Source organism: Rhizobium sp. 10N427 (assembly GCF_056394605.1).
In genome coordinates, this window is the sequence record NZ_JBFTID010000004.1 from 57,419 (window position 1) to 168,169 (window position 110,751).

112 protein-coding genes and 1 tRNA gene (2 of these 113 only partly in view) are annotated in these 110,751 nt (G+C 60.7%); 59 read left to right on the plus strand and 54 right to left on the minus strand.

Features of this window, described 5'->3' with window-relative positions:
• Nucleotides 1–679, plus strand: the 3' end of a protein-coding gene (locus AC1DIJ_RS10010; RefSeq protein ID WP_112385324.1) for a glycoside hydrolase family 2 protein. Its footprint begins 1,763 nt before the window's first position; only the last 679 of its 2,442 coding nucleotides appear in the window; the start codon falls outside the window, past its left edge; it ends in the stop codon at nt 677–679.
• A gap of 58 nt (nt 680–737) precedes the next feature.
• Here AC1DIJ_RS10010 and AC1DIJ_RS10015 read toward each other — a convergent pair whose 3' ends face one another.
• On the minus strand, nt 738–1,130 hold the full coding sequence (locus AC1DIJ_RS10015) for a PRC-barrel domain-containing protein (protein WP_112385323.1): 393 nt from the start codon (nt 1,128–1,130) through the stop codon (nt 738–740).
• A gap of 2 nt (nt 1,131–1,132) precedes the next feature.
• The gene (locus AC1DIJ_RS10020) at nt 1,133–1,375 is read right to left on the minus strand and encodes a hypothetical protein (RefSeq protein WP_148194258.1); all 243 of its coding nucleotides are present in this window, start codon (nt 1,373–1,375) and stop codon (nt 1,133–1,135) included.
• Between AC1DIJ_RS10020 and AC1DIJ_RS10025 the strand changes: the two genes are divergently transcribed.
• The 3 genes from AC1DIJ_RS10025 (at nt 1,365) to AC1DIJ_RS10035 (ending at nt 6,038) form a co-directional block, all read left to right on the plus strand.
• Nucleotides 1,365–3,065: a long-chain fatty acid--CoA ligase gene (locus tag AC1DIJ_RS10025; RefSeq protein ID WP_112385322.1), complete on the plus strand. Its 1,701-nt coding sequence runs from the start codon at nt 1,365–1,367 to the stop codon at nt 3,063–3,065. The genes AC1DIJ_RS10020 and AC1DIJ_RS10025 overlap by 11 nt on opposite strands.
• Nucleotides 3,066–3,490: 425 nt before the next feature.
• A complete protein-coding gene (gene pgi, locus AC1DIJ_RS10030) occupies nt 3,491–5,116 on the plus strand; it encodes a glucose-6-phosphate isomerase (RefSeq protein WP_112444483.1) in 1,626 nt (541 codons plus the stop codon).
• Nucleotides 5,117–5,234: 118 nt separating this feature from the next.
• A complete protein-coding gene (locus AC1DIJ_RS10035; RefSeq protein ID WP_112385320.1) occupies nt 5,235–6,038 on the plus strand; it encodes an alpha/beta fold hydrolase in 804 nt (267 codons plus the stop codon).
• A 2-nt stretch (nt 6,039–6,040) separates the two neighbouring features.
• Here the strand turns inward: AC1DIJ_RS10035 and AC1DIJ_RS10040 are convergent, their stop codons facing one another.
• Nucleotides 6,041–6,967 carry a carbohydrate kinase family protein gene (locus AC1DIJ_RS10040; protein ID WP_112385319.1) on the minus strand — a complete coding sequence of 309 codons (927 nt, stop codon included), beginning with the start codon at nt 6,965–6,967 and terminating at the stop codon, nt 6,041–6,043.
• A 61-nt stretch (nt 6,968–7,028) separates the two neighbouring features.
• Nucleotides 7,029–7,724 carry an orotate phosphoribosyltransferase gene (locus AC1DIJ_RS10045; RefSeq protein WP_112385318.1) on the minus strand — a complete coding sequence of 232 codons (696 nt, stop codon included), beginning with the start codon at nt 7,722–7,724 and terminating at the stop codon, nt 7,029–7,031.
• Between the two features lie 330 nt (nt 7,725–8,054).
• Between AC1DIJ_RS10045 and AC1DIJ_RS10050 the strand changes: the two genes are divergently transcribed.
• Nucleotides 8,055–8,957 carry a GGDEF domain-containing protein gene (locus AC1DIJ_RS10050; RefSeq protein ID WP_112385317.1) on the plus strand — a complete coding sequence of 301 codons (903 nt, stop codon included), beginning with the start codon at nt 8,055–8,057 and terminating at the stop codon, nt 8,955–8,957.
• Between the two features lie 11 nt (nt 8,958–8,968).
• On the opposite strand, the gene AC1DIJ_RS10055 is transcribed toward AC1DIJ_RS10050, so the two are convergent.
• Complete coding sequence (locus AC1DIJ_RS10055) at nt 8,969–9,631, minus strand: TetR family transcriptional regulator (RefSeq protein ID WP_112385316.1); 663 nt, start codon at nt 9,629–9,631, stop codon at nt 8,969–8,971.
• A 93-nt stretch (nt 9,632–9,724) separates the two neighbouring features.
• Here AC1DIJ_RS10055 and AC1DIJ_RS10060 point away from each other — a divergent pair, with 93 nt between their 5' ends.
• Nucleotides 9,725–10,207, plus strand: a complete 483-nt coding sequence (locus AC1DIJ_RS10060; RefSeq protein WP_112385315.1) for an anthrone oxygenase family protein — start codon at nt 9,725–9,727, stop codon at nt 10,205–10,207.
• Nucleotides 10,208–10,247: 40 nt separating this feature from the next.
• Here AC1DIJ_RS10060 and AC1DIJ_RS10065 read toward each other — a convergent pair whose 3' ends face one another.
• The 7 genes from AC1DIJ_RS10065 to AC1DIJ_RS10095 form a co-directional block, all read right to left on the minus strand.
• On the minus strand, nt 10,248–10,784 hold the full coding sequence (locus tag AC1DIJ_RS10065; RefSeq protein ID WP_112385314.1) for a bleomycin resistance protein: 537 nt from the start codon (nt 10,782–10,784) through the stop codon (nt 10,248–10,250).
• Between the two features lie 186 nt (nt 10,785–10,970).
• Entirely contained in the window at nt 10,971–12,152 is a 1,182-nt protein-coding gene (locus tag AC1DIJ_RS10070; protein ID WP_112385313.1) for a GGDEF domain-containing protein, read from the minus strand.
• Between the two features lie 189 nt (nt 12,153–12,341).
• Entirely contained in the window at nt 12,342–13,382 is a 1,041-nt protein-coding gene (gene pyrC / locus AC1DIJ_RS10075) for a dihydroorotase (protein ID WP_477831391.1), read from the minus strand.
• 85 nt (nt 13,383–13,467) lie between these two features.
• Entirely contained in the window at nt 13,468–14,097 is a 630-nt protein-coding gene (locus tag AC1DIJ_RS10080; protein WP_112385311.1) for a nucleoside triphosphate hydrolase, read from the minus strand.
• A complete protein-coding gene (locus tag AC1DIJ_RS10085; RefSeq protein WP_112385310.1) occupies nt 14,094–14,876 on the minus strand; it encodes an ATP-binding cassette domain-containing protein in 783 nt (260 codons plus the stop codon). Before AC1DIJ_RS10085 ends, AC1DIJ_RS10080 begins: the two co-directional genes overlap by 4 nt.
• Complete coding sequence (locus AC1DIJ_RS10090; RefSeq protein WP_112385309.1) at nt 14,876–15,955, minus strand: ABC transporter permease; 1,080 nt, start codon at nt 15,953–15,955, stop codon at nt 14,876–14,878. The genes AC1DIJ_RS10085 and AC1DIJ_RS10090 overlap by 1 nt, the downstream gene beginning before the upstream one ends.
• Before the next feature lie 155 nt (nt 15,956–16,110).
• Nucleotides 16,111–17,130, minus strand: a complete 1,020-nt coding sequence (locus AC1DIJ_RS10095) for a sugar ABC transporter substrate-binding protein (protein ID WP_112385308.1) — start codon at nt 17,128–17,130, stop codon at nt 16,111–16,113.
• A 239-nt stretch (nt 17,131–17,369) separates the two neighbouring features.
• Here AC1DIJ_RS10095 and AC1DIJ_RS10100 point away from each other — a divergent pair, with 239 nt between their 5' ends.
• On the plus strand, nt 17,370–18,617 hold the full coding sequence (locus tag AC1DIJ_RS10100; RefSeq protein WP_112385307.1) for an ROK family transcriptional regulator: 1,248 nt from the start codon (nt 17,370–17,372) through the stop codon (nt 18,615–18,617).
• Complete coding sequence (locus AC1DIJ_RS10105) at nt 18,601–19,077, plus strand: RbsD/FucU domain-containing protein (RefSeq protein WP_112385306.1); 477 nt, start codon at nt 18,601–18,603, stop codon at nt 19,075–19,077. The genes AC1DIJ_RS10100 and AC1DIJ_RS10105 overlap by 17 nt, the downstream gene beginning before the upstream one ends.
• A gap of 2 nt (nt 19,078–19,079) precedes the next feature.
• On the opposite strand, the gene AC1DIJ_RS10110 is transcribed toward AC1DIJ_RS10105, so the two are convergent.
• The 3 genes from AC1DIJ_RS10110 to AC1DIJ_RS10120 all read right to left on the minus strand — a co-directional run bounded on the left by AC1DIJ_RS10110 (nt 19,080) and on the right by AC1DIJ_RS10120 (nt 22,752).
• On the minus strand, nt 19,080–20,117 hold the full coding sequence (locus AC1DIJ_RS10110; RefSeq protein WP_112444479.1) for a proline racemase family protein: 1,038 nt from the start codon (nt 20,115–20,117) through the stop codon (nt 19,080–19,082).
• Nucleotides 20,118–20,162: 45 nt separating this feature from the next.
• Nucleotides 20,163–21,413, minus strand: a complete 1,251-nt coding sequence (locus AC1DIJ_RS10115) for an FAD-dependent oxidoreductase (RefSeq protein ID WP_112385396.1) — start codon at nt 21,411–21,413, stop codon at nt 20,163–20,165.
• A gap of 85 nt (nt 21,414–21,498) precedes the next feature.
• On the minus strand, nt 21,499–22,752 hold the full coding sequence (locus AC1DIJ_RS10120) for an alpha/beta hydrolase (protein WP_477831402.1): 1,254 nt from the start codon (nt 22,750–22,752) through the stop codon (nt 21,499–21,501).
• Nucleotides 22,753–22,929: 177 nt separating this feature from the next.
• Here AC1DIJ_RS10120 and AC1DIJ_RS10125 point away from each other — a divergent pair, with 177 nt between their 5' ends.
• Nucleotides 22,930–23,313, plus strand: coding sequence for a hypothetical protein (locus tag AC1DIJ_RS10125; protein WP_112385395.1), 384 nt, complete (start codon nt 22,930–22,932; stop codon nt 23,311–23,313).
• Between the two features lie 339 nt (nt 23,314–23,652).
• Here the strand turns inward: AC1DIJ_RS10125 and AC1DIJ_RS10130 are convergent, their stop codons facing one another.
• From AC1DIJ_RS10130 to AC1DIJ_RS10150, 5 genes are all read right to left on the minus strand, one after another.
• The gene (locus AC1DIJ_RS10130; RefSeq protein ID WP_112385303.1) at nt 23,653–24,534 is read right to left on the minus strand and encodes an aldo/keto reductase; all 882 of its coding nucleotides are present in this window, start codon (nt 24,532–24,534) and stop codon (nt 23,653–23,655) included.
• 255 nt (nt 24,535–24,789) lie between these two features.
• Nucleotides 24,790–25,104 carry a hypothetical protein gene (locus tag AC1DIJ_RS10135; RefSeq protein WP_112385302.1) on the minus strand — a complete coding sequence of 105 codons (315 nt, stop codon included), beginning with the start codon at nt 25,102–25,104 and terminating at the stop codon, nt 24,790–24,792.
• Nucleotides 25,105–25,211: 107 nt separating this feature from the next.
• Nucleotides 25,212–25,288: transfer RNA gene (locus AC1DIJ_RS10140), tRNA-Arg, on the minus strand.
• Nucleotides 25,289–25,408: 120 nt separating this feature from the next.
• Nucleotides 25,409–26,911, minus strand: coding sequence for a sensor histidine kinase (locus AC1DIJ_RS10145; RefSeq protein ID WP_112385301.1), 1,503 nt, complete (start codon nt 26,909–26,911; stop codon nt 25,409–25,411).
• Nucleotides 26,912–27,067: 156 nt separating this feature from the next.
• Nucleotides 27,068–29,065, minus strand: coding sequence for a methyl-accepting chemotaxis protein (locus AC1DIJ_RS10150; RefSeq protein ID WP_477831392.1), 1,998 nt, complete (start codon nt 29,063–29,065; stop codon nt 27,068–27,070).
• Nucleotides 29,066–29,534: 469 nt separating this feature from the next.
• Between AC1DIJ_RS10150 and rpmH the strand changes: the two genes are divergently transcribed.
• From rpmH to yihA, 4 genes are all read left to right on the plus strand, one after another.
• A complete protein-coding gene (gene rpmH / locus AC1DIJ_RS10155; protein WP_112385299.1) occupies nt 29,535–29,669 on the plus strand; it encodes a 50S ribosomal protein L34 in 135 nt (44 codons plus the stop codon).
• Between the two features lie 22 nt (nt 29,670–29,691).
• Nucleotides 29,692–30,099 carry a ribonuclease P protein component gene (rnpA, locus tag AC1DIJ_RS10160; protein WP_112385298.1) on the plus strand — a complete coding sequence of 136 codons (408 nt, stop codon included), beginning with the start codon at nt 29,692–29,694 and terminating at the stop codon, nt 30,097–30,099.
• A complete protein-coding gene (gene yidC / locus AC1DIJ_RS10165; protein ID WP_112385394.1) occupies nt 30,099–31,892 on the plus strand; it encodes a membrane protein insertase YidC in 1,794 nt (597 codons plus the stop codon). The genes rnpA and yidC overlap by 1 nt, the downstream gene beginning before the upstream one ends.
• 65 nt (nt 31,893–31,957) lie before the next feature.
• Nucleotides 31,958–32,614, plus strand: a complete 657-nt coding sequence (gene yihA, locus AC1DIJ_RS10170; protein WP_112385297.1) for a ribosome biogenesis GTP-binding protein YihA/YsxC — start codon at nt 31,958–31,960, stop codon at nt 32,612–32,614.
• 49 nt (nt 32,615–32,663) lie between these two features.
• On the opposite strand, the gene AC1DIJ_RS10175 is transcribed toward yihA, so the two are convergent.
• The 3 genes from AC1DIJ_RS10175 to AC1DIJ_RS10185 form a co-directional block, all read right to left on the minus strand.
• On the minus strand, nt 32,664–33,221 hold the full coding sequence (locus AC1DIJ_RS10175; RefSeq protein WP_112444477.1) for a fasciclin domain-containing protein: 558 nt from the start codon (nt 33,219–33,221) through the stop codon (nt 32,664–32,666).
• 110 nt (nt 33,222–33,331) lie between these two features.
• Nucleotides 33,332–34,051: an anti-sigma factor domain-containing protein gene (locus tag AC1DIJ_RS10180; protein ID WP_112385295.1), complete on the minus strand. Its 720-nt coding sequence runs from the start codon at nt 34,049–34,051 to the stop codon at nt 33,332–33,334.
• Nucleotides 34,048–34,587, minus strand: a complete 540-nt coding sequence (locus AC1DIJ_RS10185; RefSeq protein WP_112385294.1) for a sigma-70 family RNA polymerase sigma factor — start codon at nt 34,585–34,587, stop codon at nt 34,048–34,050. Before AC1DIJ_RS10185 ends, AC1DIJ_RS10180 begins: the two co-directional genes overlap by 4 nt.
• 145 nt (nt 34,588–34,732) lie before the next feature.
• Between AC1DIJ_RS10185 and argB the strand changes: the two genes are divergently transcribed.
• Complete coding sequence (gene argB / locus AC1DIJ_RS10190; protein WP_025555365.1) at nt 34,733–35,620, plus strand: acetylglutamate kinase; 888 nt, start codon at nt 34,733–34,735, stop codon at nt 35,618–35,620.
• A 7-nt stretch (nt 35,621–35,627) separates the two neighbouring features.
• On the opposite strand, the gene AC1DIJ_RS10195 is transcribed toward argB, so the two are convergent.
• From AC1DIJ_RS10195 to bchE, 3 genes are read right to left on the minus strand one after another with little or no spacing between them, the layout of a single operon-like run.
• Entirely contained in the window at nt 35,628–36,401 is a 774-nt protein-coding gene (locus AC1DIJ_RS10195; RefSeq protein ID WP_112385293.1) for an isocitrate lyase/PEP mutase family protein, read from the minus strand.
• A complete protein-coding gene (locus tag AC1DIJ_RS10200) occupies nt 36,398–37,477 on the minus strand; it encodes a trifunctional transcriptional activator/DNA repair protein Ada/methylated-DNA--[protein]-cysteine S-methyltransferase (protein ID WP_112385292.1) in 1,080 nt (359 codons plus the stop codon). Before AC1DIJ_RS10200 ends, AC1DIJ_RS10195 begins: the two co-directional genes overlap by 4 nt.
• Before the next feature lie 55 nt (nt 37,478–37,532).
• Nucleotides 37,533–39,056, minus strand: coding sequence for a magnesium-protoporphyrin IX monomethyl ester anaerobic oxidative cyclase (gene bchE / locus AC1DIJ_RS10205; protein WP_112385291.1), 1,524 nt, complete (start codon nt 39,054–39,056; stop codon nt 37,533–37,535).
• Between the two features lie 176 nt (nt 39,057–39,232).
• On the opposite strand from bchE, the gene AC1DIJ_RS10210 reads away from it, so the two are divergent.
• Together AC1DIJ_RS10210 and AC1DIJ_RS10215 are read left to right on the plus strand one after the other, a co-directional pair.
• Nucleotides 39,233–39,940, plus strand: coding sequence for a pyrimidine 5'-nucleotidase (locus AC1DIJ_RS10210; RefSeq protein ID WP_112385290.1), 708 nt, complete (start codon nt 39,233–39,235; stop codon nt 39,938–39,940).
• A 101-nt stretch (nt 39,941–40,041) separates the two neighbouring features.
• Nucleotides 40,042–40,653, plus strand: coding sequence for a CREC-EF hand family protein (locus AC1DIJ_RS10215; protein WP_112385289.1), 612 nt, complete (start codon nt 40,042–40,044; stop codon nt 40,651–40,653).
• A gap of 42 nt (nt 40,654–40,695) precedes the next feature.
• Here AC1DIJ_RS10215 and AC1DIJ_RS10220 read toward each other — a convergent pair whose 3' ends face one another.
• Nucleotides 40,696–41,562, minus strand: a complete 867-nt coding sequence (locus AC1DIJ_RS10220; protein WP_112385288.1) for an LOG family protein — start codon at nt 41,560–41,562, stop codon at nt 40,696–40,698.
• A gap of 180 nt (nt 41,563–41,742) precedes the next feature.
• Between AC1DIJ_RS10220 and dapD the strand changes: the two genes are divergently transcribed.
• The 3 genes from dapD to AC1DIJ_RS10235 all read left to right on the plus strand — a co-directional run bounded on the left by dapD (nt 41,743) and on the right by AC1DIJ_RS10235 (nt 44,491).
• Nucleotides 41,743–42,603, plus strand: coding sequence for a 2,3,4,5-tetrahydropyridine-2,6-dicarboxylate N-succinyltransferase (dapD, locus tag AC1DIJ_RS10225; RefSeq protein WP_112385287.1), 861 nt, complete (start codon nt 41,743–41,745; stop codon nt 42,601–42,603).
• 111 nt (nt 42,604–42,714) lie between these two features.
• A complete protein-coding gene (gene dapE / locus AC1DIJ_RS10230; RefSeq protein WP_112385286.1) occupies nt 42,715–43,908 on the plus strand; it encodes a succinyl-diaminopimelate desuccinylase in 1,194 nt (397 codons plus the stop codon).
• Nucleotides 43,895–44,491 (plus strand): hypothetical protein, encoded by a 597-nt coding sequence (locus AC1DIJ_RS10235; protein WP_112385285.1) that lies wholly within the window; start codon nt 43,895–43,897, stop codon nt 44,489–44,491. Before dapE ends, AC1DIJ_RS10235 begins: the two co-directional genes overlap by 14 nt.
• Here the strand turns inward: AC1DIJ_RS10235 and arsC are convergent.
• The 7 genes from arsC to AC1DIJ_RS10270 form a co-directional block, all read right to left on the minus strand.
• Complete coding sequence (gene arsC / locus AC1DIJ_RS10240) at nt 44,479–44,895, minus strand: arsenate reductase (glutaredoxin) (protein ID WP_112385284.1); 417 nt, start codon at nt 44,893–44,895, stop codon at nt 44,479–44,481. The genes AC1DIJ_RS10235 and arsC overlap by 13 nt on opposite strands.
• The gene (gene truA / locus AC1DIJ_RS10245; RefSeq protein ID WP_112385283.1) at nt 44,873–45,676 is read right to left on the minus strand and encodes a tRNA pseudouridine(38-40) synthase TruA; all 804 of its coding nucleotides are present in this window, start codon (nt 45,674–45,676) and stop codon (nt 44,873–44,875) included. Before truA ends, arsC begins: the two co-directional genes overlap by 23 nt.
• Entirely contained in the window at nt 45,676–46,611 is a 936-nt protein-coding gene (fmt, locus tag AC1DIJ_RS10250) for a methionyl-tRNA formyltransferase (protein WP_112385282.1), read from the minus strand. The genes truA and fmt overlap by 1 nt, the downstream gene beginning before the upstream one ends.
• A 19-nt stretch (nt 46,612–46,630) precedes the next feature.
• Nucleotides 46,631–47,053 carry a type II toxin-antitoxin system VapC family toxin gene (locus AC1DIJ_RS10255; RefSeq protein WP_112385281.1) on the minus strand — a complete coding sequence of 141 codons (423 nt, stop codon included), beginning with the start codon at nt 47,051–47,053 and terminating at the stop codon, nt 46,631–46,633.
• Nucleotides 47,050–47,313 carry a FitA-like ribbon-helix-helix domain-containing protein gene (locus AC1DIJ_RS10260; protein WP_112385280.1) on the minus strand — a complete coding sequence of 88 codons (264 nt, stop codon included), beginning with the start codon at nt 47,311–47,313 and terminating at the stop codon, nt 47,050–47,052. Before AC1DIJ_RS10260 ends, AC1DIJ_RS10255 begins: the two co-directional genes overlap by 4 nt.
• A 60-nt stretch (nt 47,314–47,373) precedes the next feature.
• A complete protein-coding gene (gene def, locus AC1DIJ_RS10265) occupies nt 47,374–47,889 on the minus strand; it encodes a peptide deformylase (RefSeq protein ID WP_112385279.1) in 516 nt (171 codons plus the stop codon).
• Nucleotides 47,890–47,986: 97 nt separating this feature from the next.
• Nucleotides 47,987–49,483, minus strand: a complete 1,497-nt coding sequence (locus tag AC1DIJ_RS10270) for a globin-coupled sensor protein (RefSeq protein ID WP_112385278.1) — start codon at nt 49,481–49,483, stop codon at nt 47,987–47,989.
• Between the two features lie 205 nt (nt 49,484–49,688).
• Between AC1DIJ_RS10270 and AC1DIJ_RS10275 the strand changes: the two genes are divergently transcribed.
• From AC1DIJ_RS10275 to AC1DIJ_RS10285, 3 genes are all read left to right on the plus strand, one after another.
• Entirely contained in the window at nt 49,689–50,915 is a 1,227-nt protein-coding gene (locus AC1DIJ_RS10275; RefSeq protein WP_112385277.1) for a DNA recombination protein RmuC, read from the plus strand.
• A 45-nt stretch (nt 50,916–50,960) separates the two neighbouring features.
• On the plus strand, nt 50,961–51,860 hold the full coding sequence (locus tag AC1DIJ_RS10280) for a ribokinase (RefSeq protein ID WP_112385276.1): 900 nt from the start codon (nt 50,961–50,963) through the stop codon (nt 51,858–51,860).
• A 231-nt stretch (nt 51,861–52,091) separates the two neighbouring features.
• Nucleotides 52,092–54,425, plus strand: coding sequence for a methyl-accepting chemotaxis protein (locus AC1DIJ_RS10285; RefSeq protein ID WP_112385275.1), 2,334 nt, complete (start codon nt 52,092–52,094; stop codon nt 54,423–54,425).
• Nucleotides 54,426–54,499: 74 nt separating this feature from the next.
• Here AC1DIJ_RS10285 and ptsN read toward each other — a convergent pair whose 3' ends face one another.
• From ptsN to lptC, 6 genes are all read right to left on the minus strand, one after another.
• Nucleotides 54,500–54,964, minus strand: a complete 465-nt coding sequence (ptsN, locus tag AC1DIJ_RS10290) for a PTS IIA-like nitrogen regulatory protein PtsN (RefSeq protein WP_112385274.1) — start codon at nt 54,962–54,964, stop codon at nt 54,500–54,502.
• 70 nt (nt 54,965–55,034) lie between these two features.
• Entirely contained in the window at nt 55,035–55,610 is a 576-nt protein-coding gene (gene hpf / locus AC1DIJ_RS10295) for a ribosome hibernation-promoting factor, HPF/YfiA family (RefSeq protein WP_112385273.1), read from the minus strand.
• Nucleotides 55,611–55,829: 219 nt separating this feature from the next.
• Nucleotides 55,830–57,368 (minus strand): RNA polymerase factor sigma-54, encoded by a 1,539-nt coding sequence (gene rpoN / locus AC1DIJ_RS10300; RefSeq protein ID WP_112385272.1) that lies wholly within the window; start codon nt 57,366–57,368, stop codon nt 55,830–55,832.
• 156 nt (nt 57,369–57,524) lie between these two features.
• A complete protein-coding gene (lptB, locus tag AC1DIJ_RS10305) occupies nt 57,525–58,307 on the minus strand; it encodes an LPS export ABC transporter ATP-binding protein (RefSeq protein ID WP_112385271.1) in 783 nt (260 codons plus the stop codon).
• A gap of 36 nt (nt 58,308–58,343) precedes the next feature.
• Complete coding sequence (locus tag AC1DIJ_RS10310) at nt 58,344–58,958, minus strand: LptA/OstA family protein (RefSeq protein ID WP_112385270.1); 615 nt, start codon at nt 58,956–58,958, stop codon at nt 58,344–58,346.
• A gap of 15 nt (nt 58,959–58,973) precedes the next feature.
• Nucleotides 58,974–59,639 (minus strand): LPS export ABC transporter periplasmic protein LptC, encoded by a 666-nt coding sequence (gene lptC, locus AC1DIJ_RS10315; RefSeq protein ID WP_112385269.1) that lies wholly within the window; start codon nt 59,637–59,639, stop codon nt 58,974–58,976.
• A gap of 214 nt (nt 59,640–59,853) precedes the next feature.
• On the opposite strand from lptC, the gene sppA reads away from it, so the two are divergent.
• The 3 genes from sppA to AC1DIJ_RS10330 all read left to right on the plus strand — a co-directional run bounded on the left by sppA (nt 59,854) and on the right by AC1DIJ_RS10330 (nt 61,576).
• A complete protein-coding gene (gene sppA, locus AC1DIJ_RS10320) occupies nt 59,854–60,804 on the plus strand; it encodes a signal peptide peptidase SppA (protein ID WP_112385268.1) in 951 nt (316 codons plus the stop codon).
• Nucleotides 60,805–60,833: 29 nt separating this feature from the next.
• The gene (locus AC1DIJ_RS10325; protein WP_018898213.1) at nt 60,834–61,133 is read left to right on the plus strand and encodes an integration host factor subunit beta; all 300 of its coding nucleotides are present in this window, start codon (nt 60,834–60,836) and stop codon (nt 61,131–61,133) included.
• 110 nt (nt 61,134–61,243) lie between these two features.
• Complete coding sequence (locus tag AC1DIJ_RS10330; RefSeq protein ID WP_112385267.1) at nt 61,244–61,576, plus strand: LapA family protein; 333 nt, start codon at nt 61,244–61,246, stop codon at nt 61,574–61,576.
• Here the strand turns inward: AC1DIJ_RS10330 and AC1DIJ_RS10335 are convergent, their stop codons facing one another.
• Together AC1DIJ_RS10335 and AC1DIJ_RS10340 are read right to left on the minus strand one after the other, a co-directional pair.
• Complete coding sequence (locus tag AC1DIJ_RS10335) at nt 61,577–62,014, minus strand: GNAT family N-acetyltransferase (protein ID WP_112385266.1); 438 nt, start codon at nt 62,012–62,014, stop codon at nt 61,577–61,579.
• A 46-nt stretch (nt 62,015–62,060) separates the two neighbouring features.
• Nucleotides 62,061–62,513, minus strand: coding sequence for an SRPBCC family protein (locus AC1DIJ_RS10340; protein WP_112385265.1), 453 nt, complete (start codon nt 62,511–62,513; stop codon nt 62,061–62,063).
• A gap of 116 nt (nt 62,514–62,629) precedes the next feature.
• Between AC1DIJ_RS10340 and AC1DIJ_RS10345 the strand changes: the two genes are divergently transcribed.
• From AC1DIJ_RS10345 to AC1DIJ_RS10370, 6 genes are all read left to right on the plus strand, one after another.
• Nucleotides 62,630–63,727, plus strand: coding sequence for a class I SAM-dependent rRNA methyltransferase (locus tag AC1DIJ_RS10345; protein ID WP_112385264.1), 1,098 nt, complete (start codon nt 62,630–62,632; stop codon nt 63,725–63,727).
• On the plus strand, nt 63,724–64,581 hold the full coding sequence (locus tag AC1DIJ_RS10350; RefSeq protein ID WP_112385263.1) for a TrmH family RNA methyltransferase: 858 nt from the start codon (nt 63,724–63,726) through the stop codon (nt 64,579–64,581). Before AC1DIJ_RS10345 ends, AC1DIJ_RS10350 begins: the two co-directional genes overlap by 4 nt.
• Complete coding sequence (lspA, locus tag AC1DIJ_RS10355) at nt 64,578–65,081, plus strand: signal peptidase II (protein ID WP_112385262.1); 504 nt, start codon at nt 64,578–64,580, stop codon at nt 65,079–65,081. Before AC1DIJ_RS10350 ends, lspA begins: the two co-directional genes overlap by 4 nt.
• Nucleotides 65,082–65,136: 55 nt before the next feature.
• Nucleotides 65,137–67,398: an ATP-binding protein gene (locus AC1DIJ_RS10360; RefSeq protein ID WP_112385261.1), complete on the plus strand. Its 2,262-nt coding sequence runs from the start codon at nt 65,137–65,139 to the stop codon at nt 67,396–67,398.
• A gap of 104 nt (nt 67,399–67,502) precedes the next feature.
• Nucleotides 67,503–68,378: a l-ornithine N(alpha)-acyltransferase gene (gene olsB, locus AC1DIJ_RS10365; protein ID WP_112385260.1), complete on the plus strand. Its 876-nt coding sequence runs from the start codon at nt 67,503–67,505 to the stop codon at nt 68,376–68,378.
• Between the two features lie 131 nt (nt 68,379–68,509).
• Nucleotides 68,510–69,145 carry a bleomycin resistance protein gene (locus tag AC1DIJ_RS10370; protein WP_112385393.1) on the plus strand — a complete coding sequence of 212 codons (636 nt, stop codon included), beginning with the start codon at nt 68,510–68,512 and terminating at the stop codon, nt 69,143–69,145.
• A 57-nt stretch (nt 69,146–69,202) separates the two neighbouring features.
• Here AC1DIJ_RS10370 and AC1DIJ_RS10375 read toward each other — a convergent pair whose 3' ends face one another.
• A complete protein-coding gene (locus AC1DIJ_RS10375) occupies nt 69,203–71,488 on the minus strand; it encodes an NADP-dependent malic enzyme (RefSeq protein ID WP_112385259.1) in 2,286 nt (761 codons plus the stop codon).
• Between the two features lie 302 nt (nt 71,489–71,790).
• Between AC1DIJ_RS10375 and mutS the strand changes: the two genes are divergently transcribed.
• The 4 genes from mutS (at nt 71,791) to murJ (ending at nt 79,385) form a co-directional block, all read left to right on the plus strand.
• Nucleotides 71,791–74,505, plus strand: a complete 2,715-nt coding sequence (gene mutS, locus AC1DIJ_RS10380) for a DNA mismatch repair protein MutS (RefSeq protein WP_477831403.1) — start codon at nt 71,791–71,793, stop codon at nt 74,503–74,505.
• Between the two features lie 11 nt (nt 74,506–74,516).
• Nucleotides 74,517–74,789 (plus strand): hypothetical protein, encoded by a 273-nt coding sequence (locus tag AC1DIJ_RS10385; protein WP_112385257.1) that lies wholly within the window; start codon nt 74,517–74,519, stop codon nt 74,787–74,789.
• Between the two features lie 127 nt (nt 74,790–74,916).
• Complete coding sequence (locus AC1DIJ_RS10390) at nt 74,917–77,808, plus strand: [protein-PII] uridylyltransferase (protein WP_112385256.1); 2,892 nt, start codon at nt 74,917–74,919, stop codon at nt 77,806–77,808.
• Nucleotides 77,805–79,385 carry a murein biosynthesis integral membrane protein MurJ gene (murJ, locus tag AC1DIJ_RS10395; protein WP_112385255.1) on the plus strand — a complete coding sequence of 527 codons (1,581 nt, stop codon included), beginning with the start codon at nt 77,805–77,807 and terminating at the stop codon, nt 79,383–79,385. The genes AC1DIJ_RS10390 and murJ overlap by 4 nt, the downstream gene beginning before the upstream one ends.
• Before the next feature lie 3 nt (nt 79,386–79,388).
• On the opposite strand, the gene AC1DIJ_RS10400 is transcribed toward murJ, so the two are convergent.
• A complete protein-coding gene (locus AC1DIJ_RS10400; protein WP_112385254.1) occupies nt 79,389–79,817 on the minus strand; it encodes a YcbK family protein in 429 nt (142 codons plus the stop codon).
• A 332-nt stretch (nt 79,818–80,149) separates the two neighbouring features.
• Here AC1DIJ_RS10400 and AC1DIJ_RS10405 point away from each other — a divergent pair, with 332 nt between their 5' ends.
• The 17 genes from AC1DIJ_RS10405 (at nt 80,150) to trmB (ending at nt 95,163) form a co-directional block, all read left to right on the plus strand.
• On the plus strand, nt 80,150–80,551 hold the full coding sequence (locus AC1DIJ_RS10405; RefSeq protein ID WP_112385253.1) for a VOC family protein: 402 nt from the start codon (nt 80,150–80,152) through the stop codon (nt 80,549–80,551).
• Between the two features lie 91 nt (nt 80,552–80,642).
• On the plus strand, nt 80,643–81,707 hold the full coding sequence (trpS, locus tag AC1DIJ_RS10410) for a tryptophan--tRNA ligase (protein WP_112385252.1): 1,065 nt from the start codon (nt 80,643–80,645) through the stop codon (nt 81,705–81,707).
• A 120-nt stretch (nt 81,708–81,827) separates the two neighbouring features.
• Nucleotides 81,828–82,787 (plus strand): hypothetical protein, encoded by a 960-nt coding sequence (locus tag AC1DIJ_RS10415; protein ID WP_112385251.1) that lies wholly within the window; start codon nt 81,828–81,830, stop codon nt 82,785–82,787.
• An 83-nt stretch (nt 82,788–82,870) separates the two neighbouring features.
• Complete coding sequence (locus AC1DIJ_RS10420) at nt 82,871–83,362, plus strand: universal stress protein (RefSeq protein ID WP_112385250.1); 492 nt, start codon at nt 82,871–82,873, stop codon at nt 83,360–83,362.
• A gap of 112 nt (nt 83,363–83,474) precedes the next feature.
• Nucleotides 83,475–84,041, plus strand: a complete 567-nt coding sequence (locus tag AC1DIJ_RS10425) for a NifU family protein (protein WP_112385392.1) — start codon at nt 83,475–83,477, stop codon at nt 84,039–84,041.
• 99 nt (nt 84,042–84,140) lie between these two features.
• On the plus strand, nt 84,141–84,800 hold the full coding sequence (gene tsaB / locus AC1DIJ_RS10430; protein ID WP_112385249.1) for a tRNA (adenosine(37)-N6)-threonylcarbamoyltransferase complex dimerization subunit type 1 TsaB: 660 nt from the start codon (nt 84,141–84,143) through the stop codon (nt 84,798–84,800).
• The gene (locus tag AC1DIJ_RS10435; RefSeq protein ID WP_442207921.1) at nt 84,797–85,297 is read left to right on the plus strand and encodes a GNAT family N-acetyltransferase; all 501 of its coding nucleotides are present in this window, start codon (nt 84,797–84,799) and stop codon (nt 85,295–85,297) included. The genes tsaB and AC1DIJ_RS10435 overlap by 4 nt, the downstream gene beginning before the upstream one ends.
• A gap of 38 nt (nt 85,298–85,335) precedes the next feature.
• Complete coding sequence (locus AC1DIJ_RS10440) at nt 85,336–85,764, plus strand: Fur family transcriptional regulator (protein ID WP_112385248.1); 429 nt, start codon at nt 85,336–85,338, stop codon at nt 85,762–85,764.
• Nucleotides 85,765–85,794: 30 nt separating this feature from the next.
• Entirely contained in the window at nt 85,795–86,592 is a 798-nt protein-coding gene (olsA, locus tag AC1DIJ_RS10445) for a lyso-ornithine lipid O-acyltransferase (protein WP_112385247.1), read from the plus strand.
• Nucleotides 86,593–86,641: 49 nt separating this feature from the next.
• Nucleotides 86,642–88,054, plus strand: a complete 1,413-nt coding sequence (gene miaB, locus AC1DIJ_RS10450; protein ID WP_112385246.1) for a tRNA (N6-isopentenyl adenosine(37)-C2)-methylthiotransferase MiaB — start codon at nt 86,642–86,644, stop codon at nt 88,052–88,054.
• Nucleotides 88,055–88,078: 24 nt separating this feature from the next.
• A complete protein-coding gene (locus tag AC1DIJ_RS10455; protein WP_112385245.1) occupies nt 88,079–89,125 on the plus strand; it encodes a PhoH family protein in 1,047 nt (348 codons plus the stop codon).
• A gap of 5 nt (nt 89,126–89,130) precedes the next feature.
• A complete protein-coding gene (ybeY, locus tag AC1DIJ_RS10460) occupies nt 89,131–89,646 on the plus strand; it encodes an rRNA maturation RNase YbeY (RefSeq protein WP_112385244.1) in 516 nt (171 codons plus the stop codon).
• A complete protein-coding gene (locus tag AC1DIJ_RS10465) occupies nt 89,643–90,779 on the plus strand; it encodes a hemolysin family protein (RefSeq protein ID WP_112385243.1) in 1,137 nt (378 codons plus the stop codon). Before ybeY ends, AC1DIJ_RS10465 begins: the two co-directional genes overlap by 4 nt.
• An 80-nt stretch (nt 90,780–90,859) precedes the next feature.
• Entirely contained in the window at nt 90,860–92,461 is a 1,602-nt protein-coding gene (lnt, locus tag AC1DIJ_RS10470; RefSeq protein ID WP_112385242.1) for an apolipoprotein N-acyltransferase, read from the plus strand.
• Nucleotides 92,462–92,611: 150 nt separating this feature from the next.
• Nucleotides 92,612–93,031 (plus strand): helix-turn-helix domain-containing protein, encoded by a 420-nt coding sequence (locus tag AC1DIJ_RS10475; RefSeq protein ID WP_112385241.1) that lies wholly within the window; start codon nt 92,612–92,614, stop codon nt 93,029–93,031.
• 180 nt (nt 93,032–93,211) lie between these two features.
• Nucleotides 93,212–94,465 (plus strand): methionine adenosyltransferase, encoded by a 1,254-nt coding sequence (gene metK, locus AC1DIJ_RS10480; protein WP_112385240.1) that lies wholly within the window; start codon nt 93,212–93,214, stop codon nt 94,463–94,465.
• Nucleotides 94,462–95,163 carry a tRNA (guanine(46)-N(7))-methyltransferase TrmB gene (gene trmB, locus AC1DIJ_RS10485; RefSeq protein ID WP_112385239.1) on the plus strand — a complete coding sequence of 234 codons (702 nt, stop codon included), beginning with the start codon at nt 94,462–94,464 and terminating at the stop codon, nt 95,161–95,163. The genes metK and trmB overlap by 4 nt, the downstream gene beginning before the upstream one ends.
• 9 nt (nt 95,164–95,172) lie before the next feature.
• On the opposite strand, the gene AC1DIJ_RS10490 is transcribed toward trmB, so the two are convergent.
• Complete coding sequence (locus tag AC1DIJ_RS10490) at nt 95,173–95,430, minus strand: BQ00720 family protein (RefSeq protein ID WP_112385238.1); 258 nt, start codon at nt 95,428–95,430, stop codon at nt 95,173–95,175.
• Between the two features lie 49 nt (nt 95,431–95,479).
• On the minus strand, nt 95,480–95,905 hold the full coding sequence (locus AC1DIJ_RS10495) for an Hsp20 family protein (RefSeq protein WP_112385237.1): 426 nt from the start codon (nt 95,903–95,905) through the stop codon (nt 95,480–95,482).
• A 272-nt stretch (nt 95,906–96,177) separates the two neighbouring features.
• Between AC1DIJ_RS10495 and AC1DIJ_RS10500 the strand changes: the two genes are divergently transcribed.
• Nucleotides 96,178–97,122 carry a nucleoside hydrolase gene (locus AC1DIJ_RS10500; protein ID WP_112385390.1) on the plus strand — a complete coding sequence of 315 codons (945 nt, stop codon included), beginning with the start codon at nt 96,178–96,180 and terminating at the stop codon, nt 97,120–97,122.
• A 52-nt stretch (nt 97,123–97,174) separates the two neighbouring features.
• On the opposite strand, the gene grpE is transcribed toward AC1DIJ_RS10500, so the two are convergent.
• Together grpE and hrcA are read right to left on the minus strand one after the other, a co-directional pair.
• Complete coding sequence (gene grpE, locus AC1DIJ_RS10505) at nt 97,175–97,807, minus strand: nucleotide exchange factor GrpE (protein ID WP_112385236.1); 633 nt, start codon at nt 97,805–97,807, stop codon at nt 97,175–97,177.
• A gap of 102 nt (nt 97,808–97,909) precedes the next feature.
• Nucleotides 97,910–98,998, minus strand: a complete 1,089-nt coding sequence (gene hrcA / locus AC1DIJ_RS10510; RefSeq protein WP_112385235.1) for a heat-inducible transcriptional repressor HrcA — start codon at nt 98,996–98,998, stop codon at nt 97,910–97,912.
• Nucleotides 98,999–99,181: 183 nt separating this feature from the next.
• Here hrcA and rph point away from each other — a divergent pair, with 183 nt between their 5' ends.
• Genes rph through hemW form a run of 4 tightly spaced genes read left to right on the plus strand, consistent with a single transcriptional unit; the run spans nt 99,182 to nt 102,179 of the window.
• Entirely contained in the window at nt 99,182–99,901 is a 720-nt protein-coding gene (gene rph / locus AC1DIJ_RS10515) for a ribonuclease PH (protein WP_112385234.1), read from the plus strand.
• The gene (locus tag AC1DIJ_RS10520; RefSeq protein WP_112385233.1) at nt 99,898–100,314 is read left to right on the plus strand and encodes a VOC family protein; all 417 of its coding nucleotides are present in this window, start codon (nt 99,898–99,900) and stop codon (nt 100,312–100,314) included. The genes rph and AC1DIJ_RS10520 overlap by 4 nt, the downstream gene beginning before the upstream one ends.
• A gap of 8 nt (nt 100,315–100,322) precedes the next feature.
• Nucleotides 100,323–100,967 carry an RdgB/HAM1 family non-canonical purine NTP pyrophosphatase gene (gene rdgB / locus AC1DIJ_RS10525; protein WP_112385232.1) on the plus strand — a complete coding sequence of 215 codons (645 nt, stop codon included), beginning with the start codon at nt 100,323–100,325 and terminating at the stop codon, nt 100,965–100,967.
• 9 nt (nt 100,968–100,976) lie between these two features.
• Nucleotides 100,977–102,179, plus strand: coding sequence for a radical SAM family heme chaperone HemW (hemW, locus tag AC1DIJ_RS10530; RefSeq protein ID WP_112385231.1), 1,203 nt, complete (start codon nt 100,977–100,979; stop codon nt 102,177–102,179).
• Nucleotides 102,180–102,182: 3 nt separating this feature from the next.
• Here the strand turns inward: hemW and AC1DIJ_RS10535 are convergent, their stop codons facing one another.
• A complete protein-coding gene (locus AC1DIJ_RS10535) occupies nt 102,183–103,103 on the minus strand; it encodes a DMT family transporter (protein ID WP_112385389.1) in 921 nt (306 codons plus the stop codon).
• A 207-nt stretch (nt 103,104–103,310) separates the two neighbouring features.
• On the opposite strand from AC1DIJ_RS10535, the gene gcvA reads away from it, so the two are divergent.
• A complete protein-coding gene (gene gcvA / locus AC1DIJ_RS10540; protein WP_112385230.1) occupies nt 103,311–104,195 on the plus strand; it encodes a transcriptional regulator GcvA in 885 nt (294 codons plus the stop codon).
• A 177-nt stretch (nt 104,196–104,372) separates the two neighbouring features.
• A complete protein-coding gene (gene fhuF, locus AC1DIJ_RS10545) occupies nt 104,373–105,137 on the plus strand; it encodes a siderophore-iron reductase FhuF (protein ID WP_112385229.1) in 765 nt (254 codons plus the stop codon).
• A gap of 24 nt (nt 105,138–105,161) precedes the next feature.
• On the opposite strand, the gene AC1DIJ_RS10550 is transcribed toward fhuF, so the two are convergent.
• The 5 genes from AC1DIJ_RS10550 to mutM form a co-directional block, all read right to left on the minus strand.
• The gene (locus AC1DIJ_RS10550) at nt 105,162–106,244 is read right to left on the minus strand and encodes a saccharopine dehydrogenase C-terminal domain-containing protein (protein WP_112385228.1); all 1,083 of its coding nucleotides are present in this window, start codon (nt 106,242–106,244) and stop codon (nt 105,162–105,164) included.
• A gap of 129 nt (nt 106,245–106,373) precedes the next feature.
• Nucleotides 106,374–107,924: a chromosomal replication initiator protein DnaA gene (gene dnaA, locus AC1DIJ_RS10555; protein WP_112385388.1), complete on the minus strand. Its 1,551-nt coding sequence runs from the start codon at nt 107,922–107,924 to the stop codon at nt 106,374–106,376.
• An 878-nt stretch (nt 107,925–108,802) separates the two neighbouring features.
• Complete coding sequence (gene rpsT, locus AC1DIJ_RS10560) at nt 108,803–109,081, minus strand: 30S ribosomal protein S20 (RefSeq protein WP_112385227.1); 279 nt, start codon at nt 109,079–109,081, stop codon at nt 108,803–108,805.
• Between the two features lie 194 nt (nt 109,082–109,275).
• Nucleotides 109,276–110,049, minus strand: coding sequence for an enoyl-CoA hydratase (locus tag AC1DIJ_RS10565; RefSeq protein WP_112385226.1), 774 nt, complete (start codon nt 110,047–110,049; stop codon nt 109,276–109,278).
• A 10-nt stretch (nt 110,050–110,059) separates the two neighbouring features.
• Nucleotides 110,060–110,751: the 3' portion of a bifunctional DNA-formamidopyrimidine glycosylase/DNA-(apurinic or apyrimidinic site) lyase gene (mutM, locus tag AC1DIJ_RS10570; RefSeq protein ID WP_112385225.1), read on the minus strand. The gene runs 199 nt beyond the window's last position; the window shows 692 of its 891 coding nt (coding positions 200–891); its start codon lies beyond the right edge, outside the window — the gene reads right to left on this strand; the stop codon is at nt 110,060–110,062.

Here is a 110,751-nt window from a genome sequence, read left to right on the forward strand (position 1 = left end):
CTCGCACCGGGCGATCTGCAAGGGCGCCATCGTCTGGCAGTTCAACGATTGCTGGCCGGTAACCTCCTGGGCAGCGCTCGATTCCGCCGGCCGTCGCAAGCCGCTCTGGTATGCGATGCAGCAGGCCTTCGATCCGCGCCTGCTGACCATCCAGCCGCGCGGCGAAAAGCTGGCCGCGGTTGCGATCAACGAGCGCACGCTGTTCTGGCGATCGAAGATATCGGGCAAGCGCATGCGCCTCGATGGCACCGTTCTGGCGGAATTCGAATTCTGGCGGCTTCTCTGCGACCGGTTCGAGGCGAAGGAATTCGAACTTGCAGACGACATCGCGACACCGGACAACGCGGCGGATGAGGTCGTGGTGGTGCAGATGCTCGACAAGCGCGCCTTCCATTATTTTGTCGAGGATATCGATCTGAAATTACCGAAGCCTGAGATGAAGGTTTCCATCCATGCGACCGCCGATGGTTTTGATGTCATCGTCACGGCGGGTACTTTTCTCAAGGATCTCTGCCTGATGGCGGACCGGCTGGATCCAGCTGCTGTCGTCGATAGCATGCTGATCACGCTGTTGCCGGGCGAAAGCCATACGTTTGCGATCAAGACCACGAAGACATTCAAGGCTCAGGATATCACTCCGGGCGTCGTACTTCGCTGCGCCAACGATCTACTCCCCTAAAACGCCAAAAGGCCCCGCAAGCAGCGAGGCGTTTTTTCTGCTCGTCCCGAAGAACGAATTACATCCAGTAGGGCGGCACGCCATAGTAATCGTAAACACGGCGGCCGTTGTCGTTGTACCAGGTGTCGTCATCGTCCGCGTAGCTCGGCGCTCCCTCGATCTGTTCCTTGGTCAGATCGATGCGGTAGCCGTCCAGCTGGGTGTCGTAATTCAGCTTTTCCCACGGCAGCGGGTAATGATCGTGACCGATACCGAGGAAGCCGCCGAAGCTCAGCACGGCATAGGCCACACGCCCATCGCGCTTGCCGATGATCAAGCGCTCGATCGAGCCGATATGCTTGCCATCTGCACCATAAACGCGGGTGCCTTCCACGCGGTCGCTGGCGATTAGCGAATGCGTGTCCTTAACGTTGGGATCGCGGCGGCTGGCGTCTGTATCCTGATTAAGCATTGTCAGCTCCTTTGTTGTTTTTCATGACGGGACAACGCCACGCTAGAGTCATTGTTCCCCGCCTTATCGCAAATGCGCGATTGCATATTATTGACGTTTACGTCAAAGTTAGTGTAACGCTGAATGCGGCTTGAACCATTCGGCCATTGGCATAAGCTGCCCGCAAGGATGATGGAGGATTGTCCGCCGGCAGCCGCAAACCGGCATTCGTGGCCGGATAGGGAGAGAGACACGATGAACAGCATTTCCGTCCATCCTGGCGGCGACAAGCGGGAAAGGCCCTGGCTTGCCACCTATCCGGATATCGTGCCCGCCGAGCTGCCGCCGCTGGAATATGATTCGCTGGCCGAACTGCTGGAAAAGTCCTGCGAGCGCTATGCCAATCGTGTCGCCTTCTCCAGCATGGGCAAATCGCTGACCTATCGCGAGCTCGAGACGCAGACCCGCAAAGTCGCCTCCTGGCTGCAGAGCCTTGGCCTGCAGAAGGGTGATCGCGTCGCCGTCATGATGCCGAACGTGCTGCAGAACCCTGTCGCGGTCTACGGCATACTGCGCGCCGGCCTGACGGTCGTGAACGTCAATCCGCTCTATACGCCGCGCGAACTCGAACATCAGCTACGCGATGCCGGCGCGAAGGCGATCTTCGTGCTGGAGAATTTTGCCCGTACTGTGGAGCAGGTTCTTGTCAAGACCGACGTGCGCCACGTCGTCGTTACCTCGCTTGGCGAGATGCTCGGCGCCAAGGGGCTGATCGTCAATCTGGTGGTGCGCAAGGTCAAGAAACTTGTGCCCTCATGGTCCATCCCGCAGCACAAGACCTTCAAGCAGGTCTTGTCGGAAGGCTCCGGCCGGTCGCTGCAGCGTCCGGCGCTCAGCGGTGATGACATCGCCTTCCTGCAATATACCGGCGGCACGACCGGCGTTGCCAAGGGTGCAATGCTGACCCACCGCAATCTGCTTGCCAACAAGCTACAGCTGCAGCTGTGGCTGAAATCGGCCTTCGACAAGAAGAAGCAGCCGGAGGTGCTGAACTTCCTCTGCGCCCTGCCGCTCTACCATATCTTCGCGCTGACCGTGAATTCTCTGATGGGCATGTCGCTTGGCGCCCATAACATCCTGATCGCCAACCCGCGCGATATTCCGGGCTTCGTCAAGGAATTCGGCAAGGCCAATGTCCATATCTTCCCGGGCCTAAACACCCTCTTCAACGCACTGATGAACAATGCGGAGTTTGCCAAGCTAGACTTCTCGTCGCTCGTCATGTCGCTCGGTGGCGGCATGGCCGTGCAGCGGCCTGTGGCAGAGCGCTGGCTGAAGATGACCGGCTCGCATATCACCGAAGGTTATGGCCTCTCCGAGACCTCGCCGGTCGCGACTGCCAACCGCTTCGACTCCCCAGAATTCACCGGCTCGATCGGTCTGCCGATCCCCTCGACGGAACTCGATATCCGGGACGAAGACGGCAATTCGCTGCCGCTCGGCGAGATCGGCGAGATCTGCATCCGTGGGCCGCAGGTCATGGCCGGCTACTGGAACAAGCCGGAGGAAACGGCCCGCGTGATGACCCCAGACGGTTATTTCCGCACCGGCGACATGGGATTCATGGACGAACGCGGCTATACGAAGATCGTCGACCGCAAGAAGGACATGATCCTCGTTTCGGGCTTCAACGTCTATCCAAACGAGATCGAGGAAGTGGCGGCAATGCACCCCGGCATTCTCGAGGCCGCCGCGATCGGCGTTCCGGATGGCCACTCAGGCGAGACGGTGAAGCTGTTCGTCGTTCGCAAGGATCCCAACCTGAGCGAATCCGAGGTGAAGGCGCATTGCGCTGAAAACCTCACCAATTACAAACGGCCGCGGATCGTCGAATTCCGCACCGAGCTGCCGAAGAGCCCTGTCGGGAAAATTCTGCGCAAGGATCTGCGCGGGTAGACTCACGTATAATTGAAAGCAACCATAAGATGTGATTTGATCACACCGTTTCCAGGCAAAAGCAGCACGGGTCGAGACCAGCCGGCCCACCGGTGAGGATGGGCCGCACCGGCTTTGGCAAGAGCCTTGCTTTGCGAAACGGAGGTAATGCCATGTGGTATAAACCGCTAAGCGTTACGCTTATGGTAAGGAAAACCCGGACGAGCTGGTCAGTGTCCGTCCGGGTCACCATTCTTACAAAATAAGCCACGGCAGGCGGAGCACCAACTCCGTCTGCCACTCCATAAATATACCTGCACTCTCCCTTTTCATCAAGCGCGGCACAACTCGTGTCATTTTTTGCAGGCAGCCTGTGGCTGAACTTGATTTGCGCCCTACAAAGCGAATAGTTTCCGCAACCCTCTCCGCCTCCAAAGGAGCCTCCCATGAATGCCATCGTCGAAAAGCTGAAGAGCACTGCGGCCGCCACCAAAGCAACCGATATCCGCGCTGCCTTCGCTACCGATCCCAAGCGTTTCTCGCGCTTCACCGCCTCTCTCGACGATCTCTTGATGGATTACTCGAAGACTGCTGTGAACGACGAAATCCTGGCGCTGCTCGTTAAGCTCGCCGAAGAAGGCGGCGTTGCGAAGAAGCGTGAAGAAATGTTCTCCGGCGTGGCAATCAACTTCACGGAAGACCGTGCCGTGCTGCACACCGCGCTGCGCAACCGTTCCAATACACCTGTTATCGTTGACGGCAAGGATGTGATGCCTGACGTCAACGGCGTGCTCGCCGCCATGGGCAAGTTTGCCGACGGCGTCCGCTCGGGTGCGCTGAAGGGAGCGACCGGAAAGAAGATCACCGACGTCGTCAATATCGGCATCGGCGGCTCGGACCTCGGTCCGGTCATGGCCACGCTGGCGCTCGCCCCTTTCCATGACGGCCCGCGGGCGCATTTCGTGTCGAACATCGACGGTGCGCACATCGCCGATACGCTGAAGCTGGTTCAGCCGGAAACCACGCTCTTCATCATCGCATCGAAGACTTTCACCACCGTCGAGACGATGACCAATGCGCAGACGGCGCGCCAGTTCATTGCCAAGGCCCTTGGCGATGCCGCCGTTCAGCACCACTTCGCGGCCGTTTCCACGGCGCTCGATAAGGTCGCCGCATTCGGCATCGACAGCGCGCGCGTCTTCGGCTTCTGGGATTGGGTTGGCGGCCGCTACTCGCTGTGGTCGGCCATCGGCCTGCCGATCATGATCGCCATCGGCCCCGACAATTTCGGCAAGTTCCTCGATGGAGCCCATGCCGTCGACAACCACTTCCGCAAGGCGCCTGTTGCCGAAAACCTGCCGATGCTTCTCGGCCTGATCGGCTTCTATCACCGCAACGTTCTCGGCTATCCGACGCGCGCCGTGCTGCCTTATGACCAGCGCCTGTCGCGCTTCCCGGCCTATCTGCAGCAGCTCGACATGGAATCTAACGGCAAGGGCGTCACCATCGACGGCACGCCGGTCGAGGGCAATTCCGGCCCCGTCGTCTGGGGCGAGCCCGGCACCAACGGCCAGCACGCCTTCTACCAGCTGATCCACCAGGGCACGAGCATCATCCCGGCGGAATTCATGATTGCGGCCAACGCCTTCGAGCCCGAGCTGCGCCACCAGCATCAGCTGCTGATGGCTAATGTGCTTGCCCAGTCCGAAGCGCTGATGAAGGGCCGCACTTTCGAGGAAGCCAAGAAGCAGCTCACCGACAAGGGCATGGATGGCAAGAAGGCCGATTTCATCGCGCCGCACCGTGTCTTCACCGGCAACCGCCCGTCGATAACCTTTGTCTATGACAAGCTGACGCCCTATGCGCTCGGCCGCCTGATCGCACTCTACGAGCACCGCGTCTTCGTCGAAGGCGTGCTCTTCCGCATCAACTCCTTCGATCAGTGGGGCGTCGAGCTCGGCAAGGAACTGGCGACCGGCCTGCTGCCTGTTGTCGAAGGCAAGGAGAGCGCCGCCGGCCACGACTCCTCGACGCAGGGTCTCGTCGCTGCACTGGCGAAGCTTGCCAAGTAAGGCGCCCCCTTAATCAACTATCAAGCCCATCCGCCAGCGCGGGTGGGCTTTTTTGTTTGCTGCTGTCGAATGACGGGACATCTATTCGTCCTATGGGAAATGCACGAGGAGATTGTCCATGGAATTCATCGACGACGAGCTTTTCAAATTCGATAAAGATGGCGCTGAGCCGCTGCCCGCCTCCGGCGCGAAAGGCCGGGTTTCGAATGATGGTGCACAAATCTGGTATGCCAGCTATGGCGCCGGTCCGGCGGTGATCCTGCTGCATGGCGGCCTCGGGAATGCCGGAAACTGGGGCTACCAGGTGCCGGCGCTGGTCGATGCCGGATATCGTGTCATCGCCATCGATAGCCGCGGCCATGGACGCAGCACGCGCGACGATCGGCCGTTCAGCTATGTCCTAATGTCCGATGACGTGCTTGCCGTCATGGATCATCTGGAGATCGGGAAAGCCGCGGTGATCGGCTGGAGCGATGGCGCCTGTACAGCGCTGATCCTTGCCGACCGGCATCCAGAGCGCGTATCGGGCGTCTTCTTCTTTGCCTGCAACATGGATGCAACGGGCACGCTCGAATTCCGGCCGACGCCGGTCATCGACCGCTGCTTCAGCCGCCATCGGAAGGACTATCAGGCGCTCTCGGCAACGCCCGGCGGCTTCGAAGCCTTCGTTGCCGATGTCGGGAAGATGATGCAGAGCGAACCCAACTACACCGCCGCGGAGTTACAGGCGATCAAGGTGCCGGTCACGGTTGCGATCGGCGATAGCGACGAATTCATCCGGCGCGAACACATGGAATATCTCGCGAAGATCATCCCTGACGCTGAGTTCCTTCTCATCCCCGGCGTCAGCCATTTTGCGCCGCTGCAGCGGCCTACGCTCTTCAATGAAAAGGTCCTGGGCTTTCTCAAGCGCAGGACCTGATCTCAGAGGCCGATTTCGCGCGCCCATGGCGGGTTTGCGCCGGCACGGGAGACGGTGACGGCCGCAGCCTTGGCGCCGAGCGCCAGAGCGTTGCCGAGCGCCTTTTCGTCGAGCGAGGCGACCTGGGCCTTGGTCAGCAGGTTGTCCATCTTCAGCGACGCGAGAACGCCGGCATCGAACGTGTCGCCGGCACCGACGGTATCGACCACGGTCACGCGCTCGCTGGGAACAGTGACCTTGCGCTCGTTCGTGTAGCCCGATGCGCCCTCGGCGCCCTTGGTGATGACGACGAGCTTGGCGCCGTGCTTCAGCCAGTAGGCGGCGAGATCGTCATGCCTGCCTTCGAGGCCGAACCACTCCAGATCCTCATCCGAGAATTTCAGGATGTCCGACTTGGCCGCCATGCGCTTGATGCGCGCCATGTGGGCTTCCTTGTTCTTGATGAAGCCCGGACGGATGTTGGGATCGAGCGAGATGACGCGCTTGGCGGCCTCGCGGTCAAGCAGCGCCTCATAGGTTTCGCCGCAGGGGCTCGGGATAAGGCTGATGGCGCCAAAGTGCAGCGCTTCGCAATCGTCACCGAGAACAGGAAGGTCGTCAGTGGTGATCATGCGCCCTGCCGTGCCTTCGTCGTAGAAGGCATAGGTGGCCTGGCCGTTGACGAGCTTGACGAAAGCGATGGTCGAGGGCCGCGGGGTGATGGCGCAAGGGCTGTAGTCGACATTGCTGGCCTTCAGCGTGCCAAGCAGGACTTCGCCCATCATGTCATCGGCAATGCCGGTGAAGAAGGCGGTCGGCACGCCAAGGCGGCCGAGCGCGATTGCGGTGTTGAAGATTGCGCCGCCGGCATAGGGCGCAAAACCCTTTTCGCCCTGCGTCGTCTCACGCGGCAGCATATCGATCAGCGCTTCGCCGCAGCACAAAATCATCGGATTTCCTCCCAAAAAGGCCGTGTTGCCTCAATCCATTAAGTGAGCTTTTGTCAAAAGGCTAGAGCGAAAGCTCACTGACGCCACCGTTCCGGCCGGACCAGGCGAGTGGCGCGTCCAGGAAGGCTTCCACTTCGCTCAGCGTCTTTTCGTCGAAAAGCTTCTGTTCCTTGGCAACAGCCAGAACGTTGCGCCAAGTCGCAATATGATGAAGCTTCACCTTGCCGTCAGCAAAGCGCAAGGCACCTTCGTTGAAGATCCCGTAGTAGAACAGCGCCATGCCATGATCGACGATGCCGCCGGCTGCGCGGATTGCATCGATGAAGGTGAACATGCTGCCACCGGCCGTCGTCAGATCCTCGATAACGAGAACGCGCGAACCTTCCGGCATATGCCCCTCGATCTGCGCGTTGCGGCCATGACCCTTCGGCTTCTTGCGCACGTAGATCATCGGCAGGCTGAGACGATCCGCCAAGAGTGCCGCGAAAGGGATGCCCGCGGTCTCGCCACCGGCAATGCAATCGAAGCGCTCGAAGCCGGCGTCGCGGGTGATGACGCTGGCCGCAAAATCCATCACGGCCGAGCGGACGCGCGGATAGGAGAGCAGCTTGCGGCAATCGATATAGACCGGGCTCGCCATGCCGGAGGCCAGCTTGTAGGGCTGCTCGGCGTTGAAATGAACCGCCTTGATTTCCCAGAGCATCTTAGCAAGGAGTTCTGCCATAGTGGCGCGATCGGGAAATGTCGTGTGGGTCATTGCTCTCTCCTTGGCTCACGGTGTTACGCGGCAATAGCAGCAACCAAAAAATCTTTCCAGTGCCGGAACTTTTTGACCGTTCGACGCGAGCGCGAGACGGCGCGCTGACCGCAAAACCATAGCGCGCCTAAACTGATACAGCCCGCGATTTTTCCACAATGCCGAGCATACTTCAGTAATTTATGATATTCATTGCATTCCAGAGCGTTCAGCCATTTCGCCACGCCAGATCCCTGAAATTACTCGAATTTTAACGATCCATTTAACATTTGGATGAGACCTGACGGGTCACCTTCGCCGCGGTTATGAGAACCGGGCAAGGAGTCCAGAATGAGTCTGACGGTATCCGAGATTACTCAGAAGGTCAGCGCTTCCCTGACGTTCAAGATTTTCTCCATCTGCTTTGCATCCACCCACATCCCGCTCTTGGCACTGGTCGTTTATCTGGTTACCGGCTTCCGCAGCGAAGCGATGCCCGTTCTCGGTACGGTGCTTGCAGCGACGCTGATCGGAACGGGCTTTTGCCTCGCCTCCGTCTGGATGCTGATCAAGCCTCTGCATGAAATCTCGGTCGCCGTCGAAGCGTACCGTTCGACAGGCGCAGTCAAACCGATCCGCAGTAAACGGACCGACGACGTGGGCGTCGTCACGAACGGAATTTCGATGCTGATCACCGAGCTCGATGCAACGCTCTCCCAACTTCGCCGTCAGGCAACAACCGACGTTCTCACCGGTCTCGGCAATCGCCGCTGGCTGAAAGAGATCGGATCCATGGAAATCACCCGGGCAATGCGCGAGCGCACGCCGGTATCGGTCGTCGTCTTCGACCTCGATCACTTCAAGTCGATCAACGACGAGTTCGGTCACGATGTCGGCGACCAGGTGCTGATGGCGACGGGTGCGACCATCCAGCACAATCTCCGGCCCTACGATATCGCCGCGCGCATCGGCGGCGAGGAATTCTGCCTGGTCCTGCCGAAGACCGGGACGGCCGCGGCCATCGCCATTGCCGAGCGGCTTCGCAAGGAGCTGGCATCAAGAGCGATCGGCGTCCTGCCGGCTGGGCGCGTGACCGCAAGCTTCGGCGTCTATCGTGGCGACCCGGCGAATGAAAGCTTGAAGGTCATGCTGACGGCGGCCGACCGGAAACTCTACTCGGCAAAAAACAGTGGCCGCAACACGGTTCACTGGGCGGTGGCGAAATCGATCACCGGAGAAAGCGTTGCAAGCTGAGTGTTTCCTGGTCAGGGAGCACTTGAGATCAGCCCTTCGATATCGGCGGGCAGCATCCTCTTGTAGAGCGTGATCGCCCTCTCCCCCTCTTCCTCATCCAGCGAGATTGCATAGCGGACAGCGGCGGCGAGAAGCTGCATCAGCAACCGCGCGGGCGGCAGAAGCTCGCCCGGCGGCCGCGCGGGCCAGAGCCTTGCGAGGACCGCAAACAGGGCCTGCGCGTGAAATTCCATGTCTTCGGCATCGACCGCGCGCAACGGCCTGTCGGCTTGTGTCGCGTGCCAGATATCGCGCATGACCGGTTCGCGGCGGAAAAACTGGTAATATTCGTCGGTAATATTGGCGAGCGCCCAATGCAGCGACGCGGCATCCGAAACACGCGACAGCTCATCCTCGACGCAACGCCTGCCCTGCTCGTTGAAACGTTCGGCCAGGGTTCGGATGATCGAACTCTTGTCGGGAAAATATTGATAAAGCGCGCCGAAAGACAGATCTGCCTTTTCGACGATCTCGCTCATTTTCAGGGCGTCGCTACCCTTCGACTCAATGAGTTCGGCGGCCACCGCCAGGATCCTTTCGAAGCGCTCTCGGCCGCGCTGCTGGCTTGGAATGCGGCGTGGCTGGCCGGTATTGTCAGCCGCGCGCTTGCGCCGGGACGGCATTTTCTCATCCATGGTGCGCCTCTCGAAAGTTGACAAGAAAAATAAGAGAGTTTATCTCATTTTGCAAATGAGAGATTTTCTCTTGTTTTAACCGGAGGAATTCGCATGGCCGCCACTCTTCCCATTCTTCTCGTCGCCGCCGCGATCGGTAGCGGTCTCATTGCCGGCATATTCTTCGCATTCTCGACCTTCATCATGAGCGCCTTTTCGAAAATTCCGCCGGAACAAGGCATCGCAGCAATGAACTCGATCAACGCCACCATCGTCCGATCGCCCTTCATGCTGCTGTTCATCCCGGTCGCCATCATCTGCGTGGGGATTGCAGTCATCGCCTTAACGGACTGGCGCGGCAGCGCAAGCCTCTGGATGATTTCCGGTGCCGCCTGCTATCTAGTCGCATCGTTCGTCTCGACGATCGTCTTCAACGTACCGATGAACGATGCGCTGGCGAAAGTCAGCGGCAATGGCAGCGCAGCGGCAGATCTGTGGAATATTTATCTGAGGGATTGGACCTGGTGGAACCATGTCCGCACCGTGGCATCGCTGGCTTCGGCGATCGCCTTCGTGCGTGCATTGATGCTGCTCTGAAAGCGAGGCGGCAGACAGAGCTCCCGCCTCATCCGTCAGTTTAGGCCCGCTCGCAGAAGGCAATCTTGTTGCTGAACGGATCGATTACAGTCATCTCGGCGCCCCAAGGCGCGTCCTCGACACCGGGTTTCATATAGCGATAGTCCTTGCCGGCAAGCTCGGCCTGAAAGGCGCGCACCCCCTTCATCCAGACGAAAGCCTTGGCCCCGGGGCTGGCATCGCCGGAATGTTCGCTCAGATGCATGATCATGCCGCTGCGCGACACCTGGCAATAGAGCGGAAAGTTTTCGCCGAAGCGGTGCTCCCAATCGAGGGTGAAGCCCAGGAAGCCGCAATAGAATTCCATGGCTTTCGCCACGTCGAAAATGCGGAAGATCGGGATCGGCGGCTCGATCGCGATCGATGGCTCGCCATCTTGAGCTTCATCAAGCTTGGAGGCGAGGATGTTCCATTGATCGAAGCCGAATTGCCTGGCAACGATCTCCAGCGTCTCGCTGTGCGTCAGGGAAATGTCGCGGCTGGCCAGCGCCTGCCGCAGTGCTTTTGCCATGGTCTTGGCATCGCGAAAATCGCGCATCGTTCATCCTTCCATCGGCGGCGAACAGGAAGATCAGTGCCCGCGTCTGCTGACCCGTTCGCCATCGTTCGCCATTGGCAAGGATGTGAAGGATTTCATCTGGATGCATTCACCTTAGCGCTTGCGCGCCGCGGGACGGCTGGCTGCATCCGGCCAACGCCGACATTAGCGATTAATGTTGGATGATCAAGAGGCGCTGCGAACCGAGGGGGCGTCGGGAACAGCCAGCAGATGGCTTGCAAGTTCAACGCGGTTGCGGCCGGCGCGCTTGGCGGCGTAGAGCGCCTTGTCGGCTTCGCTCAGCATGGTATCGAAATCCATCGGTGTTGCGCGGCCCGGCGCCACGCCGATGCTGACGGTGCAGCGCAACATCTCGTCTTCGACATAGATCTCGCGCTCCTCAAAGGTGCGGCGGATGCGTTCGGCAATCATCTCAGCCCGGCCCGGCATGATCTCCTTGAGGACGAGGGCAAACTCCTCGCCGCCGAGACGGGCGACGGTATCCCCATCGCGGCAATGAGCGCCGAGCTCGCCGGCGAAGACCCGCAGCACGCGGTCGCCGACAGCGTGGCCATAGCGGTCGTTGATCGACTTGAAATGGTCGAGATCGAAGATGATGACGGCCGTGGAGGCGCCCATCAGACGCTCGCCGTGACGATCGAACAGCGCGCGGCGGTTCATCAGGCCGGTCAGCGGATCGGTAATCGCATCCTGCCTGTGGCGGGCCGCCAGACGCCATTGATGCAGCGCCAGCGACAGGGCGCCGATACCGGTCATGCTGGCGATGCAGACGGCAAGGCTCAGATCCTCGGCCCAGTTGTTGGGTGCAGCGCCCAGCACCATCTTGCCATCATAGATCAGCACCGCAGCGCAGAGCGCAAAGGATATGCCCGTCAGCGTATAAAGAACTGTGATACCCATGATGGGTGCCGGCGCCTCGGCCCGCGCCCGCCAGTATTGATAGGCGGTGGCGAGCAGCAGCAGGGTGATCGACGTGTTATCAGCGATGAAACCAAGTCCATCGTAGCCAGCAATCATGCTGCCGACCGGCACCAGCATCGCAAGCAGCGCATATAAGAGAATGCCCGCGAGCGGCAGACGGCTGGTGCGGAATTGATAGCCGGCGCCCCATATGGCAGCGAAGCCCGCTTGAAAGAGGACAAAGCTGGCGGTGCCTGAGATCAGACCGGGCGACGAAACATAGACACTGTAGACGAAAATGCCGCTGACGACGAGAACGAGGCCGCAGGTGCAGGTCAACAGAAAGGTTTCGGCACGCCGCGCAAACCAGCTGCCCATCAGGGTCACAGCCAGACACGTTGCTGAAACGCCGAGCGCCAGCAAAAGGGAATTATAATCCAGCATCATGCTTTCAAAACTCCGCGGCTTCTGCCGCGCCCTACAATTCGTCCAGAAACTAGCCTGTCACTGGTGACGAATGTCTTATGCATTCTGTTAAAAAATCATGGACCGCGAACGCGAATATTCGAACCGCGAGCCTGTCATAGTATCGGCAACACGGATACCCGCCGAAATTGACGGTAAAGCCGGTTTTCCTTAGCGTTTTACATCCCAATGCAGCGGGAACATCGGATCGAAGACTGTCACAGGGCCCGCCCCCGTCTCGATCTTTGACGGAAACGTGATCGCTTCATCCCGCTTGACCAGCGTGACCTTCTCGTCGTTCGGTTGCAGGCCATACCAGGCCGGGCCATTCAGCGAAGTAAAAGCCTCAAGCTTGTCGAGCGCATTCTCCTGTTCGAAGACATGCGCCAGGCAGCTTATCGTATTGATCGAGGTGTAGATACCGGCGCAGCCGCAGGCGCATTCCTTCAGTGGATCGACATGTGGGGCCGAATCCGTGCCGAGGAAGAAGCGCGGATCGCCGTTGACGGCCRCCGCCCGCAGCGCCAGGCGATGGTTCTCGCGCTTGGCGACCGGGAGGCAGTAATAATGCGGACGGATACCGCCGACGAGGATGGCGTTGCGGTTGATGATCAGGTGATGCGTTGTGATCGAGCCCGCCAGATTGGCTTTCGACGACTTGATGTAGTCGATGCCATCGGCCGTCGTCACATGCTCCATCGTCACCTTCAGTTCCGGCAGACGCTTGCGCAGCGGCTCAAGCACGGTTTCGATGAAGACGGCTTCACGGTCGAAGATATCGATCTCCGGCGTCGTGACCTCGCCGTGGACGCAGAGCGGCAGACCGATCTTCGCCATGCGCTCCAGAACAGGCATTGCCTTGTCCATATCGCGCACGCCGCCATGCGAATTGGTGGTGGCGCCGGCCGGATAGAGCTTCACCGCGGTGATCAGGCCGCTCTTCTTGCCCTCTTCGACATCGTCGGCGCTCGTATGCTCCGTGAGATAAAGTGTCATCAGCGGCTCGAAGCGATCGCCCTGCGGCAGCGCCTTCATGATCCGCTCACGATAGGCGCGCGCATCCGCTGTCGTCACCACAGGCGGCACAAGGTTCGGCATGATGATGGCGCGTGCGAAATCGCGGCTGGTATCACCGATCACCCCCTCCAGCATGGCGCCATCGCGCAGATGCAGGTGCCAGTCATCGGGACGGCGGATGGTGATCGATTGCATGGGAGCCTCCGGAGCGCTGCGGGTGGCGCTTCGATAGCATCAACAGGCCGATGGAAACAACCGTTTAGGCGTGACCAGATCGGCCCTAGAGCGCAATCTCCAATGTCATGTCGGACGGGCGGCGGTTCTCCAGGATGAGGCGGCCATTGGGGAGATCGTTGCCATAGACCTTGGCGCTGGCCTCTTCCTCCGTGAGCTTGTAGCCGCGCCAGCGCTCCCAGAGGCGCTCCTCGAGCACTTCCATCGGCGGGGCCAGCATGATCGTGTAGTCGAAGATGCCGTCGAGAGCAGCCCACTTCCCCTGCGTGAACAGCAGGTAGTTGCCTTCGACGATGATGAAACGGTCGTGCGGCGAGATCGGCCGGGCAGAGGCGATCGACAGTTCGCGGGAGCGGTCGAAGACCGGAACCAGAACTTCCTGATCGGCCGGACGCACGGCGCGGACGATATCGAGGAAGCCGCGGACGTCGAAGGTCTCGGGGATGCCCTTGCGGGCGAGCAGGCCGCGCTCGATGAGCACGGCATTGTCCATGTGGAAGCCATCCATCGGCAGGACGGCGGCGGTTTCGCCGCGCGCCTTCAGGCCGTTGGCGAGGTTGTCGGCCATTGTGGATTTGCCGGCGCCGGGCGGGCCGGCGATCGCCACGAGGAAGCGCTTCGCACTTCCGGCGCGGTCGAGAACCGCGCCGGTGATTTCGTCTATCCTGAGGTTCATGCGGCGACCGTCTCCTGCGGAGCGGCCTTTGCACCGGTCATGAAGGCAACAGCATCCGACATTGTGTATTCCTTCGGATTGATCACCGTCAGGCGGCGTCCGAGGCGGTGGATGTGGATGCGGTCGGCCACTTCGAAGACATGCGGCATGTTGTGCGAGATAAGCACGATCGGAATGCCGCGCGAGCGGACATCCAGAATGAGCTCCAGAACGCGGCGGCTTTCCTTGACGCCGAGCGCTGCCGTCGGCTCATCGAGGATGATGACCTTCGAGCCGAAGGCGGCGGCACGTGCCACGGCAACGCCCTGACGCTGACCGCCAGAGAGCGTTTCCACCGCCTGATTGATGTTCTGGATGGTCATCAGGCCGAGTTCGGAGAGCTTGGCGCGCGCCTGTTTTTCCATCGCCGAATGATCGAGCTTGCGGAAGAACTGACCCATGAAGCCCGGTTTGCGAAGCTCGCGTCCGAGGAACATGTTGTCGGCGATCGACAGCGCCGGCGACAGAGCAAGGTTCTGGTACACCGTCTCGATGCCCGCCTTGCGGGCTTCGATCGGTGACGAGAAGTGGATCGGCTGACCTTCCAGCCGAATCTCGCCTTCGTCGGGACGGATTGCGCCCGAGATCGCCTTGATGAGCGAAGACTTGCCCGCACCGTTGTCGCCGATCACGGCGAGAATTTCGCCGGGATAGAGGTCGAAGTCGGCATGATCGAGGGCTGTGACGCGGCCATAGCGTTTGACCAGACCGCGCGCCGTGAGAAGAGGTTCGGTTGCCATCAGCCTGCTGCCTTTCTGATCCACTGATCGATACCAACGGCGGCGATGATGAGCACGCCGATCAAGAGATAGGTCCACTGGACATCGGTGCCGAGAAGACGCAGGCCGAGCGAGAAGACGCCGACGATGAGCGCCCCGAACATCATGCCGAGAATGGAGCCGCGGCCGCCGAAGAGCGAGATGCCGCCGATCACCACGGCCGTGATGGACTCGATGTTGGCGAACTGGCCCGCTGTCGGAGAGACGGAACCGATACGGCCGATCAAAGCCCAGCCGGCCAGCGCACAGATCAGACCCGAGAGTACGTAGGTCGAAACCAGCATGCGCTTGACGTTGACACCGGAAAGGCCGGCGGCTTCAGGGTCGTCACCGACGGCATAGAGATGCCGGCCCCAGGCGGTATGGTTCAAGACATACCAGAGGACGGCGACGAGCAGGACCATGGCGATGACGCCGTAAGTGAAGACTGCGCCGCCGATGCGGAACGTGTTGCCGAAGAGCTGCAGCAGCGGCGCCTGGGTTTCGATATCCTGGGCGCGGATCGTCTCATTGGCCGAATAGAGGAAGTTCGTGGCAAGCACGATCTGCCACATGCCGAGGGTAACGATGAACGGCGGCAGCTTCATGCGGGCAATCAGCAGGCCGTTGATATAGCCACAGAGAGCGCCGACGGCAAAGCCTGAGAGCACCGCGATCTCGACCGGAAGGCCGTAGCGGAACACGAACTGTCCCATGACCACCGACGACAGAACCATGATGGCGCCGACCGACAGATCGATGCCGGCCGTCATGATCACAAGCGTCTGCGCAGCGCCGACGATGCCGGTGATCGCCACCTGCTGCAGGATCAGCGTCAGCGAGAAGGCCGAGAAGAATTTCGTACCCAGGAGGGCGCCGAAGATGATCAGCGAAAGCACAAGGACGATCAGCGATACGGCCGAAGGCGACGAGTGCAGGAAATGCCTGAATTTCTGGAGGACCGAATTGTCATCCGTGTCGAAAGACGCGACGTCCTTCGAGCTGTCCTTGAGAACTTTTTCGTAGTCGTGATGCGGTGCGGCTGTTGTTGGCTCGCTCATGGAAATCCTCCGCGTGACCCCACTCCCTAAGGGGTGTCCGGCCTTTCGGGCAAGACGTGGGTTAAGCTGCACCCAATTCGGCGCGCTGTCAAAGATGAGCAGGGAGCGGAGATGCCGCTGGGCATCTCCGCGTTTTGGTTCAGGCTAGGCCGGGATCAACCCCAGCACTTGCCGAGGCCTTCCTTGGTGTCGATCGACTTGACGCCGGAGACCGGCTTGTCGGTGACGAGGGTCACGCCGGTGTCGAAGAAGTTCTTGCCTTCGGTCGGCTTCGGCTTTTCGCCGGAGTCTGCGAACTTCTTGATCGCTTCGATGCCGAGAGCGGCCATCTGCAGCGGGTACTGCTGCGAGGTGGCGCCGATGACGCCGTCGGCAACATTCTTGACGCCCGGGCAACCGCCGTCGACGGACACGATCAGCACGTCCTTCTCGCGGCCGACAGCCTTCAGCGCTTCATAGGCGCCGGCAGCAGCAGGTTCGTTGATGGTGTGGACGACGTTGATGGTCGGATCCTTCTGGAGAAGGTTTTCCATCGCGGTGCGGCCGCCTTCTTCGTTGCCGTTGGTGATGTCGTGGCCGACGATACGCTTGTCGTCTTCGTCACCGATCTTGTTCGGATCCTTCGGGTCGATACCGAAGCCCATCATGAAGCCCTGGTCGCGCAGAACGTCGACGGACGGCTGGGACGGGGTCAGATCGAGGAAGGCAACCTTGGCATCGGCAGCCTTGTCGCCCAGCGTTTCCTTGGCCCACTGGCCAATCAGCTTGCCGGCGAGCAGGTTGTCGGTCGCAAAGGTCATGTCAGCGGAATCGATCGGCTCAAGCGGGGTGTCGAGCGCGATGACGAGCAGGCCGGCATCGCGGGCCTTCTTGATGTTCGGAACAATGCCCTTGGTGTCGGACGCTGCAATCAGGATACCCTTGGCGCCATCGGCGATGCAGGTTTCGATAGCGGCAACCTGGCTTTCGCTGTCACCATCGATCTTGCCGGCGTAGGACTTCAGCGTGACGCCGAGTTCCTTGGCCTTGGCAGTCGCGCCTTCCTTCATCTTGACGAAGAAGGGGTTGGTATCGGTCTTGGTGATGAGGCAGGCCGAAACGTCGGCGGCCATTGCCGGAGCCGAGAAGGCGACGCCGAGTGCGAGCGCGCCGAAAGCGAGAACTGATTTCTTCACGAGAACTCCTCCCAGAGAGTAAGCGGATCGCCGTCATGGCCAGACCCGTATTTTCAAGCACGAACGCCGCCTCGGATTTCGCCGGAAGCCTCCTCCAAGACCGTTCGATGCCGTTCACGATGGCGATTAAAAGCGAAAAGAAAATCGCTTGTCAATAAATAAATCCAATTGAATTATTAATTCGATGTGGCATGGTGGTTGAAAATAGGGCATAGGCCGATGATCGGGAGGAGTGCCCAATGTCGTCCCTGGAAGGCCCGGCGCATGCGCCGGCCGCACCGCCAATTCTGAACCCCGCCGGGGGCGCAAACCAGATCCGGGTGCGCGCCTATAACGAGCGGCTCGTGCTATCGCTGGTGCGCCTATACGGCGCCCTGTCGAAGGCGGATATCGCGCGCCGCAGCGGCCTTTCGGCCCAGACCGTCTCGGTCATCATGCGGGAGCTGGAGAAGGACGGGCTGCTCTCACGCGGCGCTCCCGTGCGCGGGCGCGTCGGCCAGCCATCCATTCCCATGCATCTCAATCCGGATGCCGTCTATTCGTTCGGCGTGAAGATGGGCCGGCGAAGTGCCGATCTGGTGCTGATGGATTTCGTCGGCAATATCCGCATGCAGCTGCACAAAACCTATGCCTATCCGTTGCCCGGCGACTTCCTCGATTTCATTGTTTCGGGGATCGCCGAACTCGAAAACCGACTGGATGCGAAAGAGCGCAGCCGCATCGCCGGCATCGGCATCGCCGCCCCCTTCGAGCTCTGGAACTGGGCGGAGGAGGTCGGCTCGCCGCCTGGCGCCATGGATGTCTGGCGCGGCTTCGACCTGCAGGCCGAAGTGACGAAACGGGTCTCCTATCCGGTCTTCCTGCAGAACGACGCCACCAGCGCCTGCGGCGCCGAACTGGTTTTCGGCGTCGGACCATCCTATCCGGATTTCGTCTATTTCTTCATCGGCTCGTTCATCGGCGGCGGCATCGTGCTGAACTCGGCGATCTTTTCCGGCCGTACCGGCACCGCCGGCGCGATCGGCCCCCTGCCCGTCCGCGGCAAGAATGGCGAGACGCTGCAGCTTCTTGAAATCGCTTCGATCTTCGTGCTCGAAAACATGCTGCGTGAGCGCGGCATCGATCCCGAACCGCTCTGGTATTCTGCCGACGACTGGGTCGATTTCGGCGAGGCGATGGAGCTCTGGATCCAGGACTCCGCCAAGGCGCTGGCACAGGGGATCGTCGCTGCCGCCTCGATCATCGATTTCAGCGCCGCGGTGATCGATGGCGGCTTCCCCGGCTGGGTGCGCGAACGCATCGTGCGCGCGACCATACACGAGGCGGAAAAGCTCGACCTTCAAGGGGTCGTCATGCCGGAGATTATCGAAGGTGCGGTGGGATCACAGGCGCGGGCGATCGGCGGGGCGAGCCTTCCGATCTTTGCGCGCTATCTCACCGACCAGAACGTGCTGTTCAAGGAGATCGAAAATGCTGAAGGGGCTTGATCCGCTCTTGAGTCCGGAACTGCTTTCGACGCTGCGCGCCATGGGCCACGGCGACGAAATCGCCATCGTCGACGGCAACTATCCAGGCGTCGAACACGCACGCCGGCTGATCCGCCTCGATGGCCATGGCCTCATCCCGGTTCTCGATGCAGTGCTCAGCGTCCTGCCGATCGACGATTTCGTGCCCGAAGCAATCTTCCGCTCGACGGTGAAGGCCGAGCGCGACAAGCTCGATCCGGTGCACGAGGAGATGATCGACTGCTGCGCCAGACACGAACCGCATCAGACGGTGGTACCGCTTGTCGGCCAGGACTTCTACGGCCGCGTGCGCGCCGCCCATGCGCTGATCCAGACCAGCGAACCCCGGCTTTACGGCAATATCATCCTGCGCAAGGGCGTGATCTATCCGCATGCCGCCGGCGAAGGCGGCAAGCCGAAGGTCGAGCCCTTCGACTACTAAGCCTAAATCTCGCCCGCCTGAGGACCCCAGACATCCGTCAGGGCAAAACCGCCCGGATGCGGGTCGAAAGGGTCGAGGGCGACCTGGGAGAGGCCGAAGGTGAAGCCGCGGCCGGTGATGGTCGGGATGATTGCCGGGCGTCCGGCGACTTCGGTGACCGACTGCAGGCCGACTTCGAATTCCGAACCGATGATCGAACGCGACGTGAAGATGTCGCCGGGCTTTGCCTTGCCGCGGGCATGCAGTGTCGTCAGATTTGCCGAGCTGCCGGTGCCGCAGGGCGAGCGGTCCGCGCGGCCGGGCCACATGGTCGTGCAGGTGCGCACCGCGCCATCCGGCTCGATATCGCGGAACATGACATAGGCAACGCCCGAGATCGCCGGGATTTCGGGGTGAACAACCTTGATATCGCGGTTGATGATATCCTTGAGAACCATGCCGGCGCGTACCAGGTCGGCGGCATTCGACTTCTCGATCTTCGAGCCGATCTGGCCGACATCGACCAGCGCATAGAAAATGCCGCCATAGCAAAGATCGACCTTGATCGTGCCCCACTCGGGCGTCTCGACATTAACATCGAGCTCGTGAACGAAGGCCGGAACCATGGTCAGGCGAACCTTCTCGCAGCGACCGTCGCGGCAGGTTGCGACTGCCTTGACCAGTCCGGCGGCGGTTTCGAGCGTCACCACCGTTTCCGGCTCCTTCATCTCGACGATGCCGGATTCCAGCAGGGCCGTCGTGACGCAGATCGAGTTCGAGCCCGAGCTTGCATGCGCCTGATCGGGCTGCAGGATGATGAAGGCGGCATCGGCATCCGGATGCTTGGCGGGCAGCAGGAGATTGACCGAGCCGATCGGCGCGCCGCGCGGCTCAAGGCAGAGAAAGCGGCGAAGCTCGGTGCCCTTCGGATCGGTGTTCAGCCACTGCAGCTGAGCCGCCACCGTTTCGCCAGGAATCTTCGGGACGCCGCCGATCGCGACCTTGCCGATTTCACCTTCGCAATGAACATCCAGAAGCTGGATCGTGCGCTTCCATCTCATCCGTCTCGTCCTTCCAAAGCGAGCCAGACCGGCTCGTCGTGCAAATCAATATCTATCGATGCGGAACGGCGTCATGTCGATCGCCGGCTTCGTGCCCGAGATCATATCGCCAATCAGCTGCGCCGTCGTGGCGGCAAGTGTCAGGCCGAGATGGCCATGTCCGGTGGCATAGAAAACACCCGGCACCTTCGACGACGCTGAGATAATCGGGATCGTATCCGGCAATGCGGGGCGATGGCCCATCCACTCGCTGGTATCCTCGACCTTCAAGCCGGGCAGCACGCGCTGCGCATGGCGCACGAGAACCCGCGGACGGCGGAAATCGGGGGCGGCATTGAGGCCTGCGAGCTCGACATTCCCGCCGACGCGAATGCCGCCTGCCGTCGGCGTGACCATGAAGGCGCGATGCGGCCAGATCACCGAATAGCGCATGGCAATGCCGGGCTTCATGATCTGCGTGTGATAGCCACGCTCGGTTTCCAGCGGGATCGGTTCTCCAAGCTTTGCAGCGAGATCACGGGTATGAACACCGGCGGCAACGATAACGGCATCAACCTCGATGCGGCCGCCGCTTTCCAGGATAACGGCCGAGGTTCCCTCCGGCTTGCGATCGATGCTGCGCACGCTACCCGACAGGAACCGCGCACCGGCTGCCTCTGCGGCAGCCGCCAGCTTGACGACGAGCTGGTAGGGCTCGCGGATCGATTTATTGTCCGGCAGCAATACCGCCTTGGCGACCTTTGACGACAGCGCCGGCTCATAATGCTGGATCGCGCCGCCATTCAGCACTTCGAACTCGAAGCCATAGCGCTGCATCATCTCGATATGGCCGCGATCACCGGCAAACTCCGACTCGGTCTCGTAGATCGCGAGGCAGCCTTCATCGGTCATCAGTTCAGGCGCGCCGATTGCCGAAAGCATGGCGCGGGTGTCGGCGAGCGCGCGTCCGGTCAGCAGCATTCCGGCATCCTCGATCTCGCGCAGGCGCGAGGGCCGTCCGGCGGCGATGAAACGCAGGAACCAGGGCAGCATCTTCAGCGCGTAGGATGGACGGAGCCAGACCGGACCTTCAGGATCGAGGAGCCAGCGGGGGATTTTCTTCCAGGTGGCGGGGCCGGACCCGGCCGCGAAATCAAGCGCGATGCTCGCCATGTTGCCGTAGGAGGTGCCGCGGCCCGGTTCGCCCTTGTCGATCAGCGTGACCTGAAACCCGCGTCTCTGAAGCTCGAAGGCAATCGAGGCGCCGATCACGCCCGCGCCAATCACTGCAACTGTTCGCTTAACGTCTTCAGTCATCGCGTCATCCATCATAGCGGGGCCGCCTGCAGCCACCGTCAATCGACGTGATATATCAGATCGCGGACCTTGCCTATGGAAATTTTCACTGGCTCGGCAGCCCTGCCCCGACGCTGTCGCCGACGGAGCCAGCCGTGTTTTCCACCGACTGGCCGAGACGCTTCAGCTGCGCATCATAATTGCGCCGGGTGCGCGGATCGAAGATCGCAATCGGCGTGCTGACGGCAACACTGGCGGCGCTGCCGACGGTCTGCGCGGCACCGATCGCAACAGCACCAACGGCCTCGCCGAGACCGACATTGGAGTCGGTGATGGCCTGACCTGCAATCAGGCGGTCACCGATCAGCTTCACGACCTCGGGGCTTTCTGCAAACTTTCCGTGGTTCAGCCGGTCGCCGCCCTTGAGCTTGGTCAGGTCGAGCACGGTGATGCCGGCGGCCTCGAGCTTGCTGCGATAAGGCTCCACCGACGGGTCGATCTGGCCGAGGCGATCGACATTACCGGAGATCCGCCGCGACAGTGCCAGTGCGCGGTCATCGCGCGACACGAAGATGGTGAAATGCGGCTTCTCCTTGCCGAGGCTGGCGAACTGGCGGCCGAAGACATCCACATCGAGATCGGGAGAGGCGAGAATGACGTTGTTGATCTTCGACGCGACTTTCCCGTCGCGGATCGCCATCTGCCGGAGCGCCTCGACGGTCAGCCAGGTTCCCATCGAGTGAGCCATGATGGTGACGTCGCTGACAGCGGGGTTATCGGCCGTGCGCCGCAGCAGCTCCTCCAGCGCATCGCGCGAATAGTTGGTGCTTTCCTTGTCGTAATTGTAATCGAAGATCGAACCGCGGGAGGGCCAGGTAAAGACCACCGGCGCCACATCCGCATGCGAATCGTGGACGATCTGGGCAAAGCGGTAGACGGCGTCTTCGTAGAGATTGTTGAAGCCATGCACGAAGATCAGCACGCGGCGGCTCTTCGGCATGTGGCCCTTCAGCCATCCCTCGCCTGCCTTCTCGCCCTGCAGCGGATCGACGGAGACGGTGACGAAATTGCGGAGGGGATCGGCGGGCAGGCGTGTCGGCCACTGGACCTGACCGACCTTGCGATTGGCCTCAGGCGGGATCGAGACATCAACGGCATTGACCATCAGACCGGTGCCGCGCTCGCCGGAGAACAGCACGCCGGGATCGGTATCCGGCGCGCGCGTCGTGGCGACCAGCAGATTGACCTGCGATGTGCCAGGCTGAACGGATCCGACAGGCGTCATGACGCCTGTCGCGCGGCCACCGCATCCCGACAGGATAAAAGCCGAAAGCGTCACTGCCGCAAGCGTCCTGCGCATGGCTCCGAAGCCGCCCAGCATGCATTCTCCTCTTCGAATACCGGCAATGCGGCTACGGCCCAAATAAGACGTCGGCAGGAGCGGAGTCAAATAAGGCAGCGATCGCGGACATGGTGAAACTTTGCGCCCGGCTTTCCCGTTATTGCCTCTGACCCCGGCACAAATCGGATGGACGCCATGAAAGCCGTTCTTATCGCCCTTGCTTCGACGACCCTGCTGCTTCCATCCCTCGCCCGCGCGGAACGTCTCGCCGAAGACGATATCCGCCGTGACATCATCGGCAGGACAATCTATCTCGCAACGCCGCTCGGCGGCGAACTGCCACTCAACTATCACACGTCAGGCGCAGTGGACGGCAGCGGCAAGGCGATCGGCCTCGGGCGCTACTTCAAGCCCAGCGATACCGGAAAATGGTGGATCCAATCGGACCAGCTCTGCCAGAAGTTCCAGACCTGGTACAAGGGCGCACCGATGTGCTTCCTGCTGGAGCGGGCGGGCGCTGGCAAGGTGAAGTGGACGCGCGACAACGGCGAGACCGGCGTGGCTCGGATCGGCGAATAATTTTTCGGGAGCCAAAATAGAAAAGAGCTCGGTGCGGGAGGAGGTGCACCGAGCTCTTGATCTTGACTGGCAACTGGGAGGAGGAGTGTTACCAGTCGGCGTAAGAGCGCTGGGAGGAGGAGTGCGCTGCTTACGGAGGTATAGATAGCCCATTCATTTGGTCAGGAATAGGGATAATACCGCAACGCAGCAATGCATGATTCGCATGGCTGACTGTATCAATCTTGAGAAGACGCCTCATTTTGCAGCAATTTTAATCAGACGGTCAAATATCTGCGCAGAGTTTGATCGTGAAGAAGGACACGGCAGCCTAATTGCCGCCGCGTCCCGATGATGACGTCAAGCGGCCTTGAAGAGCTTCCTGCCTTCTGCGTCGAGGGCGGTGAATTCCTCCTCGGACAGCGTTATGCCGACAGCTGCAACGTTCTCTTCCAGATGCTTGACCTTGGAGGTACCAGGGATCGGGAGCATCACCGGGCTGCGCTTCAGCACCCAGTCGAGCGCGATCTGGCTCGGCGCGGCATTGTGCTTCCTGGCAATCGTATCCAGCAGCGAGCCGGGTTTTGCCAAATCGCCTGCAGCCAGCGGATACCACGGGATGAAGCCGATATTGTGCTTTTCGGCATAATCGAGCACGTCCTCGCTGGTGCGATCGACGAGGTTATAGCGGTTCTGGACCGTTGCGACCTTGAAGTATTTCGATGCAGCCTGGATATCGGCCACCGAAACCTCGCTCAATCCCGCATGCCGGATCAGCCCGGCGGCCTGCAGCGACTTGATCGTATCGAATTGCTCGCCGGCCGGCACCTTCGGGTCGATGCGGTGCAGCTGCCAGAGATCGATCTGTTCGACACCGAGATTGCGCAGGCTCTTGTGCACCTGCTGGATCAGATATTCAGGACGGCCGAGCGGCAGCCAGATGTCCGGACCATGGCGGGTCAAGCCACCCTTCGTGGCGATGACCGAGCCGTGGCTATAGGGATGCAAGGCTTCCTTGATCAGCCATTCGGAAACGTCGGGCCCATAGGAATCGGCCGTATCGATGAAATTGACGCCAAGCTCTGGAAGACGCTTCAGCGTGCGGATGGATTCGGCGTGATCGGCAGGTTCACCCCAGATACCCCGGCCGGTGACGCGCATGGCGCCAAAGCCCAGACGGTTGACCTGGAGATCGCCGCCAATCTTGAAGGTGCCGGATTGCGCGGCATTCAAAGCGGACATGGTCTTTCCTCCCTTGTGGATGCGTGAAAACAGGCGAAGTCGCTGAGCTGGCGACGTGCTCCCTGGCACCTGATGACAGCGCCGGCGGCGTCAGCCTCGTGCAGGCGGAACGATCCCGTTCCGTGCCAGCTTTACATGGGCAGGCAGCTCGCCGAAGGCAATATGTCTGCTGCCGCGGCAGCTGCCTTTTCAGCCACAGTGCGATCGGGCGCCGGTGAAGTCCGCTCCTAGTGTCGAGAGGAAGCGTGTAGCGCCTTACTGATCGTAGACGGCGCGATAGCCTTCGGACGAAGCACAGGCGGTATAGGCCCGCCGGGCAGCGCTGCGCGACACGGCCTCGCCCTCGCTCTGGTCGTATTGGCCGCTGATCTGCGAGCGCTCCTTGTAGAGCCGCATGGATTCGTCATAGGCGGCATTACCTTCGCCCATGCACATCGTATGCGCGACGAAGGATGGATTGACCGGCGTACCGACGGGATAAAGAACCGGAGAGTTGGCCCGATCGACGCAACCGGAAAGCAAGGCTGCCGCTCCAGCAACCGACACCGCAACCAACATTCTTGCCTTCATCGCATTCACTCCTGCCTGCCTCCGGACAATCCGGCGCCAGACGCAGATAGCCGCGCAAGGTTGCGCGAAGCTAGGCTACTCGATGATTTTCAAGGAAAGAAAATGAGTGGCGCACCCGAAGAGATTCGAACTCCTGACCCCCAGATTCGTAGTCTGGTGCTCTATCCAGCTGAGCTACGGGTGCGTCTCGAAGCGGCTGAACCGCTTGCGTGGCGATCCTCTAAAGCCTCCTCCGGGGGAATGCAATAGGCTTTGTGAAAAAATCGCGACTTTCGATCTGCAGAGCTGATCTGTGAATTTTGCTTTACTTTTCAGCGTGGCTGCGGATGCGGTAATCTTCCAGCGAAACCGGGCGATCCGGCACTTCGATGCGGAACTGCGTGCCCGCTGAGGGCTTTTCCACAAGGGCAATGGTGCCGCCGTGGGCAAGCACAAGCTCACGAGCAATCGCCAGACCGAGGCCGGTGCCGCCGGAGCGGGCCGAACCGCGGAAGGCGGTGAAAAGGTTCTGACGAGCTTTCAGCGGCATGCCAGGACCGGTATCGTCGATGATGATGCTGACCACGCTGCCGACGCGTTGCGCGGAGACGGTGATGCGCTTGACGCCATCGGCACCGAGTTCGCCCGGCATCATCAACGCCTGCAGCGCATTGCGGCAGAGATTGTGGATCACCCGGAAGAGCTGTTCGTTGTCGCCGTCGATCTCGATGTCGGTGGGCATCTGCTCCAGAAATTCGATGCCGCTGGCCGGATCGATGGCCAGCATGTCACGAACGTCCTGGGTCAATTCCAGCAGCCGGATGCGGCGTCGGCGCGGCGCCGATTCGGTCGTCTGGCCGTAAGACAGCACTTCGGTCGTGTAGCCGACGGCGCGGTCGATCGTTCTGAGCAGCTTCGGCGCAAAACTCTTCACCATCGGATCGTCGACATCGACGAGACGGTCGGACATCAGCTGCGCCGAGGCCAGAATGTTGCGCATGTCATGATTGATCTTGGAAACGGCAAGGCCGAGCGCCGCGAGGTTCTTCTGCTGTTTCAAGGTCTTCTGCAATTCGATCTGCATCGCCGTCAGATGACGGCCGGCGACTGCCAGCTCGTCCCGTCCGCCATCGCCGACAAAGACGTTGTGAGGGTTTTCCGGATCCGTCGAAAACTGCTGCATGCTGCCGCTCAGATTGCGGATCGGGCGGATCAGGATGCGGTTGATGACGAAGAAAACCAGCGTTGCGGTAAACAGTGAGATCAGGACCGACAGAAGCAGAACGTTGCGTGCATAGACGAACATCGCGTTGCGCAAAGCCCTGTCCTTCATCACCACTTCGACGCCCGTCGCGGTATCGCCGACCGGGCCATAGACGCGAATCATCCGGTTGCCGCCGAAGATCAGCGTATCGAGCGCATCGCAAATGGCGTTTACGGGAGTGACTTTCGTCAGATCGTACTGCTCATCGACGGAGGTCGGCATCTCGGTCATGGCCAGAAGCCGCGAGGTGCCGTCCTTGCGAAGTACGATCGCCTTGGTGCCGGTTGCCTCCAGGGTTTCCTTCTGGAGCATGCGCGGCAGCTCGACGGGCTGAAGGCCATCGATGACGATGGCGGCAGCGGCAGCGGTGTTGAGCTTGTCGTCAAGCCAGCGGATACGCATGCTGGCGACCGACGGGAAGAAGATCAGAACTTCGGCCAGCATGATGAAAAGCACGGTCATCCAGAGCAGCTTGCCGGAGAGCCCACCAAACCACCCTGCAGGGCGTTCACCGCCCGCAGCCGTCATATTCACTGGCATTTCGCTTTGGTCTTGCACCGGCATCGCTGTTTCCGTTCGGCGCAAGCGCCTGCGAGGCAGAGACTTATAATAGACGGTTTGCAATCTGCTTTCAAATCTTCGCGAGGCGCGGCAAGTCGTCACAAAAGAAAACGCCGCCCGGAGGCGGCGCTTCCGATTAGAAAGCTCTGGATCCGGAGATCAAAACTCTTCCCAGCTCTGCTCGGCGACCGCCGCATTGCCGTTGAAGGCGCGGGCGACGGTGTTCATGGCGCGGCGCGCGGGCGAGGCGACCGGGCGATGTTCTTCGCGGCGGGCAACGGCCACCTGCGGCGCAGTGCCGTTGGAGACCTTGAAGCGCGAGATGAGGCGGACGAGGCCATCGGCTTCGGCAGAGAGCTTGTGGGTCGCGGCAGAGGTTTCCTCGACCATTGCCGCATTCTGCTGCGTCACCTGATCCATCTGGTTTACGGCGGTGTTGACTTCCTTGAGGCCGGTCGACTGTTCCTTCGCCGCGGTTGCGATCGAATGGATGTGATCGTTGATGGCGATGACGCGGGTTTCGATTTCCGACAGCGCCTCGCCCGTCGCCTGCACCAGTTTGACGCCGACATTGACTTCATCGCCCGACTTGGTGATGAGCGCCTTGATGTCCTTGGCAGCGGTTGCCGAACGCTGAGCCAGCTCGCGGACTTCCTGTGCGACAACCGCAAAGCCCTTACCGGCCTCACCGGCACGCGCTGCCTCAACGCCCGCATTGAGCGCCAGCAGGTTGGTCTGGAAGGCGATCTCGTCGATGACGTTGATGATCTGGCTGATCTCGCGGGATGCCTGCTCGATGCGGCCCATGGCATCGACCGCATTGCGGACGACGACGCCGGATGCACCCGACTTGTCCTTGGCTTCGGAGACCATGACGCTGGCTTCCTGGGCACGCTCGGTCGAATTCTGGACAACCGCCGTGATCTCGTCGAGAGCGGCAGAGGTTTCTTCCAGTGCGGCAGCCTGCTGCTCGGTACGCTTCGACAGATCGTCGGTCGCAACGCGCAGTTCGTTGGTGTTGCCGTTGATGGCTTCGGTCGTTTCGCGAACTTCGCGCATCGTTGTCTGCAGCGTCACGAAGGTGCTGTTGACGTTCTGCTGCAGTTCGGCAAAGGCGCCCTGGAACTCACCGCGCATCGTCTGCGTCAGGTCACCATCGGCAAGGCTTGCAATGACGCGGCGGGTTTCGTTGACGCCGGTGTCGACGCTGGAGAGCAGCGAGTTGATGTTGCCTGCGAAATGGTTGAGGCTTTCGTCCTCGTAGTCCTTCTCAATGCGGCGGCTGAAATCACCGGCGGCAGCGGAGGCAACGACGACGGACATGCTCGACTGCAGGTCATCGCTCTTGGCGCGCATCGCCGTTTCCTGGGCGTTGAGGCGCTTGATGGCGAGGCCGTTTTCCTTGAAGACGGCAACGGCCGCGGCCATGTCGCCGATTTCATCCTGGCGGCCTGCATAGGGCACTTCCGCTTCGAAATTGCCGTCGGCGACTTCCTTGATCGCGGTCGTCACTTTCTTGATCGGGCGGCTGAGGTGGCTGGTACCGATATAGAAGCCAAGGCCGACGCCCGCAGCGATACCGATCGTGGTGATCGCAAGCACAAGCCAAAAGACAGAGTTGCGGAAGGCCTCGATCTCGTCATCGACGGCATCGAGTTCGGCCTTGTCGGTCTTGACGATTGCGTCGATCTCGGCCTGGAAGGCCTTGCGGTTGGCGCGGTTGGCGTCGTTATTACCCTGATCGTTTGCGGCTGCAGGGCCGACTTCGGTGCCGAGACGTGCAGTCTCGGTGCGGAAGGCACGGAATTCCTTGGAGCGATCGACGAGCTTGCCGAAGCTATCCTTCTGGCTCTCAGGAACCAGCGGCGCCCAGCCAGCGATCACCTTGTCGATCTCGTCGAGATCGGTGTTGATGCCTTTGGCAAAAGGAGCGACGTCCTTGATCTCCTTGGAGGCATAGATGCCACGGGCTTCCATCACGGTTGCAGTGACGAAACGATTGAGACGCTCGCCGGCATAAGCGCGGCTGGAAGCGCTTTCATAGGCGGTCAGCTTATTGTTATACTCGTTCATAGCGAACAATGCCGTCGCGCCGATGACCAGCGCAACGCCAGCCATAACGCTGACAAGCAAATTGATCTTTCCACGAATTTTCAAAGTATAGTCTCCCTAGGGGGTGAGGAGAGACTGGAAAGCAAATTCCCAGCCGAATGACCAAAATATCGGCGAAATTTCTTAAAGTTATGTTTCGGATTTTAGCTATTACGACTACAAGAAATTATCCCTATTATTCGGGCTCACAGCAGATTTTTCGCAAAAATTGCAATCAGCAAGACCGAACCAATGGGAAATCGTGGCTACCTCAGAAGAACTTCAGCAAAATTCAACCTCATGGGGTATTGTCGTAGTCGTTAACACCCTGATGCGACTTTTTGCACATTGGCGCTTTAGCGGGCAGGCCGCGTGGACGATTTTTACGGCTATAATTGACTTTTTTGGCGACCGTCCCTATAAGCCGCCGCACGTCCGGTCACTATAGGTCTTTTGGCCTCGCCCGTTCGCAAAAATAACGCTCCTTGCACTTTGCAAAACGTAAGAAGGGCCGCACTCCGCGGTATTAAAATAAATGAAGCGTACTTACCAACCATCCAAGCTTGTCCGCAAGCGCCGCCACGGTTTCCGTGCACGTATGGCTACTGCCGGTGGCCGCAAGGTTATCGCCGCTCGCCGCGGACGTGGCCGCAATCGTCTTTCGGCTTAAGGCCGGAATTGCCCGATAAGAGATGGCGGGCGAATTGACGACCAAAAAAGAACAAGAAGAAATGACTGTCGGGCGGCTGAAAAGCCGCCCGCAGTTTCTTGCTGTTCGCGTAGGCGAAAAGCGCAGGGGTGGCTTCTTCCTGCTCGAGGTACTCGACCGCAAGGAACCCGACACCGAAGCCCGCGTCGGCTTCACAGTCACCAAGAAACATGGCAACGCAGTCGAAAGAAACCGCATGCGGCGGCGTCTTAAAGAGGCGGTGCGGCTTCATGCAGGGTTTGCAATGCAAGCCGGACACGACTATGTGGTTGTCGCGAGAAGGGATGTCTTGAAAGCATCTTTCCAACAATTGACTGCGGAGCTCAAAGCCCGCGTTGAAAACAAGCCGAAACAAAAGCGGTCGAGTGAAGACCGCTCCAGGAACGTATGATGCAAAACAACCGCAATTATTTCATTGCGATCGCTCTTTCGGTGCTGATCGTTCTTGGCTGGCAGTTCCTCTATATGAATCCGCGCATCGAAGCGCAGCGCAAGGCGCAGGAAGCTCAGAAGGCACAGCAGACCACCGAGCAGACGCAGACGCCTGCAGCAGGTGGCGCACAGCCGGCTCAAACGAGTGGCGCCGCTCCGAGCGGCCAGGTGGCGACGGTGGCAACACGCGAAGAAGCGCTCGCCAAGTCGCCGCGTGTCGCAATCGATACCGCAGCTCTTTCGGGCACCATCAACCTGACGGGTGCGCGCCTCGACGACCTGAAGCTCAAGGGCTATCACGAGACCGTCGACAAGAGCAGCCCGATCATCACCCTGTTCTCGCCGGCTGAAACCAAGGACGGCTATTTTGCCGAACTGGGTTATGTCGGCAGCGATCAGACCGGTACGGTTCCGGGCGCATCGACCGTGTGGACGGCACCGGAAGGCGCGAAGCTGACGGAAAAGACGCCCGTTACGCTCACCTATACGAACGACAAGGGCCTGACCTTCGCTCGCACGATCTCGGTCGATGAGCGCTACATGTTCACCATCGCCGACAAGGTGACGAACAGCGGCACGAATGCCGCGGCGATCTCTTCCTACGGCCGCGTCACGCGCTACAACAAGCCGACCACGCCTTCGGTCTACGTTCTGCATGAAGGCTTCATCGGCGTCATCGGCGAAGACGGTCTGGTCGAGAGCAAGTACACGGCTGTCGAAAAGGAAGCCGTTACGCCTGCCAAGTCCACCGGCGGCTGGCTCGGCATCACCGACAAATACTGGGCGGCAACGATCGTTCCGCCGCAGAAGTCCGCCTATGAGGCGCGCTTCGCCTACTATCTTGGCACGCAGCCGAGCTATCAGGCAGACTACAAGGAAGACGCCGTCAGCATCGCTCCCGGCCAGTCCGTCGAGCTGAAGAGCCTCGTCTTCGCCGGCGCCAAGGAAGTTCCGGTTATCGACGGCTATGAGGCCTCCTACGAGATCCCGCGCTTCGATCGCCTGATCGACTGGGGCTGGTTCTACTTCCTGACGAAGCCGATGTTCAAACTGATGGACTTCTTCTTCCGTTACTTCGGCAATTTCGGCGTGGCGATCCTTCTGACCACTATCGTCGTCAAGGCATTGTTCTTCCCGCTCGCCAGCAAGCAGTACGCTTCGATGGCGAACATGAAGCGCATGCAGCCGAAGATGGAGGAGCTGAAGGCCAAGTTCGGCGACGACCGCATGGGTCTGCAACAGGCGATGATGCAGCTCTACAAGGACGAGAAGATCAATCCTGTCGCTGGTTGCTGGCCGATCGCGCTGCAGATCCCGATCTTCTTCTCGCTCTACAAGGTGATCTACATCACCATCGAAATGCGCCACGCGCCGTTCTTCGGCTGGATCAAGGACCTTTCGGCTCCAGATCCGACATCGATCGTCAATCTTTTCGGCCTGCTTCCCTTCGAGGCGCCGACCCTGCTGCATCTCGGCGTATGGCCGCTGATCATGGGCATCACGATGTTCCTGCAGATGCGCATGAACCCGACGCCGCCGGATCCGACCCAGGCCATGATCTTCACGTGGATGCCGCTGGTATTCATGTTCATGCTGGCGAGCTTCCCGGCCGGTCTCGTCATCTACTGGGCCTGGAACAACACGCTCTCGGTGATCCAGCAGTCGGTGATCATGAAGCGCCACGGCGTGAAGATCGAGCTCTTCGACAATCTGAAGGGCGTCTTCAAACGAAAACCGGCGCCATCCAAGTAGACTTAGAAAAGCCCCGCTCCGGCGGGGCTTTTTCTTGGCGGCAGAAATGATCTATAAGGCAGCCCATGACAGAAAAGAACGATAAGCCCCTCTTCGGGCGGCCCTGGATCTTCATCCGTGGCGTGCCCTCCATGAAATTCCTGCCGCCGGAAGGCCCATTCGAAATCGCCTTTGCCGGACGCTCGAATGTCGGCAAGTCGTCGCTGATCAATGCGCTGGTCGGGCACAAGGGGCTGGCGCGCACGTCGAACACGCCGGGACGGACCCAGGAACTCAATTATTTCGTTCCGGACGGCTATTCGGGCGCCGAAGGCGACATGCCGCCGATGGCGCTCGTCGACATGCCGGGCTACGGCTACGCCCAGGCGCCGAAGGATCACGTCGATGCCTGGACGAAACTGGTCTTCGACTATTTGCGTGGCCGCGCGACGCTGAAGCGCGTCTATGTGCTGATCGACAGCCGTCACGGCATCAAGAAGAACGACGAGGACGTGCTGACGCTGCTCGATAAGGCAGCCGTCTCCTACCAGATCGTCCTGACCAAGACCGACAAGATCAAGCCGCCGGCGGTCGCGAAGCTGCTCGCGGAGACGCTCGAGAAGATCAAGAAGCGGCCTGCCGCCTACCCGTTCGTGGTCGCGACCTCGTCCGAAAAGGCCGAAGGGCTCGATGACCTCAGGCAGGCGATCGCCGAGACGGTGGAAATCAGCAACTGGAAATGAAAGAGGCGCCCCGAAAGGCGCCTCCCCACATTCTCCTGCCTGCAATCATTTACATCTTCGGCAGAAGCACCTTGTCGATGACGTGGATCACGCCGTTCGACTGCTTGACGTCGGCAATGGTCACATGAGCGACGCCGCCATTTTCATCGGTCAGCGTAATCTTGCCCATGCTTTCCTTGGCCTTGATTATGCAGCCGCCGACCGTCTTGATGTCGTGCTCGCCGCCATCATCCTTGATCATCTTGGCGACTGTCTTCGACATCGCGTCGGCCGCGACGACGTGGCAGGTCAGAACCTTGGTGAGCTGCGCCTTGTTCTCGGGCTTCAGCAGCGTATCGACGGTCCCGGCCGGAAGAGCTGCGAAGGCTTCGTTGGTGGGCGCAAACACCGTGAAGGGACCCTTGCCCTCAAGCGTCGAGACCAAGCCCGCCGCCTTGACCGCTGCAACCAACGTGGTGTGATCCTTGGAATGCACTGCGTTTTCGACGATGTTCTTGGTGGGGTACATCGCAGCACCGCCGACCATCGGATTCTTGGCCTGCGCTGCAAAGGCGATTGCGGACACGGCAGTGGCAAGCGCGATGGTGCGCAAAGCGGACGTAATCATGATTGTTCTCCTCGACGCCGGCTGCAGGACACTGGCCTGATGCCTCGTGCTGCCCGGTCATTGAAGCTACGGGCGGCAGGCAAAAAGAGTTTCGGAGACAGGAAAGAATTTTACGGGCGGTGTGCCGCGCCGCTGGCAACGACGGGTCCCGTCGGAGCGCCCGTCGATGAGCCGCCGAACGGCTCGAGGCTGACGGCGAAGGTCGCGCCCTCGCCGATCTGGCTGCGCAGGTTTGCCGGGATGACCAGCTCGCCGCCCTCGCCCGGCTGGAACACGCCCAGCGACTGCGGCCCGCCGCTGCCCGGAACGAGCCAGAGCTGCAGCGACTTTTCTTCCGGCTTGCCCGCGGCGACCGGTATAATGCGCAGGTGGCCACTATCGGCCTGATACGACGCCAGAAGATTGACCTGGCTGCCGGCTGCAGACAGTTCCGCCACCAATGGTGCCGCTCCCTGTGGCGGCGGCACGATGCCGGAGGCGAAGATGATCGCCCCGGCGGCAACGACCAGCGAGGCGAAAGTCAGCGAACGCCAGAAGACCGCCGAATTCCAGAGGCCACGCGAGAAAGACGGCGAATGCGCGGGATCGCCAAAGAGACGGGCCTCGACCTGCTTGAAAGTCTCGCGGCTCGGCGCGACCGTCTCGTATTCGTCGTTGAAAGCGGAAAGATTGGTTTCCCAGCGGCTGACGATTGCCGCAAACTGGCGGTCGCGGCGCATGCGCTCTTCGACAACCCGCCGATCCTGGTAAGAGAGAACGCCAAGCACATACTCGCCTGCGAGCACTTCGTCGCGAGAGCGGCCTCCCTTGCTTTGATCGGGCGATGTCATCGTTCCATGCACTCTCTCAGCTTCAAAAGGCTGCGCCGCAGCCATGTCCGCATGGTGTTGAGCGGAACGCCGAATTGGTCGGCAAGTTCCTGGTAGCTCAGTCCTTCGACATAGGCCCGCCTAACCGACGTCGCCCTGTCAGCTTCCAACTCTTCCATGCAGGTGTCAATCCGCCTTCCTTCATCACTCATCACAGCTTGCTTTTCCGGATCAAGTGCGGAGTCGGCAAGATCATAGGCACTATCGAGCTCGTCGCTGACGGGCTTTCGGGCGCGCATGGTATCGATCGCCTGGTTGCGCGCTATTGCCGCAAGCCAGGCAGTGGGTGCGCCCTGCGACGACGCGAAAACCTTGGCGCGCTGCCAGATCTTTACATAAATCTCCTGCAGCGCCTCTTCGGCTTCCGCCCTGTCTTTCAAGATACGCAGGCAGATGGAGAAAAGTTTCGGGCTCGTTTCCCTGTAAAGGGCGACGAAGGCCTGCCGGTCGGACATCGCCACGCGGCCAATCAGTCTTGCGAGTTCATCGCCGGTCATGCCGCTGCCGCTCTCCCTAATATACCCTTACATAGAGGGACGGGCGCAAAATTGACAAGGGGCCGTCAAACTAATGCGCAACGCATTATTCCATCTGTCAAAAACTTGAGATAAAAGGCCCGCGATCCATTCTGCGGGGTAAGCCATGAACCAGTCCGAAAGCGAAATGCAGGCGCATCTCCTGGCGCAGGCGCTGCCTTACATGCAGCGTTATGAGAACAAGACGATCGTCGTGAAATATGGCGGTCATGCCATGGGTAATCCCGAGCTCGGCAAGGCTTTCGCCAGCGACATCGCGCTGCTCAAGCAATCCGGCGTCAACCCGATCGTCGTCCATGGCGGCGGCCCGCAGATCGGCGCCATGCTTACCAAGATGGGCATCGAATCCAAGTTCGAAGGCGGGCTGCGCGTCACCGACGCCAAGACCGTCGAGATCGTCGAGATGGTTCTGGCCGGCTCGATCAACAAGGAGATCGTCGCCCTCATCAACCAGACGGGTGAATGGGCGATCGGCCTTTGCGGCAAGGACGGCAACATGGTCTTCGCCGAAAAGGCGCAGAAGAAGATCAAGGATCCGGATTCCAATATCGAGCGCGTTCTCGATCTCGGCTTCGTCGGCGAAGTCGTGGAAGTGGACCGTACGCTGCTCGATCTGCTCGCCCGCTCAGAGATGATCCCCGTCATCGCTCCGGTCGCGCCAGGCCGTGACGGCGCCACCTACAACATCAATGCCGATACGTTTGCAGGTGCGATCGCCGGTGCGCTGAATGCTACCCGCCTGCTGTTCCTGACCGACGTTCCCGGCGTTCTCGACAAGCAGGGCAACCTGATCAAGGAACTCTCCGTCGCCCAGGCGCATGCGCTGATCGCCGACGGTACGATCTCCGGCGGCATGATCCCGAAGGTCGAGACCTGCATCGACGCCATCAAGGCGGGCGTTCAGGGCGTCGTCATCCTGAACGGCAAGACGGCCCATTCCGTCCTGCTCGAGATTTTCACCGAACATGGTGCGGGCACGCTGATCGTGCCCTGATCACCGGTCAAGGCGCGGCGGCATAGACCGCTGCCGCGGCTTCCTTCAGCTTTTCCATCATTGCCCGGTAAGGTCCGGGACCATAGCTGACCCGGCCGACGCCGAGGCTTGCCAGGGTCTTCACGTCAGGCACGCCGGCCCGCATCATGATGTTCACAGGCAGCAGCGATGCGGCACAGATCTTTTCGATCAGCTTGGCATCCGCAAGGCCCGGCACGAAGAACCCGCGGGCACCGGCCGCCGCATAGGCCTTGCCGCGCTCGATTGCTTCATCGGCAAGAGCGGCGTGTTTCGACGGATCGTTCTCGGCGAGGAAAAGATCGGTGCGGGCATTGATGAAAAACGGAATACCGCGGGCATCGGCCATGGCGCGGATCGCGGTGATCTTGGCCGCCTGCGTTTCCGGGGAATGCAACCCCTTGCCGCCGACGACCTGATCCTCGAAATTGATGCCGATGGCACCGGTATCGATGACCTTGGCAACATTGGCCGCGACGCCATCCGGCTCTTCCGAATAGGCGCCTTCAAAATCGACGGAGAGCGGCAGATCGGTTGACGCAGCGATCGACCGGGCGGTGGCGATGAGCACATCCATAGGCAGCTTCTGCCCGTCCGCATAGCCCTGCGCCGCAGCCACCGACCAGCTGCCGGTCGCCAGCGCCTTGGCGCCGCCTTCGGCAACCGCCTTTGCCGTTCCGGCATCCCAGATATTGTAGAGAACGACGGGCGTTCCCTTCCGGTGCAGCGCTTCGAATGCCTTTGCCTTATCCGCCTGGTTCATGATGCTTCCTCCATTTCGGGTCTCGCTGCCCGCATTTCTGCTTCGTGTTTCAAAAGCCACTGCTTGCGCCAGAGACCACCGCCATAGCCGGTCAGCGATCCATCCGCGCCGATCAGCCGGTGGCAGGGGATGACGACGGCAATCTGGTTGGCGCCGTTTGCCCGGCCGACGGCCCTGACGACCTGGGGATTGTCCATGTCGCGGGCGATGTCGCCATAAGCGCGGGTCTCGCCCACGGGGATGCGCATCAGCCTCGACCATATCTCCCGCTCGAAAGCTGTTCCGAAGGCAAGCGCAAGCGGCGTTTCGAACTCCCTCAGCCGCCCCGCGAAATAGGCTTTCATCTCCGCCTCGATCCGTTCGATTGCCGGCGTACGCCCGGCAGCAACGGTGGAGCGCGTCTTCCGCTGCAGGCTCTCCAGCTCCTTCGGCAGCGCCTTGCGGTCATGAAATTCGAGGAGATGCACATGCGTCTGATCGGCCACTGCGATCATCGGCCCAAGCGGTGTGTCGAAGATATCGGCAAAGAGCAGTTCGCGGTTCTGGACGATGGCGGGCGCCATGCCGATCATCCGGTGAAAGGCGGCGCGAAAACTGCTTGCCGATTCATAGCCTGCGTTTAGCTGTGCATCGATAATGCGGCCGCCATCAGCGATCTGCTTTGCAGCCTGCCCGAGTCTGCGGTAGCGGGCGATGTCAAGAAAAGTCATCCCGAGCGCGCGCTTGAAGGCGCGGCGTACCGTCGAAAGATCGTAGCCGAGATCGGCGAGGCGCTCCTCCGTCCAGCGCGCGGAGGGATCACGGTCGAGCGCCTTCAGGAGATCGTCGACAACAGGCTCCCGCCCCGCCTGCTCCAACGGCCTGCACCGCTGGCAAGGCCGGAAGCCCGATTGCATGCAGGCCGAGATCGAGCCGCAAAAGAGTGTGTTCTCCCGCTTCGGCTTGCGCGCCGGGCAGGTTAACCGGCAAAAGACGCCGGTCGTCTTCACGCAGGCATAGACGAGCCCCTCGTAATCGGAGCTTCGGGCAATCAGCGCATCGTACAGCGCGTCATCATCGGGCAGATCGAACAGCATGAAGCCTTTCTACCACCCCGCCGAACCGCCGTCCGCCCGAAATCGGGCGTCTATTTTATTCGGCGGCATCGAGGCTCTTGGTTGCGCGTTTCGGCCGCAACATCGATTCCTCCTCCGCATCCTGTGGCGCACCCCAGAAGCTTTCCAGACGCGGTCCGTCCTTCAGATGGCGGCGGTGAAAGACGAACTCGAATATCTCATGAAACCAGACGCGCCGTCCCATCCGGGTATACCACCGCATGGAGTGTCTCTGCTCGGCATCGCGATGAAAGAGGATGCGCATCAACGCCTTTGGCCGCGCCTGGACGGCGACCTCGATGAGTTTGACGCTGGCAACCAGGGCGGCGGGGCTGAGATGTTTCATCTTCAGCACCTGATGCTTGTAGTCCCACTTCCGAATGTCGGTTTCGATGACCTGCCGGTCGCGGGCAATCCGGAAGAACGGCGTCCATCGGTGCGGCGTCACGTAGAGCGCCTGGATCTGATCTGGATCGTAGGAGAGCAATTGGCGGAAGCCACGCCAGAGATCGCTGAGCCTCTCCTCCTCGAAGCCCACCACCCAGGTCGCCATGGAAAGAATATCGTGCTGACGAAGCAGACGAATTGCCTCGCGATCTGTAGCCCGCGCGCCGCCCTTCTTGATCAGGGCCAGCGTCGCTTCATCCGTATTCTCCATGCCAAGCAGCCAGCGCACGACGCCAGCCTTGCGATAGAGGTGCAGGATGTCCGCATCCCGAACGATGTCATCTGCCCGCGTCGAGCCGACGATCTGCACCGGCACGTCCTCGGCAATCATCGCTTCCAGAAACGCCAGCCAGGCCTTTCGCGAAGACGTGGGGTTCTCATCGGCAAGGTTGATAAGCTCGACACCGTGCTCCCGATAGAGCCGGGCGATCTCGCGGGCAAACAGTTCGGGCGAACGGTGGCGCCATCGCGTCCAGAACCCTCGCTGGCCGCAGTAATTGCAAAGATGCGGACAGCCGCGGGAAAACTGCAGGACAACCGCCCGCTTGCCGCCCCAATAGCTGTAGCGGCTGTGATCGATGAGTTCCCAGCCAACGCGATAAGCATCGAGATCGGCAATCGCCTGCGCCGGAGCAGTCTGCCGGACGTCGTCGCCGCTATCGCGAAACGCAATTCCCGGAACCGTGGCAAGCGCTCCCGCCGCTGCCAAGGTCGCAGCGAGGCGGCGCATCGTTTCCTCGCCTTCGCCGCGAACGACGATGTCGAAGGCCTGGCTCTCAGCCAGCACCTCGCGCCAGTGGTAGGTAGGAAAGACGCCGCCATAGACGATGAGCATTCCGGGATGTCTGCTTTTGATCGCTTCCGCAATTGCGCGCGCCGTGGGGTGCGCGGAGGTGGAACCGGAATGGCCGATCAGCACCAGATCAGGCCCACCGATCTGGCCGACGATCTCTGAAATCGTCATCGGGCCGAATTCCGCGTCGATGAGGCGGACGGCATGGCCGTCATCGATCAATGGTCCGGCGACGGACAGCAGGCCGAGCGGCGGAAGATGGTCATCCGGAATACGGCTACCGATCGCCGTATGCGGCGGGTTTATCAGCACAATGTTCATCTGGCTCTGCCCTCACTCTCCCAGCCATGCCCTAAAGCACACCACCAGCGCGCAATGGCGACATTCAGTCAAAATCTCCTTAAAGTTGTGAAATTCCTGTGGCGTTTGGAAGGCTACTGCCCGAAAGTCATGTGAAACCCTTTGGTTTCATACCGCCGCCATGCCATAAGACGCGCATGACAAAGATCGATCGTACCCCTGAAAAATCCGACTTCGAGCATGTGAGCGAGTGGGTCTTCGACCTCGACAACACGCTCTACCCGCATCACATTAATCTCTTCGCGCAGATCGACAAGAACATGACGGCCTATGTGTCGGCGCTGCTGCAGATGGAGCGGGATGAGGCGCGCAAGCTGCAGAAGCAGTATTATTACGACCATGGCACCACGTTGCAGGGTCTGATGATCCATCACGGCATCGATCCGAACGACTTTCTGGAGAAGGCGCACGCGATCGACTATACGACGCTGTCGCCGCATCCGGAGCTTGGAGAGGCGATCAAGGCGCTGCCGGGGCGCAAATTCATCTTTACCAATGGCAGCGTCAAGCATGCCGAGATGGCGGCGGGTGCGCTTGGCATCCTTGAGCATTTCGACGACATCTTCGATATCGTCGCCGCCGATTTCGTGCCGAAGCCGGCGCAGGCGACCTATGACAAGTTCACGGCCTTGAAGCGGGTGGAGACGAAGAAGGCTGCGATGTTCGAGGACCTGCCGCGCAATCTCGTTGTTCCGAAGGCGCTTGGAATGAGCACCGTTCTGCTGGTGCCGAACAATCTCGAAGACACCGTTGTCGAATGGTGGGAAAAGACCAGCGGCGAGGAGGATCACATCGATTTCGTGACCGATGATCTCACCGCATTCCTGGCCAAGATTACCGGCTGACTTACGAAAGTTTCATCCAGCTTACCTAGGTTTAATTGGGTTTTCCGGAATCGCAGCCTTACCTTTTGGTCGTGAAGGGATACGAACCGAAAGGAAGTCTCATGTTCCGCAACAAGCTTATCCTGGCAGGCCTCTCCGCCGCTCTGATCGCCGGTGCCGCCGGCGCGAGCTTTGCTGCTCCCGGCGATCGCCCCGATGGGCCGCGCCACCGCCGCGAAATGATGGGCGGGCCGCGCGGCGCCGCTTTCCGCGAGATCGCCTTCGTGCGCATGCTGAAGCAGTTCGACGAGAACAAGGACGGCAAGATCTCGAAGCAGGAAGCGATCGACGGCGTCGACAAGATCTTCGCAGCCGCCGACAAGAACAATGACGGCAGCCTGACGCCGGGCGAAATTCGCGAATATCATCAGACGCAGATCAAGGCCTGGCGCGATGCACACAAGGACGCCAAGAAGGATGGCGGCGGCGATCAGCAGATGGCACAGAACGACGGCAAGGGCCAGAATGGCGGACCGGACGGCCACCGCTGGGGCAAGCGCCACGGCGGCGACATGATGTTCGCCTCGATGATGCGGCGCGTCGACAAGGACGAGAATGGCCAGATTTCCAAGCAGGAAGCCGAAGATGCGATGACCCGGCTCTTTACCCGCCTGGATACTAACAAGGACGGCTTCATCTCGATCGACGATATGCCCGATCGCCCTTTCCTCTAAGGGAGGAAACAGGAAGCCCGCCGCTTGCGCGGCGGGTTTTTCTTATTCATGCGGTTCGTAGAAATCCTGGATGATCTTCCAGGCCTGATCGGCCGTTTCGACAAAACTGATGAGCTTGACGTCGTCAGGCGCGATCGTCCCAAATTCCGCAAGCGCCTCGAAATTGACGATCGTCCGCCAGAACTTTTCACCGAACAGGATCAGCGGCATCTTTTCCATGCGGCCGGTCTGGATCAGCGTCAGGCACTCGAAGAATTCGTCGAGCGTGCCGAAGCCGCCTGGGAATACCGCGATCGCCTTGGCGCGCACCATGAAGTGCATCTTGCGGATCGCAAAATAGTGGAAATTGAAGCTGAGCTCCGGCGTCACATAGACGTTCGGCGCCTGCTCGTGCGGCAGGACGATGTTGAGGCCGATCGATGGTGCGCCTTCGTCGGCAGCGCCGCGATTGCCGGCTTCCATGACGCCCGGGCCGCCGCCGGTGACGATCACATATTCATGGAAATCATGCGCCGCCGAATAGCGTGAGCAGAGGCGGGCGAACTTGCGGGCCTCGTCGTAATAGACCGACGCCGCCTCCAGATTGACCCGCTGCACATCGTTGCGTGCTGCCCAGGCGCTCTGGCCGGGCGCTGGGATGCGGGCGCCACCGAACATCACGACCGTCGACTTGATGCCACGCTCGGCCAGCAGCATTTCCGGCTTCAGAAGCTCGAGCTGCAGGCGGATCGGCCGCAGTTCCTCGCGGCAGAGGAAGTCCTCGTCGACATAGGCAAGACGATAGGATGGGGAGAGCGTTTGCGGTGTTTTCGGTACGGCGCGGGCGCGATCCTTGTCCGTTTCGCTGGTCTTCAGCGGATCCCAGACCCCATCCTTACGCCGGAGCCTGCCATTCTTACCCTTCGCCATTCAAAAATGCCTTTCAGTCCTACCAAACGCGTCTTTAACGCCTTGAATCCAGAAACGATCTGGTTCGAAAAATCATTCCATTTTGGACGCCCATGCGATAGAGCAGATCGCATCCCGCCGATCACAATTCCCGGAGGCCCTGTAGCCTTCAGGATAAAGTTCGAAGTTTAAGGAATTCTCATGAGCGCCACCGATCTTGCATCCCTCGAAAAGACCATCGAAGCGGCCTTCGACAACCGCGACAGCGTCAACCTCTCGACCAAGGGCGAAATCCGCGATGCGGTCGAAGCTGCGCTCGAGCTGCTCGACGGCGGCAAGGCACGCGTCGCCGAACGCGGCGCTGACGGCGCCTGGACGGTCAATCAGTGGCTCAAGAAGGCCGTGCTGCTCTCCTTCCGCCTGAACGACATGGAAGTCGTCAAGGGTGGCTCGGGCAACTCGACCTGGTGGGACAAGGTCCCCTCGAAGTTCGAAGGCTGGGGCGAAAACCAGTATCGCGACGCCGGCTTCCGCGCCGTTCCGAACTGCATCGTCCGCCGCTCGGCCTATATCGCCAAGAACGTCGTGCTCATGCCCTCCTTCGTCAACCTCGGCGCCTATGTCGGCGAAGGCACGATGGTCGATACCTGGGCGACGGTCGGCTCCTGCGCGCAGATCGGCAAGCATGTGCATCTTTCCGGCGGCGTCGGCATCGGCGGCGTGCTGGAGCCGATGCAGGCAGGGCCGACGATCATCGAGGACAACTGCTTCATCGGCGCCCGTTCGGAAGTCGTCGAAGGCTGCATCATCCGTGAGGGCTCGGTGCTCGGCATGGGCGTCTATATCGGCAAGTCCACCAAGATCGTCGATCGCGCCACCGGCGAAGTCACCTATGGCGAAGTGCCGCCCTATTCCGTCGTCGTCGCAGGCTCGATGCCCTCGGGCAACAAGACCATGGCGAACGGCCTGCCAGCGCCGCATCTCTACTGCGCCGTGATCGTAAAGCGCGTCGACGAGCAGACCCGCTCGAAGACCGGCATCAACGAGCTGCTGCGCGACTAAGCTTGAAGTGACAGCCGGACATCGATCCGGTAAACAGACGGCGCTCTTTTAACGCGAGGCGGCATTCGCCTCGCCATTTCTTTGCCATCCCCGCCGGATAATTCGACCGTCATGACCGCTACCAATCCCGTCGCCAATCTCCAGACACTCATCCGCTGCCCGTCCGTCACGCCGGCTGAAGGCGGGGCGCTTTCGGCGCTCGATGCCATGCTGTCGCCGCTCGGCTTCAAGGTCGACAAGGTGATGGCGACAGAGGCTGGAACACCCGATGTCGAAAACCTCTATGCGCGGATCGGAAACGATGGCCCGCACCTGATGTTTGCCGGCCATACCGATGTTGTCCCGGTTGGTGATGAGGCCGCCTGGACACACCCGCCCTTTGCCGCCGAGATCGCCGGTGGCGAGATGTTCGGCCGCGGCGCGGTGGATATGAAGGGTGGCATTGCCTGCTTCGTTGCGGCTGTTGCACGCCATATCGAAAAGCACGGCGCGCCCAAGGGCTCGATCTCTTTCCTGATCACCGGTGACGAAGAGGGACCTTCGATCAACGGCACGACCAAGCTGCTGCAATGGGCGGCGGAACGCGGCGAGCACTGGGATGCCTGCGTTGTCGGCGAACCGACCAATCCGGATGCGCTCGGCGACATGATCAAGATCGGCCGGCGTGGGTCGCTGTCGGGCAAGATCACCGTTCACGGCGTCCAGGGCCACGCAGCCTATCCGCATCTCGCCGATAATCCGGTTCGCGGATTGCTGCAGCTGACGACGGCATTGATGGATCCGCCGTTCGACACCGGCACTGAAAGCTTCCAGGCCTCCAATCTCGAAGTGACGACGGTTGATGTCGGCAACCCGGCCACCAACGTCATTCCCGCGAAGGCGACGGCGAGCTTCAACATCCGTTTCAACGACACGTGGACCGCCGACACGCTGCGGGCCGAAATCATCAGCCGTCTCGATGCCGCCGCTGCCGAGGGCGCATTGCGGCCGGGCCGTGATGCTGTTCGCTACGAGATCATCTGGGCCGACCGTCCCAGCCATGTCTTCCTGACCCGCAACAACGCGCTGATCGCATCTCTGTCGTCAGCCGTCGAGAGCGTCACCGGCAAGGCGCCGAAGCTGTCTACGACGGGCGGCACCTCGGACGCGCGGTTCATCAAGGACTATTGCCCCGTGGTTGAATTCGGCCTCGTCGGCCAGACCATGCATATGGTCGATGAGCGCGTTGCCGTCGCCGATCTGGAGACGCTAACAGTCATCTACGAAACCTTCATCGAGCGCTGGTTCGAGAATGCCGGGGCTTAGGGAAGTGCAATATTATCTGGCGGGGCTGTGGCTGCTGATCCGCATGGATCCGCGCGGCTTTCGCTTTCTCGATGTCTCCGACAGGGGCGTGAACCGTTCGTTCTGGGCAATGGTCTGGTGCCTGCCGCCGATGGGTATTTCCTGGCTCTGGTGGCGCCAAGCTTTCCTGCAGACGATGCCGCCGCATTACGATGTCGGGCTGCCCTTTTACCTCCGCCTTGGAATGGTGGAGGTGGCGAACTGGTTCGCGCCGCTGGTGCTGGCCGGGCTTTTGCTGCTGATCTTCAAGATGGGCAACCGCTTTGCTGCAGTCGTCGTCAGCGTCAACTGGCTGGGCGTGCCGCTTTCCTACATCAACGGCCTGCTGCTGGCTCTAGTCTTCTTCATTCCGGGAACGGTGAGCGTCGTCTCGATCCTGCTGCTCATCCTGATGATCGCGCAGGTCTTCATTCTGGCGCGCATCCTGCGGATGATCTTCCATGGACACGGGCTAATGGTCGGGGCGCTGACGCTGGCGCTGCTTGTGCCGACGATGATGCTTGCCGAATATCTTCAGAAATTTCTCGGGATCTATCCCGCCTGACCCCGCGCGGGCACGACCTCACCGTCTTCCTTGGTGAATAGGCCGATATCCGGATTGGGAAGAATATCCAGCACCAATTCCGAAGGGCGGCAAAGCGCTGCGCCTTTTGCCGCCACGACGATCGGCCGGTTCATCAGGATTGGATGCTCTACCATCGCATCGAGCAACTGGGCGTCGGACAGCGATTGGTCGCCAAGGCCCAGTTCGGTGTAGGGCGTGCCTTTCTCGCGCAGCAGATCACGCACAGAAACACCCATTTTCGCAATCAGCGCCGCAAGCTCGTGCCGCGAAAGGGGCGTCTTCAGATATTCGATGACAACGGGCTCCTCGCCTGATTGACGGATCATCGCCAGAGTATTGCGCGAGGTTCCGCAGGCAGGGTTATGATAGATCGTCACCGTCATCGCTATCTGCTCCCTTGCGTCTGTCCGGAATCACGTCCGGATAATCGACCTGCATGAAATAAAGCCCATCCGGCGGCGCTACCGGCCCGCAAGCCTTGCGGTCGCGGGCTTCGAGGGCTGCCTGCACGTCATCCGGCGTCCACTTGCCCTCACCCGCCAGCTTCAGCGTTCCAGCGAAGGAGCGGATCTGGTTGTGGAGAAAGCTCTGCGCCGTCGCCCGTATCTCGATCAGCTCGCCTGTGCGCGTGACGTCCAGCCTGTCCAGGGTGCGCACCGGGCTATTGGCCTGGCAGTGAGCCGACCGGAATGTCGAGAAATCGTGATTGCCGACCAGCCTCTGGGCCGCCTCATGCATCGCTTCGTGGTCGAGTGCCTTCGGCACCCACCAGGCCTTCCCCGCTTCGATCGCAAGCTGCGCGCGGCGGGTGATGATCCGGTAGAGATAGTGACGGCGAAGCGCCGAAAAACGGGCATCGAAGAATTCGGGCACGGCCAGGACATCGATGATCGACACCCGCTCGCCGGCCAATCTGAGATGCGCGTTCAATGCGTTCTGAAGCTTGAAGTCAGCCCATTCCTTAGAGAGATCCGCGTGGATCACCTGACCCAGCGCATGGACGCCGGAATCGGTGCGTCCTGCGCCGCGGACGGAAACCCTCTCGCCGCTCAGCGACAGGATTGCCGCCTCGATCGCGCCCTGGACCGATGGGCCGTTGTCCTGGCGCTGCCAGCCGACATAGGGCGCGCCGTCATATTCGACGGTCATCCGGTAGCGCGTCATCAGGCGAGCCTTGAGCCGGGCGAAAGCGGCGTACCGCGCAGAAAGTCTGGCGCCGCGAGCGGCTTTCCGCCGGCTTTTTGCAAACGGGTGAGCCTGATGGCGCCGGTTGCGCAGGCAACGACGAGATCGTCGGTGAGAAACTCTCCCGCAGCCCCCTCGCCGGTTACCAGCTCCGAGCCCAGCACCTTGATCCTCTCGGACTTGCCACCGATCTCGAGCTCGAACCAGGCGCCGGGAAACGGCGCCAGTCCACGAAGATGATTGTGAACGGCTTCGGCGTCCCTGTTGAAATCAATGCGCGTCTCGCCCTTGTCGATCTTCGAGGCGTAGAGCACGCCTTCTTCGGCCTGTGGCGTCAACGGCAGATTGCCGGATTCCAGCGCCACCATCGCCTCGCCGATCGCCTTGGCGCCGGTGTGCATCAGCCTATCGTGCAGTTCTCCTGCCGTCATGTTCGGGCCGATCTCGACTTCGCGGGTGAGCGCGACAGGGCCGGTATCCAGGCCCTTGTCCATCTTCATCACCATCATGCCGGTCTTGGTATCACCTGCCATGATCGCCCGCTGGATCGGGGCGGCGCCACGCCAGCGCGGAAGCAGGGACGCATGGCCATTGTAGCAGCCATCCCGCGTGCCGGTCAGGATAGCTTCCGGCAGCAGCAGCCCATAGGCAACGACAACAGCAACATCGGCGTCAAGAGCACGAAACTTTTCCCGCTCTTCGGGGTCCTTGAAATTCACCGGCGTGAAGACCGGCAGGCCCAGCAGTTCGGCAGCCTGATGGACCCGCGATTTCTGCAGGTCGAGCCCACGGCGGCCGCCCGGCCGCGGCGGCTGGCTATAGACCGCAACGATCCGATGCCCGGCATCGACGAGCGTGCGCAGCGTCGGAACGGAAAATTCGGGTGTCCCCATAAAGATGATGCGAAGTGACATTCTATTCCGCCGTTAGCGATCAACCGTCTTCAAACGGGTTTACGAGCTTGAGATCAAGCCCCTCGAAGTCTTTTATGTTGCGGGTGGCCAGCGCAACGCGGTTGGAAAGGCAGATCGCCGCGATCATGGCGTCCTTAGTTTCTATCGGCCTTCCCGATTTCTCCCGCTCTGCCCTGAGCAGTCCATACCGATGAGCCGCGTCAATCGTAAACGCCGCTATTCGGCCTGCAAAGCCAGCTTCGATCTTCGCATAGGCCTCGGTCAAGGCGGCGCGCCGCCGTCCTTCAGGAAGCCGCGCAAGGCCATACTGTATCTCGGCTATACTGATTGCACTGATGAAGAGTTCTTCCGGCTTGTATCCGTTCAACCAATTCAGCAGCCGCTCGCTGTACATCCGTCCCTCAAGCTCAGAGAGAACGTTGGTATCGAGCAGGATGTTCATTTGCCAAACGCCGGCGGCTCGCGATCGAGCTCCCGCCTTGCTGCCTCGATGTCGGCAAGCTCGTCATCGCTCCACGCATCTTCAGAAAGAAGCGATCGCAGCCACTCGCCAGCCAGCCGGTTCTGCTGATCTGCGGTGCCCAGCGATTTGCGAAGACGCATGATAGCCTCATCCGAGAGGCTGCGCCCATTGGCGCGCGCACGTTCTTGAAGCTCGCGCTTCAAAGCATCATCGAGATTTCGGATCAGCAAGTCACCCACGGATGCCTCCTACGATATCAGTGATATCATAGTGTTCGATCGCCCATTTTTCAACGACCGTCAGAGGACCTTGGACTTGGCGGCCTTGGTGAACTTCTTGATCACCATTTCGCGCTTCAGCCGCGAGATATGGTCGATGAACAGCACACCGTTGAGGTGATCGATCTCGTGCTGCAGGCAGGTGGCCAGCAGGCCGTCGGCGTCGATGGTCTGTTCCTTGCCGTCACGGTCGAGATACTTCAGCGTGATGACGGCGGGGCGCTCGACCTCGGCGTAATAATCCGGGATGGACAAGCAGCCTTCCTCATAGACGGAACGCTCTTCCGAAGACTTGAGGATCTCCGGGTTGATGAACACCTGCGGCTGCTTGTCTTCGCCTTCGCGCGCCACGTCGATAACCAGCATGCGGCGCGGGACGCCGATCTGGATTGCGGCAAGGCCGATACCAGGGGCGTCGTACATGGTCTCCAGCATATCGTCGGCGAGACGCTTCAGCTCGTCATCGACGCGCTCGATCGGCTTGGAAGCCTGGCGGAGAACGGGATCGGGAAGGATGATAAGTGGCTTGATGGTCATGGCGTTCCCATAACCTATCTTTTTAAGCGAGGGAATTATCCCGGAAGTGCCGGAGGCGCTTTTTTATGCGCACCTCCGGAAAATCGCCGTATTCGTCTCAGGCTGCACGGCGGCTGGGAGCGCTGCTGCGCATTTCTATCCGAGTACCGAAGCGCTGCAGCAGCTCCATAAGATTGCTGACTTCGCCGCGCAGACGGCGAGTCTCGGCCGAGGTGTGCTCGACCATGCCGGAATTCTGCTGGGTGATCGTATCCATGTTGCGGATGGCAACGCTGACCTCGTTTACGCCAGTCGCCTGGTCGCGAGCGGCGGCGGCGATTTCAGCAACAACATGATTGATCATGTCGATGCGGCTGATCATGTCGCCCAGTGCTTCGCCGGTGCTGCTGACGATGCCGACGCCCTGGTCCACCTGCGCAGAGCTCTGCGAGATCAGGTTCTTGATCTCTTTTGCCGCTTCTGCAGTGCGCTGGGCAAGCTGGCGAACTTCCTGGGCGACGACCGCGAAGCCCTTGCCTGCCTCGCCTGCGCGTGCCGCTTCGACACCGGCATTCAGCGCCAGAAGATTGGTCTGGAAGGCGATTTCGTCGATGACGCCGATGATCTTGGCGATTTCATCCGACGACTTCTCGATACCGGCCATGGCGGAAACGGCGCTGTTCACAAGCTCGCCGGAATTCTTCGCACGCTGCTGCGTTTCGCGCACCGCATCCGAGGCCTTCTCGGCATTGGCGGCGGTCAGCCCGACGCTGACGGAGAGCTGCTGGAGCGCCGCCGAGCTCTCTTCGACGCCGGCAGCCTGCTGCGCGGTACGAAGCGCCAGATCGTCGGCAGCCTTGGAGATCGTGTCCGTGCCGCGCAGGATTTCAGCCGAGCTGCTGCGAACCGAGCCGAATGACGTGCGCAGCGCGGCGACGGCGCGATTGTAGTCGTCGGCCATATGCTTGAAATTGCCCGGAAGGTCGGTGGGTAGCTTGGCATCGAGGTCGCCGGCGGAGAGCGCTTCCAGGCCACGGCGCAGATGATCGAGCGCCATCGCCTGGTCGGATTCCGCCTTGGCGCGGTCCTCCTCCAGCTTGCGGCGCTTTTCTTCCAATGCCTCGAGATAGACGGAGATCGAATAGTCCATGTCCAGCATCCCTGCCTTGATGACGGCGGAAAGCTTCTCGGCCAGTACCTTGCCCTGCTGGCGGCCGAACATCGACGGCCATTGCTTGTCCATGATGCCCTTAACGAGCTCGGACATGACGATCGCGTAGCCACCGATATACCACCGCGGCTCCAGGCCGATGCGGGCGTGAGTGCGGCCGACTGCGGTGACGCCCTTCACGTAGGTTTCGTCGAAATTGCCACCAGCCAGATTGGCCCAATGGTTCTCCTGCGCCTTCTTGGCATGGCCCATATGGGATTTGTCGGAGAAGAAGCTGGCAACGGCCGGGGTCTTGGCGATCTTCTGATAGAATTTGTCAAGCGCACCGCCGACCAGCAAGCTGATGACAGGCCGGATCTCGCTCATCGTCTTGCGGGCAGCATCGTCGAGCTCGATGAAGTCGAGGCGCTGCTTGAGGTCGGATTGCGATTGCTGGCTGCTCATGATGTTCTCTGTCTGCGCGATGCGCGGTAAGGATCTGTTTCGGCAGAGACATTTCTAAAATATGGTTGAGCAATCGTTAAGCATGGCCACGATTTGTCGTCCCTCTCCCAAAGTGGACTGCGGCCTTTTGATCATACCAAAGCTACCTGTGGATTCGTTCACGTTTTGATCTGGTCAATGATTTGAAGTTTGCTATGGTGGCCGGATGAACAATTCTGCCGACTCGCTCACCATCTCGCTTGCCGCCGTCAATCCGGCCATTCTCGCCATCGCAGGCGGCGCCATCGCCGCGATGGTCGTCGTCCTCGTGTTCTTGCTGTTCAGAAGCAGCAACTTGCGGCGCGAGCAGAATGAGGAAGCCGCGATCCGATCGGCGGAAGCCGATATGCGCATGTCGGAGCTTCTGAAAATCCAGGCGGAGATGCAGGGCCGCATTTCGACCATGGCGGAAGTGTTCGGCACGCGGCAGGCAGAGCTCAATCAGGCGATCAACCAGCGTCTGGACGGTATGTCGCAGCGGGTCAGCCACACGATCACCGAACAGACAAAATCGACTCACGAAAACCTGCAGAAGCTGCAGGAGCGGTTGGCCGTCATCGACGTCGCCCAGAACAACATCCAGATGCTGGCCAAGGACGTCGTCGGCCTCCAGGCGATCCTTTCCAACAAGCAGACACGCGGTGCCTTCGGGCAATCGCGAATGGAGACGATCGTCGCCGACGGACTGCCGATGGGCGCCTACGCCTTCCAGCAGACGCTTTCCAACGGCTCCCGGCCGGACTGCACCGTAAAGATGCCGAATGGCGCACCGCCGCTCGTCATCGACGCCAAGTTTCCGCTCGAAGCCTGGAACGCCATTCGCGACGCCGGCGGCCCGGATGCCACCAAGATCGCCTCCCAGCAGTTCCGGCGCGATATGGAAGTGCATATTCGCGATATCTCGGAAAAGTATCTGATCCAGGGCGAAACCCAGGACACTGCCTTCATGTTCGTGCCCTCAGAATCAATCTTTGCCGAGGTCCACGAGAATTTCGAGCCGATCATCCAGAAGGCGCATCGCGCCCGGATTGTCATCGTGTCTCCTTCCCTGCTGATGCTGTCGATCCAGGTGATCCAGGCGGTTCTCAAGGATCAGCGTATGCGCGCACAGGCGCACGTCATTCAGGGTGAAGTCGCAAACCTCATGGACGATCTCGGCCGCCTCGATGAGCGTGTGCGCAAGCTGCAAGGGCATTTCGCCATGGCGCAAAAGGATGTCGACATGATCGTCACCTCCGCCGACAAGCTGACCAAGCGTGGCTCGAAGATCGAGGCTCTCGAATTCGAAGCGACGGGCGATACCGGCAAACCGGAGCGCGAAGACCAGCCAGCTGCGAAATCGGTCGAGAGCCGGACAGGCCTTCTCAAGCTCAGGGTGGTTGACGAGGAGTGAGCCCTTCGGGCAGTGTCGCGCCAATTAAAGGACGGGACATCTACCATGATCACTGTGTTCGGCTCCATCAACATGGACCTCATCGCCACCACCGCGCGCCTGCCGAAGCCGGGCGAAACGGTGGCTGGAACAGGATTTGCGACTGCTGCCGGCGGCAAGGGTGCCAACCAGGCTCTTGCTGCGCGCCGTGCAGGCAGCACCGTGAGCATGGCCGGCGCAGTCGGCAAGGATGAGTTCGCCGCCCCCGCGATCGCGCTTCTTAGCGATGCCGGTACCGGACTTTCCAAGGTCAATCATGTAGACGGCCCAACCGGCACCGCGCTGATCCTCGTGGGCGGCGACGGCGAAAACATGATCGCGGTCGTTCCCGGCGCCAATGGCACCGTCAGCCCCGATGACGCAGAGGCCGCGGTTGCGGCAATGGAACCCAAAGATATTCTCATGCTGCAGCTCGAGGTTCCCCCGGCCGCCGTCGAGAAGGCTCTTGATGCGGCCCGCAAGAAGGGCATCCGCAGCGTACTCAATCTCGCACCGCTGATTGCCGACGCACCACGCCTTGGGCGGCTGGCAGATATCGTCATCGCCAACGAGACGGAATTCGAGCTTCTGGCCGGACAAGAAGGCATGACCGCTGGCGATCGCGAGGCCGCCTTGAAGCGCCTTCACGGCGAAACCGGACAGACGCTGATCGTCACACTTGGCGCCGATGGCGTCATTGCCATTCGCGATGGCGAGCTCGTCCGGGCGAAAGGACTGAAGATTGAGCCTGTCGATACCGTCGGTGCCGGCGACACCTTCTGCGGCTATTTCGCCGCAAGCCTCGACGACGGTCTCGATTTCGAGACGTCACTGCGCCGCGCCGCCGTTGCCGGATCCCTTGCCTGCCTCAAGGCGGGAGCCCAGCCGTCGATCCCGCTCAGCGCCGAAGTCGCAAACAAGCTATAGACTTTTCTGTTTCCGAAACACTTCACGAAAACCCTCTGCCGCCAAGGCAATTCAGGGGCTCAATTCGTACAGTTTCATTCAAATTTAAGAGATTTCTGGCGATCTTTCCGGCGATCGTCAGGCTTCAATTTTAACGGCGCCTGGACTTTTGCACGGCTGCTCCATGACGGCGCGGCTCACCCTCGCCTGTGCCGGAAATGTTCGTCCGGCAAGTCGCCCCGCCGAGGCACCATGTTCATCTTCCGCATGAAGTCGCTTGCCGCAAAGCTCATTGTCATCACCGGCGTCGCCATCGCGCTCGTCCTTTTTGTATCAAACTTTTTCCTCATCGATCAGACGCGCAGCCGCGTGCAGACGCTGACGATGGACCAGGCGAATCTTGAGGCAAAAGCTATTGCCAACGAAATCGCCGCCAATGTCGGCGAACTGGCGAGTGCTGCGCGCTCCATGTCCGGCGTTGTCGGCCGCGGCCACGAAGGTGGCAACTTCGACCGCAAGGGCATCATCAATGTCCTGAAGGCCAATCTCGAGAAGAACGCCTTCGCGTTCGGCAGCTGGTTCTGCGAACAGCTCGGCGCCTTTGACGGCAAGACCACCGAGATTGCCGACAAGCTCGACGAGGGCACCAACAAGGCTGGCGCTTTCACGCCTTACTGGTCGAAGACCAAGGATGGCGCGATCCAGTTCTCGACCTTCGACAACGACTATACGGCCGAATGGTGGAAGCTCGCTGCCGAAAGCGGCAAGGGTGCCATCACCACGCCTTACCTTGCTGAAGGCACGGATGTCCCGACGCTGCTGACCTCGATCGCTTATCCCGTCGTTTCCGGCGGCAAGATGATCGGTGTCGAAGGCGTCGATATCTCGCTGAAATCGCTGACCGACAAGCTGCAGGCCCTGCATCCTTTCGGCTCCGGCCGTGTGACGCTGGTTGCCCAGAACGGCAACTGGATCGTCGCGCCGACGAAGGAGCTGATGTCGAAGCCCTACGGCGATGCTGAGGGTTCGGCCCAGGTCAAGTCCGCCCTGAGCTCGATGACGCCTGGCGTTGTCAAGAATCTTTCGCTCGACGGCTATGAGCCCTTCGATCGCGTCGTCTATCCCTTCGCCGTTCCCGATCTCAACGCCACCTGGGTCGTACTCGTGGACGTGCCCCACAGCGCCATCAATGCTCCGGTGCAGGATCAGACCTTCATGATGATCATCGGCGGCATCGTGGTGCTCGGCGCCGTGATGCTGGCCCTCTATTTCGCCGTCCGCTCTCTCGTGCAGAAGCCGCTCGGCCAGCTGGTCGCCGGCGTCAAGAAGCTCAGCGATGGCCAATACGAGCAGCCCGTGGCCGGTCAGGAGCGCGCCGATGAAATCGGTTCGGTCGCCAAGGCACTGGAAGGCTTCCGCTTTGCGCTTGCCGATACGCGCCGCCTCGAATCCGAGGCCGACAGCCAGCGCAGTGCCGCTGAGTCCGAACGCAGCCGCTCCGAAAGCGAGCGCCAGCAGTCGGTCGCGCTCCAGCGCCAGATCGTTGCCATCGTCGGTGCCGGTCTCTCCGAATTGTCGCAGGGCAATCTCGGCCACCGGATCAACGACGAGTTCCCTGGCGAATATGCAAAGCTGAAGCAGGACTTCAACGCTGCACTCGCCAGCCTCGAGGAAACGATCAACACGATGAACCTCAGCGTCGGCAACATCGGCTCCGGCACCAGCGAGATCAGCAACAGTGCCTCCGATCTTGCCAAGCGCACGGAACAGCAAGCCGCAAGCTTGGAAGAGACCGCAGCTGCGCTGAACGAGCTGACCGCACAGGTCAATTCTAGCGCCGAGAACGCCCGGACTGCTGCCGAGAATGTCAACCTGGCCTGCGAGGATGCAGAGAAGTCTGGTGAAGTCGTGCAGAAGGCAATCGCTTCGATGCAGGGCATCGAGCAGTCTTCGACCGAAGTGTCGCGCATCATCGGCGTCATCGACGAGATCGCCTTCCAGACCAACCTGCTTGCTCTGAACGCCGGCGTCGAAGCTGCTCGCGCAGGTGAGGCCGGCAAGGGTTTTGCGGTCGTCGCGCAGGAAGTCCGCGAACTGGCGCAGCGCTCGGCGAGTGCTGCGAAGGAAATCAAGACGCTCATCAATACCTCGGCCGTCCAGGTCAAGGAAGGCGTCGATCTCGTCGGCCGTGCCGGTGGCACGCTGCACAAGATCGCCGATCAGGTGATGAGCATCAACGAGCTGATCCGCCAGATTTCCGCCTCCGCCAGCGAGCAGGCGATCGGGCTGAAGGAGGTCAACCAAGCCATGAACCAGATGGACCAGGTGACCCAGCAGAACGCCGCGATGGTGGAAGAAGCGACCGCAGCCAGCGTCACGCTCAACGACGAGGCACAGACACTGAAGGCGCTCGTGCTGCGCTTCCGCGTCTCCGGCCAGGCAAACAGTGCGGCACTCAGGGCAACGGCCCAGCATATGCGTGCTCCCGCGGCCCCTGCCCCGGCCTATCGCGCTCCGGCGCCGCGCCGTGCCGCAGTCGCCCATGGCTCGGCTGCAGTCGCACAGGACAATTGGGAAGAGTTCTGAGAGCTATCCCATCTCAAACGAGAAGAGGCGCCCGGTCATCCCGGGCGCCTCTTTCATTTCTACACTTGAAAATCTCAGGCGGCGTTCGAGGCCTGCTCTTCGTTGAGGAAGGCATAGATCGCCGAGGCAGAGTCCGTCGCGCGAAGCTTGGCAACCAGATCCTGGTCACGCAGCACACGGGCGATGCGCGACAGCGCCTTCAGATGGTCGGCGCCCGCGCCTTCGGGAGCGAGCAGCAGGAAGACGAGATCGACGGGCTGATCGTCCAGCGCTTCGAAATCGACCGGGCTTTCGAGCCTTGCGAAGACACCGACGATCGAGCGAACGCTGGCAATTTTCCCATGCGGGATTGCAATGCCGTTGCCGACGCCCGTCGAGCCCAGGCGCTCACGCTGCAATACGACGTCGAAGATTTCCCGTTCGGAAAGGCCGGTAATCTTGCTGGCCTTTGCCGCCAATTCCTGAAGCAGCTGTTTCTTGGAATTTACCTTGAGGGCGGGAATAATCGCATCTTGGTGCAGCAGGTCTGCCAATGCCATTTCTTTTTCCTTCTGTCGCCAAAGCCGGGTGATTGGAAGAGCGGCGCAACGCGCCGCTCATCGCCCGATCTCAGCTCTTGATATTGGCTGCGTCGATCCAGCCAATATTACCGTCATGCCTGCGGTAAACGATGTTTAACTGTTCCTTGCCCGGGCTGCGGAACAGAAGCAGCGGCTCGTCCGTCATGTCGAGCGCCATCACGGCGGTCGCAACGGACATGGTCTTCAGCTGCTTCGTGCTCTCGGCTACGATAGCCGGGGCAAAATCGTCGGGAACCTCTTCTTCGTGGTCAGGAACGCCGTCCATGACCGTATAGGCGACTTCCGCAAAACCGTTCAGATGATTTCCGGCATGATGATCTTTCAGCTTCCGCTTGTAGCGGCGAAGGCGCTTCTCGATGCGTTCCGAGGCGGCATCGAATGCGACCTGCGGATCCATTGCTTCTCCTGCAGCATGCAGCACCACCCCACTATCGAGATGAAGCTTGCAATCCGCGGAGAAGCGCGAGCTCGACTTCTCAACGATCACCTGACCAGAATATCCCCCGTCGAAGTATTTCGTGACGGCCATGGCCATTTGCTCCTCGATCTTTTGACGGAACGAGTCACCAATTTCCATATGTTTACCGGATACACGCACACTCATGGAGTTTCCCTTCTTATAGTGGTTTGCGGTACCAGTTTACGCCAAGCCTACCTCTCATCCAAGCACTTCACGCAAACTCAAGCAAGATCGGCTTAAGTCTCGTGCTTCAAGCGCCCTGAGGATGATGGGGATAAGTCCGAACGCTGTTTCACAGCGCCAATTGCGGCGGGCTAATAAAGGCAGGTTACCAAAAAGTCAACGCCAACCGCGGGAGTCCGCCTAGAAGCCTGCAACCTTTGCCAGCGCGCGCTTTTCGCGCCGGCGCTGAACAGAAGAGGCGATATTCATCGCTTCGCGGTACTTGGCGACCGTGCGGCGCGCCAGATCGACGCCACCTTTTTTCAGCATGTCGACGATATCGTCATCGGAAAGCACTGCTTCCGGGCTTTCCTGCATGATCAGCGCGCGGATCTTGTGGCGTACCGCCTCGGCCGAATGACCATCGCCACCCTCCACCGCGCTGATCGACACTGTGAAGAAATATTTGAGCTCGAAAAGACCGCGCGGCGTCAGCATGTACTTGTTCGACGTCACGCGGCTGACGGTCGATTCATGCATCTTGATGGCGTCGGCGACGGTCTTCAAATTGAGCGGGCGCAGATGATCGACGCCATGCAGCAGGAAGGCGTCCTGCTGGCGGACGATCTCGGTCGCGACCTTCATGATGGTCTTGGCGCGCTGGTCGAGGCTGCGTGTCAGCCAATTGGCATTCTGCAGACATTCCGAGAGGAAGGCGTGATCGTCGCCATTCTTGGTGACATTCGCAAAATAAGCCTGGCTGACAAGCACGCGGGGCAGCGTGTCCGGATTGAGCTCCACCAGCCAGCTGCCATCGGACGATGGCCGCACGACGACGTCGGGCATGATCGCTTCTGAAACGCCCGCCTCAAAGCCGCTGCCCGGCTTTGGGTTCAGCTGGCGGATCTCTGTCAGCATATCGAGGAGATCTTCCTCATCGACGCCGCAAAGACGCTTCAGGGTCGCAAAATCGCGGCGCGCCAGAAGCTCGAGATTGGAGACGAAGGCTTCCATCGCCGGATCGAAGCGATCTTTCTGACGAAGCTGGATTGCCAGACATTCAGCGAGATTGCGGGCGAAAACGCCGGGAGGATCGAGCGTCTGCAGTTCGGCCAATACCCGCTCGGCGTCGGCGGTTGCAGCACCGAGGCGTTCGGCGGCTTCGGAAATATCGCCCTGAAAGTAGCCGGCCTCATCCAGCTGATCGAGAAGATGCTGACCGATCAGCCGGTCTGCAGCGCCAGTCAGAATGAAGGGAATCTGCTGGATGATGTGGTCCCGCAGCGAGACCTGACCGGCGACGAAGTCGTCGAGATCATAGCCCTCGCCCTCGGAGCCGCCCGGCATCGATTTCCATTGGCTGAGAAGCTCCGGCGCATCCGCGCGCTGCGGCGCGCCGTCATCCTGAAAGACGTTGGAATAATTGGCGTCGAGTTCGTCGCCGAGATGGCTGACACGGCCTTCGCTGCCATTGTCATACCAGTCGCCGGAGAGCGCGTCGCCGCTATCGCCGTCTTCGGCCTGATGCTGCGCGTGCCCCTCATCTTCGCCGACACGGTCGCTGCCCGTTTCCGCGTCATTTGACGGAAATTCCAGCAGCGGGTTCTTTTCGACTTCCTGGGCGATGAACTGGACGAGTTCGAAATGCGTCATCTGCAGCAACTGAATGGACTGCATCAGCTGCGGCGTCATGACGAGGGATTGGTTCTGTCGCAGGAAAAGATTGGCTGACAGGGCCATGGCGGACGCGAAACTCCCGTTCATTTCCTCCGGGAAACCGCGTCGAAACAAGAATTTCGGGCCACGGATATCCAGTTGGCCCAAAAATTGCTTTTTTATTCTATTTGGTCAAGCGCAAGTATGGCGGAAGGTGAATTTCCGTCGGCTTCAATCCAATCAAAGGCTGAAATTGTCGCCAAGATAGAGGCGGCGAACCTCGGGATTGTTGACGATGTCATTCGCGCGGCCATGCGTCAGCACTTCACCGGCATGGATGATATAGGCGCGGTCGATCAGGCCCAGCGTTTCGCGAACATTGTGGTCGGTGATCAGCACGCCGATGCCGCGAGCCGTCAGATGATGCACAAGGTTCTGAATATCGGAAACAGAGATCGGATCGACGCCGGCGAACGGCTCGTCCAGCAACATGAAGGTCGGGTCGGTCGCAAGCGCGCGGGCGATTTCCAGGCGGCGGCGTTCACCGCCGGATAGCGACACTGCTGCAGCCTTGCGCAGCTTGGAGATATGGAATTCTTCCAGCAGCTCGTCGAGCTTCTTTTCGCGCGCTGCCTTGTTCTTCTCGTGCACTTCAAGAACGGCTCGGATATTTTCCTCGACCGTCAGGCCGCGGAAAATCGAGGCTTCCTGCGGCAGGTAGCCGACACCCAAGCGCGAACGGCGATACATCGGCATCGTCGTGACGTCGTTGCCGTCGATCTCGATCGTGCCTTCGTCGACAGGCACCAGGCCGGTGATCATGTAAAAGCAGGTCGTCTTGCCCGCGCCGTTCGGCCCGAGAAGACCCACAGCCTCGCCGCGGCGAACCACCAGCGACACGCCGTTGACGACACGCCGCGTGCTATAGGTCTTGGTCAGACCCCGCGCAATCAGCGTGCCCTGGTAACGGCTCTTGTCTCCGGCGGAACCGTCCGCGGCCTGCGGCGCGGACTGGCCGAACATTTTGGGAAGCGAGAAAAGTTTCACGAGAGGGCCGGATCAGTTCTTCTTCTGGGACTTCGGATCAAGCTGGATCTGGACGCGGCCCCCGCAGCTATCCAGTTGCGCCTGCCCGGTCTCCATGTGAACGGTAAGCTGGCAGCCGGTGAAGACGTTCGGGCCATCGGAGAGAACGACTTTGTCGCCCTTCAGAACGAAGGTCTGTGCCGCCATGTCGAACGCGCCGTTATCGGCCGTCGCCGTCTGCGTTCCGGAGCTGACGAACACCTTGTCGCTGACCAGAATGTGGTCGATATCGGCATTGCCGGAGGAGATCGACGCGGCACCTGCATCGGGCTTCGCCTTTGCATCGGTCGCCTGTCCGTCTGCTGCCGCCTTGGGCTTGTAGAACACCGTCATATGCCCGGCCTGCAGGGTCGTCTTGCCCTGCACGACCTTCACGTTGCCGGTGAAATCGGCCTTGTGTTCCTGGTCATGAATTTCGAGCTTGTCGCTCTCGATCTGGATCGGCTCGTTCTTGTCGAGCTTGAGGCCATCCATCTGGCTGGTGGTCGCCTGCGCAAACGCGGCTCCCGCGATCATCAGAAGTGCCAGAGCGCCGCCGGTTGCTGCTGCGCCAAACTTACGTACTGAAGAGTGACAATCTTTTGTCATTAAATAACCCGGCTGTTAGGTGCCCTGTTTGCGGATGGCGGATGGATCGACGTTCATACGAACTTTCCCCTCGAACGTGATCACGCGACCCTTATCCGCCATCTTGAGGGAGTTCGCAACAACCGAAGTTCCCTCTTTCGTGATGGTAACGGGATCATCAGTCGACATGCTGCCGCCCTTGATATCGAGCTTTGCAGACTTGAAATCGGCTTTCAGTCCATTGCTCATGATAACAGTGAATGGCGAAGTCAGCGCCAGCTTGTCCGTCGCGCGGTCATAATCTGCGGAAGAGGCCTCGACGCTGGCGACCAGGCCGTCACTGACGGGAACGGCTGCCTTGATCGTCTCGAGCGTGATGAGGCTGGGGTTCTTGATATCCTGCAGTGCGCGCTCGGCGAGCATGGAATAATTGATGCCGTCGGAATTGCGGCCTGAGATCGCGGGCTTCGCCATGACGACCTTGCCGTTCTCGATCTTGGCCCCTTCGATCTTGATATTCTCCGGCAGATAGGCCCGGATCATAGAGACGGCGATGAAGATCAGCGAGATGATGACGGCGGTGACCGGCAGCAGTACTTTCAGGCGGCGGACGCGCGCGGAGTGATGCAACGCAGCGCCATAGGCGTTGCGCTCGGGTCTGGCAATTGCAGCCCCCCCGCCGCTGTTGATGGTGTTGAGCATCGGTCTGTCCGTGTCTGTTGATCGGCTTCCTATATAGGAACTACTACCGTCGATCACAGATCGTTTCGCATTATTACATTAGCTTGCCAATATGGATTTTTTTCTGCAACAAGCAACAAACGGATGAAAACGAGGTAAACCGGCATTTTCACAACACTATGCCGCCTTATCTCATGCCGCAGTGAATGAGGCCGCCGCCGGCCCTGGAGGACTTATGGACAGCTCGACGATCGCCGACCGCCGCAAACTTCGCCGGCGCCTCGGATTTTGGCGCATCGCCGCAGCGCTGCTTCTCGTCGCACTCGGCTTCTCTCTGTACCAGTTCTTCCGTGCTGATATCGAGCAGAGCCGGCCGCAGATCGCCCATGTGACGATTTCAGGACTGATCACCGACGACGACGAATTGCTGGAGCGGCTGAAGAAGATCGAGGAGAATGATCAGGTCAAGGGCGTGATCATCTCGATCTCCTCGCCAGGCGGCACGACCTATGGCGGCGAGAAGATTTTCAAGGCGATCAGGGCGATTTCAGCCAAGAAGCCTGTCGTTTCGGATGTGAGGACGCTGGCCGCTTCGGCCGGTTATATGATTGCCACGGCAGGCGATACGATCGTCGCCGGCGAGAGCTCGATCACCGGATCGATCGGCGTCATCTTCCAGTACCCGCAGATCCAGCCGCTGCTCGACAAGCTCGGCGTGTCCCTGCAGGAGATCAAGTCCTCGCCTTTGAAGGCCGAGCCCTCGCCCTTCCACAACACCAGCGAGGAAGCCAAGGCAATGATCAACAGCATGGTCCAGGACAGCTATGCCTGGTTCGTCGATCTCGTTGCCGATCGCCGGAAAATGCCACGCGATGAAGTACTTAAGCTTGCCGATGGGACGATCTATACAGGCCGCCAGGCGCTGAAGGTCAAGCTCGTCGATCAGCTCGGYGGCGACCCCGAAATTCGCGACTATCTGGCCAAGCGGGATGTCAGCAAGGACCTGCCCGTGGTCGATTGGGACAAGAAGAGCAACACGCCTTTCCTGCTCGCCGGTGCCCTTTCAAAGGTCGCGACGCTTCTTGGTTACGGCGACCTCGTCAAAAGCCAAGCGCTTGAGGGCATTCTGCCACAAAAGTTGCTCCTTGACGGGCTCGTTTCAGTTTGGCAGTTTGGCCGCGATTGATAAGAAATCAATAATTTAAGGGGGCGACCGTGATCAAGTCGGAACTGGTGCAGATAGTTGCCGCGCGCAACCCGCATCTCTATCACCGCGACGTCGAGAATATCGTCAATGCCGTTCTCGACGAGATCACCGATGCACTGGCAGCGGGCAACCGCGTCGAACTGCGCGGCTTCGGCGCCTTTTCTGTCAAGAACCGCCCATCGCGCTCCGGCCGGAACCCCCGGACCGGCGACACCGTGTTCGTCGAAGAGAAGTGGGTTCCGTTCTTCAAGACCGGCAAGGAACTGCGCGAACGGCTGAACCCCGGCCAGGCCGATCAGGACGACTGAGACCTGCCCTGCGGCGAAACCGCGCTTGAAGTTCGCCCGCCGATTCCTATTCTGCATAAAGTCTGAAAGCGCCGTTTGAACGCGGCGCTGATAATGCGCGGAGGCCATCCATGGCGAAGAAGATCACCAACCTTTTGATTTTGCTGCCGCTAGGCATCATCCTGATCATCTTCTGCGTCGCCAACCGGCAGATCGTGACGCTGGCCTTCAATCCCTTCCGGCCCGAAGATCAGGTCCTGTCACTATCAGCGCCATTCTTCGTCTTCATCTTCATCGCGCTGATCATCGGCATGTTTGCCGGCTCTGCCGCCACCTGGTTCAGCCAGGGCAAGCACCGCAAGCGGGCACGCAACGAAGCCAAGGAGGCGGTGCGCTGGCAGAGTGAGGCAGATCGCCACAAGGCGCGGGCTGAAGAGGTCGCAGGCCAGCTTCCATCGCGATAATCAGCGCGGCGGATCGAAGGTCAGCTCCTCGTACTCGCCTTCCGACGACGTGCCTCCCCCGGTAACGGCGAAGCCCCTGGATAGATAGAAGGCTTTTGCCTGGGCATTGTTGACCAGGCATTTCAGCCGGTATTTATGCCGCGGCCAGTCCGGAAGTGCGGCAAGCAGCACTGTGCCGACGCCCTTGCCCTGCCATTCCTTGCGGATATAGAGCATGTGAATGAAATCATCGGCTGCCCAGAGCGTCATGAAACCGGCGATCGTGCCATCGTCCGCCTCTGCGAGCCAGACGAGTTCGCCTTGCGTGTGAGCCGCAAAATCCTCGTGCCGGAACTTATACGGATCGACCCAGGTGAAGGTCTGGCGGCGAACCTGGAGATAAATGTCGGCCAGCTCTTCGCGATCCGAAGGCTGCGGGGTCCTGATCGTCACGTTCATGCTTCAGGCTTAGCTTAGACATCGCAAGCCGCCAATGGCCCGAGGCTCAGATCGCTGCCTTTTCCGAGACTGCCGCATTGAAATCGGCGAAGAACTGCTGTGCCAGTTTCTGCGAGGTGGAATCCACCAACCGAGCACCAAGTTGCGCAAGCTTTCCGCCGACCTGTGCCTTCGCCGCATATTGCAGGATGGTTTCGCTCCCATCTTCCTTCAACACGACATCGGCGCCGCCTTTGGCAAAGCCTGCGATACCGCCCTTGCCTTCGCCCGAGATCGTGTAGCTTTCAGGCGCGTTGATATTGGACAGCGTCACCTCGCCGTTGAAGGTGGCCGAGACCGGGCCGATCTTGATCTTGACCGTCGCCGCCAACTCGGTCGGCGAGGTCATCTCCAGCACCTGACAGCCCGGAATGCAGCGCTTGAGGATGTCTGGATCATTGAGCGCGGCCCATACGGCATCGCGCGGAGCGTTGATGCGTTCCTCTCCGGTCATATCCATTCGAAATCCTCCCATTTCGGATCGCTAAACTTATCACAGCGGGAAAGCGCTTTGCCAAGGTGAAACGGAATGCTATTTGCACGGGCTCTATCGAATTGAAGACGCGGAACACCACGTTGAAACAAAAAGAACGCCGGCCGGGCGCAAAGACGCCTTCCGGCTCCCCCGGCCACCGCCGCAACGACGAGCGCCCCAACCGCCCGGCAAAGCCCGCAGCGAAACCTGCGGCTGCCCGTGAAACAGTGCGCGAAGCCGCAACGAGCCCTGCTATCGAACGCCCGTTGCAGACCCGGACGGGCGACCGGCCAGCTGAGCGCGTGCCTGTCATCCTGGAATCGCTGGGTGCCGGCGATTTCCACCTGATCGACAGCGGCAACGGCCAGAAACTCGAACAATACGGGCCCTATCGCATCATCCGCCCCGAGGGACAGGCGCTGTGGCAGCCGTCACTTCCCCCGCATGTCTGGGAAAAGGTCGATGCCGCCTTCACCGGTGACGTCGATGAAGAAGGCACCGGCCGCTGGCGTTTTCCGAAGGACGCGCTCGGCGAAACCTGGCCGCTCCATTTGCTCGGCGTCGATTTCTTCGGCCGCTTCACGTCGTTCCGGCATGTCGGCGTATTTCCGGAACAAATCGTCCATTGGGCCTGGATGAAGGAACAGGTCGAGCAGGCCGGCAGGCCGCTCAAGGTGCTGAACCTCTTTGGCTATACCGGTGTCGCCTCGCTGGTGGCGGCTGCAGCCGGTGCCGAAGTCACCCATGTCGATGCCTCGAAGAAGGCAATCGGCTGGGCACGCGAGAACCAGGCGCTCGGACGGATGGAAAAGCTGCCGATCCGCTGGATCTGCGAAGACGCGATGAAGTTCATCCTGCGCGAGGAGCGCCGCGGCAACACCTATGACATCATCCTGACGGATCCGCCGAAATTCGGCCGCGGGCCGAATGGCGAGGTCTGGCACCTCTTCGAGCATCTGCCTCTGATGCTTGACATCTGCCGCGGCATCCTGTCGCCCAAGGCCGTCGGCCTGGTGCTGACCGCCTACTCGATCCGCGCCAGCTTCTATTCGATCCACGAACTGATGCGCGAAACGATGCGCGGCGCCGGTGGCGTCGTCGAATCCGGCGAACTGGTGATCCGCGAAGGCGGTCTCGACGGCAAGACGCCGGGCCGCGCCCTTTCTACGTCTCTCTTCTCCCGCTGGGTGCCGAAATGAATGAATACCACGATCGCGGACCCCGCCGGGTCGGCCAGGTGAAGGAAGTCACCTCGCTTGCCAATCCGATTATCAAGGACATTAAGGCGCTCAGCGACAAGAAGACCCGCGAGCAGAGCGGCACCTTCATGGCCGAGGGCCTGAAGCTCGTGATCGACGCGATCGAGCTCGGCTGGACGATCCGCACCCTGGTCTATGCCAAGGCCGCGAAGGGCAAGCCGCTGGTCGAGCAGATGGCGGCAAAGACCGTCGCCTCGGGCGGGCTAGTGCTTGAGGTGAGCGAGAAAGTGCTTTCCTCGGTCACGCGCCGCGACAATCCGCAAATGGTCGTCGGCATCTTCGAGACCCGCTGGAAGCCATTGCGTGATATCCATCCCCAGCAGGGCGAAACCTGGATCGCACTCGACCGCGTCCGCGATCCCGGCAATCTCGGCACGATCATTCGCACCGCCGATGCAGCAGGCGCCTCCGGCGTCATCCTTGTCGGCGAAACGACGGATCCTTTCTCGCTGGAGACCGTGCGCGCCACCATGGGCTCGGTCTTTGCCGTGCCGGTCACCCGCGCTTCTCCCGAGGACTTCATTGCCTGGAAGAAGACGGCCGGTGTTTCGGTGGTCGCAACGCATCTTGCCGGATCGGTGGACTACCGCACGATCGACTACAAGAAGAAGCCCGTTGTTATCCTGATGGGCAACGAGCAATCCGGTCTGCCGGATCAGCTTGCAAGCCAGGCCGATGCCCTTGCCCGCATTCCGCAGCAGGGCCTTGCCGACTCGCTCAACCTTGCCGTTGCCAGCGCCGTTATGCTCTTCGAGGCCAGGCGGCACCTTCTCTCATTGTCCGAGGCAAAATGACCGAACAGACGCTCCCGCGCCCGGCCCTCTTTTCGCGCCCGCTGCCGATCTTGCTGTTCATCGTGGTGGCAGTGATCCTCGATCAGGCTGTGAAGATTACCGTCGATCACTATCTGCCGCTGCAGGAGATGGTTCCGGTCATTCCGATGCTGGCGCTCTATAGAACCTACAATCTCGGTGTCGCCTTCTCGATGCTCTCGGGTATGGACGGCTGGTTCATCGTGGGAATGCGCCTGATCATTGTCGCCTTCGTGATCTGGATGTGGCATCGCACAGCGAAGGACCGCTGGATCGCGCATACCGGCTTCGCGCTGATCATTGCCGGCGCGCTCGGCAACCTCTTCGACCGCTTTCTCTACGGGCACGTGATCGATTATATCCTGTTTCATACCGAAACATGGTCGTTCGCAGTTTTCAATCTTGCCGATAGTTTTATCACCGTCGGCGCGGGATGCGTGATTCTTGACGAGTTGCTGCAACCGAAAAAGGCCGAAAGCTAAAATTTTAGCTTTTTCCTGAAGGCATTCGGAAGAGCGCCTATGTTAGCCAGCATTCATGCAAAGCTTGGCTCAACTGCAGGAAAGATTGACCGCGGCATTCGGTCCCGCCAAACCGCAGGCAATGCGGACGGCGGATGATAACCTGCAATCCAAGGCTGACGCGCTGCCCGAACACCGGAAGCGGCCGCTTCGCAGCATTGTGTCATATTGGCTCGGTGGCGCCGGTCTGATTGCGGCCTGCCTCCTCATTTTTCTCGGACAGGCAGGCGGCATTCTGTTTCTATCCGCCGGACTTGCCTTCATTGCTGTCGTGTTGATCGCCTATGCCGCCGCGTCGAGCCGCAAGACGAATTCCCGTCTGGCCGCGAAGACCGGACATGAGCGCGTACCGGCCAGCGAGGCAGCAGATCTTTTTGCCAATGTCCACGACGTACTTGGCGATATCACCGTTACCCGCAGCATCGACCGGCGAATCCTTGGCGCCAACGCGACGTTCCGGCGTCTCACCGGGCGGCTGAAGCCGGAAGGCCAGACCTGTGAGGAAATCGGCATTGCCTTTCGCCCCGGCGCCGAACCGCATCGCTTCGACGTCGAGATCTCGACGCCGGAGGGACAGCGCATCTTCGTCTGGAACGACGTCGTCACCCGCGACCCCACGAGCGGCAATCTGCTGATCCAGAGCGTTGCCCGGGACGTGACCGCCGAGCGCCTGACGGCACAGGCCCGCGAAGAGGCGCGGCAGAAGGCGGAATACAACAGCGCGGCAAAGTCGCGTCTGCTTGCCACCGTCAGCCACGAAATCCGCACGCCACTATCCGGCATTCTCGGCATGACGCATCTGCTGACCCAGGCGCAGATGACGCAGGAGCAGCAGAATTATATCGGCGGCATCCGCCAGTCCGGCCACGCGCTGACGCAGCTGGTTGAAGACCTGCTCGATTTCTCGACCATCGAAGTCGGCCGTTTCCAGCTGCGGCCGCGATCGGAATCGCTCCGGCAGTTGCTGGAGAGCGTCGTCGAGATGCTGGCGCATCGCGCCCATGAGAAGGATATCGAGATCGGCGCGACCGTGTCTTCGGATGTCCCCGAATTCATGAGCTTCGATCCGGCCCGTCTTCGCCAGGTGCTATTCAACGTTATCGGCAACGCGGTAAAATTCACCCAGGCCGGCGGCGTCTTCATCCGCGCGGCCCTGACGGACGACGAACTCGTCATCACCGTGACCGACACCGGACCCGGCATGACGGCGGAGGAGCAGTCGCGGATTTTTGCCGAATTCGAACAGGGAGGAACGATGATGGAAAAGAGCGGCGGCACCGGGCTTGGGCTGACGATCTCCGCCCGCATCATGCGCGAATTCGGCGGCTCGCTGACGGTTGCCAGCGAAAAGGGCAAAGGCAGTGAATTCACCATCCGCTTCCCGGCAGGCATGACTGAAGAAAGCCGCGGACGGCGCAAAGGGCTGCTGGCAGGAAACACGGTCCTATTGCTCGCACCGGCCGGTGCGGCGCGGGCCGCTATAGCTGAGACGGTGACGGCACTCGGCGGCGATTGCCACCTCGTCGAAGACGGCGAGACGGCGCGCGAGACGCTGCTTTACATGGCCGGTCGCGGACAACGCCCGACCGACATTATCATCGATCATCGGCTATCGGCCGAGTTCTCCAGCCACCTTGCCGATCGCGCCGACATTGCAGCGCTCGGCCTGCGCAAGATCCTGCTCGTCAATCCGGAAGAACGCAATTCCCATGCGCTCGATCTCTTCGACGCCTGGCTGATCCGGCCGCTGCGCGAGCAGTCGTTGATCGACGTACTGCGCGGCCGTATGCGCGGCATGGAAAAGCGCGACGCTCTGAACGACAATCAGCCAGGCTTCAGCGCCTCGATCCCGGAAGCCAGCCAGCAGCACGGACTGAATATCCTGCTTGGCGAAGACGATCCGATCAACGCGATGCTTGTGCGTGCGATGCTGGAAAAGGGGGGGCACACCGTCCGCCATGTCGAGGACTTCGAGGCGCTGCTCGATGGCGCCCTGTCCGAGAACGGCAGCAGGCCTGATATCATCATCAGCGACCTGACCATGCCGGGCGGCGAAGGTGTTGACATGATCGGCCGTCTGCGTGGTCACGAGCGGCGGCTCGACCTGCTGCCGGTGCCGGTCATCGTGCTGACGGCGGACAAGCGGGACGAGTCGCGCCGCGCGGTTCTGCTCGCCGGGGCCAACCGCGTCATGATCAAGCCCATCGATCCCATCCGGCTACTGACCGAGGTCCAGGCCGTCGCCGCGCTCTCCGCAAGACGCGCCGAAGCGCTCTGATGATGAGTGACACCAGCTGCATTTTTCCGTAACATTGATGTCACTTTCCTGTCGCACATTAGTGTTTTATGGCAGCTCATGAGCCGGCAACGGGAGAATCGTCAATGGACATCGACACCTTGAATCGTGAGACATTGGTGGAGGCCACACGGCCGGCAACTTCGGCCCCGCCGAAAGAAAGCGACGTTCTCGGCCGCATCGGCAACCTCGAAACCCGGCTGGCCCGCACTGCAAGCGAAATCGACGCTTCGCAGCATGTCCGCTACCGCGTTTTTGTCGAGGAAATGGGCGCGCAGCTTCCGGCGGAGACAATGCGCCGCGAGCGCGACGTCGATGCCTATGACGCCTTCTGCGACCATCTGCTCGTTCTCGACCGCTCGATCGAGGGTGACAGCGAAGACCAGATCGTCGGCACCTACCGCCTGCTGCGGCAGGACGTCGCAATGGCGAATGGTGGTTTTTACTCGGCTTCCGAATTTGCGATCGGCGACCTGCTCGCCCGCCACCCCGACAAGAAGTTCATGGAACTCGGCCGCTCCTGCGTGCTGCCCGCCTACCGCACCAAGCGCACGGTCGAGCTTCTCTGGCAGGGCAACTGGGCGTACGCCCTGAAGCATGGTGTCAGCGCGATGTTCGGTTGCGCATCGTTTCCGGGCGTTCATCCGGAAAGCCATGCACTGGCGCTTTCCTTCCTGCACCACACGGTCGTTGCCAAGGACGAGTGGGCTGTCGATGCCCTGCCGCATATGGCACGCGCCATGGATCTGATGCCGCCGGAGGCGGTGAACCCGAAGAAGGCGCTGATGGCGCTGCCGCCGCTGATCAAGGGCTATCTGCGCCTCGGCGCCATGGTCGGGTCGACCGCCGTCGTCGACCACGCCTTCAACACCACCGACGTGCTGATCGTGCTGCCGATCTCCAGCATCTCGGACCGCTACCTGAACTACTACGGCGCCGACGCCGGACGTTTTGCGAGCTGATAGCAGTGGGCAGGCGCCGTCACTCTTGACGGCGCCTGGTTGGACATTCATCCTGAAGTCAGCGTTTCAGTAGGGCGCATCGGCATGGTGCCGGCTGGGCTATGCCCGCCTACGATCTTCAACGTTGCGCCATGCCCAATTTCGAAAACCTCAAGAAAAAAGCCAAGCAGTTCAAACGCTGGCATCAGGATCGTTATTATCCTGTTGCTGCGGAAATTGGATATTGGCTCCCGCGCTTCAGGCACCTTGACGACAAGGCTATCCTCAACGCCGAGTTCAAGCTGGTTGATGCTCAAGAGCTGGTTGCCGCCATGGAGGGCTTTGAAAGCTGGGCCGCGCTGAAAGAGGGACTTAGCGAAATGAGTTCAGCAGCCAAGCAGCAATCCCCATCAACGCCTCGAATGATCGATTCACAGCCTCAGCTGTTCGTGAGCGACATCGATTCATCTCTCGCATTTTATGCCCAGAAGCTGAAATTCGAGACTATCTTCGCCTACGGCAATCCGCCCTTCTATGCCCAGGTCGCCCGTGACGCTGCGAAGCTGAATATCCGGCACGTCGATATCCCAGCCTTCAGCATTGAATTTCGGCGCCAGGAAATCGATGCGCTCTCGGCAACGATCACTGTCGACGATGTAAAGGCATTATTTCTGGAATATACGGCAGCCGGCGTTCCATTTTATCAGAGCCTGAAAACGGAGCCTTGGGGCGCGCGCACTTTCATCGTGCGCGATCCCGATGGCAACCTGATCATGTTCGCGGGTTGAGGACAGACTGAACAAAGCGGATGTGTCGCCCATTCCGCCTTGTCATTGCTATTCGCTTTACGACCCGGCCGCATAGGCGGCAATTGCCGCCATGTTGACGATGTCGCTGTCCTTGGCGCCCATCGAGGTGATCTGGACGGCCTTGTCGAGGCCGACGAGGATCGGGCCGATGACGGTGGAGCCGCCGAGTTCCTGCAGCATCTTGGTGCTGATGGAGGCCGAGTGGAAGGCCGGCATGACGAGGACATTGGCCGGGCCGGACAGGCGGCAGAACGGATACTGCTCCATCGCCTTGCGATTCAGCGCCACGTCCGCCGACATTTCGCCGTCATACTCGAAATCAACCCGGCGCTTGTCGAGGATCTTCACCGCCTCGCGTACGCGCTCGGAGCGCTCACCCGATGGATGGCCGAAGGTGGAGTAGGCGAGCATGGCGACGCGCGGCTGATACCCCATGCGGCGGGCGAGACCGGCGGCTTCCTCGGCGATATCGGCGAGCTCCTCAGCCGTCGGCATGTCATGCACGGCGGTATCTGCAACGAAGACGGTGCGGCCGCGCGCAAGCACCAGCGACACGCCGATAACCCGATGACCCGGCTTCTCATCGATGCAGCGGCGGACATCTTCCAACGCCGTCGAGTAGTTGCGAGTGATACCCGTTACCATGCCGTCGGCATCGCCGAGCGCCACCATGGTTGCCGCGAAATGGTTGCGGTCGTTGTGGATCAGGCGCTGCGCATCGCGGTGGAGGTAGCCCTTCCGCTGCAGGCGGGCATAGAGATAGTCAATATAGGCTTCGACGCGGGTCGAGATGCGGGCGTTGACGATTTCCAGACCGGGACGGTTGAGATCGATGCCGGCGCGCTCGGCCGTTGCCTTGATCAGGTCCTCGCGGCCAAGAAGGATCGCGGTGCCGAGCTGCTGGTTGGCATAAGAGAGCGCGGCGCGCATCACCTGCTCTTCTTCCGCCTCGGCAAAGACGACACGCTTCGGACGGCGGCGGACGCGCTCGTAGAGGCTCGCGAGCGTCGAGGCGATCGGGTCGCGGCGGGCGGAGAGCTCGCGGCGATAGCCGTCCATATCGGTAATGACCTTGCGGGCCACACCGCTTTCGATGGCAGCTTCCGCGACCGCGGCCGGGATCGCCGAGATCAGCCGCGGATCGAAGGGAACCGGGATGATGTACTGGGCGCCGAAGCGCGGGCGATTGCCTTGATAGGCTGCAACGACGTCATCGGGCACATCCTCGCGAGCGAGGCTGGCAAGCGCCTTGACGGCGGCAATCTTCATGTCGTCGTTGATCGTCGTGGCGCGAACATCGAGCGCGCCGCGGAAGATATAAGGGAAGCCGAGGACGTTGTTGACCTGGTTCGGATAGTCCGAGCGGCCGGTCGCCATGATTGCGTCGTCGCGGATGCGGGCGACTTCTTCAGGTGTGATTTCAGGATCCGGGTTCGCCATCGCGAAAATGATCGGCCGATCGGCCATCGAGCGGATCATGTCTTCCGAGAAGGCGCCCTTCTGCGACAGGCCGAAGACGACGTCGGCACCCTTCATCGCTTCTTTCAGCGTGCGGGCCTTGGTCTTGACGGCATGGGCCGACTTCCACTGGTTCATGCCCTCGGTGCGGCCTTGGTAGATCACGCCCTTGGTGTCGCAGAGCACGATGTTTTCCGACGCGAAACCCATCGCCTTGATGAGTTCGACGCAGGCGATCGCGGCGGCTCCGGCCCCGTTGCAGACGAGCTTCGTCGTCTTCAGGTCACGGCCGGTGAGCTCCAGCGCGTTGATCAGGCCGGCGGCGGCGATGATTGCGGTGCCGTGCTGGTCGTCGTGGAAAACCGGGATGTCCATCAGCTCGCGCAGGCGCTGCTCGATGATGAAACAGTCCGGCGCCTTGATATCTTCGAGGTTGATGCCGCCGAAGGACGGGCCGAGGAAGCGGACGCAATTGATGAACTCGTCGACATTCTCGGTATCGACTTCAAGGTCGATTGAATCGACATCGGCGAAACGCTTGAAAAGGACCGACTTGCCTTCCATGACCGGCTTGGACGCCAAAGCGCCGAGATTACCGAGACCGAGAATGGCCGTACCGTTGGAAATGACGGCCACCATGTTGCCACGCGTCGTGTAGTCGTAGGCAGTGGCGGGATCGGCGGCGATCGCCTTGACCGGAACGGCGACACCAGGCGAATAGGCCAATGAGAGATCACGCTGTGTCGCCATCGGCTTGGTTGGATTGACCTCGAGCTTGCCCGGCCGCCCCATTGAGTGGAAGTCCAGCGCTTCCTTGTCGGTGATGCCGTTGGCGGGGCGCTGCTTGCTGTTCATGTCGGGCATATGTCCTCCAAATCTCCTGGCAACCATCTTCGATTGCGCCGTTATCCCTCTATAGACACGCTTATTTGGGCCGACACGACGCCTTGCGAAAAAGCCGTACGGCTACAATCGATTAAAATATCCGCCGGAGCTGACAGGTGTCCCCTCAAGGGGTTCCTGACCTCGCGGTTCGCCGAATACCTCCCTCAATCCTCCTGTGGGCTAACGGCTCCCATTTCCCGATAGCTGTTGTCTTCTATAGCCGCGCTTCGATAGGGTGGCACCTGTTTTTTAGGGAAAAGCCGACCGACGTGAACGACAGAATGGATCCTCGACACGAAGCCTTTTCGGCTGCCGAACTTTCGACGGAGGAAAGCCGCGCCTCGGCGACGCCGATGATGGAGCAGTTCATCGAGATCAAGGCGAACAATCCGGATTCGCTGCTCTTCTACCGCATGGGCGATTTCTACGAGCTGTTCTTCGAGGACGCGCTCGATGCCTCACGCGCGCTCGGCATCACGCTGACAAAGCGCGGCCAGCATATGGGTCAGGATATCCCGATGTGCGGCGTTCCTGTCCATGCCGCCGACGATTACCTGCAGAGGCTGATCGGCCTTGGTTTCCGCGTTGCCGTCTGCGAACAGGTGGAAGATCCGGCGGAAGCCAAGAAGCGCGGATCGAAATCGGTCGTCAAACGCGATGTCGTCCGCCTGGTGACGCCGGGCACGATCACCGAAGAGAAGCTGCTTTCGCCATCGGAATCGAATTATCTGATGGCGCTCACTCGTATCCGCGGCGCATCCGAACCGCTGATGGCCCTTGCCTGGATCGACATTTCAACCGGTGTTTTCCGTCTCGCCGAAACAGAGAGCTCCCGCCTGCTGGCTGACATCCTGCGCATCGAACCGCGCGAGCTGATCGTGCCGGATACGATGTTCTACGACCCGGAACTAAAGCCTGTTTTCGATGTGCTTGGCCGGGTGGCCGTGCCGCAGCCGGGCGTGCTGTTCGACAGCGCGACGGCAGAGGGCCGCATCACCCGTTATTTCGGCGTCTCGACGCTCGATGGCTTCGGGACTTTCTCGCGGGCAGAACTTGCGGCTGCGGCCGCCGCTGTCGCCTATGTCGAGAAGACCCAAATCGCCGAGCGGCCGCCGCTTGGAAAGCCCGAGCGCGAGAGCGGCGCTTCGACGTTGTTCATCGATCCGGCGACCCGCGCCAATCTCGAACTGGCGAAGACGCTCTCGGGAGACCGCAACGGATCGCTCCTGAAGGCTATCGACCGTACAGTTACCGGTGGTGGCGCACGGTTGCTCGCCGAGCGGCTGATGTCGCCGCTGACCGATCCGGCAAGGATCAACGAGCGGCTGGATTCAATCGGCTTTCTGATCGAAGAGCCGTCACTTTGCGGCGATCTGCGGGACGCCTTGAGGCATGTGCCGGATATGCCGCGTGCGCTTTCCCGCCTGGCGCTCGATCGTGGCGGACCGCGCGACCTCTGGGCGATCCGCCAGGGCCTTGGTGCCGCCAGCGAACTGGCGCGCCGTCTTTCGGATGCCCTGTTACCCGCAGAACTCGATAGCGCCTCGACCGAGCTTCGTGCGCTTCCGCCCGCGCTGGAAGCCCTGCTCGGCGAGACGCTGGCCGACGAATTGCCGCTGCTGAAGCGCGATGGCGGCTTCCTGCGCGATGGTGCGGATGCCGAGCTCGACGAAGTCCGGGCACTGCGCGACCAGTCCCGCCGCGTGATTGCCGGACTGCAGCTGCAATATGCAGATGAGACCGGCATCAAGTCGCTAAAGATCAAGCATAACAATGTGCTCGGCTATTTCATCGAGGTGACGGCGGGCAATGCCGGGCCGATGACGGATACCGCCGAAGCCAAGGCGCGCTTCATCCATCGCCAGACGATGGCCAATGCCATGCGTTTCACGACGACCGAGCTTGCCGATCTCGAAAGCCGTATTGCCAACGCCGCCGACCGGGCGCTGCAGATCGAGCTGAAGGCCTTCGACCAGATGACCGCGGCCGTCGTTGCCGAGGCCGAAGCTATCAAGGCTGGCGCCCGGGCGCTCGCGATCATCGACGTTGCCGCGGCCTTGGCCCTGCTCGCCGACGAGCAGGCCTATTGCCGCCCGATGGTCGATGGCTCGAAGATGTTTGCGATCGAAGGTGGCAGGCATCCTGTCGTCGAGCAAGCGCTGCGCCGCCAGTCGTCCGGGCCCTTCGTCGCCAACAATTGTGATCTGTCTCCCGCTTCCGACGGCAAGGACGGCGCCATTTGGCTGCTCACCGGCCCGAACATGGGCGGTAAGTCGACCTTCCTGCGCCAAAACGCCCTGATTGCGATCCTGGCGCAGATGGGCTGTTTCGTTCCGGCGGCATCGGCGCATATCGGCATCGTCGACCGGCTGTTTTCCCGCGTCGGCGCATCCGACGACCTCGCCCGTGGCCGCTCGACCTTCATGGTCGAGATGGTCGAGACCGCGGCGATCCTCAATCAGGCTACGGAGCGCTCGCTCGTGATCCTCGATGAAATCGGCCGCGGAACGGCGACGTTCGACGGCCTGTCGATCGCCTGGGCCGCTGTCGAGCATCTGCATGAGGCCAACCGGTGCCGTGGCCTCTTCGCCACGCACTTTCATGAGCTTACGGTTCTGTCGGAAAAGCTTGCCCGGCTATCGAACGCCACGATGCGCGTGAAGGAATGGGATGGCGACGTGATCTTCCTGCATGAAGTCGGCCCGGGCGCGGCGGATCGCTCCTATGGCATCCAGGTTGCACGGCTGGCCGGGTTGCCGGCCTCGGTGGTTGCCCGCGCGCGCGACGTGCTGACGCGTCTTGAGGACGCCGACCGCAAGAACCCGGCGAGCCAGTTGATCGACGACCTGCCACTTTTCCAGGTGGCGGTGCGCCGCGAAGATGGCAATCGCGGGCCGTCGAAGGTCGAGGAAGCGCTGAAAGGCATGAGCCTTGACGACATGACGCCGCGCGAGGCGCTGGACGCGCTTTACGCCCTCAAGAAGCAAGTGAAGTAGGAGCCCGCCGGATGTTCATGCGCAGCCTCGTCCGCGAGACACAGCGGCTTTCCGATATGTTCACGATCCTCGAGGCGCTGCGCAAGGCCGACGAGCATGGCAATCCGCGGGGCTGGAACTCGCCCTATGGCCTACTGGAAGTGACCCGCAGCTGCGCACTGATCTGCGAACTGGCGTCGATGATCGCCAAGGCGGGATACCGCGAATGCGACAGGCCGACGCTCGAGGCGATCACCGGTGAAGCCCGGCAGGTGCTGTATTCGGTCCAGGCCCAGGCCGCCTGAAAGCCGGCGCCCGCCGAACTTGCGGCAAACCGCCTCGCCACAGCCCGCGCCAACACCTTTTCGCCAAAATTAAAGGTTCTTGAGGTATGAAGCCGGTGTCATTCGCCGGGCAGAGAGGCTATAGCGCATGCAGACGAAACGAGAGGCGCAGAACGATCAAGCCGCGCCGCGCGAACAGAGCATGGCGAAGCAAGACATCGACTTTTCCAGCATTCTTGATACCGCCTACCTGCAGAGCCAGTGCGACGCCGTCGCCGAGGCCAACAGGAACCGGCCGGATCTACTGCGCTCCGACCTTCTGGCGCTTCTCAAGAAAGCGAGCACAGAGGGCCGCCAGAAAGCCCGGACACTGCTTTCGGAAGACGGCAGCGGACTGAATTGCGCTTACCGCATCTCCTGGCTTCAAGACCAGATCATCGCGGTCCTCTACAATTTCGCGATCACCCACGTGTTTCCGAAGCAGAAGGACAAGTTCGCGGTGACCGCGGTCGGCGGCTATGGCCGAGACACGCTGGCGCCGGGTTCCGATATCGACCTGCTATTCCTCTTCCTGCCGAAGCCGAGTGAAGAGACCCACAAGGCGGTCGAGTTCATGCTCTACATCCTCTGGGACATGGGCTTCAAAGTCGGCCACGCGACCCGCACCGTCGAAGAATGTATCGCGCTGTCGAAATCCGACATGACCATACGCACGGCGATCCTCGAAATGCGCTATATCTGCGGCCTCCAATCGCTGGAGACCGATCTCGAAGCGCGCTTCGACAAGGAAATCGTCACCGGCACCGGCCCGGAATTCATCGCCGCCAAGCTTGCCGAGCGCGACGAGCGCCACCGCAAGGCCGGCGACACGCGCTATCTCGTCGAGCCCAACGTCAAGGAAGGCAAAGGCGGTCTGCGCGACCTGCACACGCTCTTCTGGATCTCCAAATACTACTATCACGTCCGCGATCCCGCAGAGCTCATCAAGCTCGGCGTTCTCTCGAAGCAGGAATACCGGCTCTTGATGCGCGCCGAGGATTTCCTCTGGGCCGTGCGCTGCCATATGCACTTCCTGACCAACAAGGCGGAAGAGCGGCTTTCCTTCGACATCCAGCGCGAGATTGCCGAAGCGCTGGGCTATCAGCCGCGCCCTGGCCTTTCGGCCGTCGAGCGCTTCATGAAGCACTACTTTCTGGTGGCCAAGGATGTCGGTGATCTGACGCGCATTCTCTGCGCCGCGCTCGAAGACCAGCAGGCGAAGTCGACCCCGGGACTGAGCGGCGTGCTGAGCCGCTTCACGCACCGGACCCGCAAGATCGCCGGAAGTGCGGAATTCGTTGAAGATCGCGGCCGCATCACGCTTGCCGATCCTGAGGTATTCAAGCGTGACCCTGTCGCCATCATCCGGCTCTTCCATGTGGCCGATCTGAATGGACTGGAATTCCATCCCGATGCCCTGAAGCGGGTCAGCCGCTCGCTCGGCCTGATCGACAACGATCTGCGCGACAACGAGGATGCGAACCGGCTTTTCCTGTCGATCCTAACATCACACCGCGATCCTGCGCTGATCCTCCGGCGGATGAACGAGGCCGGCGTGCTTGGCCGCTTCATTCCCGAGTTCGGCAAGATCGTCGCGATGATGCAGTTCAACATGTATCACCACTATACGGTGGACGAGCATCTGATCCGCAGCGTCGATGTTCTCTCGGAAATCGACAAAGGCAAGGCCGAGGAACTGCACCCGCTTTCCAACAAGCTGATGCCGGGCATCGAGGACCGTGACTCGCTCTATGTCGCGGTGCTGCTGCACGACATTGCCAAGGGCCGCCAGGAAGATCATTCGATTGCCGGCGCCCGCGTTGCCCGCAAACTCTGCGCGCGCTTCGGCCTGTCGCAGAAGCAGACCGAGATGGTGGTCTGGCTGATCGAGGAACATCTGACGATGTCTATGGTCGCACAGACCCGCGACCTGACGGACCGCAAGACGATCACCGATTTTGCCGATCGCGTGCAGTCGCTGGAACGGTTAAAGATGCTGCTGATCCTGACGATCTGCGATATTCGCGCTGTCGGCCCCGGTGTCTGGAATGGCTGGAAGGGGCAGCTGCTGCGCACGCTCTATTACGAGACTGAGCTGCTGCTTGCCGGCGGCTTCTCTGAAGTATCGCGCAAGGAGCGCGCCGGTTTCGCCGCCGAAGCATTGTTCAACGCGCTCTCCGACTGGACGCAGAAGGACCGCAAGACCTACACGAAGCTGCACTACCAGCCCTACCTGCTTTCCGTTCCGCTGGAAGACCAGGTGCGCCACGCGCATTTCATCCGGCAGACCGACAAGGCTGGTCAGGCGCTGGCGACTACTGTCCGGACCGACAGCTTCCATGCGATCACCGAGATCACCGTGCTGTCACCCGACCATCCGCGCCTGCTTGCCGTCATCGCCGGCGCCTGCGCTGCAGCGGGTGCGAACATCGTCGATGCGCAGATCTTCACGACATCGGACGGACGCGCGCTCGACACGATCCATGTGAGCCGCGAATTTCCCAATGACGAGGACGAGCTGCGCCGTGCGGCGACGATCGGCCGGATGATCGAGGACGTGCTTTCGGGCCGCAAGCGGCTGCCTGAAGTCATCGCGACACGCACCAAGAATCGCAAGAAGAGCAAGGCCTTCGTCATTCCGCCGTCGGTCAACATCACCAACAACCTGTCGAACAAGTTCACCGTCATCGAGGTCGAATGCCTCGACCGCGCCGGTCTGCTGTCGGAAATCACCGCCGTGCTGTCCGATCTGTCACTCGACATTCAATCCGCCCGCATCACAACATTCGGCGAGAAGGTGATCGATACCTTCTACGTCACAGACCTCGTCGGTCAGAAGATCACCAGCGACAGCAAGCGCTCCAACATCACCGCCCGGCTGAAAGCCGTCATGGCGGGTGAAGAGGACGAACTGCGCGAGCGCATGCCTTCGGGCATCATCGCACCTGCCGCCACCAGGACTTCGCAGCCGAACGACAAGAAAGCCGGTTCGCCCGCATGAGCCTTGTCAAGAAATTTGCCACCGTCGGCGGCGCCACCCTCGGCAGCCGTATCTTCGGGTTTGCCCGCGAAACGCTAATGGCCGCCGCCCTCGGCACCGGGCCGATGGCCGACGTGTTCTACGCCGCCTTCCGCTTCCCGAACCTCTTCCGGCGGCTGTTCGCCGAAGGCGCATTCAATGCAGCCTTCGTGCCGCTGTTTGCAAAGGAGATCGAGGCGAATGGCACCGATGGCGCCAAACGCTTCTCGGAGGAAGTCTTCGGCGTGCTCTTCTCGGTACTGCTGCTCATCACCATCGTGATGGAGCTCTGCATGCCGCTTCTGGTGCGCTTCATCATCGCGCCGGGTTTCACCGACGATCCGGACAAGTTCTCGATCACGGTGCGCATGGCGGCGGTGATGTTCCCGTATCTGATGTGCATGTCGCTGACGGCGATGATGAGCGGGATGCTGAATTCGCTGCATCACTTCTTTGCCGCGGCGGTTGCCCCTGTTTTCCTCAATGTCGTCATGATCGGTGCGCTGTTTTATGCGCTCTACACGGGCTCCGAGCCGCTGCAGACGGCTTGGTATCTCTCCTGGGGCGTACTTGCTGCAGGTATCCTGCAGCTCGCCGTCGTCTATATCGGCGTCATCCATGCCGGCATGAGTATCGGCCTGCGCCGTCCGCGCATGACGCCCAACGTCAAGCGATTGCTGATCCTCGCGGTTCCCGCAGCCGTCACCGGCGGTATAACCCAGATCAACCAGATGATCGGCCAGGCGATCGCCTCATCGCGCGAAGGTGCGATTGCAGCGCTTCAATATGCCGACCGTATCTATCAGCTGCCGCTCGGTGTCGTCGGCGTTGCGGTCGGCGTTGTCCTGCTGCCGGAGCTGGCGCGCGCGCTCAAGGGCGGCAATCTGCGCGAAGCCGGCAATCTGCAGAACCGCTCGATCGAATTCGTGCTGTTCCTGACGATCCCGGCTGCCTTCGCCCTCTGGATTCTCTCCGACGAGATCATCCGCGTGCTCTACGAGCGTGGCGCATTCCACCAGGAAAACACTGCCATCGTCGGCTCGATCCTGGCGATCTACGGTATCGGCCTTCCGGCTTTCGTGCTCATCAAGGCCTTGCAGCCGGGCTTCTATGCGCGCGAGGACACCAAGACGCCTATGCGGTTTTCAGCTGTTGCCGTCGGCGTCAACTGCGCAACGGCGCTGACGCTGTTCCCGCATCTTGGCGCCCCCGGCATCGCCGTTGCCGAGGCGACTGCGGGCTGGATCAGCACGGTGCTGCTGTTCACCACTCTTATTCTGCGCGGCCACCTCGCGTGGGAATGGGCGTTGGCTCGGCGCGCTGCGCTGCTCGTCGTCTCGGCCGCCGTCATGGGTGGCGTCATCATCTATCTGCAACATCGCTGGGAGCCGTGGCTCGCCTCAAGCGCTCATCTGACAACCAAGATCGGCACGCTGGGACTGCTGATTGCGATCTCGATGATCGTCTATTTCGCCACGGCATTCCTGATCGGCGGCGCCGATCTCGGCATGATCCGCCGCAACCTCAACCGCAAGCCGGCACCTTCCACCGAAGGCTGAGGCTCAACAGTAGGTCCATCGCCGCTTCGGCCCGGTATCGACATGGACGATGCCGTTGCAGTAGCGGCCGATACCACCGATGCCCGGTGCGCTCTGAGCGGCGGCAATAACCACCCGCTCGGAAACGCCGGGCACCCGGATATCGGCGGCATTGCAATGCCGGTGCTGAGAGTGCGACCGGCCGGAATGCGGCCGGAAACCCGATGTGACCATCGGGCGCCTGCCGGTCTTGGCGGCGATATGGGCAAGAATTCCTCTCAGGCGCGGCGGAAAGCAGCCGACACGGACGCTGACGGTCTGCACCGTGTAGGCGGATGTGGCGGCATTCTTGAGCAGCCGGACGGATGGCTTCTTGGCGGTCTGGGCATTGGCATTCAAGCAACAAGACACGGCGAAAAGACTGGCGAGCGCCAGGGATAGAATGGTGTGCATCGACGTCCCTCCGGAAAGGGCCGGGCTGAAAGGGCAGCGCCCGGCCGGATGGCGCCAGGAACGTTGGTTTCAATTGTGACCATTTTGTGAAATTATCTACCAATTGAAAATGTGAAAATACCTCATTTATAGGATATTCACATTTTCAACATAGCTATAAATGAGTATAAAATACTCCTGACACCCAAAACGGAATCAAGGCTTTGCCCATTGCGCGCATAGCCCATCCGAAATCGCTTTCGGCGCGCAAAAAATGCGGCTCGGCGGCTGAAAAAAGTTTAAGAAGGGAGCCTTCATCCCGTTGAAATGCCTTGAATCAGGAGCCCGGATCCATGCAGTCGCTGTTTCTCGTCACACTTGTCGTCGATGACTATGATCGCGCAAAGGCTTTCTATTGTGGTTCGCTCGGCTTCGACTGCCTGCAGGATGAGGCGATGCCGGACGGAAAGCGCTGGGTCGTGGTCAAGCCGCGCGGCGGCGAAGGTGCGGCCTGCCTGCTTGCGCAGGCTGCGGACGAACAGCAGAAGGCCGCAATCGGCAATCAGACCGGAGGGCGCGTCGGCTTCTTCCTGAGGACCGACGATTTCGCGCGCGACCATGCGGCGATGACTGCCGCCGGCGTTCGCTTTCTGGAGGAGCCGCGGCACGAGATTTACGGCACAGTCGCCGTGTTTTCGGATCCCTACGGCAACACCTTCGACCTCATCCAACACGCCGCATCCGCAGGCTCTTGATTGCCGCCTTTGACGCGTGCATAAGCGCGCCCGTTAGCAACATGGGCGTCGTGCCCTGGGGCCCTCCACCAGCCTAATCGAGGACATCATCATGGGCGAATTCAAGAAGCTCGTATTCTCCGGCGTTCAGCCGACCGGCAATCTCCATCTCGGCAATTATCTCGGCGCGATCCGCAAGTTCGTGGCGCTGCAGGACGGCAATGACTGCATCTATTGCGTCGTCGACCTGCATTCGATCACCGCGCAGCTGGTTCACGAGGACCTGCGCGGCCAGATCCGTTCTATCGCTGCCGCCTTCATCGCCGCCGGCATCGACCCCGAAAAGCATATTGTCTTCAATCAGTCCGCCGTGCCGCAGCATGCCGAGCTTGCCTGGGTCTTCAATTGCGTTGCCCGTATCGGCTGGATGAACCGTATGACGCAGTTCAAGGACAAGGCTGGCAAGGACCGCGAGAATGCCTCGCTGGGTCTGCTCGCCTATCCGAGCCTGATGGCTGCCGACATTCTCGTTTATCGCGGCACCCATGTGCCTGTTGGCGACGACCAGAAGCAGCACCTGGAGCTGGCGCGCGACATCGCCATGAAGTTCAATCTGGATTATCAGGATCACATCCGCCGGGCCGGTCATGGCACCGATATCGTGGTCGGCAACGAGCCTGTTCACGCCTATTTCCCGATGGTCGAGCCGCTGATCGATGGTCCGGCGCCGCGGGTCATGTCGCTGCGCGACGGCACGAAGAAGATGTCGAAATCCGATCCGTCCGACCTGTCGCGCATCAATTTGATGGACGACGAAGAGGCGATTTCCAAGAAGATCCGCAAGGCAAAGACCGATCCCGATGGCTTGCCGAGCGAAATCGAGGGTCTGAAGGGCCGCCCGGAAGCCGACAATCTCGTCGGCATCTATGCAGCGCTCGCCGACAAGACGAAGGCGGAAGTTCTTGCTGAGTTCGGCGGTCAGCAGTTCTCGGTCTTCAAGCCAGCCCTCATCGATCTGTCGGTGCAGGTTCTCGCGCCGATCACCGGCGAGATGCGCCGGCTGATGGACGACACGACCCATATCGACGCGATCCTGCGCAACGGCGGAGAGCGCGCCCGCGCCCGTGCCGAAGCCACGATGAAGGACGTCCGCGACATCATCGGATTTCTTTACTAGGCAAACATTGTTTGAGCCGGGCGTTGTCAGCCCGGCTCAAGCTTTGCCTGCCATGGATTTCCAGCATTGTCCGGACAGTCCGGACGATCATCCAACGCTGACGCGCTGCAAGGAACATCCATGACCCCGTCTGCCTCCACTCCAGGTGCGGCGCATTTGCCGGACGTCGAACTGCTGAAGGCTAAAGTCGCCGGGAACGGATGCCTCGTATACCAGCCCTACCTGAACGATCAGCAGCTCGCTTCGCTGGATCCGCAGGCTGTGCCGCTCGACATCTCGTTCAATACTGAGGCCGCAACGCGCGAATACGAGCTGTTCCGGACGCTCTACGATCACCATAGAGCCATCGGGTTCGATCCTTCCGCCTTCTGGGGTCTTGTTTCCAGCAAGTTCGCGTTGAAGGCTGCCACGCCATTTTCCCATTTCGTATCTCAGGCGAGCGAAGCGCAACGCGCCGGTTTCGACTGCTATGCCTACAATCCGATGCTCGCCAACGCCGCGATCTTTCTCAGCGCCTGGGATCAGGGTATCGCGACCGGCCATGTCGGCATGGACAAGATCTTCGATTACCTGGCCGCAACCGGTTACCCGGTCGGCGAGCCGCAGGGGCCTGATACATTCTTCTTCTGCAATTATTTCGTGGCAAACGACCGCTTCTGGAGAGGCTATTTCTCCTATTGCGAGGCTATTCTCTACGCCCTTGAGCAAGAGGCCGCCGCCGGCAGGCAGGCAGGTCTGGCCTATATCGGCCACGGCAATTATGCGCGCGACAAGAACACGAGCATGCGGCCGTTTGTCATCGAGCGCCTTCTCGGCCTCTACATCGCCTCCGCGCGCACCAGCGGACTGAAGGTCGCCGGTTTCGTTCCCCAGGCCGAAGACTTCGCCCGCAAATTCGGCGACCGCATGGGCAGCGCTTTGTTCGATCTCTGGTCAAAAAAGAACGATGGCATTGCAGGTGAAGGCGCTTCACGTTTCGAGACATGGAAGGAAGCCCGCTTCGCGATCGCATCGCAACCGATCCTCGCGCTTCATGCCGACGATCCGCCGGCCTGGCTCCCTAGGATCAACAAGCTCTAAGTGCCGAGCGAACCCGTCCGGAAGGTTTTGCGCTCGTACGAGGGGCTTGCAAATTTTCGGGTTAGGGTGTCAGAGTCCGCGCCATGGTATCAAAGCGACTCTCCCGTCTTGAAGGTCATCGCCGCAAGTTCATGGCGGTCATTGACGGTACACCCGAATGCCAGCGCGCCGTTCACTATGCCGGCCGGCGTGCCAAGAATTCCAACGGCGGCCTCGTTCTCGTCTATGTGATCCCGGAAGGCGATTTCCAGCAGTGGCTGGGCGTCGAGGAGATCATGCGTGCGGAAGCGCGCGAGGAGGCGGAAGCCGTCGTTGCCAAGTCGGCGCAGGTCGTGCGCGAGACGATCGGCATCGAACCGGAAATCGTCATTCGCGAAGGCAGCGCCGCCGAGCAGATCAATCTGGCGATCGAAGAAGACCGGGATATTGCTATCCTGGTGCTCGCAGCAAGTTCGGCGAAAGAGGGACCAGGACCCTTGGTCTCCTCGGTTGCTGGCAAGGGCGCGGCCTTTCCGATCCCCGTCACCGTGCTTCCCGATACGCTGACGAACGAAGAGTTGGACGCGCTTGCCTGAGAAGGGCAATTCTGGAGTCATTATCTCTTGAATGGCGCGGCCAAACAGCCTATTTTCTTTTGAAGAATTCTAAAGACGGCCCGAGCGACGGCTTGGCCGCATGGAGAGCGAAATGTTCATTCAGACCGAAGCCACCCCGAACCCCGCCACGCAGAAGTTCCTGCCGGGCAAGGTGGTGATGGAGAACGGCACGGCCGAATTCCGCAGCGCAGACGAAGCGCAGGCCTCGCCGCTGGCTGCGCGCCTGTTCGAAATCCCGGGCGTGACAGGCGTCTATTTCGGCTATGATTTCATTTCCGTCTCCAAGGACAATGCCGAATGGCAGCACCTGAAGCCGGCGATCCTCGGCTCGATCATGGAGCATTTCATGTCGGGCAAGCCTGTCATGGGCGATGCATCGATCCTGTCCGAGGATGCGGATGCAGGCGACGAGTTTTTCGATGCAGGCGACGAGTCGATCGTCCTCACCATCAAGGAGCTGCTGGACACACGTGTGCGTCCGGCCGTGGCCCAGGACGGTGGCGACATCACCTTCCGCGGCTTCAAGGACGGCAAGGTCTATCTCAACATGAAGGGCTCCTGCGCCGGTTGCCCCTCCTCTACCGCAACGCTGAAGCATGGCGTTCAGAACCTGCTTCGCCACTTCGTTCCCGAAGTGCAGGAAGTCGTCGCGGCCTAAACAACAGGTTTTGCGCATCGATTCACCCGACCGGGCTATTGCAGCACGGCCGGATGAATTTATTCTGCGCGCGGAAGAATTTATTCGGAAATTGATGGCATGATAATTCTGGCGCTCGACACGGCAGGTGTGGATTGCGCTGCCGCTGTTTTTGACAGCGGTAGTGAGACGGTGCTTGGGGAGGCATCGGAGATGATTGGCAAGGGGCATGCAGAGCATCTGATGGGCATCGTCGACCGCGCATTGTCGCAGGCCGGCAAGAAGCTCGCGATGGTCGAACGCATCGCCGTGACGATTGGCCCCGGCTCCTTTACAGGCATTCGAGTGGGCGTAGCCGCGGCCCGCGGTTTTGCGCTTGCGCTCGGCATCCCAACCGTCGGTGTCACGACGCTGGAAACCATGGCAGCAGCACAACGGCTGAAGACGCCTGACCGCGCAGTACTTGCCGCCATGGATGCCAAGCGCGACGAAATCTATCTCCAGAGTTTTTCTGCCGAAGGCGAACCGCTTGACGAGCCCCGCGCCGTGCCGATTGCGGAGGCCATCGCTTTCGCATCGTCTTTCGATGGCGAGATCACCGGCTCGGCTGCGCCGCTGCTGCGGCCCGAACTGACTGGCGACTATGCCAACGCATTTCCCATTTCCATCGTGGCGCGCCTCGGTGCTGCCGCTGATCCGTCTTCCGGAAAGCCGAAGCCCCTTTATCTGCGTGGACCCGACGCCAAGCCACAGGCGGGGTTTGCGATTGCGCGAGTATGACGATGCTGGAAGCCTATCTGTCGCTTAAGCCGGAATTCGAGATTGTCGCGATGGACAGCGATGACTGCCATGGGGTCGCGGTGCTTCACGGCGAACGATTCGCCCGCCCCTGGGGTGACGGTGAGTTTCACAGCCTGCTCAGCCAGGACAATGTCTTCGGTTTCGTCGCGCGCCAGACCAACGCTTTCCTCAAGAAGCCTCTGCCCGGTTTCGTTCTTGCCCGGCAGGTGGCAGGCGAGGCGGAAATCCTGACGGTCGCGGTGCAGACGAAGGCCGCGCGCTCCGGCCTTGGCTGGCGGCTGATGCAGGCGGCGATGCGCGAAGCGCATGCGCGGGGTGGTGAAAGCCTGTTCTTGGAAGTCGATGCGGGCAACGTGCCGGCACTTGGTCTTTACCGCAAGCTTGGCTTCGAGCAGGTTGGCGAACGCCGGGGCTATTACAAGGACGACAAGGGTGCGGTTTCCACGGCGCTTGTCATGAAGCGCGTTCTTCGCTAGTTCCCTCTTGGAACTGGAATCTCTTGTGAAGGCCGCCAATGACCGACGTAGCCAAGACCCTTGAGGAGCTTTGCGCCGAACGCGGCATGCGGATGACCGAGCAGCGCCGCGTGATTGCACGCATTCTCGAGGAATCGGAAGACCATCCCGATGTCGAGGAACTCTATCGCCGCTCCGTGAAGGTCGATGCGAAAATCTCGATCTCGACCGTCTACCGCACCGTCAAACTGTTCGAAGATGCAGGCATCATTGCCCGCCACGATTTTCGCGACGGCCGCTCGCGCTACGAGACGGTACCGGAAGAGCATCACGATCACCTGATCGACCTGAAGAATGGCGTCGTCATTGAGTTTCGCTCGCCGGAGATCGAAGCGTTGCAGGAGCGCATCGCCCGCGAGCATGGCTTCAAGCTGGTCGATCACCGGCTTGAACTCTACGGCATACCGCTGAAGAAAGACGAACGCTGATCCTATGACCGCAGCCGCAGGAAGTGCCCGCTGATGGTCTGGCTGCGCATTGTCTATGCCGCCATCGTCGTGGCGCTGGCGAGCCTGCTGCTGATGCCGTTCCAGCTGCTCGCGCTTTACTTCGACTGGAAGCTCCGCCGCACCCTTCCCCGGTTCTGGCACAGGATTGCCTGTCACGCACTCGGCATCCGGGTCCACGTTCACGGCAGTCTGGAACGGCGCCGGCCGCTGATGCTCTGCGCCAACCATGCATCCTGGATGGATATCATGGTGATGTCGTCAGTCGCCGACGTTGCATTCATCGCCAAATCCGAAGTGCGTAGCTGGCCAATCTTCGGACAGCTTGCGAGGCTGCAAAAGAGCGTCTTCATCGTCCGCGAAGAAAAGCGCAACACCGGCAACCAGGCCAATGAAATTGCCGGGCGCATGGCCGATGGCGAGATCGTCGTGCTGTTTCCCGAGGGCACGACATCCGATGGCAACCGCCTGCTGGAAGTGAAATCGTCTCTCTTCGGCGCGGCCGCCATGGCGGTTCCGCATTCGCCCAACGGTTCGGTCTTCGTTCAGCCTGTAGCAATCGCCTATACCAAGGCGCACGGCGTCGCACTCGGCCGCTATCATCGGCCGCTCGCGGGTTGGCCCGGCGACGTGGAGCTGATGCCGCATTTCATGGACGTCGTGAAAAACGGCGCCATCGATGTCGAGGTTCGCTTCGGCGAGCCCGTCGATTACCGCGCAGATTCGAACCGCAAGGACGTGAGTTCGACCATCGCGCGGCGCATCCGCGCGATGCTGAACAGCAGCCTGCGCGGACGCGAGATCAACTGACGCAAGATTTCGATTTTCTAGCGGGCAAAAAACCACTAAATAGCCCGCCATGACCCAAGACAGCGCCCTTCTTCAGGCCCCGGAACTCCCGAGCGAGAGCCTCCGTGATGGCAGCAACAGCCGCAAGGTCTTCATCAAGACCTACGGCTGTCAGATGAACGTCTATGACTCGACGCGGATGAGCGACGCCTTGGCGCGCGACGGCTACGAGCCGACCGAGGATATGGAAGAGGCCGACCTCGTCCTCCTCAACACCTGTCATATCCGTGAGAAGGCGGCGGAGAAGGTTTACTCCGCTCTCGGCCGCCTGCGCGAAATGAAAAAGAAAAAGGCCGCCAAGGGCAAGGAGATGATGATCGGCGTTGCCGGTTGCGTTGCCCAGGCCGAAGGCGAGGAAATCCTGCGCCGGGCGCCGGCTGTCGATGTCGTCATCGGCCCGCAGACGTATCACCGCCTGCCGGAAGCACTGCGCAAGGCCAAGGAAGGCCAGCGGATCGTCGATACGGAATATGCGCTCGAAGACAAATTCGAGCACCTGCCGATTGCCGAGGCGAAGAAGATCCGCTCGCGCGGCGTCACGGCTTTCCTCACCGTGCAGGAAGGTTGCGACAAGTTCTGTACGTTCTGTGTCGTGCCCTATACGCGCGGCTCGGAAGTGTCACGCCCGGTTTCGCAGATCGTCGATGAAGCAAAACAGCTTGTGGAAGCCGGCGTGCGCGAAATCACGCTGCTCGGCCAGAACGTCAATGCGTGGCATGGTACCGGTGCGAACGGCGAAGAGTGGACGCTCGGCGACCTTCTCTACCGGCTTGCTGAAATTCCCGGCCTCGCGCGGCTGCGCTACACCACCAGCCATCCACGCGACATGGACGACCGGCTGATCGCCGCGCATCGCGACCTCAGGGCGCTGATGCCCTATCTGCATCTGCCGGTGCAGGCGGGATCGGACCGTATTCTGAAGGCGATGAACCGCCGTCATACCGCTGCCGAATATCTGGCGCTGATCGAGCGCATCCGCGCCGCCCGCCCCGACATAGCCCTATCGGGCGATTTCATCGTCGGCTTCCCGGGGGAGACAGATCGCGATTTTGAGGATACACTCAAGCTCGTGGAGGAAGTGCGTTACGCGCAGGCTTTCTCCTTCAAATATTCGACACGGCCGGGCACGCCCGGCGCGGACTTGAAGGATCAAGTGCCCGAAGAGGTCAAGGCAGAAAGGCTCGAACGCCTGCAGGCGCTTCTCCTGAAGCAGCAGCAGGAATTTGCCGAATCCTGTATCGGGAAAACGATCGATCTGTTGCTGGAAAAGCCCGGTCGCATGGGAGGACAGCTTATTGGGCGTTCTCCCTGGCTTCAGTCAGTGAATGTTGATGCAAAAGCATCGCAAATCGGTGACATTATTAAAGTGCGAATCACCGGAACTGGAACGAACAGCCTGTTTGCCGAATTTGCAGAGGGCTGAGGTTCAACAAAGGAGCTCGACCGCTTGAACGGACAAGAATTGGTTTCTTCTTCACCGCGCCACCCACGCATTGCGAGCGACGCCAATCACTTTGTCCTGACGTTCGAGAACAACCGGTTCGCCAGCGAACTTTTTGGTCAGTTCGATCAGAACCTGAAGCTCCTCGAAGAGCGGCTTCACATCGATGCGCGCGCCCGCGGCAATTCCGTCGTCATCACCGGCGATGTGGTAACCACCAATCAGGCGCGGCGCACGCTCGATTATCTCTATGAAAAACTTCAGAAAGGCGGCAGCGTGGAACGATCCGACGTCGAGGGTGCCATTCGCATGGCCGTTGCGGCCGACGACCAATTGAGCCTGCCGACGATGGAGAAGAAAGCCAAATTGACCATGGCTCAGATTTCAACGCGCAAGAAGACCATCATTGCCCGGACGCCGACGCAGGACGCCTATATGCGGGCGCTGGAGCGCAACGAGCTGGTCTTCGGCGTCGGCCCTGCGGGTACCGGCAAGACCTACCTCGCGGTCGCGCAGGCCGCCCAGCTGCTGGAGCGCGGTGCAGTCGAGAAGATCATCCTGACCCGCCCGGCCGTCGAAGCCGGCGAGCGCCTTGGCTTCCTGCCCGGCGATCTGAAGGAAAAGGTCGATCCCTATCTCCGCCCTCTCTATGACGCTCTTTACGACATGATCCCGGGCGACAAGGTGGAACGCGCGATTACGGCGGGCGTGATCGAAATCGCCCCGCTCGCCTTCATGCGCGGACGCACACTTTCGAACGCGGCAATCATCCTTGACGAAGCGCAGAACACGACATCGATGCAGATGAAGATGTTCCTGACCCGTCTCGGCGAAAATTCGCGGATGATGATCACCGGCGACCCGAGCCAGATCGACTTGCCGCGCGGCGTGAAATCCGGCCTTGTCGAGGCCCTTCACCTGCTCACCGAAGTCGAGGGCATCTCGATCGTCCGCTTCAAGGATGCCGATGTCGTGCGCCACCCGCTTGTCGGCCGCATCGTCAGGGCTTATGACGCCACCTACACAGCGCGCGAAGAAGACGCGATCAAATAGGACTTATGGCCTTACTCGACATTCAGATCAGCGTGGAAGAAGGCGGCTGGCCTTCCGAGGACGAGTTGCAGCCTTTGACGGACCGCGTGCTGGAAAAGGCCGCGGACTATCTCAAGGCCAGTGCCAAGCAGAAGTTTCCCAAGATGGCCACCGAGGTTTCGCTGGTCTTCACCGACGACGAGTCGATCCGGGCGATCAATGCCGAATGGCGCCAGAAGGACAAGGCGACCAACGTCCTGTCCTTTCCCGCCTACCCGATCACGCCGGGCAAGATTCCGGGACCGATGCTCGGCGACATCATCATCGCCAGGGAGACCGTGGCGCGCGAGGCGGAAGAGCTTGAGAAGCCTTTCGAAGACCATCTGACCCATTTGATGGTGCATGGTTTCTTGCATCTGTTTGGCTACGACCATATGAATGATGCAGAAGCCGAAATTATGGAGGGGTTGGAGACTCGTATTTTGGCAGATCTCGGCCTATCTGACCCCTACGAAGGTCAAGACCTTAAATTGGAACCATGAGCGACTTTTCAGCAAAGACCACGGCAGACAGCAAGGATGCCGACCAATCTTCCTCCTCCGACGAGGGTGGAAGTAGTAGAAACGCCGGGCGATCTTTCTGGGCACGCGCAGCCCGCATCCTCCGGCCACAGCAAGGCTCGCGCCTGCGCGAGGACCTCGCCGACGCGCTGATGACCAGCGATACCGGCGACGACGCCTTTTCGCCCGACGAGCGGGCGATGCTGCACAATATCCTGCGCTTCCGCGAAGTTCGTGTTGCCGACGTCATGGTGCCGCGCGCCGATATCGAGGCGGTCGATCAGACAATCACCATCGGCGAGCTGATGATCCTGTTCGAAGAGTCCGGGCGCTCACGCATGCCTGTCTATGCGGACACGCTCGATGATCCGCGCGGCATGGTGCATATCCGCGACCTTCTCTCCTATGTCGCCAAGCAGGCACGCAACAAGCGCCGGACCGGCATCAAGGCAAAAGCCGCCGAACCGGTCGTCGAGATCGCGCCAGAAAACCTCCAGAAGGTCAGCCGCTCATCCAAGCCGAATTTCGATCTGGCACGGGTCGATCTGCAGAAGACGCTTGCCGAGGCAGGCATCATCCGCAAGATCCTGTTCGTCCCGCCGTCGATGCTGGCGTCCGACCTACTGCGCCGCATGCAGGTCAACCGCACGCAGATGGCGCTTGTGATCGACGAGTATGGCGGCACGGACGGCCTGGCATCGCATGAAGACATCGTTGAAATGGTCGTCGGCGATATCGACGACGAGCATGACGATGACGAGGTGATGTTCAAGCGTGTCTCCGAGGACATGTTCGTTGCCGATGCGCGCGTCGAGCTGGAAGAGATCGCCGCAGCGATCGGCCCGGATTTCGACATTGCAGAGCAGGTGGACGAAGTGGATACGCTGGGTGGCCTGATCTTCTCCGCACTCGGCCGCATCCCGGTCCGCGGCGAAGTGGTTCAGGCGTTGCCGGATTTCGAATTCCACATCCTCGATGCCGATCCGCGGCGCATCAAGCGGGTCCGCATCACCCGCAAGCGGCAGGCGATCCGCCGTCGCGTGAGGGACGGTGACGGTGCGGGCGGTTCCGAACAGGGCGACGACAGGCCCGCAGAATCCTCTGCGGCAAACTGAGCGCCCGTAAGGCACGACAAACAGCTGCTTTTTTGAAAGACTGCGAGCCGGGTTGATTCGCGGCTTGATGGGGACTGTGCATGGAGCGGCTTGCGGACAGGGTTATCCTGCTCTGGGGTTTCAAACGGGCGTTGCTGGCAATCCTTGCGGGCGCCATCGGCGTCATCGCCCTGCCCCCGATCGGCTTCTTTGCCGCGATGTTCATCTCCTTCACGCTGCTCGTGTGGCTGATCGACGGCGCGGCCGCCTCGCCGGAGGCAAGCTTCATCGGCCGGCTCTGGCCGGCCTTCGTCACCGGCTGGCTTTTCGGCTTCGGCTATTTCGTCGCCGGTCTCTGGTGGCTCGGTCATGCGCTGCTGATCGATTCCGAAGCCTTTGGCTGGGCGTTGCCGTTGGCCATTCTCGGGCTGCCCGCCGTGCTGGCGATCTTCTATGGTTTGGCGGCAGCCGCTGCCCGAATCTTGTGGTCCGAAGGTTTCGGCCGCATCGCAGCGCTGGCGGCGAGCTTCGGTCTGTTCGAATGGTTACGAAGCGTCGTCTTTACCGGATTTCCGTGGAATGCCATCGGTTACGGCATGATGCCGGTGCCGCTAATGATGCAATCGGCCCACGTGCTTGGCGTCATGGGCGTCACGGCGCTTTCCGTCTTCGTCTTTGCTGCACCGGCGCTGCTTGGCACCCGCCAGGGCGCCAGGACGGGTGTCTTTGCCGCTGGCCTGCTGTTTGCCGCGCATATCGGTTACGGCGGCTACATCCTCTACTACCTGCCGAAGCCAACGCCGGCGTCTGGGGCCACGCTGCCTGTCGTCCGCCTGGTGCAGCCGATGATCGACCAGGCGGCCAAGCTCGACAGCGATGCCGATCGCTCGGCGATTTTCGAACAGCATCTGAAGCTTTCTGCGGAAGCCCCGAAGAATGGCGCCAAGAAGCCCGATATCATCGTCTGGCCGGAAACCTCTATCCCTTTCATCCTGACCGACAACCAGGATGCCTTGACGCGGATCGCCGATACGCTTGACGATAACCAGATCCTGATTGCGGGCGCCGTCCGTGTCGAGGAGACCGGTCCCGGGAATGCGCCGCGCTATTATAACTCGATCTATGTCATTGATGGACGCGGCCAGATCATCGCAGCATCCGACAAGGTGCATCTGGTGCCCTTCGGCGAATATGTGCCGTTCGAGAACATCCTGGATAATTTCGGCATTCAGAATATCGTCGAGATGCCGGGAGGCTTTACCGCGGCCGCTAGCCGCGAAATGCTGAACCTGCCGGGTGGTCTCGCACTATATCCGCTGATCTGCTACGAAATCATCTTTCCCGGCGAAATGGCCGGGATCAATCAGGCCAACGCCATTCTCAATATTACTAATGATGCATGGTTTGGGTCTACGCCCGGGCCTTATCAGCACTTTCAGCAAGCGCGAATCCGCGCAGTTGAGACAGGATTACCGCTGATTCGCGACGCCAATAGCGGCATTTCAGCGCTGGTGAATTCACGCGGAGAGATTATTGCCGGGCTTGGGCTCAATGAGAGCGGTTTCATAGACGCAACTCTTGATGGCGAACAGGGCGATTCCACAGTGCGCTATCCACATCAAGCCTACTTTTGGTTGACTGAAACGTTGCTGTTTATGATTGCGCTGATTTCTCGCATGGGTTTTATTTTCAAGCAGAATTGACCAAAAACCCCTAAAATTGCATAGTAGTTCAGATCGGCGTTGTTAACGTATGCTTGAGAGTGGGTTAATGCCTCTTGCAACGTGGCGTTACGGATGGGTTCAGGGGATGCCGGTTTCACTCGTTGAAATATCTTTTGTTAGGGCACAACCATGATTGAGAACAAGAAGAAGCCGAACCCGATCGACATCCATGTTGGCAGTCGCATTCGTCTTCGCCGTACTATGCTTGGCATGAGCCAGGAAAAACTTGGCGAAAGCCTGGGCATTACATTCCAGCAGATTCAGAAGTACGAAAAGGGCACGAACCGCGTCGGCGCCAGCCGCCTGCAGAATATTTCGAGCATCCTGAACGTTCCTGTTTCCTTTTTCTTCGAAGACGCGCCAGGCGAGCATGGCGGCGGAATGAGCGGGCTGGCGGAAGCTTCCAGCTCGAACTATGTCGTCGACTTTCTTTCGTCGTCGGAAGGCCTCCAGCTCAACCGCGCATTCGTCAAGATTTCCGATCCGAAGGTTCGCCGGAAGGTCGTCGAACTGGTGAAGGCGCTGGCTGCGGAAGCGGACGCCGACTAAGCGATCCCCAAGCAGGTAAATTAGAAAAGGCGGTCGAAAGGCCGCCTTTTTTACGTTTTAAAGGCAAAATTTGTCATTTCACTGCAGATATAAAGATATATTTATGTCCTTCTGCGCTTGTTTTTCGAGCCTGAACTGAGTACCAATTCGTCGAACTTATTCTTTGAGGGGAATCCCGGAATGCGCGCTAATTACCTCTTCACCAGTGAGTCTGTTGCCGAAGGTCACCCGGACAAGGTGTGTGACCGTATCTCCGACGAAATCGTGGATCTGGTTTACCGCGAAGCGGCGAAAACCGGCGTAAACCCATGGGGCGTGCGCATTGCCTGCGAGACCCTGGCAACCACAAACCGCGTCATCATCGCCGGTGAGGTTCGCCTGCCGCCGAGCCTGATGAAGAAGGACAAGGACGGCAAGGACGTCATCAACCCGTCGAAGTTCAAGGCTGCTGCCCGCCGCGCCATCAAGGACATCGGCTACGAGCAGGACGGCTTCCACTGGAAGACGGCGAAGATCGACGTTCTCCTGCACTCGCAGTCTGCCGACATCGCCCAAGGCGTCGACAGCGCCGCCGACCAGCAGGGTGACGAAGGCGCCGGCGACCAGGGCATCATGTTCGGTTACGCCTGCAAGGAAACCCCGGATCTCATGCCGGCGCCGATCTACTATTCGCACAAGATCCTGCAGCTGCTGGCCACTGCCCGCAAGAAGGGCGACGGCGAAGTTGCCAAGCTCGGCCCCGATGCCAAGAGCCAGGTGACCGTGCGCTACGTCAACGGCAAGCCGTCGGAAGTCGCATCGATCGTTCTGTCGACCCAGCATCTCGACGAGAGCTGGGATTCGAAGAAGGTTCGCGCCGTCGTCGAGCCCTACATCCGCGAAGCCCTCGGCGACCTACCGATCGCCAGCGACTGCAAGTGGTACATCAACCCCACCGGCAAATTCGTCATCGGCGGTCCGGATGGTGACGCCGGCCTCACCGGCCGCAAGATCATCGTCGATACCTACGGCGGTGCAGCCCCACATGGCGGCGGCGCATTCTCCGGCAAGGACACGACCAAGGTCGACCGCTCGGCAGCCTACGCCGCCCGCTACCTCGCCAAGAACGTCGTTGCCGCCGGTCTCGCAGACAGCTGCACGATCCAGCTTTCCTACGCCATCGGCGTTGCCCAGCCGCTGTCGATTTATGTCGATCTGCACCAGACCGGTAAGGGCGTGACGGAAGACCAGGTCGAAGCGGCGATCCGCAAGAACATGGACCTGTCGCCGACGGGTATCCGCCGTCACCTCGACCTCAACAAGCCGATCTATGCCAAGACCTCCGCTTACGGACATTTCGGCCGCAAGGCTGGCCGTGACGGCTCGTTCTCCTGGGAGCGCACCGATCTGGTGAAGGGCCTCAAGGAAGCCATCAAGGTCAAGGCTGCAGCATGACGGATATGGAACGCCGCGGACGCGCGACCGAAGCCTTCTTCGGTCGCCGCAAAGGAAAGGCCCTCCGCGGACAACAGGCGGAAAAGCTGAGTACCCTGCTCCCGGCTTTCCTCATCGATCTTTCAGCGGCTCATCCCGAGCCGCTGAAAAGCCTCTTTCCGGTGCCGGTGGAAAAACTCCGCCTGGAAATCGGCTTTGGCGGCGGCGAGCATCTGATCCACCGCGCGACCGAAATTCCCTCGACCGGCTTTATCGGCGTCGAGCCCTTCATCAATTCCATGCAGAAGCTGCTTTCCAGCGTGGAGGCGAAGGGCGCCAGGAATATCCGCGTCTTCAACGACGATGCGACACAGCTGCTCGACTGGCTGCCGGACGGCTGCCTCGACCAGATCGACCTTCTCTATCCGGATCCGTGGCCGAAGCGCAGGCACTGGAAACGCCGTTTCGTCTCGAAGACGAATCTCGCGCGTTTCCATCGCGTGCTGAAGCCGGGCGGGCTGTTCTGCTTCGCTTCGGATATCGATACTTATGTGAACTGGACGCTGCTGAAATGCCGCGACCATGGCGGCTTCGACTGGCTGGCAAGCAATGCCGCCGACTGGCTGACGCCCTATGAGGGCTGGCCAAGCACCCGCTACGAAGCCAAGGCGCGGCGTGAAGGTCGCTCTTCCGCCTATCTGACTTTCAGGAAAATATAAGCCTGCAGATTAGTGCAGGCTTACCGTCTTCAGCTCGTCTTCGGCAGCCTTAAAAAAGGTGCTGGAGCGGTTGTCGGTCAAGAGGATCGGCGTGCCGTCCGCGCCGAACAGGGCCCATAGATCGACGCCTGGGTCGATATCGGGCGCTTCGGGGAAGCACTTCGATACTTCTTCGTTACGCATTTTGCGGACGTAGGCGACCTCTCCATTGCCGATACCGGCAAGTTCGGATTTGGTCAGGTGAGAATTCGCTTCTTTCATCAACATTCCTGTACCTCCAAGAGAAGGGACTAACGGCTCAACTCGAACCGTTGTCCTACTGTGGGACCGAAATGTTAATTTTCTTGACCATGCGGGCGGGCTCCGGCCGAATAAGATCGACTGAAAGCAAACCGTTTTTTAGCCCTGCGCCAAGCACTTGCATGCCATCGGCAAGCACGAAAGTACGTTGAAACTGGCGGGCTGCAATACCGCGATAGAGATACTCGCGCTCGCCCTGCTCGACCTGCCGGCCGCGGATCAAAAGCTGGTTTTCTTCCGTCGTCACATCCAGCTCATCCTCACCGAAACCGGCAACGGCAAGCGTGATTCGAAGACGCTCGGGCTGGTCATGACCGGCGGCGATGCGCTCGATATTATAGGGGGGATAGCCATCGCTTGCCTTGGAAATACGCTCCAGCGTCTTTTCCATGGCGTCGAAGCCCAGAAGCAGCGGGCTGGCGAAGGGAGTGATACGGCTCATGTTTCAAGTCCTTGATGCAAGCGACCTTTCCGGACCTAAACTAGCATCCGGCTGTTGCTAATATGGGAATTGGCGGGCAGCCGCGCAAGGTTTTGCGGACCTCGCGACAGGACCGGGAAATTTTAGGGTAAACGGTGCCTTCGTCCTTGCTTGACAAAGCGCATGCGGGCTCGCATCAAATCGTCACCCGTAAGGGCTGCGCCGATTTGCGACGCGATCATAAACAAATGGTGCCTGCCAGAACGACGTGCACCTGAGGAGGGATGACGTATATGGCAAACCCCAGAAAGATCATCATCGATACCGATCCCGGCCAGGACGATGCCGCGGCGATCATGCTCGCCTTCGGCAGCCCCGAAGAGCTCGAAATTCTCGGCATCACCACGGTCGCCGGCAATGTGCCCCTGTCCTATACCAGCCGCAACGCGCGCATCATCTGCGAGCTCTGCAAGCGCAACGATATCAAGGTCTTTGCCGGCGCCGACAAGCCGATCGCCCGCAAACTCGTCACCGCCGAACACGTCCACGGCAAGACCGGCCTCGACGGCCCGACCCTGCCCGAGCCGACCATGCCGCTGCAGGCACAGCATTCCGTCGATTTCATCGTCGAGACGCTGCGCCGCGAGCCTGAAGGCAGCGTGACGCTCTGCACGCTCGGCCCTCTCACCAATATCGGCCTTGCCTTCCAGAAGGCGCCTGACATCGTTGCGCGCGTCCGCGAGCTTGTCATGATGGGCGGCGGCTTCTTCGAGGGCGGCAACATCACGCCGGCCGCCGAATTCAACATCTATGTCGATCCCGAGGCTGCCGACATCGTGTTCCGCTCCGGCGTGCCCGTGGTGATGATGCCGCTCGACGTGACGCACCAGTTGCTGACCCGCAAGGACCGCGTCAAGCGCATGGCCGACCTCGGCACGGCGCCTGCACAGGCGATGGTGGAGATGCTGGAGTTCTTCGAGCGCTTCGATATCGAGAAATACGGTTCCGACGGCGGCCCGTTGCACGACCCGACCGTTGTTGCCTACCTCCTGAAGCCAGAGCTCTTCAAGGGCCGGGAATGCAATGTCGAGATCGAGGTGAAGTCGGAACTGACCGTCGGCATGACGGTCGTCGACTGGTGGCATGTGACCGACCGCAAGCGCAATGCCAAGGTGATGCGCTTTGTCGATGCCGATGGTTTCTTCGATCTGCTGATCGAGCGTTTCGCCCGCATCTGAGCGAAGAACAAAGACCAAAAGAAAAGGGCCGCTTCTCAGCGGCCCTTTTTCATTATGCGTCCTTCTGATCCAGATAGGAATTGGCAGCCTCTGCCTCGGGCTTCGGACCGCCCTTGGCGACGCCGACCATGGCCGGGCGCAGCACGCGCTCGCCGATCGTGAAGCCGGCCTGCACCACCTGGACGACGGTGTTGTTCGGAACTTCCGTGTTCGGCACTTCGAACATCGCCTGATGGAAGTTCGGGTCGAACTTCTGGCCGACAGGATCGAGCTGGCGAACGCCATGGCGCTCGAGCGTCGAGAGCATGGAGCGCTCGGTCATCTCGACACCTTCGATCAGGGTCGTCAGGCCAGCCTCGCCCGCAGCCTTGGCTTCGGCCGGAATGGCATCGAGCGCCCGGCGCAGGTTGTCGGATACGGCGAGCATGTCACGCGCGAAACCAGCAACGGAATAGGACTTCGCGTCCTTCACTTCACGCTCGGTGCGGCGGCGCAGGTTGTCCATCTCTGCGGCGAGGCGCAGATAGCGGTCGCGCAGCTCGGCATTTTCTGCCTTCACGAGTTCCAACGGATCCGGCTGGGACGATGCCTCAGCGGCCGCTTCATTCTCGACGTTTGCGGCTGCGTCCGCAGCAGCGTCAGCCGCAACAGCCTCAGGTCCGTTTTTCGTCGTTTCGTCAGTCATGACGGTCTCCGGGTAAAGGGTTCTTTCGGGATGCGCCCGATATCGAGCTTTGACCGCAAAAAATCAAGTCTGCGTGACAAAGAACCGGAAATTCCGGCTTTTTCAGAGCGACCCGCGCGACAGGCGGGAAATCAGCTGGGCGGTATAATCGACCATCGGCACGATACGGGAGTAATTCAGCCGGGTCGGACCGATGACGCCGACGGCACCGACGATGCGGTCGTCGTCGTCACGATAGGGCGCGACGATCAGCGAAGAGCCGGATAGCGAGAAGAGCTTGTTTTCGGAACCGATGAAGATGCGCACGCCCGGGCCGCTTTCCGCCAGATTCAGCAGCTCGATCAGGCTGTCCTTCTTTTCGAGATCATCGAACAGCATGCGCAGGCGGTCGAGGTCACCGACGCTGTCCAGACCCTCGAGCAGGTTGGCCCGGCCCCGGATGATCAGCTGCGCCGGCTTGCCTTCATCCGGGCTGCCGGACCAGACGGCAATGCCGCGCTCCACAAGGTCGCGCGACAAGGCATCGAGTTCGTGGCGCACATCCGTTTTCAGCCGGTCGAGTTGCTTGCGCAATTCCGGCAGCGTCTGGCCGGTCATGTGGGCGTTGAGGAAGTTGGCGGCTTCGGTCAGCTGCGACGACGTCACGCCCGCCGGAAGCTCGATGATCCGGTTTTCGACCTGATCATGTTCGCCGACGAGTACCGCGAGTGCCTTCGTCGGTTCCAGGCGGATGAACTCGACATGTTTCAACACCGGATCGTTCTTCGAGGTGATGACCAGGCCGGCGCCGCGGGAAATCCCCGACAGCATCCGGCTTGCCTCGTTCATCATCGATTCCACCGGATTGTCGCGGCTTTCGGCGCGCACCTGGCGATCGATGCTGGCGCGCTCTTCGGCCGAGAGGTCTCCGACCTGCATGAAGGCATCGACGAAGAACCGGAGCCCGACCTGGGTCGGCAGACGCCCGGCGCTGATATGCGGCGAATAGATGAGCCCCAGCTCTTCCAGATCGCTCATCACATTGCGGACCGAGGCCGGGGACAGCGACATAGGAAGAATACGGGAGAGGTTTCGCGAGCCGAGCGGCTCACCGTTTTCCAGATAGCCTTCGACGATACGGCGGAAGATTTCCTTCGAGCGTTCATCCAGCGCAGCAACGGCATCCGAAACCGACGTAGATCTGAAGCCCATGAATTCTGAAACACCCACGCTGATGACAATCTGCAAAATATAATCAATCTCGTCCGCGTGGCAAAAGGGAATTTGCAAATGACCGCAGCCAATCGTAGAAGCGGGGCAGCATCACGAAACAACGCATGATCATGCCGTGCCGCCACTCGCGGCCTAACGGCCTCATGCATCAGGAGACAGAGAATGCGGCCGACAGGCAGAAAAACCGACCAGATGCGCAAGGTCAGCTTCGAGCGCAACTTTTCCAAGCATGCCGAAGGCTCCTGTCTCGTGAAATTCGGCGATACACATGTGCTGTGCACGGCAAGCCTTGAAGAAAAGACGCCGCCGTGGCTGCGCAACACCGGCAAGGGCTGGGTCACATCCGAATACGGCATGCTGCCGCGCGCCACGGGCGAGCGCATGAAGCGTGAAGCGGCGACCGGCAAGCAGGGCGGCCGCACGCAGGAAATTCAGCGCCTGATCGGCCGCTCGCTGCGGGCCGTCGTTGACCTCACTGCGCTCGGCGAGCGCCAGATCACCATCGACTGCGACGTCATCCAGGCTGACGGCGGCACGCGCACGGCTTCGATCACCGGTGGCTGGATTGCGCTTTACGACTGCCTGAAGTGGATGGAAAGCCGTAACATGATCAAGGTCGATCGTGTTCTCAAGGATCATGTCGCGGCCATCTCCTGCGGTATTTTCGCCAGCCAGCCGGTCATCGACCTCGACTATATCGAGGATTCCTCTGCGGAGACCGATGCGAACTTCGTCATGACGGGTGCCGGCGGCATCGTCGAAATTCAGGGCACGGCCGAAGGCACGCCGTTCAGCGAAGCCGAATTTGCATCGCTGATGGGTCTCGCAAAGAACGGCATTGCCGAGCTCGTGGAACTGCAGAAGCAGGCAATCGCCGGGTGAACGACATGCTGGAGGGCATGCTGGAAACGGCGCTTTACGCGAAGGACCTGGATAGAGCCGAAGCTTTCTATGAAGGCATTCTCGGTCTTTCCAAGATCACGCGGGCTGCCAACCGGCATGTCTTCTTTCGGTGCGGACCCGGGGTGCTGCTGATCTTCAACCCGGACGAGACGGTCAAGCCACCGGCGCCGGGCGCGCTTCAGGTTCCGGCGCACGGCACCAAGGGAGCGGGCCACGCCTGCTTTCGCGTCTCTGCCGGGAATATCGATGCGATGGCCGCCAGGCTGACGGCGGCCGGCATCGCCATCGAATCCGAAGTTCACTGGCCGAATGGCGGCCGCTCGATCTACTTTCGCGATCCGGAAGGCAACAGCCTGGAATGCGCCGAAGCCCGTATCTGGGGCATCGAATAGGAAACAAAATGCGCAAGCTCGACACCAAGACCATCATCGTTGCCAGTCACAACGCCGGCAAAATCCGCGAAATCCAGGACCTGATCGGCCCGCTGGGCTTCACAGCCAAGTCGGCAGCCGAGCTCAATTTCGTCGAGCCTGACGAGACCGGCACGACCTTCGAAGAGAACGCAAGGATCAAGGCACTCGCCTCGGCCAACGCTGCCAACATGCCGGCGCTGTCTGATGATTCCGGTCTGGTTGTCGACGCGCTCGGCGGCGATCCCGGCGTCTACACGGCCAACTGGGCCGAGACCGCCGATGGCACCCGCGATTTCGCGATGGCGATGCAGAAGGTCGAGACGGCACTGGAGAAAGCCGGTGCGGCAAAGCCCGAGCAGCGCACAGCCCGCTTCGTCAGCGTTCTCTGCCTTGCATGGCCGGACGGACATACAGAGCTTTTCCGCGGCGAAGTCGAAGGCACCGTCGTCTGGCCGCCGCGCGGCACGCAGGGTTTCGGTTACGATCCGGTGTTCCAGCCGCAAGGCTATGACACCACCTTCGGCGAGATGAGCGCCGAACAGAAACATGGCTGGAAGCCTGGGGATGAGCAGGCGCTGTCGCATCGTGCGCGCGCCTTCAAAATCTTTGTCGAAACCTGCCTGGAAGCGTAAGGTCGGCTCGTGGACGATCTGAACAACCTGACTTCGCTGCGTGATGCCAAGCTGCTCCCGGATACAGGGGAGCCCGGTTTCGGCGTCTACGTGCACTGGCCATTCTGCGCCGCGAAATGCCCCTATTGCGATTTCAACAGCCATGTCCGCCATCAGCCCGTCGATCAGGAGCGCTATGTTGCGGCCTTTCTGAAGGAGATGGCCGCGATCCGCCAGTTGAGCGGACCGAAGACGGTGACCAGCATCTTTCTCGGCGGCGGCACGCCCTCGCTGATGAAGCCGGAGACCGTCGACGCGGTGCTGAACGGCATTGCCCGGGAATGGCATGTGCCTTCGGGCATCGAGATCACCATGGAGGCCAATCCTTCGAGCGTCGAGGCGGAGCGGTTCCGCGGCTATCGCGTTGCCGGCGTCAATCGCGTTTCGCTCGGCGTTCAAGCACTGAACGATCGCGACCTGAAATTCCTTGGCCGCCTGCACAATGTCGAGGACGCGCTGAAGGCGATCAAGCTGGCGCGCGATATCTTCCCGCGCATGTCGTTCGACCTCATCTACGCCCGGCCCGACCAGACGGTGGACGAATGGGAACGCGAGCTCAAGGAGGCCATCTCCTATGCTGTCGATCACCTGTCGCTCTACCAGTTGACGATCGAGGAAGGCACGCCTTTCTACGGCCTACACAAGGCCGGCAAGCTCATCGTGCCTGACGGCGAGCAATCGGCCGTGCTTTATGAGGCGACGCAGGAGATCACCGAGCGCGAAGGCATGCCGGCCTACGAGGTGTCCAACCACGCCCGCCCCGGCGCTGAGAGCCGCCACAACCTGACCTATTGGCGCTATGGCGATTACGCCGGTATCGGCCCCGGCGCCCATGGCCGCCTGACCCGCGGCTCCGAGAAGCTCGCCACGGCAACCGAGCGCAAGCCGGAATCCTGGCTCGAAATGGTCGAGCGCGACGGACACGGCGTTCTCGAAGAGGAACGGCTCGGTTACGAAGAGCAATCGGATGAATTGCTGCTGATGGGCTTGCGGCTGAAGGAGGGCGTCGATCTCGCCCGCTGGCAGCAGCTCTCGGGACGCGATCCGGATCCGGCGCGCGAGGAGTTCCTGCTGGAACACGGCTTCATCGAGCGGCTCGGCAATTCGCGGCTTCGCTGCACGCCGTCGGGGATGCTGATCCTCGATTCCGTCGTCGCCGATCTCGCCTGCTAATCCTCAGGCCGCGCGCTTGCGGCCGAGCGCCAGCAACCGCCCGTCGATCGCCGCAAGGCCGATGGCAATCATCGCCATGCCGATCAGATGCTTCGTTTGCAGCTGTTCTCCCAGGATCAGCGCACCGAGCAGGATGGCGCTGACCGGGATCAAAAACGTGACAAGCATCAGATTGGTCGCACCGGCCGTCGACAGAATCCGGAAGAACAGAATGTAGGCGATTGCGGTCGAGAGAATGGCGAGGCCGAACAATGCCACCCAGGTTTCCGCACCGGGCATTGCCAGCGTCCACGGACGGTCGGCGATCAGGGCGATCGGGATCATCAGAACAGTAGAAGCCGTAACCTGGCCGGCAGCAGGCAACAGCGGTGGCATGCCCATGGCGCGGAAGCGGCGTCCCCAGATCCCGGCGAAGGAATAGGATATCGCCGCGCCGAGGACGGCGAGCTGCGCCAGCACGTTCGAGCCGAGATCATGCAGCGCATCGAAGCCGATCATATAGGCGACACCGGCAAAGCCGACGACGACACCGATCAACCGGTTGGCCGTCATTTTCTCATCCGCCGTCAGGAAATGGGCAACGACGACGGCGAAGAGCGGCGTCGTGGCATTGAGGATCGAGGCGAGCCCGCTGGCGATATGCGTCTGACCCCAGACGATCAGGCAGAAAGGGATCATGTTGTTCAACACGCCCATACCGAAGAAGGCGATCCAGCTCTTGCCATCGCGCGGCATGGCGTGGCCCATCATCCGCACGATCAGATTAAGCGCGATGGCGGCCAGCAGCACGCGGCCGGTGACGATGGTGAAAGGCGGCAACGCCTTGACCAGGATGCCGTTGAAAAGGAACGAGCCGCCCCAGAGCAGGGAGAGAACCAGCATCATGCCCCATTCGGCCAAGCCCATCTGCTTCTGCATCGTCATCCTCCATCGCATGCAAGCGTCATAGAGCTGCCAGGCGGCACCGGCCACCCGATTCCTGCAGACGCAGCATGCGGCTATCTTCGATTTATTCTCGTCCGAGACCGGCAGGCAATGTGCATTGCAGATCCATTTGATGCTGATATTATTTCGATAATCGGATCGCCACAAACGAGTCTTTTTCGCCTTACACTTTAGCTGAGCTAAATCATGAGCGACTATCTACCCTCGCTATCGGCCTTGCGGGCCTTCGAAGCAGCAGCCCGGCACCTCAGCATGACGCTGGCAGCCCGGGAGCTGAATGTGACACCCGGCGCCGTCAGTCTGCAGATACGCGATCTGGAAGCCGCGCTTGGTGTGCAGCTGTTCGACCGCAAGCCGCGGGCGCTGGCGCTGACCGTCGAAGGCGCCGACTACTTCACCACGCTGAGGGCGGCATTCCGGCTGGTGCGCGAAGCGACGGCGGCGATCACGGCCCGGGCGCGCGGCGCGATCCTCAACGTCACCTGTACCGCCGGGTTTGCCACCTACTGGCTGGTGCCCCGGCTTGGCCGGTTCGAAACACTGCATCCGGAGATCGACGTGCGGATCAGCGCCTCACACCGCGTCCTCGATTTCCAGCGCGACGGGATCGATCTGGCGATCCGTCATGGGCTCGGCGGCTATGAGGGGCTGGTCAGCGAACGGCTTGTCGATGACGAGCTCGTGCCGGTCTGCATACCCAAGCTTGCCGGAGAGCTCGGTGATCACCCAGCTCCCGCGGCGCTGGCGCCCTTCACGCTGATCCACGACGTCTACCGCCATGACTGGCAGCTCTGGCTGGAGGCTGCAGGCGCGGCCGGCGTTGACGCGGCCCGCGGGCCGATCTTCATGCATGGCAATGGCGCCTATGAGGCGATGAAGGCCGGTCTTGGCTTCGCGCTGATGCGACGCTCCTTCGTCGACACGGAGCTCAAGGAAGGCGCCGTCATCGCACCCTTTCCGATCGGCGTCGCCAGCCGCCTCGCCTTCCACCTCGTCTATCCGGGCGCCGCCCTTGAACGCCCGGCCGCGGCCGCGTTCCGCCGCTGGCTACTCTCGGAGGCGCATAGCTAGGCACGTCGATAAATCAAAGGTGAATTATTTAATCACCTTTATCTTCCTTTTCGCTGATGGTGCGGTTATCAAGCAGTGACTGCCTGCATTGAAGTCGAACGGTGCCATGAATATCCGTTGTTCTGCCATTCCATCTGTATGGCGCGCTGAGGCGCGCTCCCGCCGTATGGCCAGCACATGGCGGTGATTGCAGCCACAGAGGCCCTGAGAGGCGCCTACCGCCCGTCAGAGCGGCTTGCGTCACTGTTTACCGGCGAGCATGCGTGGTGTGCCGAAAAGCTCATGCTGTCGGCGGACCTGGAAGGCGCGATGCCTCTCAACAGCTTCTTCACCGGCGGAGCGTTGGAACAAGCAATCGACCGATATGCCGCCATCTCGGGTGGAACCGACCGCCGTGCTGCCGTGTCGATGTGGACGCTCTACTACTTTGCCGGTCTGACGATCGCCTATCTGATTGCGAGGCGCGCCGGGGGCCGGCGGCTGCCGGTTGCTTTCGATGAGATGACCATTGCGCTCAACGAGGACGGACTGCCGCGCGCCTTCGGCGTGCCGCATAGCGGTTGGGATGATGGCGCTGCCCGCGGCTCTTTCGAGGCGATTGATCCGCTTCTTGAAACCCATCTCTTCAAGGCCGTAGGCCAGCTGGTGAAGCACGGCATTTCCGCCAAGCTCTGCTGGAACAATGCGGCCGTCTATATCGACTATGCGCTGCGGCTGACCGCAGACAAGGACGACCCCGACCTGGCCCAGGCCGACCTGCCGGTTTTCGTGCGCGGCTGCCTGCCCGATGGCGGCGTCAATCCGCTCTCCGGCTGTATCCGGCACGTGGAGGAGAACGGCGAATGCGTGGCGCGCCGAAAGGTCTGCTGCCTTCGCTATATGCTGCCCGGCATACCGAGCTGTGGCAAGCTCTGTGCGCTGCCTGAAAGACGCAACCAGTAGCTCAAACTTGATCTTCGCCTGCGCCTAATGCCTGCTGGCGCTTCTGGCCTTGAACAGGCTACCGGTCGGGGTCTGCAGGAAGGTGTCGAGCGGGATATGTTCCTGGTGCAGGAAACCGGTCGATGGCAACAGTCCGTCGCGCACCATTTCGATGACGGCGACGACCGAGGCTGATGTGGTCCAGGCGATTGCCGTCCGCCTCTCTCCAGCGACTTCGATCGGATAATAGGCCCTGACGAATTCCTTGCGGCGCAGACTGCCGCGCTCGGTGCCTTCGGCGGCGACATGGACGTAGACGACGTCGTCATCGACGGGCGGCTTGGCGTCGGTCAGGATCTGGCCGGCAAGCTTGCGCTGGTCGCGCATCAACAGTTCGTGGAAGAAGAAATTCATCAGCTCCATGTGGCCGGGATAGCGCATGGTCTTGTAGTCGAGGTTCTCGACCTTGCCGAGCAGCGTATCGCACATGGTTCCGAGCCCGCCGGAGGTGGTGAAGGCCTCGAGCTTGACGCCTTCGACATAGATCGTCTCGTGCCACTCCATCGGCGAAACGAGCTTGCGCACACCGCCCTCGATAACCTCGCAATCGTTCAGATATTCGTTGACCACGCCTTCGGGCGACCAGTTGAAGGCATAGCCCAGAAGCCCGGTCGGATGCTGCGGCAAGGCGCCGACGCGCATGCGGATCGAGCGGCAGCGTTCGAAACCGTCGGCAAGGCTCGCGCCGACGATGCCGACGAAGCCCGGCGCCAGACCGCATTGCGGCGCCATGAGGCCGCGCGCGGTCTTCGACAGCTCGATGATGAAATTCGTCGTCGGCACATCTTCGGTGAGATCGAAATAGTGGACGCCGGCAGCATGCGCAGCGCGAGCAAGCGCGATGTTCAGGTGATAGGGCAGGCAGGACAGGACGGCCTCGACGCCGGAGAGGAGTTCGGCCGCAACAGCGGCGTTCGAGATGTCACCGGTCCGACAGGTGAAGGGCACATCCGACAGCGGAAGCTGGGCATCGACGCCGGTGACCTCGAAACCGCCTTCATACAGAAGCGTTGCGGCGAGACGTCCGACCTTGCCGAGACCGACAACGGCGATTTTCCTGAAGCTCATCCTGTTCCCTCCAAGCAGCGACCGCTTCACTTTGAGCCGTCTTTGCCGGGGATGTACAGGATAAAAGACCCGTAAAAAGAAAAGGCCGGGATCGCTCCCGGCCGTAGATTTCCAGCGCTCAAAGGCGCACTATTCGTTGATCAGGCGCTTCAGCAGCTCGATCTCGTGCGACAGCTTGGTGTCTTCGGAGATCAGTTCCTCGATCTTGCGAACGGCATGAAGCACGGTCGTGTGGTCACGTCCACCGAAGCGGCGGCCGATCTCCGGGAAGGAGCGCGGCGTCAGCGTCTTCGACAGATACATGGCGATCTGGCGCGGCTTGACGATGACACGCGTGCGGCGGTTCGAGACCAGTTCCTGGCGCGAGACATTGTAATGGCGCGCGACGATGCGCTGGATGTCCTCGATGCGAACACGGCGCGGTTCGCCGGAGCCGACCAGATGCGCGAGAAGCTCATCGACGCGTTCGATCGACAGGTTGGGCTCGAAGGAGCGGCGGAAGATCAGCTGGTTGAAGGCGCCTTCCAGTTCGCGGCCGCTGGCGGTGACGCTGCGGGCGACATGCGACATCAGCTCGGCCGGAATTTCCAGCGACGGATCTTCGACACGGGCCACGGCCAGACGGCGCTTGAGGATTTCGAGACGCATCTCGTAGTCCGGGCCATCGAGCTCGATCGCCACACCGCCCTGCAGACGCGAACGGACGCGCGGATCGAGCGATTCCAGCTCCCAAGGGGCGCGGTCGGCAGCGACCACGACCTGCTTGGCGCTGTCGAGCAGCATGTTGAGCAGGTGGCAGAATTCGTGCTGGATCATCTTGCCCTGCAGGAACTGCATGTCGTCGATGATCAAGAGGTCGATGTTGCGCAGCGAGTCCTTCAGCGTCAGAGCGTCATTGTCGCGGATCGCCGTTGCGAAGCGCCACATGAAGTATTCGGCCGTCAGATAGACCACGCGCAGGGCGCGGGGGTTCTGGACAGCGGCATTGGCAATCGCCTGCAGCAGATGCGTCTTGCCGAGACCGACCGTCGAATGAACGAAGAGCGGGTTGAAGCGCACGGCCCCCTGGCCTGCTTCCGCGATGGTCTTGGCAGCTGCCAATGCCACGCGGTTGGAGCTGCCCTCGACGAAGGTGTCGAAGGTGAAGCGGGAATCCAGCGGCGAGCCGAACAGGGGCTGGCCGAAGGTTGCCGGACGTGCCGCTGCTGCAGCGGAAACGGCCTGCTGGACGGCGTGACCGGCCGGCTGGGCCGATGCCGGACGGCGGATCGGCGTAACCTGCGAAGACGGCTCTTGGGTAGCCACCTCATCGGCAGGCTTGACGCCAGCGCGCGTTGCGGTGCGCACGAGAATTTCGACTTTCAGGATTTCCGCATCTTCCTGCTGGAACAGGCTGGTGATCAGATCCAGATAGCGGTTGTTGATCCACGACTTCAGAAAGGTCGTCGGAACGGTGAGCCGTACGACGCTCTTGGAGACCGAATGAAGCTTCAGACGCTGGAACCAGCTTGCATATACGTCCGGGCCGACCTGTGCCTTCAGACGGGCGCTAACGCGCTCAAAAAGTACGCCATGTTTCATGTCTCCCTTTTCTCCTGCCGCCTCAAGCGAAGTAGAGCCAAATGCCGATGCCTTGTCCCCGTTCTCAAGTGCACCCGCTGCCATAGAATTCATCTGCATCATGCCGCCTTCCAATTTCATTTCACCGGGCGGTCATCCGAAAAAACGGCCGCCCGATCAATTTTCCCCGTTAGACAGGCTGGCGTCCCCTCATGAGCCGCAGGCTTGCCGGTTCACTCAATACAGATGTCCCAGCTCCAAAAGAGAGCGGCGCAGAAACCCGTGGCGGAAACCGCCATCATGGGGCCTCCGTCATGTTGTCTCCTAACCGTACTGGCTGGCGGCCCTCGTTCGCCCGCTAACCAACCGGAACACAAATGTAGTTTCCCCATCCCCTTCGGCTTCACCTTAAACGTGCAGCCGTCGAGCGCACAAAAGCTATCCGTTCCGAGACCAGCCACGGCCGCGGTGCAAATATGCTCAAGTGCTTGAAAAAACGGAGAGATAGACTGCTCCGCGACAAAAGATACAAACTCATCGCCCTGCCGGTATGGCAGTTAAGACTGAACCTTTTCAGGTGATGTCCGCGCCCTTTGCTGGAAGTCATTTAGGCAGGATCGGTTGCGGATATCAACGATGAATTTTACGCAAAATTAAGGAGGGGCCATTGACTCCGGGCACCGGTTTAGGGCGTCACGCCGGTGTCAAAAAAGAATCGCAGAAGAATCAATGAGATTCCCAAAGTGGGTATTTTCGACACGCTATGAAAGAAAAAAAATAAAAATCCGCTTGACTCATTTCGCCCCCCTTCCGGAGGGGGGAGAGTCGCGCAGCGTTGAAAGAACCTAGCGCAAGTATTTGATATTAAACGATTTTTAGTGTCATCCGTCCGACACGAAATCGTCGCTGAATTCGCCATACAAAGGCTAGATCGCGGAATCGAAAAAGCCCGGTAAAATTACCGGGCTAATCATAACGAGCAGTTCGTTAACGAAATGTTATGCGCTTGCGGACGCCGAGAGCGTCTTCAGACGGGCAGCAAGACGCGAGATCTTGCGGGATGCCGTGTTGGCGTGAAGGACGCCCTTGCTTGCGGCGCGTGCCAGTTCCGGCTGCGCTGCGAGGAAGGCTTCCTTAGCCTTGGAAGCGTCGCCGGATGCGAGTGCCTCTTCGACCTGGCGGACGAACGTGCGAACGCGCGAGCGACGAGCCTTGTTGACGTCGGTGCGGCGGGCGATCTTGCGGGTCGCTTTTTTCGCCGAAGCTGTATTGGCCATGGATGCCTCTCAAAAGAATTCGAACAAAACTCCGCCATCACCGCGGGCCCTGCGGCCACAATATCCAGCAATGCGGGAGCATAATCGGAAAACCAGAGCGGCTTCCCGAACCGTGGGCGGGCATATAACTCTAAAGCCGGGCGGCGTCAACGCGGATTTTCACGGAAACGCAGCCTTTCTCCACTGAATGCCCATCAGCGGTGCTTGAAGTCCGGTTTACGCTTTTCGATGAACGCCGTCATCCCCTCTTTCTGATCGTCGGTGGCAAACAGGCTGTGAAAGAGACGGCGCTCGAAACGCAGACCTTCTTCGAGCGTCACCTCGAAGGCGCGGCTGACGGCTTCCTTGGCCATCAGCACCGATGGGCGCGACAAGGAGGCGATCTTGGCGGCGGCCTCCAGCGCCTCGTCGAGCAGGCGCTCCGGCGCCACCACACGCGAAACGAGTCCCGCGCGCTCGGCCTCGGCCGCATCCATCATCCGGCCGGTCAGCACCATATCCATCGCCTTCGACTTGCCGACCGCCCTTGTGAGCCGCTGCGAGCCGCCCATGCCGGGAATGACGCCGAGGGTGATTTCCGGCTGGCCGAACTTGGCCGTCTCGGAAGCGATGATGAAATCGCACATCATTGCCAGTTCGCATCCGCCGCCGAGTGCGAAGCCGCTGACGGCGGCGATCACAGGCTTGCGTGCCTTGGCAATCTCGTCCCAGCCGCCGATGAATTCGGCCTTATATATATCGGCGAATTCGAGCGGCTGCATTTCCTTGATATCGGCGCCTGCCGCGAAAGCCCGTTCTGAGCCGGTCAGGACGATCGCGCCAACGGCGTCGTCGGCATGAAAATCCGCATAGGCCTGCTTCAGCTCGCTCAACACCCTAGAATTCAGCGCATTGAGGGCCTGCGGCCGGTTCAGCGTGATCAGGCCGACATTGCCGCGGGTTTCGACGATCAGGGTTTCGTAGGCCATGCGTTTCTCCCTATTTCTGGCAGACGGGGCAATAGAAGGTGGAGCGGCCCGCCTGGACGATACGCGAAACCGTACCGCCGCAGCCGGGCGTGCGGCAAGGATCGCCTTCGCGATCATAGACAGAGAAGGAATGCTGGAAATATCCCAGCGAACCGTCCGTCTGGATATGGTCGCGCAGCGACGAACCGCCGGCCTTGATCGCATCGGCGATCACATCGCGGATCGACGAGACGAGCAGCTCCAGCGATTCTTTCGGTTTCCCGCTCTTGGTGACGAGGGTCTTGGCGGCTTGCGTCGGCAGGATATGCGAGCGCCATAGCGCTTCGCATACATAGATATTGCCGAGACCCGCGATGTTCTTCTGATCGAGCAATGCGCTCTTCAGCGGCTGCGCCTTGCCTGCGAAACGTTCGGCGAGATAGGCGGCGCTGAGCTCGTTGCCGGTCGGCTCCGGCCCGAGGCCAAAAAGGAACGGATTGGTCTGCAGTTCCGAACGCTCGGCAATATCCATGAAGCCGAAACGGCGGGGGTCATTATAGATGACGCGCCTTGGTCCCTTGCTGCTCTCCAGATGGAAGATGGCGTGGTCGTGCTTCTCGTCTTTCGAGCGCTCGTGATGGAAGTCGCCGGGCACGGTTTGCTGCGCGCCCTCCTCGATCCGGAAGGAGCCAGACATGCCGAGATGCGAAATGATGGTCTTGC

What these genes read in the sequence shown, in the direction of transcription:
- AC1DIJ_RS10310 (WP_112385270.1), bottom strand. Translation starts at nt 58,958, where the DNA reads ATGACAAAAGATTGTCACTCTTCAGTACGTAAGTTTGGCGCAGCAGCA.
- AC1DIJ_RS10020 (WP_148194258.1), bottom strand. Translation starts at nt 1,375, where the DNA reads ATGCTGTTCATCGTGTCTCTCTCCCTATCCGGCCACGAATGCCGGTTT.
- AC1DIJ_RS10435 (WP_442207921.1), top strand. Translation starts at nt 84,797, where the DNA reads ATGACGATGCTGGAAGCCTATCTGTCGCTTAAGCCGGAATTCGAGATT.
- trpS (WP_112385252.1), top strand. Translation starts at nt 80,643, where the DNA reads ATGGGCGAATTCAAGAAGCTCGTATTCTCCGGCGTTCAGCCGACCGGC.
- AC1DIJ_RS10415 (WP_112385251.1), top strand. Translation starts at nt 81,828, where the DNA reads ATGACCCCGTCTGCCTCCACTCCAGGTGCGGCGCATTTGCCGGACGTC.
- miaB (WP_112385246.1), top strand. Translation starts at nt 86,642, where the DNA reads ATGACCCAAGACAGCGCCCTTCTTCAGGCCCCGGAACTCCCGAGCGAG.
- AC1DIJ_RS10120 (WP_477831402.1), bottom strand. Translation starts at nt 22,752, where the DNA reads ATGCGCAGGACGCTTGCGGCAGTGACGCTTTCGGCTTTTATCCTGTCG.
- lptB (WP_112385271.1), bottom strand. Translation starts at nt 58,307, where the DNA reads ATGTTCGGCCAGTCCGCGCCGCAGGCCGCGGACGGTTCCGCCGGAGAC.
- AC1DIJ_RS10390 (WP_112385256.1), top strand. Translation starts at nt 74,917, where the DNA reads ATGCAGACGAAACGAGAGGCGCAGAACGATCAAGCCGCGCCGCGCGAA.
- AC1DIJ_RS10565 (WP_112385226.1), bottom strand. Translation starts at nt 110,049, where the DNA reads ATGGCCTACGAAACCCTGATCGTCGAAACCCGCGGCAATGTCGGCCTG.
- AC1DIJ_RS10280 (WP_112385276.1), top strand. Translation starts at nt 50,961, where the DNA reads ATGATCACTGTGTTCGGCTCCATCAACATGGACCTCATCGCCACCACC.
- AC1DIJ_RS10375 (WP_112385259.1), bottom strand. Translation starts at nt 71,488, where the DNA reads ATGCCCGACATGAACAGCAAGCAGCGCCCCGCCAACGGCATCACCGAC.
- AC1DIJ_RS10360 (WP_112385261.1), top strand. Translation starts at nt 65,137, where the DNA reads ATGCAAAGCTTGGCTCAACTGCAGGAAAGATTGACCGCGGCATTCGGT.
- AC1DIJ_RS10195 (WP_112385293.1), bottom strand. Translation starts at nt 36,401, where the DNA reads ATGAACCAGGCGGATAAGGCAAAGGCATTCGAAGCGCTGCACCGGAAG.
- AC1DIJ_RS10425 (WP_112385392.1), top strand. Translation starts at nt 83,475, where the DNA reads ATGTTCATTCAGACCGAAGCCACCCCGAACCCCGCCACGCAGAAGTTC.
- AC1DIJ_RS10370 (WP_112385393.1), top strand. Translation starts at nt 68,510, where the DNA reads ATGCCCAATTTCGAAAACCTCAAGAAAAAAGCCAAGCAGTTCAAACGC.
- hrcA (WP_112385235.1), bottom strand. Translation starts at nt 98,998, where the DNA reads ATGGGCTTCAGATCTACGTCGGTTTCGGATGCCGTTGCTGCGCTGGAT.
- AC1DIJ_RS10490 (WP_112385238.1), bottom strand. Translation starts at nt 95,430, where the DNA reads ATGTTGATGAAAGAAGCGAATTCTCACCTGACCAAATCCGAACTTGCC.
- AC1DIJ_RS10115 (WP_112385396.1), bottom strand. Translation starts at nt 21,413, where the DNA reads ATGACTGAAGACGTTAAGCGAACAGTTGCAGTGATTGGCGCGGGCGTG.
- AC1DIJ_RS10400 (WP_112385254.1), bottom strand. Translation starts at nt 79,817, where the DNA reads ATGCACACCATTCTATCCCTGGCGCTCGCCAGTCTTTTCGCCGTGTCT.
- bchE (WP_112385291.1), bottom strand. Translation starts at nt 39,056, where the DNA reads ATGAACATTGTGCTGATAAACCCGCCGCATACGGCGATCGGTAGCCGT.
- AC1DIJ_RS10385 (WP_112385257.1), top strand. Translation starts at nt 74,517, where the DNA reads ATGTTCATGCGCAGCCTCGTCCGCGAGACACAGCGGCTTTCCGATATG.
- arsC (WP_112385284.1), bottom strand. Translation starts at nt 44,895, where the DNA reads ATGACGGTGACGATCTATCATAACCCTGCCTGCGGAACCTCGCGCAAT.
- AC1DIJ_RS10090 (WP_112385309.1), bottom strand. Translation starts at nt 15,955, where the DNA reads ATGAGCGAGCCAACAACAGCCGCACCGCATCACGACTACGAAAAAGTT.
- AC1DIJ_RS10130 (WP_112385303.1), bottom strand. Translation starts at nt 24,534, where the DNA reads ATGTCCGCTTTGAATGCCGCGCAATCCGGCACCTTCAAGATTGGCGGC.
- gcvA (WP_112385230.1), top strand. Translation starts at nt 103,311, where the DNA reads ATGAGCGACTATCTACCCTCGCTATCGGCCTTGCGGGCCTTCGAAGCA.
- olsB (WP_112385260.1), top strand. Translation starts at nt 67,503, where the DNA reads ATGGACATCGACACCTTGAATCGTGAGACATTGGTGGAGGCCACACGG.
- ybeY (WP_112385244.1), top strand. Translation starts at nt 89,131, where the DNA reads ATGGCCTTACTCGACATTCAGATCAGCGTGGAAGAAGGCGGCTGGCCT.
- AC1DIJ_RS10215 (WP_112385289.1), top strand. Translation starts at nt 40,042, where the DNA reads ATGTTCCGCAACAAGCTTATCCTGGCAGGCCTCTCCGCCGCTCTGATC.
- AC1DIJ_RS10465 (WP_112385243.1), top strand. Translation starts at nt 89,643, where the DNA reads ATGAGCGACTTTTCAGCAAAGACCACGGCAGACAGCAAGGATGCCGAC.
- AC1DIJ_RS10025 (WP_112385322.1), top strand. Translation starts at nt 1,365, where the DNA reads ATGAACAGCATTTCCGTCCATCCTGGCGGCGACAAGCGGGAAAGGCCC.
- AC1DIJ_RS10235 (WP_112385285.1), top strand. Translation starts at nt 43,895, where the DNA reads ATGCCGGGGCTTAGGGAAGTGCAATATTATCTGGCGGGGCTGTGGCTG.
- AC1DIJ_RS10050 (WP_112385317.1), top strand. Translation starts at nt 8,055, where the DNA reads ATGAGTCTGACGGTATCCGAGATTACTCAGAAGGTCAGCGCTTCCCTG.
- AC1DIJ_RS10040 (WP_112385319.1), bottom strand. Translation starts at nt 6,967, where the DNA reads ATGATTTTGTGCTGCGGCGAAGCGCTGATCGATATGCTGCCGCGTGAG.
- AC1DIJ_RS10080 (WP_112385311.1), bottom strand. Translation starts at nt 14,097, where the DNA reads ATGAACCTCAGGATAGACGAAATCACCGGCGCGGTTCTCGACCGCGCC.
- AC1DIJ_RS10495 (WP_112385237.1), bottom strand. Translation starts at nt 95,905, where the DNA reads ATGAGCCGTATCACTCCCTTCGCCAGCCCGCTGCTTCTGGGCTTCGAC.
- metK (WP_112385240.1), top strand. Translation starts at nt 93,212, where the DNA reads ATGCGCGCTAATTACCTCTTCACCAGTGAGTCTGTTGCCGAAGGTCAC.
- AC1DIJ_RS10065 (WP_112385314.1), bottom strand. Translation starts at nt 10,784, where the DNA reads ATGCGCGATTTTCGCGATGCCAAGACCATGGCAAAAGCACTGCGGCAG.
- rpoN (WP_112385272.1), bottom strand. Translation starts at nt 57,368, where the DNA reads ATGGCCCTGTCAGCCAATCTTTTCCTGCGACAGAACCAATCCCTCGTC.
- AC1DIJ_RS10330 (WP_112385267.1), top strand. Translation starts at nt 61,244, where the DNA reads ATGGCGAAGAAGATCACCAACCTTTTGATTTTGCTGCCGCTAGGCATC.
- AC1DIJ_RS10335 (WP_112385266.1), bottom strand. Translation starts at nt 62,014, where the DNA reads ATGAACGTGACGATCAGGACCCCGCAGCCTTCGGATCGCGAAGAGCTG.
- pgi (WP_112444483.1), top strand. Translation starts at nt 3,491, where the DNA reads ATGAATGCCATCGTCGAAAAGCTGAAGAGCACTGCGGCCGCCACCAAA.
- AC1DIJ_RS10475 (WP_112385241.1), top strand. Translation starts at nt 92,612, where the DNA reads ATGATTGAGAACAAGAAGAAGCCGAACCCGATCGACATCCATGTTGGC.
- AC1DIJ_RS10550 (WP_112385228.1), bottom strand. Translation starts at nt 106,244, where the DNA reads ATGAGCTTCAGGAAAATCGCCGTTGTCGGTCTCGGCAAGGTCGGACGT.
- AC1DIJ_RS10125 (WP_112385395.1), top strand. Translation starts at nt 22,930, where the DNA reads ATGAAAGCCGTTCTTATCGCCCTTGCTTCGACGACCCTGCTGCTTCCA.
- fmt (WP_112385282.1), bottom strand. Translation starts at nt 46,611, where the DNA reads ATGTCACTTCGCATCATCTTTATGGGGACACCCGAATTTTCCGTTCCG.
- AC1DIJ_RS10275 (WP_112385277.1), top strand. Translation starts at nt 49,689, where the DNA reads ATGAACAATTCTGCCGACTCGCTCACCATCTCGCTTGCCGCCGTCAAT.
- AC1DIJ_RS10145 (WP_112385301.1), bottom strand. Translation starts at nt 26,911, where the DNA reads ATGCCGGTGCAAGACCAAAGCGAAATGCCAGTGAATATGACGGCTGCG.
- hpf (WP_112385273.1), bottom strand. Translation starts at nt 55,610, where the DNA reads ATGAGTGTGCGTGTATCCGGTAAACATATGGAAATTGGTGACTCGTTC.
- rnpA (WP_112385298.1), top strand. Translation starts at nt 29,692, where the DNA reads ATGGCGGGCGAATTGACGACCAAAAAAGAACAAGAAGAAATGACTGTC.
- ptsN (WP_112385274.1), bottom strand. Translation starts at nt 54,964, where the DNA reads ATGGCATTGGCAGACCTGCTGCACCAAGATGCGATTATTCCCGCCCTC.
- AC1DIJ_RS10350 (WP_112385263.1), top strand. Translation starts at nt 63,724, where the DNA reads ATGAATGAATACCACGATCGCGGACCCCGCCGGGTCGGCCAGGTGAAG.
- truA (WP_112385283.1), bottom strand. Translation starts at nt 45,676, where the DNA reads ATGACGCGCTACCGGATGACCGTCGAATATGACGGCGCGCCCTATGTC.
- rph (WP_112385234.1), top strand. Translation starts at nt 99,182, where the DNA reads ATGCGGCCGACAGGCAGAAAAACCGACCAGATGCGCAAGGTCAGCTTC.
- dapE (WP_112385286.1), top strand. Translation starts at nt 42,715, where the DNA reads ATGACCGCTACCAATCCCGTCGCCAATCTCCAGACACTCATCCGCTGC.
- AC1DIJ_RS10420 (WP_112385250.1), top strand. Translation starts at nt 82,871, where the DNA reads ATGGTATCAAAGCGACTCTCCCGTCTTGAAGGTCATCGCCGCAAGTTC.
- AC1DIJ_RS10135 (WP_112385302.1), bottom strand. Translation starts at nt 25,104, where the DNA reads ATGAAGGCAAGAATGTTGGTTGCGGTGTCGGTTGCTGGAGCGGCAGCC.
- rpmH (WP_112385299.1), top strand. Translation starts at nt 29,535, where the DNA reads ATGAAGCGTACTTACCAACCATCCAAGCTTGTCCGCAAGCGCCGCCAC.
- AC1DIJ_RS10405 (WP_112385253.1), top strand. Translation starts at nt 80,150, where the DNA reads ATGCAGTCGCTGTTTCTCGTCACACTTGTCGTCGATGACTATGATCGC.
- AC1DIJ_RS10270 (WP_112385278.1), bottom strand. Translation starts at nt 49,483, where the DNA reads ATGAGCAGCCAGCAATCGCAATCCGACCTCAAGCAGCGCCTCGACTTC.
- AC1DIJ_RS10285 (WP_112385275.1), top strand. Translation starts at nt 52,092, where the DNA reads ATGTTCATCTTCCGCATGAAGTCGCTTGCCGCAAAGCTCATTGTCATC.
- AC1DIJ_RS10185 (WP_112385294.1), bottom strand. Translation starts at nt 34,587, where the DNA reads ATGACCGGCGATGAACTCGCAAGACTGATTGGCCGCGTGGCGATGTCC.
- AC1DIJ_RS10200 (WP_112385292.1), bottom strand. Translation starts at nt 37,477, where the DNA reads ATGCTGTTCGATCTGCCCGATGATGACGCGCTGTACGATGCGCTGATT.
- def (WP_112385279.1), bottom strand. Translation starts at nt 47,889, where the DNA reads ATGACCATCAAGCCACTTATCATCCTTCCCGATCCCGTTCTCCGCCAG.
- AC1DIJ_RS10110 (WP_112444479.1), bottom strand. Translation starts at nt 20,117, where the DNA reads ATGAGATGGAAGCGCACGATCCAGCTTCTGGATGTTCATTGCGAAGGT.
- AC1DIJ_RS10340 (WP_112385265.1), bottom strand. Translation starts at nt 62,513, where the DNA reads ATGGATATGACCGGAGAGGAACGCATCAACGCTCCGCGCGATGCCGTA.
- dnaA (WP_112385388.1), bottom strand. Translation starts at nt 107,924, where the DNA reads ATGCAGATGAATTCTATGGCAGCGGGTGCACTTGAGAACGGGGACAAG.
- AC1DIJ_RS10035 (WP_112385320.1), top strand. Translation starts at nt 5,235, where the DNA reads ATGGAATTCATCGACGACGAGCTTTTCAAATTCGATAAAGATGGCGCT.
- AC1DIJ_RS10085 (WP_112385310.1), bottom strand. Translation starts at nt 14,876, where the DNA reads ATGGCAACCGAACCTCTTCTCACGGCGCGCGGTCTGGTCAAACGCTAT.
- lnt (WP_112385242.1), top strand. Translation starts at nt 90,860, where the DNA reads ATGGAGCGGCTTGCGGACAGGGTTATCCTGCTCTGGGGTTTCAAACGG.
- AC1DIJ_RS10070 (WP_112385313.1), bottom strand. Translation starts at nt 12,152, where the DNA reads ATGATGCTGGATTATAATTCCCTTTTGCTGGCGCTCGGCGTTTCAGCA.
- AC1DIJ_RS10180 (WP_112385295.1), bottom strand. Translation starts at nt 34,051, where the DNA reads ATGACATCGCCCGATCAAAGCAAGGGAGGCCGCTCTCGCGACGAAGTG.
- fhuF (WP_112385229.1), top strand. Translation starts at nt 104,373, where the DNA reads ATGGCGGTGATTGCAGCCACAGAGGCCCTGAGAGGCGCCTACCGCCCG.
- tsaB (WP_112385249.1), top strand. Translation starts at nt 84,141, where the DNA reads ATGATAATTCTGGCGCTCGACACGGCAGGTGTGGATTGCGCTGCCGCT.
- yidC (WP_112385394.1), top strand. Translation starts at nt 30,099, where the DNA reads ATGCAAAACAACCGCAATTATTTCATTGCGATCGCTCTTTCGGTGCTG.
- grpE (WP_112385236.1), bottom strand. Translation starts at nt 97,807, where the DNA reads ATGACTGACGAAACGACGAAAAACGGACCTGAGGCTGTTGCGGCTGAC.
- AC1DIJ_RS10440 (WP_112385248.1), top strand. Translation starts at nt 85,336, where the DNA reads ATGACCGACGTAGCCAAGACCCTTGAGGAGCTTTGCGCCGAACGCGGC.
- AC1DIJ_RS10220 (WP_112385288.1), bottom strand. Translation starts at nt 41,562, where the DNA reads ATGGCGAAGGGTAAGAATGGCAGGCTCCGGCGTAAGGATGGGGTCTGG.
- yihA (WP_112385297.1), top strand. Translation starts at nt 31,958, where the DNA reads ATGACAGAAAAGAACGATAAGCCCCTCTTCGGGCGGCCCTGGATCTTC.
- mutS (WP_477831403.1), top strand. Translation starts at nt 71,791, where the DNA reads ATGGATCCTCGACACGAAGCCTTTTCGGCTGCCGAACTTTCGACGGAG.
- AC1DIJ_RS10105 (WP_112385306.1), top strand. Translation starts at nt 18,601, where the DNA reads ATGCTGAAGGGGCTTGATCCGCTCTTGAGTCCGGAACTGCTTTCGACG.
- argB (WP_025555365.1), top strand. Translation starts at nt 34,733, where the DNA reads ATGAACCAGTCCGAAAGCGAAATGCAGGCGCATCTCCTGGCGCAGGCG.
- trmB (WP_112385239.1), top strand. Translation starts at nt 94,462, where the DNA reads ATGACGGATATGGAACGCCGCGGACGCGCGACCGAAGCCTTCTTCGGT.
- dapD (WP_112385287.1), top strand. Translation starts at nt 41,743, where the DNA reads ATGAGCGCCACCGATCTTGCATCCCTCGAAAAGACCATCGAAGCGGCC.
- lptC (WP_112385269.1), bottom strand. Translation starts at nt 59,639, where the DNA reads ATGCTCAACACCATCAACAGCGGCGGGGGGGCTGCAATTGCCAGACCC.
- murJ (WP_112385255.1), top strand. Translation starts at nt 77,805, where the DNA reads ATGAGCCTTGTCAAGAAATTTGCCACCGTCGGCGGCGCCACCCTCGGC.
- AC1DIJ_RS10500 (WP_112385390.1), top strand. Translation starts at nt 96,178, where the DNA reads ATGGCAAACCCCAGAAAGATCATCATCGATACCGATCCCGGCCAGGAC.
- AC1DIJ_RS10535 (WP_112385389.1), bottom strand. Translation starts at nt 103,103, where the DNA reads ATGACGATGCAGAAGCAGATGGGCTTGGCCGAATGGGGCATGATGCTG.
- AC1DIJ_RS10045 (WP_112385318.1), bottom strand. Translation starts at nt 7,724, where the DNA reads ATGACCCACACGACATTTCCCGATCGCGCCACTATGGCAGAACTCCTT.
- AC1DIJ_RS10255 (WP_112385281.1), bottom strand. Translation starts at nt 47,053, where the DNA reads ATGAACATCCTGCTCGATACCAACGTTCTCTCTGAGCTTGAGGGACGG.
- AC1DIJ_RS10015 (WP_112385323.1), bottom strand. Translation starts at nt 1,130, where the DNA reads ATGCTTAATCAGGATACAGACGCCAGCCGCCGCGATCCCAACGTTAAG.
- AC1DIJ_RS10100 (WP_112385307.1), top strand. Translation starts at nt 17,370, where the DNA reads ATGTCGTCCCTGGAAGGCCCGGCGCATGCGCCGGCCGCACCGCCAATT.
- AC1DIJ_RS10175 (WP_112444477.1), bottom strand. Translation starts at nt 33,221, where the DNA reads ATGATTACGTCCGCTTTGCGCACCATCGCGCTTGCCACTGCCGTGTCC.
- AC1DIJ_RS10060 (WP_112385315.1), top strand. Translation starts at nt 9,725, where the DNA reads ATGGCCGCCACTCTTCCCATTCTTCTCGTCGCCGCCGCGATCGGTAGC.
- rdgB (WP_112385232.1), top strand. Translation starts at nt 100,323, where the DNA reads ATGCGCAAGCTCGACACCAAGACCATCATCGTTGCCAGTCACAACGCC.
- AC1DIJ_RS10210 (WP_112385290.1), top strand. Translation starts at nt 39,233, where the DNA reads ATGACAAAGATCGATCGTACCCCTGAAAAATCCGACTTCGAGCATGTG.
- rpsT (WP_112385227.1), bottom strand. Translation starts at nt 109,081, where the DNA reads ATGGCCAATACAGCTTCGGCGAAAAAAGCGACCCGCAAGATCGCCCGC.
- lspA (WP_112385262.1), top strand. Translation starts at nt 64,578, where the DNA reads ATGACCGAACAGACGCTCCCGCGCCCGGCCCTCTTTTCGCGCCCGCTG.
- AC1DIJ_RS10055 (WP_112385316.1), bottom strand. Translation starts at nt 9,631, where the DNA reads ATGGATGAGAAAATGCCGTCCCGGCGCAAGCGCGCGGCTGACAATACC.